Source organism: Agromyces humatus (genome assembly GCF_021228295.1).
Taxonomy (GTDB): Bacteria; Actinomycetota; Actinomycetes; order Actinomycetales; family Microbacteriaceae; genus Agromyces; species Agromyces humatus.
In genome coordinates, this window is sequence record NZ_JAJQPD010000009.1 from 57,672 (window position 1) to 151,426 (window position 93,755).

Consider the following 93,755-nt stretch of genomic DNA (forward strand, 5'->3'; position numbering starts at 1 on the left):
CTGCGATCCGACGAATTGCCGCGCCGGGCCGCCCTCGGCTACGTCGAGATGGACGGCGCTATCCGCACCAACGTGTTCCATCTGCCGGTGCGCGGCTCAGGAGACGGCGGGATCTACTCCACGGTCGCCGATGTCGCCGCCTTCTGGACGGCGCTGTTCGAGCGGCGACTCGTGTCCGAGGCGTGGGTCGCCGAGATGATGCGCAGCCGCAGCGACGACGCCTCCGACACGTCGCGCTGTGGGCTCGGCCTCTTTCTGCACAAGACGCGGGACGTCGCGATGGCGGACGGTATGGATGCCGGCGTCTCATTCCGCTCGGTCCACGATCCGGCCATGTCGACCACGCATACGGTGATCTCCAATACTGGCGACGGCGCTTGGCCGCTGACGCGCGCACTTGACGACGCGCTCGACCTCACTTGAGTCGGCTCGGCCGCGGCGCATGTCCCCTGCGCCACAGCTGACGCAGGGACATCCGCTCAGAACAGGCGAGCCTGCGCGACGACCGCCGCCCCCTCGTGCTCGAGCAGCCGGCGCTTGCGCTCGAGCCCGCCGGCGTACCCGGTGAGCGATCCGTCGGCGCCGACGACACGGTGGCACGGCACCACGATGCTCAGCGGGTTGCGGCCCACCGCGCCGCCGACGCGCCGGGCGAGATTGCGATCGCCGAGGCGCGCGGCGAGCGCGCCGTAGGTCGTCGTCTCACCGAATCGGATGTCCCGCAGCATCGCCCACACCGCGTGCTGGAACTCGTCGCCGATGGGCGCCAACGGCAGATCGAACGTGGTGCGAGCGCCCTCGAGGTACTCGGCGAGCTGCTCGCCGAACCGCGTGATGAGCGCGTCGCCGCGGGCGTCGACCTCGACACCGATGGCGTCGGCGGCCGGCGGATGCCGGTGCCCCGGAAAGTAGATCCCCGCGAGGGCGTTGCCGTCGGCGACCACGAGCAGGTCACCGAGCGGTGTCGTCAGCGTCGCGTGGCGGCGGGTCATGACTCCATCATCACTCGCCGCCACCCCGCCGCGCCCGCAACCGGAAGCGGGTATCGGACCTAGACGCCGGGTGCCGCGACCGGCGCTGCAGCCCCGACCCGCGTCGACCCGCGCCACGGACCGGTGTTGCCGAACGCGAGCAGCGCACCCCAGACGAGGGGGACGAAGAAGTAGAGCACCGCCCAGCCGCCGCCCTTGCCGAAGCCGAGCCCGATGCGATGAGCCGCGATGACGACGAAGACGAGTGCGACGATGTTCGCGCCGGGCACGAAGACGAGCAACGCGAGCCACCCCGGCTGACCGCCGAGCTCGAGCAGCCGCCACGAGTTGTAGACGGGCACCCAGGCCGGCCATCCCTCGGCACCGGTCTTGGCGAAGACCCTCGAGAGGAAGACCCCGTTGAGCACATAGGTGGCGGCGCCGTAGACGGCGAGACCTGCCCAGAGCACGAGCATGGGGACGAGTACTGCGGCGATGTCGATGACGGGTTCTTGCATGTCGTTCACTCCAGGCCCTCGCCCGCCGGAACGAGCGCGATGTACAGCAGGTCGCGCGCGGTCGCGACCGTGTCGGCGCGCAGCGCGTCGTCGGCGCATTCGACGTAGACCATCGCGCCCTCGCCGATTCCCGCGAAGGTGCGGGCCACCGCGGTGGCCGCGAAGCCGTCGCCTGCGAAGGCGACCTCGACGGCATCGACCGTGCCGAATGCGCCCGCTCCGTCGCCGGCGTCGAGGCTGCCGTCGATGACCTGGCTCGGGTCGACCGTCGTGCTGAGGGCCGATTCGATGAGGGCGATGCTCGCTGCACGGTCGCCGTTGGCGACGTCGACGTCGGCACCGACTGATCCGTTCGTGTGCCAGACGTAGCATCCGGTGGTCGAATGCTCGTACTCGAAGACGTTCGCGTTCGGATCGGCTTCGGTCAACGCGACCCATTCGTCGTTCGCCGGGAAGCCCGACATCATCGCGACGTAGGCGGGACCGGTCACCTCGACGTCCCAGGGGAGCTCGACGGGGAAACTCGACCCGGCCGCCCCGTCGACACCGGTATCGCCGGTGACCTGTTCGCCCGCATCGACAGCGGCGAGCGCCTGCTGCGTCTGCGTGAAGGAGGTGGCGACCAGCCAAGCCCCCACGACCGGAACGACGATCACCGGGATCGCCGACACGATGATCGCGAGGGTCAGGGCAACGCCGAGTCCCTTCGCGCGTGGCGGCGACGTCGGCCCGGTCGGGGGCGCAGGCGGCGGGGGTGCAGCGGCGGGAGGCGTTGCCGCCTCGGGCGACGACGTGTCGAGGGTCACGTGGCTCCATCGGGTCGGGTTGCGCGGACCTGCGCAGGATTCCGATCGTAGTATTCGCAGCGCGCTGATCCGGAACGAACCGACGGCTGTGGAGAACCGCATCCGGCGGCTGACGGCACGGAGCATTGACGCACGACCGCACGGCGATCAGGCTGGCGGCATGGCGGACTCCACTCCCGAGAACTGGCGACGCGTCGACCAGTACCTCGCAACGACACTGATCGACGACGACCCGAGCCTGACGGCCGCGGTCTCCGACGCCACCGCCGCGGGCCTGCCCGCGATCGAGGTCACGCCCCTGTCGGGCAAGCTGCTGCACCTGCTCGCACGCATGTCGGGCGCGCGGCGCGTGCTCGAGGTGGGCACGCTCGGGGGCTACTCGACGATCTGGCTCGCACGCGGCATCCCGAACGACGGACGGGTGGTGACCCTCGAACTCGAACCGCGACACGCCGACATCGCCCGCGCGAACCTCGAGCGGGCCGGCGTGTCGCAGAAGGTCGAGATCATCGTCGGGCGTGCCGCCGACAGCCTGCGGCGCATCGCCGAGCGCGGCGACGAGCCGTTCGACCTCGTGTTCATCGACGCCGACAAGGAGTCGAACACGATCTACATCGACTGGGCGATCCGCCTCGGACGGCCGGGCACCGTCATCGTGGTCGACAACGTCGGACGCACGGGCGAGGTCGCCGACCCGCACAGCACCGATGCCATGGTGGTCGGCACCCAGCGGGGGCTCGAGTTGCTGGGTGCCGATCCGCGAGTGGATGCCACGGCGTTGCAGACCGTCGGATCGAAGGGGTGGGACGGGGTCGCGGTCGCGATCGTCGTGTGACGCCGCTGCAGGCCTCACGGGAGGAGCGAGAACCCCTCGCGGACGGCCGCCACCGAGAGCTCACCGTCGAATGCGGCGAACGTCGAGCACGTGGGCTCGATGAGCCGCGCCGCCCGTGCGCTTGCAAGCTGGACGGCGTCGTACGCCCGAAGTCCGTGGATCGCCGTGAGCTCAGCAGCACGCTCGAGGATCTCGTTCGTCAACTGCAACGTGACGAGCTATCGGCCACGACCGACATTCGGCCCAGCCGCCGGGTGGGCCCTGGCGCCGCGAGACTCAGAACCCGCCGCCGTCGCCGCCGAAACCCCCGACACCCCCGTCGAAGCCCCCGACGCCCCCGTCGAAACCCCCAGTGCCGAACCCACCACCGCCGGAGCCTGCGATCCCACCGCCGCCGTCGCCTGCGAAGTACCCGCCCACGAACCACCTGCCGGTGTCGCCGGTCAGCGGCACGCCGAACCTGGAGTCCTCGCCCCGCTGCAGCAGCCCGCCGCCGACGCGAATGGGCTGCGACAGCCGGGTTGCCATGAGGCCGAGGCACGACGCCAGGCGATCCGCCGAGAACGGGGCCGACGAGCGGTACCAGGTCGGCACGGTTCCCGACGTCTCGGCGACCTCAGCGAACCGTCGGATCACGGATGCCTCGTCGAACAGCACGGCCCAAGGCAGCAGCTGCTCCCCCGCGGCCACGGTCGCGACATCCGTGCTCGCGACGACCTCACCCAGCTGGTTCGCCCGCTCACGGAGTTGCAGCCCGGCCGCGTTCAGCGGGATCCAGCGTGACAGCAGCACGCGCAGCCCGAGCGCCAGCCCGCCGATGACGATCGCGCTCCACGAGATCGAGTTCGTCAGATCGTCGCGAAGGCCGAGGGTGATGAACCCCAACACGACTCCGAGTGCACCGCCGATCGTGGCGGCCCTGAACCGGCCGGCCGGGCGCGGTTCGCGGTACCAGTCCGCCGCGTCGCGGAACCCGTTGCGCGTCACCGTGAGGAGGGCGGGGTTCTCGTTCACGACGCGGTCCACGTCGACGCTCGAGCCGCGCGCGACGGTGCGCGTGCCGGACGCGAGTCCCGGCGTGAGCATCGCGAGCACGGTGTCGTCGGTGATGTCGCCGGACTCCCTGTTCCACCCGACGACCATCGGATAGTCGCCGTCGAAGACGAGGTGGATGTCCTGTGCGCGGCCCACCTCGCCGTCGCGAACGTCGCGCCGGTCGCGGATGGCGATGACGCCGCTGCCGGCGAGCAGCATGACGGTCGCCGGCAGCCAGCGTGCCGACGCCGGGCCCGACACGAATCCGACGGAGAGCAGTCCGGCGGTCTCGGGGTCGGTGACGGCGACCGCGGTGTCGGGGTCGGGCTTCCGCAGCCACGCCACGATGAGGGATCCGACGCAGACCGCCGCGGTCAGCGCGCCGGCCAGCGCGAGCAGCGGCAGCAGGGACGTGCCGAGGGTTCCATTCGCAGCTGCCGCGAACGACTCGGTGCGGGTACCGGCGTTCGCGAGGTCCACGACGACCTGATGCAGCGCCGAGACGGCCATTCGTCCCATGTGCGGAGGCTACTCCCGTGGAGCCCGACGGGGCTATCGCAGCCCACGCCGAGCGATGCGCAGGGTCATTTCTGTACAGTTCGGGCCGATGCCGCCGGCGCCGAGCCCGTCGTCATCGGCTCGCACCGGCACGCCGATGCCGTGCTCGTTCCGTTCGCTCGATACCGCGAGCTCACCGCGACCGAGCGAAACCCGAGCCCCTTCCTCCCCGAGCTGCAGCGCCGAGGCGCGACCATCGCGCGGTTGGCGCGGGCGAACCACGCCGACAACGTTCGCGTGTTCGGCTCGGTCGCGCGCGGTGACGACGGGCCGACGAATGACGTAGATCTCCTGGTCGATCCCGACGACGAAACGACCCTCTTCGACCTCGCGCAGCTCGAGATCGACCTCGAGACGCTTCTCGACCGCAGGGTCGATGTCGTGTCGAGCCGGTCGCTCGACCCGATCCGCGACCGTTCCATCTTCGACGACGCGCTGCCGCTGTGAAGGCCGATGCGCGCATCGATCGCCGGCTCAGCGACCTTCTCGCGAGCCTGGAAACCGCAGCCCGACTCGTCGATCGAGGACGCGCGGCCTTCGACACCGACCCCGCGATCGCACTCGCATTCGAGGCGCTGTCGAACCGGGTGGGCGAGATCGCGAAACGGCTGACCGCAGCGGACGCGACCCGGTTCAGCCAGCCGATCTGGGCACAGGCCGCGCGCAATCGCGACGTCGTCGTGCACCATTACGACCGCATCGATCGCGACGCCCTCTGGAAGACGGTGACCCTGAGCTTCCCCGAACTGCGCGCCGCCGCAGCTGCCGCTCGCGCCTGAGCCGGGTCGATCTCAGCAGAACGGCTCACCCATCCAATCCACGATCGCTTCGATGCGCAGGCGACGGGGATCGTCCCCATTCGAGACCACGGATGCCGCGAACTCGCGCCGCACGGACGCGAGGGGTGTGCCGTCTTCGGCCACGGCGTCGCTGCCACTGGTGAGGTCGAGCAGTGTGTCCTCGCGGCAGTACGCGAAGTGCACCCGCGCACCATCCGTGTCTTCGATGCGTCGCAGGACGAAGGCATCGCTCACCTCGACGCGTATCTCGACCGGTGTCGGCCCATGCAGGGTCGTGGGGAAGTGCGCACGCACTTGATCCTCCATCGCCGGCGTGAGAATGTCGCTCAGGTCGCCGCCGTGCGGATCTCCGTTCCGTGTGATCGAGTGGTACTCGTCGGTGTAGGCATCGAGCACCGCCACTGACGTGGCGAGCGCATCATCGTCGTCGGCGAAGAATCCTCCGGTGAGCTCGGTATACGGCTGCTCGTCACCGAGACCGCCGCCGGTGACGGTCAAGCCGTCATCGGGGTCGCCGTCGATCACTTCCCGCGCCGGCGCGGCGGGAGCAGGGTTCGGCGGCGGAACGCATCCAGTGAGGAAGAGGCTGACGAGCAGCACCGCTGCCGCGCCTGAGCGCAGGCGCCGGCCGGTGATCGCGAATTCGTGTGGCATGTCGCGAAGCTAGATGCCGCTGGGCATACCCGGTCGGGTTCGGAGGCGTCGGGTGGAGAATTCAGACGGGGCGCGCGCTGTGGAGGACGGGTTCGCCCGGCGCGTCGGTCGGCAATCGGACGGGAGGGCGCCCGGGCTTGGGCACTTGGGCACTTGGGCACTTCGGCACCCGGGCACTTGGGCACTTGGGCACTTGGGCACTTGGGCACCGCCTCCCAGGCGATCTCCCTGGTCACGGCGATCAACACCCCAGCACGCGAGCGCGCAAGCACGCGAGCACGCGAGCACACGAGCACGCGAGCACACGAGCACGCGAGCACACGAGAATCGAACCGTGACCTCACCCCGCGAACGCTTCCGCCTGCGCACCAGCCTCCTCGGCAGCGACCCTGAGATCTGGCGCATCATCGACGTCGACGGCGACCTGCGCCTCGACGAGTTGCACGACGTGATCCAGGTCGCGTTCGGGTGGCGCGACTCGCATCTGCACGAGTTCGGCGAGCTCGATCCGTACCCCCGCAGCCGCGATATCCCTCGCATCGGGCGCAAGCCGCGGCGCTGGATGCCCGCCGAAGAGCTCGCCGAGCAGGACGACCACACATTCCCTGGCGCGGTCGAATACGCGCTCGTCGACGAGCACGACGCGCGCGTGGCATCCGTGTTCGATTCCCTCGACGGCCCGCTGTATTACTGGTACGACTTCGGCGACAGCTGGCACCACGCGATCGAGCTCATCGAGCGAGAACGATCGGATGACCCGCACGCGTCGCAGCCGCCGTGGACGCGCCGCGCCGAACTCGTGCGCGGCGAGCGCCGCGGTCCGCTCGAGGACTCGGGCGGGGTGGGCGGCTACGTCGAACTGCTCGACCGGCTCGCCGATCCGAACTCGCCCGAGCACGCCGACGCCGACGGCTGGGCGAGATGGATCGCCTGGCCCGAGCCCGAATTCGACGCCGACGCGTTCGACGTCGCCGGCGTCGACCACGAACTCGCGCTGCGATTCGAACTCGACAGCGACTTGTCAGGGGTCGTCGTCGCCGGCGAGGCGTCCCTCGCGTCCGACGCGGCCATCGTCGGGGTTCTCGAGCGGCTGCCCGAGCCGCTGCGTCGCGAACTGCGGCTGCGGCTACGACGCACCGGTGCGCTCGCGCCCGTCGCGATCGAAGCGGATGTCGCGGGGCGGATGACGCGCCCGTACGCGTGGCTGCTCGAGCGGGTCGGTGATGGGCTGGCGCTCACGAAGGCGGGATGGATGCCGCCCGCGGTCGTGCACGAGGGGATGGTCGAGCTGGGGTGGGCAGACGATTGGATCGGCGAGTCGAACCGTGAAGACGTGACCCCACCGATGCGGCTGCTGCGCGAGCAGGCCGTGCGGCTCGGGCTCGTGCGCGTGCTGAGGGGGCGTCTCATCGCGACGGCGGTCGGCAAGCGACTGCGCGATGATCCGGTGGCGCTCTGGCGGCATCTCGCGTCGGCGCTCCTGACGCGGCCGCGCGACGAGGCATCGCGCGATGCCGCGCTGCTGCTCGCGATCGAGATCGCGTGCGGCGGGCACACCGAGTTGCGCGGCTACGACCAGGCGATCACCTGGGGACTCGATGCGCTCGACTGGTCGAACGGCGACGGCAGTGAGCTCGCTGAATCCGACGCCCACGACCTCACGTGGGACGCGTGGCGCGTGCTCGGCCATCTCGGTGTGCTGCGCCGCAAGCGCTGGAACGACGGCCGACCGACCGACGAGGGCCGCGCGTTCGCACGCGCGATGCTCGGGGCGGAGTGAAGGGCGACTCCGTTGCGAGTCGTCGATCTGAGAGCCATTCAGTCGTCTATTCGAGAGCAGCTGGAGTCGGGTAGCGATATCCGGCCGATTCACAGCCGGCGGATGTCACAACTCGCCGCCCTCGACCGTCGTATGTAGTGAACGACGAGTGAGGAGCAGCACATGCGCAGAAACGCGACCGCGGGCGGCGAACGAGCGCCTCGCGCCTCGGTCACCGACCGGCTCGCCGCCCGCGTCGGCAACGCCCCTGTCTTCGGGCGGCGCGTCGCCGACATCAGGGCGGAGCTTCGTCGCCGCACGGTGCCGAACCACTGGACGAACCTGTTCGGCGCGGTGACCCTCGCCTGCATCGTGGTCGTCACCGTCACCGGCGTGCTGTTGATGTTCTTCTACACGCCCTCGAGCGATGCGACGACCTACACGGGCAGCTACGTTCCGCTGCACGGTGCCGAGGTCTCGAAGGCGTTCGCGTCGACGATGCAGCTCTCGTTCGACGTGCCGGGCGGTCTGCTGCTGCGGCAGGCGCACCACTGGTCGGCGCTGCTGCTGCCGGCCGCGATCATCGTGCAGATCGTGACCACGTTCTTCACGGGCGCCTTTCGGCGGCCGCGCCGGGGCATGTGGGTGCTGCTCGTCCTGATCTTCATCGTGAGCCTCGCCGGCGGCTGGAGCGGCTACGCGCTGCCCGACGACATGCTCTCGGGCACCGGGCTGCGCATCACCGAGGGCATCGCGCTCGGCATTCCGCTCGTGGGCACCTGGCTCTCGTTCCTGCTCTTCGGCGGCGAGTTCCCGGGTCGGATCATCGAGCACCTGTACCCGCTGCACGTGGCGGTCGTTCCGGCCCTGCTCATCGCGCTCGTCGCGGTGCGCGGGCTCGCAGCCTGGCGCCACGGGCCGCCGCAGTTCCCCGGTCGCGGGCGCACCGAGCAGAACGTCGTGGGCGTTCGGCTGCCGGTCGCGGCCGCTCGTGCCGGCGGGCTCTTCGTGATCGTCACCGGTCTGCTCCTGCTGGTGTCGGCCGTCGTCACGGTGAACCCGGTCTGGTTGTATGGCCCGGCCTCGCCCGGAGACGCAGGCGCCGGCAGCCAGCCCGACTGGTACACGGGCTTTCTCGACGGCGCGCTGCGCCTCGCACCGGCCGGGTGGGAGTTCGTCTGGCTCGACCGCACCTGGACGCTCGCGATCCTCGTGCCCCTCGCGGTCGTGACCCTCTACCTGCTCCTCATCGCCGTCTACCCGTTCGTCGAGGAGTGGATCACCGTCGATCGCCGCGACCACCACCTGCTCGATCGCCCGCGCAACGCGCCGACGCGCACCGCGATCGGCGTCGCCGGCATCGTCTTCTACGCCACCCTGTGGGTCGCCGGCAGCGCCGACCTGATCTCGACGCACTTCTCGGTGAGCTTCGAGGGCGTGATCGGCGTGCTGCAGGCGATGGTCGTGTTCGGCCCCGCGGTCGGCTTCTTCATCGCGAAGCGCGTGTGCCTGGCCCTGCAGCGCAAGGATGCGGAACTGCTGCTGCACGGGTACGAGACCGGCCGTATCGTGCGTCTGCCCGGCGGTGAGTACGTCGAGGTGCATCGCCAGATCAGCGAGTACGAGCGCTGGCGCCTCACCTCGGTCGACACCCCTCGACCGCTCATGCTGCGGCCCGACGAGCGCGGCCGGCTGACCGTGGCGCAGCGGGTGCGGGTGCGGCTGTCGCGATTCTTCTTCGAGGACCGCATCGAGGTCGGGGCGCCGGGTGGCGCCGTCGACGCGGGCGACGGTTCGATCACGAAGACGGATGTCCCGAACAACGCAGATGCCCCCAACACGGCGGATGCCCCGACCGTCGGTCCGATCGCGACGCCGCGCTGACGTTCCGCTCGGCGTGCCCACCGGGTGCTGCACATCCCGCGGTCAGGTCGGGCGCGTACGGTTCAGCCCGTGAGACGGCACCGTCGCCCGACGGCGCCCGCCTCACCCGGAAGGGTCGCGACATGACCGCCCGCAGCGCAACGGAGCCTCCGTGGACCGTCGCACAGATCCCCGACCTGACCGGCACCAAGATCATCGTCACCGGCGCGAACAGCGGCATCGGGCTCGAGGCCACGCGTGCGTTCGCCGCCCACGGCGCCCACGTCGTGCTCGCCGTGCGAGACGAGGGCAGGGGTCGGGATGCCGCGGCCACGGTCGAGGGATCGACCGAGGTGCGACGACTCGATCTCGCCGATCTCGCGTCGGTGCGTGCATTCGCGGAGAGCTGGCGGGGCGACATCCGTGTGCTCGTCAACAATGCCGGTGTGCTCGTGCCGCCGTTCGGGCGCACGCGCGACGGATTCGAGTTGCAGTTCGGCACCAACCACCTCGGGCACTTCGCGCTGACGAACCTGCTGCTGCCGTACCTCACGGGCCGCGTGGTGACGGTCGCGAGCAGCGCCCACCGCACCGGACGCATCGACTTCGACGACCTCGACTGGTCGACTCGCCCCTACCAGGCCGGTTCCGACGCCTATGCGCAGTCGAAGCTCGCGAACCTGCTCTTCACATTGGAGCTGCAACGCCGGCTCGAGGCATCCGATTCGCGGGTCATCTCGACCGCAGCGCACCCGGGCATGGCGGCCACGAATCTCGGGGCGGGCACCGGCAACGCGATGCTGAAGCTCGTCGGCAGGTTCGCCGTGCGGTGGGTCGCCCAGTCGGCGGCCGACGGGGCGACGCCGATGCTGTTCGCAGCCACCGCGCCGATGCCGGGAGCCGGCTACGCGGGCCCGAGCCGTCGCGGCGAGATGACCGGCCCGCCCATGCTCGTCGATCGCGCCCCCGCGGCGAAGGATGCACGCACGGCCGAGCGCCTCTGGAGCGTGTCTGAGGAGCTGACGGGCGTCGCGTTCCCCTGGTAGCGGCAGGCTCAGCCGACGGCGACCACCGGAACGCCCAGCGCGGCGGCAGCGTCTGCGAGTTGCGTATCGAACGTCGCGAGCGGATGCCCCGACTCGACGGCCGCGTCGAGCACGCAGCAGTCGGGCAGCTTCAATCCCGTGTCGACGAGAACGGTGGTACACCTCGCGAGGGGATCGACGCCGGCGAATGAACGGAGGAGAATCGGTTGAGGGACGGTTTTGCCCGTGTTCCCACTCGGGGAGGGAGGACGTCATGACTCGACGCAACCGCGACGAGGTCGAAGAGGGCTACGAAGAGATGCAGCGGGTCGAGGGCGAGGACGTGTTGCCTGGCCCATCGCGCGCCGACGAAGACGGTCGCAACGCGGCCCGTCGCGCGGCATCGGGTTGGGGCGCTCCCTGGGTCTCGAGCGACGACGAGCGCTGACCCAAACGCACGAAATCCGGTCCCAGCGCCAGGGAGCACCGCATCACCTGGGCCGGGGAGGCGTCGTGACCCACGCGTGCGGCGATCGCAGCCCTACTCCTCGGCACCGCCTGCGCCTGAACGGCGAGCCGATCGAGGCGGACGCGACCGCATGTGCTGCACGACACCACCGAGCAGGCGCGTGAGCTCAACTCGGTCGGCGCCATCGAGCGCATCGACGAGAACGTCGCGCACCACGTCGACATGGCCGGGAAGGACGCGCTCGAGCGCGGACACACCCTGCGGCGAGAGCGTCACGTTCACGCCGCGCTCGTCGTGCTTCGACGGCACTCGTACAACGAGTCCCGCCTGCTCGAGCCGGTCGACCTGGTAGGTCAGGCCGCTCTTGCTGTGCACCAGCCGGTCGGCGAGGTCGGTCATGCTGCGCGGCGATGACGGGTCCTCGCCGAGGATCGCGAGGATCTGGAACTGCACGAAGCTGAGCCCTCCGTCGCGCCGCAGCTGACCCTCGACTCCGTGCTGCACGAGGGCACTCACTTCGAGCAGTGCGAAGTACACGCCGAACTCCGGGGGCAGGCTCGGCGGAACGGTGGCATCCGGCATGCCCGAATCCTATGACACGCAATTTGGTTCGAATTGGAAATAGATGAGGCTTGACGCGTGTTGTCGACCATCACAGGTAGTTCGAATTCGAAGGAGTTGTCCCGACATGACCGATCCCGACCGCAGCACCCTCTACGGCGGCGGCGAGCGCGGATACACCGACTACCCGCGACTCGCGGCCTGACCCCACCACGAAAGGACACACCATCATGCGTGCTATCCAGTTCACCCGATACGGCCAGCCGACCGTACTCGAGACCGTCGACCTGCCCCGATCCGAGGCGGGGCCCGGCGAGGCGCTCGTCCGCGTCGCCGGCACGACCTTCAACCAGGTCGACGCCACCATCCGTGCCGGCCACCTCGCGGAGGCGTTCCCGGTCGACCTGCCGCACGTGCCGGGCATCGACGTCAGCGGCACGGTGGTCGCCGTCGGCGAGGGTGCCCCGGCCGGCCTCGTCGGTCAGGACGTCGTCGCCTTCCTCCCGATGACCGGACCCGGCGCCTCAGCCGAGTTCGCGATCGTGCCCGCGGAGCTGATCGCCCCTGCACCGCAATCGATTCCGCTGGCGGATGCCGCGGCGCTGGCCTCGAGCGGACTCACTGCCTGGCAGGCGATCGTCGAGCAGGCCGACGTCCGCGCCGGGCAGCGTGTGCTCGTGAACGGCGCGGGCGGCGGGGTCGGCGGCTTCGCCGTGCAACTCGCGGCCTCGGCCGGCGCGACCGTGATCGCCACCGCCAGCGCCCGAAGCCGAGAAGCAGTGGAGGCGACAGGCGCCTCCCAGATCATCGACTACACGACCACGGCCCTGACCGACGCCGTGACCGAGCCGGTCGACGTGGTCCTCAACCTCGTGCGCACGTCGCCCGCGGAGACAGAGGCGCTCGTGTCGCTGTTGAAGCCCGGGGGCACCTTCGTCACCACGACGACGCCCGGCGTCGTGCCGCCAGGCGCCGACATCCGCACGGTGAGCCTCTTCGTGCGCAGCGATGCCGCCCAGCTGGCCCGTTTGGCGCAGCTCGTCGACGCCAGCAACCTGCGAATCGATGTGAGTGCGCGTCATCCGCTCGAGGAGCTCGCCACAGTGCACCGCCTCGGTGAGGCCGGCGAGCTCCGCGGCAAGGTGGTGCTCACTCCGACGCGCGACGGCGCACACGTGTAGGGCGAAGCTGATCAGGCCCGGTGCAGAGATGAGGTCGTTGCACCGGGCCGACCCCCTCGCCGCGCGTACGGCAGGTCGGTACGCTGGACGTGGAACCGAACCGGGGAGGGTGGTGAGTTCCATGTCTGCGACGAAGCAGTGGAGCATCACCGTCGACATCGACGAACAAGAAGACACCACGCTCGCGAACGTGAGCCTGCGAACGCCGACAGGTCACGAGGTGAGCGGCGTCGGCCACGCACAGCGCAATCCGCTCGATCCGAGCGTGCCCGAGATCGGCGACGAGCTCGCGGTGTCGCGCGCGTTGCGCAACCTCGCCGAGCGACTGCTGCACACCACCGAGAAGGACATCGCGGGCGCCACCGGCGAGCCGGCGCACCTGCACCGGTAGCACCGAGCCGGCCAGACCAGCCACGCGCAACTGCGTCACTGATGCGGATCCGGCATCAGTGACGCAGCGCGTCGCGATCGTGCGCTACGCCACGGCGACCTGTCGCTCGGCCTTCGCGAGGTTCGCGATGAGTTCGTCGCGGGTCTGGCGAGCGACGTAGGCCGGCTGGTCGCGCTCGACGCGCCAGCTCGCGGCGAGCGGGCCCACGTTGACGGTGTCGAAGCCAAGCTGTTCGTAGAGATCGGTGACGAGCTGCGCGGCATCGTCGAAGTCGCTCGACGTCGCCAGCGCACGCCGGTCGGACGATCCGGCCGGCCTGCCGTCGGTGGTGATCTGCGCCGCGGTGATGTGGTTGAAGCCCTTGGCCACGCGGCTCGTCGGCAGGTGCTTCTGCAGCATGCCCGAGACCGTGTCGCGGCCCGCGTCGAGCGCGGGCACGTGGCCGTCGCGCTCCCAGTAGTAGTTGTTCGTGTCGATCACGATCTTGCCCGCGAGCGGCTCGGCCGGGATCGACGCGTAGGCCTTGAAGGGCACGGTCACGACGGCGACATCCGCCGCGGTCGCGGCATCCGTCGCCGTTGCGGCACGCGCCTTGGGGCCGAGCTCGGCGACGAGGTCGGCGAGCGTCTCGGGCCCGCGCGAGTTGGCGATGACCACGTCGTAGCCCGCTCCGATGGCCGCCCGCGCGACCTGGCTGCCGATGTGTCCTGCTCCGATGATTCCGATAGTCGTCATGGTGAGGCGAACCGCTGTCGGGTGCTCCCTGTTCCCGGCGGAAGTCGGGGGCGAGCCGCGACGCTCCCTCTTGCGGTCCCATGCAAATGGCGCTACCGTGCATCTAAACCGGTTTAGTCGCATCATCGCCGATGCTCTCCACGCACACGGCTGTGCCCCGAGGGGTCGATGACCACCGACCGGTCGACGGAGGACCTGATGAGCAATGACGCGGAACGGCCGGCAGCACGCCCGACGATCACCGACGTCGCACGCCATGCCGGCGTCAGCAAGGGGCTCGTCTCGTTCGCGTTGAACGACCGCCCGGGCGTCAGCGCCGAGACCCGCGCCCGCATCCTCGCCTCGGCGCGCGAGCTCGGCTGGACGCCGAACCTGCGAGCACGCTCGCTCAGCGTCGACCGGTCGTACGCGCTCGGTCTCGTCATCGGGCGCAGCGTCGACGTGATCGCCGCCGACCCGTTCTTCCACTCGTTCATCGCCGGCGTCGAGAGCGAGTTCTCGACCGCCGGTCAGGTGCTCGTGCTCGCGCAGGCGACCCCGGGTCGCGAAGAGACCGCGACCTACCGCGGCCTCGCGGCCGACAAGCGCGTCGACGGCGTCTTCCTCAGCGACCTGCGCGCCGGCGACGACCGCGTCGCCCTGGTGCGCGAGCTCGGCCTCGCCGCCGTCACGCTCGGCCGGCCCGACGTCGAGTCGCCGTTCCCCTCGGTGAGCGTCGACGACGGTCGTGGCATCCGCGCCGCGGTCGAGCACCTCGCCGCCCTCGGGCATCGCCGCATCGCGCATGTCGCCGGCCCGTCGACGATGCTGCACGGCCGCCGTCGCGCCGAGGCGTTCACGACGGCCCTCGTCGCCGCCGGACTCGAGCCGACAGCGATCATCGAGACCGACTTCAGCGCCGTCGACGGCGCCCGCGCCACTCGCGAGCTGCTCGGACTCGGCGCCGACCGGCGCCCGACGGCCATCGTCTACTCGAACGACCACATGGCCTTCGCCGGACTCGCGGTCGCGCAACGCGCTGGCATCCACGTGCCGCACGACCTCTCGATCACCGGCTTCGACGACACCGAGCTCGCTCGGCACACGTTCCCGTCGATCACCTCGGTCGCGACCGACGCCTTCGACTGGGGCGCCCGGTCGGCGCGGCTGCTGCTCGCGACGATCGCGGGTCAGCCGGTCGACGACGTCGAGCTCTCCGAACCGCGACTCGTCGTCAGGGAATCGACGACGACCGCCCCTGAATCCGAATCCGCGCGGCACTGACGCCGCACTCTGAAAGGAACTGGCCATGCGCCGACGAATGATGATGACCGCCGTTGCGGCGGCGGGGCTGCTCGCCCTGACCGCCTGTGCGGGCGGAGGTGATGACGGCGGCTCCGAGGGCCGTGGTGACATCACGATCTGGTACTCGAACAACGAAGCCGAGATCGCCTGGGGAAAGCAGATGGTCGAGGCGTGGAACGCTGAGAACCCCGACGAGCAGATCCGGGCGCAGGAGATCCCCGCCGGGGCCTCGAGCGAAGAGGTCATCGGCGCGGCGATCACCGCCGGAAATGCGCCGTGCCTCGTGTACAACACGTCGCCGGCCGCGGTGCCGCAGTTCCAGAGGCAGGGCGGACTCGTGAACCTCTCGGAGTTCGACGACGGCGACGGCTACATCACCGAGCGCACCGGCGACATCGCCGACCAGTACCGCTCGGCCGACGGCGACTTCTACCAGATGCCGTGGAAGTCGAACCCCGTGATGATCTTCTACAACAAGGCGATGTTCGCCCAGGCCGGCCTCGACGCCGAGAACCCGCCGCTCGCGACCTACGACGAGTTCCTCGAGACCGCTCGCACGCTCGTCGAGTCGGGAGCTGCGCCGTTCGCGATCAACCCCTCGCCCACGAGCGAGTTCTTCCAGAGCTGGTTCGACTTCTACCCGCTGTACGCGGCCCACTCGGGCGGCACGCTGCTCGTCGAAGACGGCGCCGCGACCTTCGATGACGCCAACGGCACGGCCGTGGCCGAGTTCTGGTCGACGATCTATACCGAAGGGCTCGCCGGCAAGGAGCAGTACCAGGGCGACGCGTTCGCCGACGGAGTGGCGGCGATGTCGATCGTCGGTCCGTGGGCGATCTCGGTGTACGGCGACGACGTCGACTGGGGTGCCGTGCCGGTGCCCACGCAAGACGGCATCGCCGCTGACGAGACCTTCACGTTCAGCGACGCGAAGAACGTCGCCATGTTCACGGCCTGCGACAACCAGGCCACCGCGTGGGACGTGCTGAAGTTCTCGACGAGCGAGGAGCAGGACGGCATCTGGCTCGACGAGACCGGGCAGATGCCGCTGCGCCAGAACCTCACCGAGACCTACCCCGACTACTTCGCGGCGAACCCCGCCTACGAGCAGTTCGGCGACCAGGCCGCTCGCACCGTCGAGGTGCCGAACGTGCCCAACTCGATCGAGATCTGGCAGACCTTCCGCGACGGCTACTCGAACTCGGTGATCTTCGGCGAGGAGCCGGTGGCGGACTTCCTCACCGGTGCCGCTACTGAGATCGACGAGCTCGCCCAGGGCTGATCGGAGGTCCGATCATGACCACCGTCTCAGCCCCGCCGAGCGCTGCCGCGACAGGGCCCGATGAGACGCCCCCGAGCCGCCGCCCCCGGCGGTGGCTCGGGGAGAACCCGCTCGGCCTGCTGCTGAGCGCGCCGTACCTGCTGTTCATCGGGCTGGTCTTCGCCTACCCGATCGTGTTCTCGGTGTGGATGTCGTTCCAGGACTACTTCTTCGCCGCGCCCGGCGCCGAGGTCGACCGCCCGTTCGTCGGGTTCGACAACTACATCGCCGTGATCCAGGACCCCGCCGTCTGGCGGTCGTTCGGCAACGTCGGCATCTTCCTGCTGATCAACGTGCCCCTGACGGTCGGGTTGTCATTGCTGCTCGCGACGGCGCTCGACAAGGTCGTGCACGCCCGCACCTTCTTCCGGGTGAGCTACTACGTGCCGTACGTGACCGCCTCGGTCGCCGTCGTCGCGGTGTGGCTGTTCCTGTTCAGCACGGGCGGCCTGGTGAACCAGATCCTCGGTCCGCTCGCGCCCGAGCCGTCGTGGCTCGTCAACTCGGCCCTCGCCATGCCCACGATCGCGCTGTTCGTCACGTGGAAGGGGCTCGGGTTCTACATTCTGCTCTACCTCGCGGCCCTGCAGAACGTGGGCAAGGAGCTCTACGAGGCGGCGTCGGTCGATGGCGCCGGCGCCGTGCGACGATTCTTCACGGTGACGGTTCCGGGCGTGCGCCCGGCGACCGTGCTCGTCTTCCTGCTCGCCACCATCACGGGTGCGAACCTCTTCACCGAGCCCTACCTGCTCACCGGTGGGGGCGGCCCGAACGGCGCATCGACCTCGCCCGTGCTGCTCATGTATCAGCGGGGCATCGAGCAGGGCAATCCCGACGTCGCGTCCGCGCTCGGGGTCATCCTCATCATCTTCGTACTCATCATCGCGTGGCTGCAGTACCGATTCCTCGGAGGGAGGGAGTCATGACGCGCACCAGAACGGCACTGCGCTACCTGCTCTTGGCGGTCGGGGCGTTGGTCTTCCTGTTCCCCTTCTACTACATGATCGTGGGCTCGCTGCAGACCGCACCCGACCCGACGATCGCGGGCGCGTTCCCGAATCCGGCCAACGTCACGGGCGAGAACTACGTCGCGATCAACGAACGGGTGAACCTGCTGCAGGGGCTCGCGAACTCGGGCATCTTCACCGGCGGCGTGATTCTCGGCACGGTCGTGTTCGGCACGATCGCGGGCTATGCGCTCTCGGTGCTGAAGTGGCGCGGCCGGGGGGCGACCCTCGTGCTCGTGCTGCTCGTGCAGGTGATTCCGTTCCAGCTGCTGATGATCCCGCTGTACGTGATGATCGCCCGCGACTACGGCCTGTCAGACAGCTACCTGGGCATGATCCTGCCGTTCCTCATCAACTCCACGGCGGTGCTGATCTTCCGCCAGTACTTCCTGCAGCTGCCGAGAGAGCTCTTCGACGCCGCCCGCATCGACGGCGCCGGCGAGTTCCGCATTCTGTGGTCGGTGGCTCTGCCGCTCGTGCGGCCGGCGCTGCTCACCGCGGTGCTGCTCACCTTCATCGGTCCGTGGAACGAGTTCCTCTGGCCGTTCCTCATCACCAAGGAGGCTGCGCTCCAACCGCTCGCCGTGTCGCTCGCGAACTTCATCTCGAACGTCGCGGCGTCGACGTCGAACCCCTTCGGGGCGATGATGGCCGGCGCGGTCGTTCTCGCCGCCCCGGCGGTCGCCCTGTTCATCATCTTCCAGCGCTATTTCGTCTCGAACGATCTCGGCTCTGGAGTGAAAGGCTGAAATGTCCAACCTCACCACCTCCACCACCGTTCCCTACACCCTCACCCGCGTCGGCGTCGTCATGCGTCCCGAGCCGGGCAACCTCCAAGAGGCCGAGGGCGTGCTCAACCCGGCGTCGGGCCGCGCGCCCGACGGCACGGTCTACCTGCTGCCGCGACTGGTCGCCGAGGGCAACGTCTCGCGCGTGGGTCTCGCCCGTGTCGAACTCGACGGCGGCGTGCCCGTTGGCGTCGTGCGCGAGGGCGTCGTGCTCGAGCCCGACCGCGGTTGGGAGCGCGGCGCCGAGAACGCCGGCGTCGAGGATCCGCGGGTGACGCGCATCGACGCCCTCGGCTGCTGGGTCATGACGTACGTCGCCTACGGTCCGCTGGGGCCGCGCACCGCCATCGCCGTGTCGAACGACCTGCGCGAGTGGCGCCGGCTGGGGCCCGCGCTCTTCGCCTTCGACGACGCGCTCGACATGGATCTCAACCTGTTCCACAACAAGGACACGACGTTCTTCCCCGAGCCGGTCACCGCGCCCGACGGCACGCTCAGCCTCGCGGTGCTGCACCGCCCCATGTGGGATCTCGGCGAGATCAAGCCCGGGCAGGGCGTGCGCGTTCCGGCCGGCATCGACGACACCCGGCAGTCGATCTGGATCGCCTACATCCCGCTCGAGGCGGCGCTCGCCGACATCAACGCGATCACGCTGTGGCACCAGTCGCGGCTGCTCGCGGCGCCCGAGTTCCCGTTCGAGGCGCTGAAGATCGGCGGGGGTCCGCCGCCGCTGCGCGTGCCCGAGGGCTGGCTGCTGCTGCATCACGGCGTCACCGGCACGATCGATGACAACCCCTTCGCCCAGCAGCAGAAGGTCAACTATGCGGCGGGCGCCATTCTGCTCGACGCCGACGACCCGTCGATCGTGCTCGCGCGCACCGCCGAGCCGCTGCTCGCCCCCGAGACCGAAGAGGAGCGCAGCGGCATCGTGCCGAACGTCGTCTTCCCGACCGCGATCGAAGCGATCGAGGGCGAGCACTACGTGTTCTACGGCATGGCCGACTCCCAGATCGGCGTCGCCAGGCTCGATCGCGTCGAGGGAGCATCATGAACACGGATGCCTTGCGCCGAGGTTCGTGGGTCACGATCGCCCTCGGCGCGGCCGCGGCGCTGATCCTCACCGGCAGCGTCGCCGCACCGGCACAGGCAGCACCGCTGCCGGCCCCGCTCACGAACACCGCGCACCTCGACTTCCTGCTCGACACGGCGACGCCGACGCCCGAGCCGGGGCACACGACCTACCGCCTCGCCGCCGAGCCCGAGCTCGTGCTGCCGTGGACCTATGCCGACGCCCGCGCCGGCGGCACGTTCGAGCGGGTCGGCGGCGGGCCGCTCGATCCCGCCACGGGCGACTGGGGCCAGGGCGCCTACAACGCCGACGACGTGTCGCGCGCCGCGGTGGTCTACCTGCGGCACTGGCAGCAGACCGGTGACGACGCGAGCCGGGCGAGCGCCTACGAACTGCTGCGCTCGCTCGCCTACCTGCAGACGGTCGAGGGCGAGCACGCCGGCAACGTGGTGCTGTGGATGCAGCCCGACGGCGACCTGAACCCGAGCGCCGAGCCGGTCGAGCTGCCCGATCCGTCCGACTCCGATGCGAGCTACTGGCTCGCCCGCACGATCTGGGCGTTCGGTGAGGGCTACGCGGCCTTCGCCGACACCGACCCCGAGTTCGCCGCGTTCCTCGCCGAGCGTCTGGGCCTCGCCCGCGAGGCGGTCGATCGTCAGAGCCTCGACCGATACGGCGAGTATGAGACATCCGATGGCCTGCGGGTTCCCGCATGGCTGATCGTCGACGGTGCCGACGCGACCGCCGAGGCCGTGCTCGGACTGTCGGCCTACGTCGAGGCGCAGCCCGGCGACGACGCCGCGCGCACGACGCTCGCGCGCCTCGCCGAGGGCATCGCCGAGATGGGCGCGGGCGACACGCGGGCGTGGCCGTATGGCGCGATCCTGCCGTGGGCGCAGTCGCGTTCGATGTGGCACGGGTGGGGCTCGCAGATGCCCGCGGCGCTGGCCGAGGCATCCGTGGTGCTCGACGACGCGACCCTGCTCGAACCGGCGATCGCCGACTCGACGGGATTCACGACGACCCTGCTCACCGCCGGCGGACCCGACAACGGCTGGTTCCCGACTCCGGCGGACCGGGTGCAGATCGCCTACGGTGCCGACTCGCGCGTGCAGTCGCTGCTCTCGGTGGCCGATGCGTCGGGTAGTGCCGCGTTCGACGAGCTCGCCGCGTTGCAGGCGGCCTGGTTCTTCGGCGCCAACCGCGCGGGCGAGTCGATGTACGACCCCGCGACGGGCATCACCTACGACGGCCTGCAGCCCGACGGTTCGATCAACCGCAACTCGGGTGCCGAGAGCACGATTCACGGGCTGCTCACGATGATCGCGCTCGACGACCGCCCAGCGGTCGCCGCTCGCGCGACGACGGTGACGGATGTCGCATCGCTCGACGGCCTTCGCGTCGTCGAGGCCGAGTCGGCGACGTCGACGACCGGCACCGTGCAGGCTCCGGCCTCGGCGTGGACCGGGGAGTCGCTCTACAGCGGCGACGTGCTCGTGCTCGACCGCGGCGAGGAGGCGACCTTCGACCTCGGCACCGACGACGTGCGGCGCTCGGTCGAGCCGGTCGCGTGGCTCGCTTCGGATGCCCGGGCGCGGTCGATCTGGAAGGCGGGTCGCGCGCCCGTCGGCGTGCTCGACGGCAGCGGCGAAGCACAGGGCATCAGCCCGGTGCCCGGCGTGCTGCTTCCGCGTACACTGCAACTGCCGGTGGCGGGGTGGAGCTCATCGGTCACCGCCCGCGTGCTGACCGGCACGGTCACCCTCGACGCGCTGCTCGTGCGTCCGGAGCTGTCGCGCCTCGTGTTCGAGGGTTCGGGCAAAGCGACCGAGCTCGTGCACTCGACCGCCGAGGTGCGGCAGCAGGCCGACGTCGGCTTCGCCGGCGTCGAGTCGACGGCGCGGGTGTACGACGACCGCGGTGTGCTCGTGAGCGAGCAGACGCTGCAGGGCGAAGGCTCGGTGCAGATCCCGGCAGGCGGGTTCGCGGTGGTGACGCGGTAGGGGTCGGTCGCCCCCGTCGGCCGAATGAGCACCGAAGGCGCGTATCGAGACCCACGCCGGTCTCGATGCGCGCCTCTCCGCCGGCGATGTCTCCGTTGCGAAAGTTCATTGAGGAGATGATCGTTCGGCGCGAACGCCTGTCCGACCTGCCGGCTATCGTGCCTCATTTCGATCCCGCCGAAGACTCAATTGCGTCGCGAGACTCTAAGCTGCAATCAACGCCTGCTCAGGAACCTCGTGGAGTACCCGTGAAGAAGCAAATCAATGTCGTCGGCGCAGTCGTCGTGCGGGATGACACTATCCTGGCTGCGCAGCGGAGCGCGGCGATGGCACTTCCAGGCATGTGGGAGTTCCCCGGCGGCAAGATTGAGGCTGGCGAAACTCCTCAGCAAGCGCTCGCGCGTGAGATGAATGAAGAGCTCCGCTGCACTGTCGAGATCGGCGAGCACCTCGAGACGACAAGCCACGAGTACGATTTCGGGGTCGTCACTCTCACGACCTACTACGCGACGCTTGTGGACGATGAGCCGCAGCTTACCGAGCACTCTGAGATTCGCTGGATACCGGCATCGGCCCTCGACAGCGTGGAGTGGGCGCCTGCCGACGTACCGGCTGTCGAGCGCATCATGCGTGACTTTTCCTCTGGGGCGGCGTGAGCGGCCCGGCTTCGTGAGCACAGTCCCGGGCCAGATCCGCCTCGACAACGCCTTTGGCTTCATCGATTCAACGCTGGAGTCTGATCAGATTTTCCATCCGTTGCTGGTGTCGAACCAGGGCACCAACACGATGCTGAAGTCGATCCGCGACGAGCTTCGCCGCTCGAAGCGCTTCGTGTTCTCGGTTGCCTTTGTCACTCCCAGTGCGATCGCCATGCTCAAGCAGGCACTGCTCGAATTTGCTGGCGAGGGCACGATCATTACCTCGACGTACCTGGGGTTCAACTCGCCGGCCGCGTTCCGTGAGTTGCTCAACCTGCCGGGCGTCAAGGCTCACATTCATAGGGCGCCGAAGGGCGGCTTTCACGCGAAGGGGTACCTCTTTGATCAGGAAGAGAGCCTCACTGCAATCATCGGCAGCTCGAATCTCACGGACACAGCGCTACTCACAAACCATGAGTGGAACCTAAGGTTCTCTGCGCTGCCGGGTGGCGACATCGTTGAGCAGCTCCGCCAGGCCGTTGGTGTGCAGCTGGAGGAGTCCACTCCGCTGACCTCCGCCTGGGTCGATCGCTATGAAGCGACGTATGTTCCACCGCCTCGACACACGCCCATGACCCCGGACGCCGATGACGACCCGATCCTCCCAGGTACCGTCGTCCCGAACGCGATGCAATCGGAGGCGCTCGTAGAGATCCAACAACTCCGCGACGCCGGCGAGCGGCGCGCGGTCGTAATCTCCGCGACGGGAACAGGAAAGACGATCCTCTCCGCTCTCGATGTGCGCGCTGCCAACCCTGATCGCATGCTCTTCGTTGTTCACCGTGAGCAGATTCTCGATCGCGCGATCGACGAGTTCCAGCGCGTGCTTGATGCGCCAGCATCCGATTTCGGAAAGCTCGTCGGCACTCGACGCGAACTCGACCGCCGATACGTGTTCGCCACAATCCAGTCACTATCCAGACCCGAGAATCTGCAACTTGTAGCTCCTGATGCCTTCGACTACGTGCTCATCGACGAGGTACATCGCGCGGGTGCGCGGTCCTATCAGCGGTTGATTGATTATCTTCGTCCCGACTTCCTTCTCGGCATCACGGCCACGCCCGAGCGGACCGATGACTTTAACGTCTTCGAGATGTTCGACTTCAACGTGCCGTATGAGATTCGACTTCAGAAAGCACTCGAAGAGGACATGCTCGCGCCCTTCCACTACTACGGTGTGACCGACTTCGAGACCAAAGAAGGTGAGGTCATCGATGACGCAGCTCAGCTGGGCCAACTCGTCGCCCCAGAACGCGCAGACCACCTGGTCCGGGCAATCACGACGTACGGGCACGCCGGAGTTCCAGTGCGAGGCTTGCTCTTCTGCAGTCGCAAAGATGAAGCATCCGAGCTCGCACGGCTGCTCAATGAGCGAGAAGTGCACGGCAAGCGACTCCGCACTCGCGTGCTCACTGGCGATGACACGATCGCGGCGCGCGAGGCAGCGGTCGACCAGTTAGAACGCGGCGAGCTGGACTACATCGTGACGGTCGACGTCTTCAACGAAGGCATCGACATTCCCACCGTCAACCAGGTCGTGATGCTGCGGCAGACGCAGTCGAGCATCGTCTTTACTCAGCAGCTCGGCCGCGGACTGCGCAAGGCGGCCGGCAAAGAACATCTGATCGTGATCGACTTCATCGGCAATTACACGAACAACTATCTGATTCCCATCGCACTCTTTGGCGATAGCAGCCTCAACAAGGACTCGATCCGGAAGAAGATCATCGATGCGCAAGAGGCCGGAGCGATCTCTGGCCTTTCCAGCGTCAACTTTGACAAGATCGCGCGCGAGCGCATTTTTGACTCTCTCGCGAAGACCTCGCTCGACGGTATGCAGAATCTCAAGCGCACGTTCGTGGAGCTTGAGAACCGGCTCGGCCACGCTCCACGCCTCATGGACTTTGCCCGCTTTGAAGCTGCGGACCCCACTGTCGTAGCCGCAAAGCGCGGCAACTACTGGAATCTGCTTTCGGCTTTGAAGCGGGCTGACGATTCACCGAGCCGAGCGGAAGAAGCTGTACTGACGTTCTTGTCTGCCGAACTGCTGAACGGCAAGCGCCCGCACGAACTGCTCTTGATTCGCTCCCTCCTCGACCGAGGTGTCGCTCTCATGGAAGCCGATTACGTCGCCCTGCTGAAGAAGAACGAGTGCAAGTCTGACGCCGCCACCGTTCGTTCTGTACGGCGGATCCTGTCGCTTGAGTTCTTTACCGAAGCCGAGCGCCGGAAGTATGGTGACGCTCCGATCGTTTCGCTGGTCGATGGGGTATTCCGTCTCCGCCCCGAGGTTAGTGACCTTCTGGCTGCCTCCGACACGTTCGCTGCCCATGTAAACGATGTGATTGAGACCGGCCTGTATCTCGCCCGGCACCGTCATCGGTGGACCGGGACACTCGAGGTTGGGCGACGATACTCCCGCAAGGACGCGTGCCGCCTCTTGAACTGGGACTCGAACGAGCAGAGCACAATCTACGGTTACAAGGTCGATTACCGCTCCAACACGTGCCCGATTTTCATCACCTACCACAAGGACGATGACGTTTCGGCGAGCACCCGCTATGAAGACGAGTTCATCAATGAGTCCGCCCTCACCTGGTACACCCGCAGCCGCAGGACCCTGCAGAGCAAGGAGGTGAAGGCGATCGTCGAGAATCGCATGCCGCTCTACCTGTTCGCAAAGAAGGATGACGCGGAAGGCACTGACTTCTACTACCTCGGCCAGGCCCGCTCCACCGATGCGCGCCAACAACAGATGCCGGGCGACAACGGCACGCGGTTGGATGTCGTCACGATGAAACTCGGAATGCAGTCGCCAATCGAGTCGAGTTTGTACGAGTACTTGGTGACTCGATCCGGGTCGTCGGTGCCGATGGGATAGCACTCACATCACCTCATCAACTCCGCGGACATCCCGTGCGACGCTGACAGAAGGTTGCTCGCTCTGGCCCACCGATTCGATCTCGCGGTAAATCGAACACGGCGCTTCGACGAAGTCTCGGCGGTGACCTTCAGGTTGCCTCGAGAGTCGCCTCGAACGGTAATGGCGAAAGTAGGTGGTCGATGCCTCATGCCGTCCGTGTCACAGCACCCGACCTTCTTGCTCATTCCGAGGTGGCAGCAACTGGTGAAGATACGTACGAAGACCCGAATCGCAAACGTAGACGTAGGTTCCTCGCATCCCGCGCGTGAGCAGCACCGCGTAGATGTTCCGGATGAACTGCAAGAGGTCATGGTCGTCGTATGTGATGCCGAGGGTCGGGTTGTTCTCCTTGCCCTTCGTGTCGTGGTACGAGCGGCGGTCAGCGTGGACGCGACCGGTGGTGGGGTCCAGGCGAAGGTCCTGACCGATGATGACGCCGGCGTAATTCAGGTCGTAGCCCTGCACTGTATGGATCGAACCGACCTCGTCGATCGAGCCCGGTGGGTTGATCCAGTCGACAGCGGTACCGTTCCACCGCAAGGCGATGCCATCGAGCTCGATGTCGAATTTCGAAGCATCCTTCCGACTCCTCCACGGCCACGCATAGCCGGCGACCAAACGCGCGAGCCCGTGTTCGCGATCCCTCGCGCGAATGCTGTCGTGCATCTCACCAAGGTCATCAAAGACCCGGAGGTCGTATCCCGGGAAGTTCCTCGGCTCAGTCGCCTCGGCTCGGAGGATCCGTCGGATGTAGTCGATGTAGTCGGCGCCGCCCGCCACGCGCATCTGGGAAGCCAGCGGGTAGAAGCGCTGCGCCGTCTTCGCGTCCTGCACGAGCGGAGTGAGTATGCGAGCGGGAAGGTCGGCAGGCCGAACGCTCTGGGCTTCGTCCAGGAGGAAGACTTGATGGCGGCTCTTCGACCGGATCCAGTCGAGTTGAGTCTTCGAGAGGTCGTCATCGCCGTACAGCCGGAGATTGTTTTCCTTGAACTTCTTGTTCAGCACCCCGGTCGGCTGGTTGGCACGCTGGTTGAGCCGGTGGGTCTCATCGACCACGAGGAGGTCGAAGTCCTCGTCCGACGCCCCGACATCGAACGGCGTCAACACGAGATTCCGCGCCAGTCCAGGGGTCTTGGCGAACACCTTCTGGATGGACTTCCGTAGGGACTGCTGAGGCACGACGATGCCGATCCGGAAGTCGCGAAGCAGGTCAGCGTAGCCCTCCAAGAAGAAGTCAGAGAAGAGCGAATCTGATTCGGGACGGTCGTCGGGGTTCGAGTTCTGGATGTCGCGAAGAAGCTTCATCAGGAAGACACCGACAATCGTCTTCCCGGTGCCGGGATCGCCTTGGACAACGATGGTGCTCCGGCCACCATGCTCCAAATCCTCGAACAGCCCCTCGAGGATGCCCTCCATGGCGACGGCTTGCTCTTGGTTGAGCGCCTTGAATGGCGAGAGCTTGAACACGTCGCTGTTCTCGATCTCCGGGATGTCCCGAGTGAACATTCCCGCTGCGCGGAGCTGCTCGAAGATCTCATCGAACGTCGCCCGGTATCGGACGCGGTCGTAGTAGTCGGCGTCGGTGATGCCCTCGTTGCGGTTCACGACCTTGTACTTGCCATCGCCGGCGAAGAGCCGGATGAGGTACGACTCAAGGTCGAGGCATACGGACTTATTGAACGTCTCGTCGATGACGATGCGAACTGCGCTGAGATGCTTCTTCGTCTCAGAGTCGAGGTGCTGACGGAGCCGCCCGATTCCGTTCACTGTCTCTCCGACGTAGATGTCGCCGTCGCTGCTGAGCGTGTACACAACGGGCCAGTTCGCATGCCGCCCATCTGGCTCGGCCCACGTCTTCACCGCGTGTTTCGAGAATGGAAAGTGCTCGATCCTAAAGCTGGTCATACTTCGTGCTCCGCCCACGCGATTGATCTGCCGGGTACTTCACGCGCGTGACTTCGAGCTTGTCGAGGACGATCTGGTCGGCGTCGACGTCGAGCTTGTCCGCGAGTAGGAGGCAATAGGTCAGCACGTCGGCAAGTTCCTCGGTGACGCGCGCATGATCGGTGGAGTCATCCCACTGGAAGCACTCGAGGAGTTCTCCCGCTTCGATACTGATACTCTTCGCGAGGTTCTCCGGGGAGTGGAATCGGTCCCAATCGCGCTCCGCGACGAACTGACTCAAGGCAGTGTGCACCGGACGGCGCTCGTGCTCGTCACTTCCCTGTTCCCTGCCCTCACGATGCTCTGGATCGCATATCAAGCTCTCACGCTTGAGAATGGCCGAGACGATCTCAAGGTCACGATCCCGGTCGCGGTCGATCGTTCTCCCCTTGAGCGGGAAGTCCGTCGCTGAGATGGTGACCAGTCGCAATCCGTGCTCAGGAATGAGGAGCCTGCGCCGGTCATCGTAGAGAGCGCGCTGCATGCCGCGATGAACGCCAGACACGGTCAGGACATCCGGCTTGTCAAAGTGCGGTGTCACCTCTGTGTGCTGGGACTCGGCGAACTCCACCACCAATCGTTCCGCTTCCCAATAGCCATCCACCGGCAGCGCGACGCGTCGCCCGGTCGCAGGTGATGTGTCACCACGCAACCACTCGAACCGGTGCTGACGTGAGCATTTGGCACCAATGACCTGGTCACAGAGATCGAGCACATAGTGCTCATCGCTATTCGCCCGTCCCGCCATGATCGGAAGCATAGGGCTCGCTCGAGAAGTCTCGCACGGAGCCGCGCCCACGGGCCGGGCGCCGCTCGCTTGACCCTCGTAGATCAGCGCGAATTGGTTGCCCCGCGCAACAGCTTCTCCCACTGCTCTTGAAAGTTGCCGGCGGGATCTAGGTGGCGAGCAAGCTCGGCCAGCTCATGTTGGACTACTCTCAACCTTTCACTCGACGAAGCAGAATCCAAGTCTCGTTCGAACGCTGCGAACCAAGTCGAGAAGGTGGAGTCGTAGTGTTCGGCAAAGGTCGCATACCCGATGGGCCCGGCGCTGGCGTCGCCCGCTCGCATCTTCTCAGCGATCGCTCGTTGTTCCTCTCGCCATACCATGAGTCGCCGATCGTCATAAAGATCAGATGCGAAAGCACTCCCGACTGCTCGAAGAGTCGCGGCCACAGGACGCGTAGTGTCGTCCGCCTTGAATCGTCCCATCCCTATGTTGTCGTAGATCGTCTCGACGATGCACCAGTATCGGGCTAAGCGGTACATGGTGCCCGAACGCGCAATCTTCTGGCGGGATGCGTCCGCACCAGACAGGTAGAAGAGGAATCCCCGATTTCGGATGTTGTCGATGCGATCCCCAAGATCAAGGGCGGCCGCCAGCAGGGGCTCCCGGATGCGATCTAGTTCAGTCCTTGCGGATACTTCCTGCTCTTCGCGGCGCGCCTCTTGGTCCAACTCTGCCTTATATCGCGCAACGTCCATCTCAAGGTGCCGTTGCTTTTCCACGAGCTGGCGGTTGGCATCCACAGTTCGTTGATCTCTCAGAAAGCTGACAACCGAGTTGATCAGCGCGACGACGAGTGAAACAACTGCTGCAACTAAGGCGATCAGCACGCTGGTGTCCATGGCCACAGATAACAGGTGTCGGGAACGCGCCGTCAAGGCGCAAACTTATGGTGTTGCCTCCATTTCGCTCTGGCGGGCCTTCGTCACACCTCCTCTCGCCGACGCGTCGCCTTCCCACGAAGGATCACACGCTCGAACTAGCTGCTGGATCGAGGAACCATGGACGAGTGCGAAGCGCTCGTCGCACGGCGGGATCCATCTGACCGGGTCGGAAGATCACCGCGCGCCGTTTAGTCGTGCACGTGGGCCTGGTGAGAAATCTTGGCCGTTATCGCCCAGCCCCCTCCAACTTCCGTCGCCGACCGTGCCAGCATGTTTGCATGCCAGGAACGAAGCGTCTTCGAGTTGACTACATTCCGAGCGCATCGGTGGTCCCGGTAATCACTGTCAAGGAGTCCGACGACCTGAGCCTCGCGCGAACGCTCATGGAGCTGTATGGCTTCTCGCAGCTTCCCGTGATGCGCGGCAAGCGCCCGGTCGGTGTTGTGAGCTGGGAGTCGATCGGCAAAGCACTCCTTAGGAATCCGACCGCAGGACTCTCGGATTGCATCGATCGCCAGGTAGAGATCAGGAAGCAGGGCGACGACCTGTTGGACTCGATAGCTTCAATCAGCGCCAGGGGATACGTCCTAGTCGAGAACAACAATCGAAGCATCTCCGGCATCATCACGAGTGCCGACCTAGGGGAGGCGCTCGGTGATATTGCAGGCCCATACTTACTCCTTTCGGAGATTGAGGAGATCCTCCGCGACATCGTAGGCGCACTCCTCGCGACGGGCGACCTTACTGAGGTTGACATCGGGAACGCACTCGCAGATGAGACCAAAGGGTTTGGCGGCGACCCTGCCTCGCTCACGCTCGGCGAGCTCGCAAATGTCCTAGCCACCGACGTTGCATGGCAGGCGCTTGACACGAGCTACGATCGGTCGACAGTGAACCGCACAATCGGCGATGTGAGCAAGCTCCGAAATCAGGTCATGCATTTCCGGGTGTTGGACGATGCCGACAAGGACCTGTCGAAACGGCTCCCATTCGTCCGAGACGTCCTTCGAAACCTGTCAGAGGAGTTCGGGTCCATCGGGCCGCTCGGCGCGGTCGCGACCTACGTCTCGACCACCGGCGTCGTCGAGGCGACAGTGCCATAATCGCGCCCGGGCACTGCCTCGATACGAGGTGCAGCACCGTGCCCACCGCAGGTGCGATCGCATCAACGTCGCGCATAGCCGCCATCTGATTGTGGGTGGCCAGTACGCTCGACCGTGTGCACACCGCCGACCTGATCCGCCTGTACCCCGAGGTGTTCCACATGGCCGTCGACGGGAGTTGGCCGTCGATCGAACGACATGGCCTCCTGTCATCGGCGACGATCGTAGAGCAGTGGGAGGTCGCCCCTGATGCACGTCGCGAACGGCTACTCTCCGAGCGCCGCGACGAGTCGTACGTACTCGAGCATCCGATACACGGAGGAGTTGCCGTCGTTCGCGACCAGAAGCCCATCCACGAGCCCTCACTCGCCGAGGCACTCGACGACATGGCTCCAGTGGATTGGTACGACGAACTGAACTCGCGCGTCTTCTTCTTTCTGCAGCGACATCGGCTCATCGGGCTGCAGGGCGCACGGTCGTACCGCAAGGACATCCACACCGTAATCACGCTGGACACCGCGACCCTGGTCGAGCGCTACGAGTCGTCGATCGAGCTCTGCGCCATCAACTCAGGGTTCGCGCAACCTCACAACAAGGCTCGGCGCGGATCGAAGACCTTCCGATCGATCCACGACTACCCCCACCCCGAACGGGCGGAACCGCGACAAAACGGATATGACGTTGCGGAACTTACGGTTCGTGGCGGCGTGACAGATCTCGATGGCCTCGTCGTCCGGGTCGACCGCATGCACGAAGGCGACGTGATCGAACGCCTCGTGTGAGTACGACGCCGCGTCCTCAGTTGCTGGTGCGTGCGCGCGACTGAAGCGAGCGACCGCGGGGTTCTACTCGGATGACGTACCGACGCGGATGACCGCGAACCCAAGTCCGTCGAGCAGCTTGGCGACCGTAGCGCTTCCGCCACTGAAGTCGCGGGCCTTCAGCGCAGTCCCGTGCTGATGAAAGTGTGCCGCGCCGACGATTGCCTTGGAGTCATACCGCTCCCCGGCGAATTCAAGGAAGTACTCTCTTGCCTCGCGAAATCCGTACTTCTCGAGGAACGCGGCACGACCCAGTCGATCGAACTCCTCGATCGCGTCGAGAACGGATTGACGGTCGGTTACGTCGGAAAGAGCCATATGGTTCACGCTACGCGGAGCGCACCGAATCTGACCGTCAGCCCACGAGATCGCCGAGCGCCGCCCGCAGCGTGAATCGCACCTCCTCGGCGATCTGACGCATCGCCGCCGGCACGGGCGAGTCGTCCTTCGGTGATCGACCGAGCCTGCTGAAGAAGTCGCCGACACTGCTGCCCCGAGTGATCGCGCGGTACGCGTCAGGCAGAGTGTCGACATGCGCGCCGCCATCGTGGTGGGCGAGCCAAAGCACGACATCACGGCGCGATGCCTCGGTGGCCTGATTGTCGAAGATCCGCGGTATCTGCCACCAGTAGTTGAAGCCCACCCGGTGCGGGCCCAAAGGCACCTGATGGAACGCCGGCAACCATGTCGAGACCGACTCACTCGGGATGACCGTGAGCAGCGACCCGACCGGGGCGACACCACGTTCCTTCGCCAGCCTGACCACCCGTGGCCCGCTCGGGATCGTGCCATCCGCCCACGGCAGAATCTGCGTCATCCCCATTCGAGTGAGCAGACCGGTGCTGACCGTGGTGTCGTAGGCGAGCACTCGTACCGCGATTGCCAGGCGTTTCGCTTCGGCATGAGTGCCGGCGTCGTAGCGCTCGCAGCTCGCGTCGATGAACCCGAGTTGGTCGCGAAGGTGCTCGAGGTGCTCATCGGAGATCGCCAGATCGGGTCTCAGGCGCTCCCAGCGCCGTATACGCCGAGCCGCATCCGGCCTGCTTGCAGGCGGCGTCGGAGTCGGTGGGTCGGCACGCTCGAGCGCGTCGAGGATGGAGACCAGTTCGTCCATGTCCTCTGCTCCATAGATCTGCAGGTCGCTGAGGGTCAGGCCGTCGTCGGCTCGCCAGTACTCGTCTGCCACGCTCCGAACCTACTGTCGGCCCGAGTCTCGGGGTCCCATTTGCTGGCAAGGACGCACCCCACCTTCGGGGGATTCCGCGGCCCTGATTCGTCGGTGAGTCGCGGAGAACGAGTCCCGTTACCTGTCTCGCCGAACCTTCCGCATCGGTCAGAAGGTGATCACGGCCCCGACCGGAGCATGGTCTCCGAGCTTGCCGCCGAGGCCGCTCTCCTTCTCCATGGGAACTCGCTTCTTGCCGCACAGGGCGATGATGTGGTCGATTCGGCGGAGCTTCTCCGATCCGCCTCCGCCGGTCACGATCGAGAAGCCGAGGCTCCGCGGGAACGGCGGCAGGGTCTTGCTCCACACGCTGCGCGTCAGCGAGTCGGGGCCGGTGTTCAGGTCTCCGGCGAGCAGCCAGGCGATGCGACCCGCCGCGGCGTCCTGCAGCTGCTGCGTGACCTGGGGCTGATTGCGCAGGCCCGCGAGCTTCGCGACCGCGACCTTGCTCGCGCCGGGCGCGGCCAGCGCCGTCGCTGACGGCCACCGGGCGACGCGGTCCGCCGCGCCATCAGGCGTCACATGCCACGAGTAGGCCCGCAGGGGCTTGCGAGTCAGCAGGTTGTCGAAGCCGGCCGTGAGCGGCGGGTTGTCCATCGCGAACATCGGATTCAGCCGCACCGGCGGCCGGACGGTGCGGGTCCTCGTCGTCTGCTCGAGCACCGGCTCCCAGGCGTAGTTGACGTCGAAGTCCGGGCCATCGGTCAGCCGCAGCACGTGAGGGTTCCAGATCATCAGGTAGGCGTTCTTGCTCGAGTGCTTCGGCCCCTCGTCGGGGCTCAGCCACCACTCCCAGCCGTTCGTCGTCAGTGCCTGGAGGAAGACGTTGTATGGCGTCAATGCGCCCGCTGCATGCTGGCGCGAGGCCTCCTGGATGAGCACGAGATCGTGGAAGGCCTCGTGGCTCGGCGGGCCCCAGACGAGTTCGGCGATGCGGTCGAGTTTCGCGTCGGTCGCCGACGTGGTGCAGTTCCAGGTCGCGACGTACAGGTCGTTCAGGTCGCTCGTCGGTGGGACGGCAGGTCGCGGGGTGTACGTCACCACCATGCGTCATCCGCGCCGAGCTGGAGCGTGTGCGGTACGAGCGGGAGGTTTCCGTTGTCGACACTGGCAACGATCTTGTCGTTCTTCCGCACGCTGATGCGGTCGATGAGCTGCCAGAAGTTCACCACGACCGGCTTCGTCGAGGCGTTGGTGAAGGTCTGCACGACCGTGCTCGTGGACTCCTCGCGCACCGAGACGGTGTCGGTGCGCTGACTCGTCTCCGACATCGATGCCGAGGCAGACGCAGAGAACGGCCCCCATCCGGCGGAGATGTCGAACCCGATCTCCTTCGTCGCCTCTTCAGACTTCGATGAGCTCGAGCTCACGCCCGACGACTGCCTGAGCAGCTTCTCGAGCCGTGCACCCGGAGGCAGCGAGAAGGAGTCGGGCGTCTTCCGCCAGAACTGCTCACGAGTGAACGTGACGACGACTTTCGCGTCCTTCGGTGTAGGGAACCGCCCGATCCCCACGAGCCACGGCGCCGTGTCGGTCGGCAACGGTTGCGCTGCTGACGCCACGGGCGGTGGCGGCACCGTGTTCGGCGCCGCGAGCGTCCACGGGGCGGCGGTCAGGGTCGCCTTCGACGCATAATCCTCCACGATGATCGCCCCACTCGTGTGCACCGCGAGTCGGATGGTCGGCTCCGACACGAGCACCTTCGTGCCGCCGCCCGGCTCGACGGTCTCGATGAAGCGAACGACGGTGACCCCGTCGACGGTCGAGACGGCGAACGCGTCGACCGCAAGCGAGAGCAGGTTCGACACCGTGACCACGATGGGCGCGGGTTCGGCAGGCGGCGTCGCGCTCGACGCGTCTGCGGATGCCGCGCCCGGCGCATCCGCGAATGTCGCGCCCGCGGCATCCGTCGACTCCTTACGCGTCGAACCGTTTGGTGTCGGCTCGATGCAGGGTGCCGCACCCGATGGTGGGAACGTGCCGCCGGATGTGTCGTACGCGACGGGGATCGACGGCGGGATCGCCGTCTCGATCATCGCCTTGAGCGTGAACCCGGGTGCCTGGATCGCGTATTGGTCGATGAGCTGCCAGAACAGCACGATCTCCCCGGCCGTCGTTTCGTTGCGCAGTTCACGCACGAGCGTCGCCTCGGTCTCCTCCGTGATGGTGACCTCCGATGACGTGGAACTGCTCCTCGACATCGAGGCCGAGAGCGACGCCGAGATCGGACCCCACCCGGCGGAGGCCGTCGCCCCAACCTGCGTCGCGGTCACCCCCATCTCGCTCGACGAGGTCGTCAGGCCGTTCAACTGAGAGGTGGTGACGTTCAGCGACGAACAGCCGGGCAGCGATGTGGAGTCGTCGGACTTGCGCCAGAACTGGGATCGCACGACGACGAACCCGTTGTCGAGCCAACCGGCCCCGACGAGCACCGGTGGCGAGTCGGCGGGCAGCGGCGACCCCGCGTTCTGCGGCGTCGGTCGAATGCCCGGTTCCCCCGGTAGACCGGGATTGTTGACCGGCTGGAGCAAGCTGGAGCCGATCGTGTGCGTGTCTGCGGGCGACGCGCTGAACGTGACGACGTATGCTCCGGTCACCGCCTCGATCGCGACGTACGTAAAGGTCCCGCTCGCCGGCGGGGTGATCAACTGCTGCGTCGGTTGCGGCACGATGCGGCCGTTCTTGTCCTTGGTGTACGAGGCGCCCTTGATCTCGGAGACGACGAACCGATGCTCGTCTTCCGCGATCATGAACAGCCGAAGCTTCACCGGCAGCTCGTTGACCAGAGTCCAGGATGCGTCAACTGCTGGTTCGATCAGCGACGGATCGCCAGCGAGCCAGGCCGCTCGCCGCTGCTCGTCGCTCGGCGGTGGAACCGGTGCGAAGCCATCGCCCGCAAGGCTCCACCGCCCGTACAGCGCTACGTGCGCAGGAATGATGTCCACTCGCCGTCCCCCTCGGCTCTCGAGCCCTGCGGGTGCGCACCTGATCCGGCGGTCCGGCGTCGTCGGCGGCCGCGGTGAGGTTCGCCACGACCCGGCAGTCGTCGTTCCTCCGGGAAGTTGCACCGCAGCGACTTCGCTCCGGTCGCCCGATCGCCCCCAAACGGTGCGGTGCGATCCTGTCTGGTCGGTACCCTAGCCCTGATCCTGCGGAGGCGTCCACCTCCCCACGCCCAGGAAACCCAAGCGAATGAGCGCGGCCACGATCATCGATGCCGGTCGAGGCATCCAACTACGCCGACATAATGATGTTCCCGTCGCGGTCGATGAGGAAGCCGCCCGGCCACGATCGGCGGTCGCCGTCGACGACCAGGTCGAGCGCGCGCTTCGGCGTCAGGCCGGCGCGGCGGAGCGGAAGCCAATCGGTCCAATGCTCGGCGATGAGCGCGATTGTGCGGTACTCGTATCGCGTGGTGTCGATCACGAATCGGCCGTCATCACGGGCGAGCAGCTTCTCGATCCGCCGGTCGATGCACAGTCGCAGGACGTACCAGTCGGCAGCGCTGAACCCGATGCGATGGAAGTCGTCGGCCTGCCACGCCCATTGGCCCACGGCCTTCGAGACCTTGTCCTCCCGGATCGTCCGGGCCGTGAACGCCATCCACGCCGCCCCCGGGAAGAAGGTCGGGAAGTCGAGCAACGCCCGGCACCAGTCGAGCCGGAGATGCTGCGGGACGTCGCCCCACGGGTTCCGCTCGCGGTCCGGCGAGTAGCCGGGCGATCGGCGCAGGGCCTCGCGTGCACTGACGAAGGGCGGCCGCTCGGAACCTGCGTTCTCGAAGTACTCGTCTGCGGGCATGGGTGAGCTCCTCTCACTCGGAGGCGCGTCACCTCCGTCGACTTGCCCGAGACGGATGCCGCGGGCCGGTTCTTCCCCTGGGGCACCCCGCTCGACGGAGGGGGTTGCCGGGCAGCCGGCCAGGTACCGACAGCTGCCACTCGTGAACCTGGATCACACGGTAGCGGATGGCGCCGACATCCGTCGCCGGCCGTCGCCCCACCTTCGGGGGATTCCGCGGCGCGGCGGCGCTTGGAATGATCGAGCGACCCTGCCGTGACCCGAAAGCACCTCAACGTGAGCGAGCCCACCACCATCCAGTCCCTGGGCCACCGCCGCCCCGCGACATCCGTCATCGCAGAATGCCTGCGCGTGCAGGCGACCGTGCCTACGAACACCGCGGTGCAGCGCTTCTTCGGCGTCTCGCCGCTCGGGCGCGAGGCCGAGCCCTGGTTCATCGGCGCGCTCGGCGAGCACGAGGTAGCGCGGCGCCTCGCCGCTCTCGGGCCGGGGTGGTTCGTGCTGCACTCGGTGCCGGTCGGCACCGGATCGAGCGACCTCGACCACGTCGTGATCGGCCCGGCCGGGGTGTTCACGATCAACACGAAGCATCACCGCGGGCAGAACGTGTGGGTCGGCGGGCGGCGCATCCTCGTCAACGGCCAGCGCACCGACCACCTGCGCAACGCGAAATACGAGGCGAAGCGCACGTCGAAGCTGCTCTCGGTCGCCGCACGCATGCTCGTCGACGTCACGCCGATCATCGCGGTCGTCGGAGCGAGGCGGATGACGGTGCGCGAGCGTCCGTTCGACGTCGCCGTGGTGCGCGAACACGAGCTCGTGCGCTGGTTGCAGCGCAACCCGGTCACACTCACGCCCGAGCAGGTGCAGCACATCGCGACGGTGGCGGCGCAGCCGGCCGCCTGGCAGCGGACGCCCGAGACCGAGCTCGTCGACCACGCCGCGTTCGACCGGCTGCGCCGCGACATCGGGCGTGCCCGGCGCCGGCGCGGGCTGTGGGTCGGTGTGATGATTGCGGCGATCCCGGTTGGGGTCGTGGCGTTGTTCGCTGCGGCGGTCAGCGTGCTGGCGAGGTGACGCGCAGGGCGCGAGATCCGCTCGCGCACCGGCAGCGCGACGCGGGCCACCCGGGTGCTCGAGGTCGCCGCTTCGCGCGATACGCTGACAAGATTGTGCGCCCCGACGTGGCGCTACCGATCGATTGAGATAGGCCGCTGGTGGAAACCGCTTCGATTCTTGCTTGGACGCTTCAATCCGAGATCCCCGTGCCCGCAGACGTCACCGCACTCCTCGTCGAGGGGGAACAGGCGGTCGCATCGTTCAAGACGTTCCGCGATTCCGCCACTTTCACGACGAAGCGGCTGATCGTACGGGACGCGCAGGGCATCACTGGCAAGAAGGTCGAGATCTACTCACTCCCGTACAGCTCGATCAACATGTGGTCCACCGAGAACGCCGGCGGGATGCTCGATCGAGACGCTGAGGTCGAGCTGTGGACGCGGGCCGGTCACATCAAGGTGAAGCTCACCAAGGGTGCCGACGTGCGACGTATCGATAGCCTGCTTGCTTGGGCCGTTCTTCAGCGCTGATGCGTGTCCTGACCTGTCGTTCAGGGGCACGGGATCGGCTCGAAGTGCCGACCCTCGGTGTCGATCATGCCGTAGCCGTTGTAGTTGCGGCACCCGGTGTAGGTGGATCCTCCACCGTCACTCGAGCCGCCACCGCCCGAGCTGTCGTTTCCGTCTGACGTGGTGTCGCCTGAGTACAGATCCTCGGCGGCCGCGGCTTGTTCCGCTGCGCGACGAGCAGCATCTGCGGCTTCCGCCGCAGCCTTCTCGGCGGCTGCCCGCTCTGCTGCGGCTTTCTCCGCCGCAGCCTTCTCGGCAGCCGCCTTCTCGGCAGCAGCTTTCTCCACGGCCCGCGTGGTCACGAGCGCGGCGTCCGCAGTGACCTCGAGACTCGAGGCGTTCGTCCTCAGATCCGCGAGAGCGGCGACATAGTACGATCGCGCATCCAAGGGCAGCCACTTCATCGCCGTCAGGGCTGCCTCGGCGGTCTCAACGGCCGCGACCGTTGCGACAATGCCTGCCAGCGCGCTCTCGATTCCGACGGAGTCGACGGGCAGCGGCGCGGCGGCGGCCGCGAGCTGCGCCTCGACAGCGGCGACGGCGGATGCCGGTGAGCACGCAACTGCCGGATCGTAGAACCCTCGCTCCGACGCCTGAGCCTGCCGCACACCGTCCTCTACGTCGCTCAGGAAGCGATCGTTGTCGCCATAGAACGCAGCACCGCCGAGGCCTCGCGCGGCGAGTTCGGCGTTGACAAGTACGTCGTCTGCAGTGCGGACCGCAGCCAATGTGCGGCCGAACCGATCGATCCGCACCACGTCATAGGCAAGGGTCACGGTGCTGCCGACCGGGATGAGAGTCGCAAGGGCGTCGCGCGCTTCCTCTGCCAGGCATTCGGCCTCGCCACCATTGAGTTCGGGTGTGTTCACGTTAAGTAGCCGTACCCGTTCGGTGCGACCGCCGACCGCGACGTCGACGGTGTCGCCATCGACGATCTTGACAACGGTCGCGTCTTCCGCCCACGCCGGTGCCGAGGCCGCGACACCCCCGATGCCGATCACCGCGATCGATGCAACCGTCGCCACGGCCAGGAATGAAACGCGCCTCTCGCGGTACCAACGCGCCAGAGCATGCGTACTCCAGGGCGAGTATGCGCTCCGGTTGGCGACCAGCGTGCCGCGCTGGAGCCGACGAAATGCTCTGACCAACCAAGCGAGTGCCAGGATCCAAGTGAATGCGATCAAGAACTTTGCAACCGGATCAGCCGGGATCTGATCACTGGGTGTGCCGAGCGACACGAGATGACTGCGGTAGAGCGCGAACAATGAGATCGCCCCGAGGAACGCGGCGGCGATCAGCAGAAGCTCGCCGCGATACTGCGGTACGGCAACCTTGGGGATCTCATGCCCCGGCCATACGAGGCGCGCCGGCTTCTCGCTCTGGTTGGCGTAGTAGTACCGGTGCTCGTCGAGGCTCATTACGCGCGTTCGCTTCATGAACGCGACGACGCCCACCAGCGCGACACCGGCGATGCTCAAGCCCCACAGTACGTTCACAACCAATGCGGCTGGCTCGCCGGCCGCCATGGCGAATGGGCGTACCAAGGTGAGCACAACCAGGGTGATGAGCGCGACACGCATTCGGGAACCTCAAACTCGGGTAGGCACGCGCTGGGGTTGCGAGCAATTCGGGACGTGCAATTGAACATACCGCCTCAGCAGGTTACCGCGTCGCATCCGGGCAACTGCTCCTGTCGCAGCACGCGATCACCCGCTCGCTCGGGCTGCGCCGCCCCGGCCGGGGTGTTCACGATCAACAGGAAGCATCACCGAGGCCAGAACGTGTGGGTCGGCACGCTCGACGGATGCGCGCCAACAACAGATGCTCGGCGATAACGGCGTGCGGTTGGATGTCGTCACGATGAGGCTCGGAATGGAATCGCCGATCGAGGCGGGTCTGTATGAGTATCTGGTCACTCGAACCCCCTCGCCGAGGCCGTCACGTTAGCCGCCGACCCCATCAAGGTCGTTATCCGCGCCTGCACGTTACATCGCCGATGGTTGGTACCAGCACGCCAACTGAGAAGCCGGACGGCGAGGACGCGATCCGACGAGCGGGTGACAGAATTCTGTTGAATCGCACACAATTCTGCGCGATCGCGTAGAATTGTGCGGAGTACCGGGACAGGAGACCAACATGATCCTGCAGCATCCGTTCGAAGCTCTCTCAACCTCGGTCGACGGTGATTGCTTGGCGGTCCTCGCGGGGGCAGATCACGACTTCTCGGTTTCGCGCATCGTGCCGTTGCTTCGACGTAAGCGCTCGATCACCGGCGCGCGCAACGCTCTCGATCGTCTTGCAGACCAAGGTGTAGTCAATGTGCGAAGCGTCGGCAACGTCAAGAGCTACAGCCTCAACCGCTCGCATCTGCTCGCGCCGGCAATCATCCAGATCGCCACCGCCCGATCTCGGCTCATCGATCGGCTGGGCGAAGAGCTGCAGAAATGGCAACCACAGCCGATCTACGGCGCCCTGTTCGGCTCGGCCGCTCGAGAGGATATGCGGGCAGAGAGCGACATCGATGTCTTGCTCATTCAGCCCGACAGCGTCGATCTCGACTTATGGAGCGGAGCCGTCAACCGCCTGCAGACGCTCGTCACCTCTTGGACAGGAAACGACACGCGCGTACTCCAGTTCGCCGAATCGGAGATCGCCGAACACCGCATCGACGACCCCGTCCTGCGCGAAATAGCACGCGAAGGCATTGCTCTGATCGGACCCACCAGCTGGCTACGCCGACGGACGACAGGAACACGATGACGCCGCCGACGAGTTCGCCGAGTGCCCGATCCGGGCGCCTTCGGAAAGCGGAGGCATTCAGAGAGGCGGCTGAGCTCATCGAACAGTTCATGAATGATGGCACCGACCTGCGCGATGCGTACGTCACCATGTGCGTGCACGCCGGAATAGCTGCCGCAGATGTCATCTGCATGGGCGCTCTTGGCGAGTATTACACCGGGCAGAGGCACGACCAGGCGACGAAGCTCCTCGAAACGGTCGACCCTGCACTCGCGCGACAACTCGCGGTGCTACTCGGCATGAAGACGAAGGCAGGATATAGCGACATGCCAGTCTCCGCCGAGCAGATCACTCGGGCGAGGCGAGCGATGGACGCGCTCGTCGACCGAGCCTCCTGAAGGCGGCCCCTACGTGGTTGGCGCTGAACAGGCGCGCGCCGCTTCCGCTGATTTCTTCTGAGCGGCGGCGCGCATGTGCACATGGCTACCAGAACGAACCGGATGCCGCGACCGGCGCAGCGTTCGACGATCACCCCGCCGCGTACACCCACGCTTCGCCACCCGAGGCGAGTTGCGCGCGCACGCGCCGGTAGTCCACGACCTCATACGCATCCGACGCCGCGAGCTGCTCGGCCGTGACCTCGAGCACGACACCGTCGACCCGATCGTGGGGGTCGTCCGTGCGCTCGAGGATCGGGTGCTCGGCGGCGCCGCTCAGCGCGACGACGTCGGGGGCGGTGATGCGCAGCATCCGCAGCCGCCACCCCACGAGCGCGTCGGACCTGGTCGGCAACTCGATGCCGAACAGCTGCCGTTGCACGTGCGGCAGCCGCAGGGTGCCGTAGCTGAAGAGGCATTCGGTCGCGGGCATGGGTCGAGGGTAACCGCCACGGTCCACCGCGGGCCCGCCGAGGCGATATCGGCTCAGCTCACCGACACGCGCCCGTACGCGTCGACCCGCACGATGCGGGTCTCGATCCTGCGGTTGACGACGCGGATGATGATCACGATCAGCCAGAGGCCGGCGGTGATGATCGTGAGGATGAGGTTCCAGAACCAGCCGATGCGCTTCTTGCGCTGCAGCACGCCCTGGCCGGCCGAGACCGAGCTGACGGTCCAGCCCTGGTTGGCATAGCGAGCGACCTCTGCGTTGAGCACGGCTGCGCGGGCGGTGTCGTCGAGCGGGGCGGGGGCGGGGTTCGGAGTCGGAGTGGTCACGGGGTCGAGAGTACGCGCCGCATGCGGCGGCAGTCACGCACCACCCGGGAACTGAAGCGGCATCCGAGCGCGAACGCGACGGCTCGGTTCACCCGAGCGTGACCACGATCGCGGTCACGAGGCCGATCCCCACGAAGTGATACGCGCCCGTCACCGCGCCATAGATGAACGGATGCCGCATGTTCGGCGTCATCGCGTTCGTCACCGAGACCGCGGCCGCGACCCCGACACCCAGCGCGACCGTGAAGAGCGCGCCGTCCCAGAACCCGTCGAGTCCGACCGCCTCGACGAGCCACGCGGTCGCGGCCGCGATGGCGATGCTACTCACGAGCGGCACAACGTAGTACGACACCGGGAACCGCTCGCCCGGTCGCCGTTCGTGCCCGACCGCCCGATCCCACACACGCCCGAACAGTGGCGAGAACCACAGTGCGCCGAGCACGAAGTAGGCGAGCGCGCCGAGCGCCGCCACCCACCAGTTCACGGCACCGAACGCCTCGATCATCGAACCCTCCTCGCCATCGACATTGCGACCGCCTCCGCCATCGCGGATGCGTCGATCCTCACCGACGCCGATGGTCCTCGTCTTGCAGAAATGCGACCGCCCGATCGCCAGAATGGGCGTATGCCGCAGACCGCGCCGGCGCCCACGGGGCATCCGATTCGCCCGGATGAGCGTTCCGGCATGCTGCATCCGCGCAACGCCGAGCGGTTCGCCGCGACCTGGCTCGACCCGCATCCGTCGGTCGCCGACGTGGTCGACCGCTACTGGCACGTGAGGTGGGCGCTGCCGGCGGGTGAACGCATCGACCAGCGCATCATCGATCACCCGGCGGTCACGCTCACGATCGAGTCGGGCGACGTGCCCGCGCCCCTCGTCGTCACCGGCGTGCAGAGCGGGGCATGGCGGCGACGCATCACCGAATCAGGTTCGGTCTTCGCGATCCGGCTGCGCCCTGCGGGCCTCGCCGTCGTCAGCGACCTCGACGTGCGCGAGCTCGCGGATGCGACGACGCCGGTCACGCCGGCGCTCGACGACCGGCTGCACCGTCTGCTCGCGACGATCGAACCGGCAGCGGATGCCCCGGCGCGAGCGCTTGCGGCCGACGCTGCGATCGGCGCGCTGCTGCACGAACGGCCCCTCGATCCGGAGCTGCAGCTCGCGAACGCCGTGCTCGTCGAGCTCGCCGACCGCGTGCGCCGCCGCACCGGCACGACGCTCGCCGCGCGGTTCGGCGTGACCGACCGTGCGGTGCAGCGCGCGCTCGCCCGCACGGTCGGACACGGCCCGAAGTGGGTCGCCCGGCGGGTGCGCCTGCAAGAGGTGGCACGGGTGCTCTCGACGGATGCCTCGGTCGAACTCGCCGACCTCGCCGTGCGCCTCGGCTACGCCGACCAGTCGCACCTCAGCAACGACTTCCGCGGGGTGGTCGGGCTGACCCCCGGCGCGTACCAGCGATCCGTGCGGGAGGCAGCTGCGGCAGCGGTGACCCTCCCCCAGTAGTGGGGTGGTGACCGCCGCTCGACGGCGACGGCGTGCCACACTGCAGTGGTGCGGCACCAACGACGGTGGGAGCTGGCGGGCTTGGCCATGGCGGTCGCGCTCGCAGTGAGCGCGTGTACCGGCGATCCTGCGCCTGCGGCGGCACCGCGCACGCCATCATCCGCCGCGGCGGTCGACCCGGTCGCCGGCTCTGCAGGCGCGTGCGTTCCCGATGCGCAGCGCGTCGCAACGGCGAAGGACACGCAATCGACCGAGCCGATGCCGGCCGAGCTGAGCGCTGACTACGACGCCGCGGCATCCGCCGTCTTCGAGCGGGTGAAGGACTTCGCCCCCGCCGTCATCGTGGGGGTCCGCAGCCCCGAGGGCACCTGGACCGAGGCGTACGGTGTCGCCGACCTCTCCACCGGTACCGCGGCTACCACTGACATGCACCAGCGGATCGCGTCGATCACCAAGACCTTCGTCGGCACGGTCGTGCTGCAACTGGCCGACGAGGGAACGCTCTCGCTGGATCATCCGATCGACGACTACGTGCCGAGCGTCCCGAACGGTTCCCGCATCACGCTGCGCGAGTTGATCACGATGACCAGCGGACTGCCCAACTACTCGAACAGCGCGGAGTGGGGCGCCGAGTTCCTGAGCGACACCGCTGCGCAGTGGACCCCTGAGCAATTGCTGGCCGACGCCTGGGCGATGCCCACGTCATTCGCGCCCGGCAGCAACATGGAGTACTCCAACACGAACTTCGTGTTGCTCGGAATGGTGATCGAACACGTGACCGGTCAGAGCGTCGGTGACGCCGTGCAGTCCCGCATTCTCGAGCCGCTGCAATTGGAGGCCACGGACTATCCGTCGGATGCCGCATTCCCGAGCCCGCATCTCAACGGCTATACGTTGCCCCTCACGGTCTACAGCGGAGCCGATCCGACCGATGTGTGGGTGAATGCCGCCGACTGGAACCCCTCGTCCACCGGTGCAGCGGGCATCATGACCAGTCGTGTCGACGACCTGCTCGTTTGGGGCCGAGCACTGGCCACGGGCCAGGGGGTGCTGTCGGAATCGGCTCAGGTGCTGCGCCTGGGAGCCTTCGCCACCGCCAACCTCGGGGCTGGCGAGTTCTACGGCGAGGCCCTCATGTGCAAGGACGGCTGGATCGGGCACAACGGAAACATGCCCGGCTACAACTCCATGGTGCGCTACAACCCGCAGACCGACACCACGATCGTCGTTGCGGCCACCGGGCTCGACGCCACAGGCACGCCGCCGCGCGTCTTCGTCATCGAAGAGTACGCCGCAGCGCTGGCCGACACCGCCGGGCACTCGTTCTCAGCCGATCTCGTTCCGCCGGCGGCACAGGTCCAAGGGCTCGTGCCGCACCTCTGACCGCGGCACGACCGGTCGGAGTGCAGGCGCCGCGAGTGCGGCACGCGGAGCAAACGACCGATGCGATGGCGCGCCCGCCGTGTCACCATCGAAGTATGAGCGACCCGACGAGGGCGCCCGCCGGGTGGTACGAAGACGGGTCCGGCGCGCGCCGGTACTGGGATGGCGATGCCTGGACGCAGTACGTGGCGCCCGGCCCCGCGACCGAGCCCATTCCGCAGGTCGGGCAGGACACGGCGGTCACCGCGGTGCTGCCCGTCGGCGACGAGAATCCGACGATTCGGTTCGTCTGGGGGTCGCAAGGGTCGGATGCCGCGGGGTCCGGCTATGGCGTCGCCCCGACGGCGTCGCCAGGGTGGAGTGATGCGTCCGGCGCGAACCCCTATGCCACGACGGAGAGTTACGGAGGCCTGCCCACGACGACGCTGGCGGGGCATCCGTTCACCGAGCCGTCGAAGCCAGGGCCGAACGTCGTGGGCATCATCGCAATCCTCGTCGCGATCGTGGGATTCCTGCTCGTGTTCCTGCCCGCCGCGAGCGGCTTCGCGTGGATCTTCGTGACGGTCGCGTTCGTGCTCTCACTCATCGGCCTGTTCCTGCGCAGCGCGAAGTGGCCGGCGGTCATCGGGCTCGTCATCTCGATCATCGCCGCGATCGCCGGCATCGTGTTGTTCGTCACCTTCCTGATCGGGTCGGTCGGCGCGGTGATCGATGACGCGATTCCCGAGGTGCCCGTTTTTCCCCTGCCGGCGCCGGATGACCCGGGCACGGACCCCGATGCCGGGCAACCCGAGCCTCCCGTGGCGGGCAACCTCAGATTCGGCGAGACGATGACGTGGGACGACGGCGTCGCGCTCACGGTCTCGGTGCCCGAGCCGTACACGCCGAGCGAGTTCGCGGTCGGTGCGACGCGGGCGAACCACGTCGTGTTCACCCTCACGATCACCAACAACTCGACCGAGGATCTGCCGACGCTGCCGCTGCCGACGCTCTCGGCGGGCGATCAGGAGGTGAGCCAGATCTTCGACATCGGCAGCGAAGTCTTCGAGCCCGGCGATGACGTCGGCTTTCCCCCGACCGCCACGATCGAGCCGGGCGGGTCGGTCACCTGGCAGGCCGCCTGGTCGGTCGACGACCCGGGCGCGCTCACGCTGGAGGTGGCGCCGAGCTTCGTGTACCCGAGCGCGACCTTCACGAACGTGCCGTAGCGGGCTGCGATCGAAATGCGTCGACGTCGCGCCGCGCCAGGTACAGGGCTTCGCCTGCGAGATCGGCCACACGCCGGGCCATCGCGATCACCCGATCTCGGTGGTTCTGGTCCGTCAACGGGATGGTCGCGGCGGAGCCGCCGAGGGAGTGTCCGAGATCGATCCGGATCCGCTCAGACTCGGCCAACCGCATCAGTGCTTCCGCCCCGATCCAGCCAGGGTGGTCGGCGATCGCATCGCGGGCCGCATCGAGCTGGCGGTCCGCGTGCCTGATCACCTGGTACACGTGGCCGGCGGGCGGAAGCTGGCGCGTCGCCCGCTCGCGTGCCGCCGAGGTCGCGGCATCCAGCGCCGCATGCGCCTCGCGCAGTCGATTCAGGTGGGCGAACGGATGGGTGTTGACGCCGACCGGCGGCAGGTCGGCGAGGGCCGCCCGCAGCTCGGAGCTCGCGTTCGCGACTGCGTGCGACTGGGGCTCCTCGAGCGCCACGGCGAGCTGTCGACGCGACTGCTCGGCGACCGCGCCCAGCGTCGCCTCGGCCCGCAGGGCCTCGACCTCGAAGGTCTCCACCACGTCGAGGAGGGTCGCCGCTCGTCGCACCGATGCAGCGGATGCCTCGAGCGCGACACTTGCGTCGCCGCGAAGTCCGGCTTCGCGCCGCCGTTCGGCCACGCCGAGGCTGTGCTCGGCGAATGCGAGCAGCTGCTCGACCTCTCCGAGGTTCTCTTCGACGTCGACGAGCGCCTCGCGCGCATACCGGGCGGCGAGTCGGTCGATGGTCTCGCGGGCGTACGGCGTGCGGGCGCGCAGTCGCTCGGTTTCGGCTCGCACGAAGGCGATGATCTCGGGGGCGCGCCGCGCCCGCGACATCCGATCGGCGAGCGCCGAGGTCTGCTCATCGAGCACGTCCTCGATCCATTCGCACAGCTGCACGATGCGCAGGTTGCGAGCTCGCACCTCGTCGGCGGAGCCGGGGATCGCATCGTGATTGAGCCGGTTCAACCGGAATGCGTCGCTCAGCTGTCTGCGCGCTGCCACGAGCGCCTCGCCGAGAAGCATGGTCGCGCCGGCCTCGAGTTCCGCCTCGGCGAAGCCGAGTTCGTCGGCGGTGGCGCGGATGCGCTCGTCGGCGGCGAACAGGGCCGCCCCGGCCCGCTTCGCCAGATCGGCGTCGTGGACCTCGAGTTCGTGCGCACCGCGTCGGCGCCTGACCCGGAACCCGGCCATGCCCCGATCCTACGGTCGCCGCGCGGAGCCCGCTACGGCGCGGGTGAGGTACGTAGGTTCAGGTCTCGTCGATGCCCGTCTCCTCGACGAGATCACACAAGCGCCGGCTGATCGATTCGAAGACCGAGGTCCAGTACGCGGCGACGATCCTCACCGAGACCCGCGCGCGGGATCTCCTGAAAGCCGCTCACCGACTCGTGGATGGCATGGACCAGATCCTGCGGTCTGCCTGAGCGATGTTGTGGGTGCCGGCACTTGGGCACTTGGGCACTTGGGCACTTGGGCACTTGGGCACTTGGGCACTTGGGCACTTGGGCACTTGGGCACTTGGGCACTTGGGCACCGCATTTCTCGGGAGCACCCACCCGAGCGCCGCGTTACGGCGATAGCCCGACGTGGATTGTGGGCGACCCACAACCGACTCGCTCAGTGCGCTTCGATCGAGCAGGATCGGGAGCATGCGCACGACTCCACGACGCCTCGCCACGGTCATGAGCCTGTGGATCCCGAACCTGTTCAGCGGCATCCGCGTGAAGCGGTTCTCAGACGATTGGACGCGCGCGACCGTCGAACTCCACGTCAACGTGTTCACCCGCAACTACGTGAAGACCGCGTTCGGCGGATCGATGTCGGCGATGACCGACCCGTACTTCTTCATGCTCGTCATGCACCAACTCGGCAACGACTACGTGGTGTGGGACACCCGCGGCGAGATCGAGTTCCTCAAGCCCGGTCGCGGCATCCTCACCGCGCACTTCGAAGTGCCGACGCAGAAGGCGACCGAGCTCCGCGAACGCGCCCGCGGCGGCGCGAAGGTGCTCGAGTGGTTCGAGACCGAGATCACCGACCGCGACGGCGACGTCGTCGCGCGCGTGCGGCGCGAGGTGTACGTGCGCGAGAAGCAGCGCGTGACCGAGGCCGCCGCCGCGACCGCACTGGGCTGAGCGCCGCGACTCGACTGGCGCCGAGGTGTGAACCCGCTCGCTGCTGCGCCTCAGACGGTGCCGGCCGGAGGCCAGACGCCGATGATGAGGTGCCCGCGAGAGAATCGCCGCATGACCGCGAACGCCAAGTCAGTGCACGCCGAGCTCGCCCACGTCATCGACGCGATGCCGCTCGTCGACCATCACGCGCACAGCCTGCTGCGCCCGCCGCTCGCCGAGGGCGACCTGCTCGACGCGCTCACGCAGGCCGAGCACGCCGCCGACCGTGCCGCCGTGTTCGACAGCCAGCTCGGCTTCGCGCTGAGCCGTCACTGCGCCCCGGCGCTGGGTCTGGCGGCGTTCGCGGATGCCGCGGAGTACCTGGCCGCTCGCGATCGGCTCGGCTTCGACGAGGCCACCCGCAGGCTGCTGCGGGTGTCGGGCATCCGCACCTACCTCATCGACGACGGACACGCCCCCGAGCGACTGCTGCACGACGCCGAGCTCGAGCAGCTCGCCGGCGAGCGCGTTCGGTCGCACCGCATCATGCGTCTCGAGACGCTCGCCGAATCGGTCATGGCGCACGCCGCGTCGGGCATGGACTTCGTCGAGCGCCTGCCGGTCGCGCTCGAGCGCGCTGCGGCGAGCGCGGTCGGATTCAAGACGATCGCCGCCTACCGCGGCGGGCTCGCACTCGCTGCTGCGAAGCCCACGACCGCCGAGCTGACGGATGCCGCGACGGCATGGTTCGCCGCGAGCGCCGGGGCAGCGGCGACGGGGCGGGGAACCCGTGACCCTGGGGCATCCGCTCGCCTCACCGACCGCATGATCATCGCCCACCTCGCGTGGTGGGCGATGGAGCGCGGTGCCGTGCTGCAGGTGCACGTCGGCTTCGGCGACCCCGACCTGCGGCTCGATCGTGCCGACCCGTTCCTGCTGCAGCCGTTCATCGCCGCGACGCAGCACACCGGCGGACGGCTCGCGCTGCTGCACTGCTACCCGTACGTGCGCGAGGCCGGCATGCTCGCCCACCTCTACCCGCACGTGCACCTCGACGCGGGGCTCGCGCTCGCCCAGGTCGGCGCGAACGCCGACACCCTGGTGCGCGAGACCCTCGACCTCGCCCCGTTCTCAAAAGTGCTCTTCTCGACCGACGCGTGGGGCGTGCCCGAACGGGTCCTGCTCGGCGCGCGTGCATGGCGCGACGCCACGGCACGCGTGCTGGCGGCCTACGTCGCCGATCACGGCTGGCCGGTCGACGAGGCGATCCGGGTCGCCGAGCTCATCGCCTGGCGCAACGCCGAGGCGCTCTACGGTCGCGTGTTCATCGAGCACTGAGCGGATGTCGCGACCGCGCTCAATACCGCCAGCGCACGACGTCGGCGACCGCCTCGGGCGGCAGCTCGCCGTACGCCTCCCACTCGTGCCGCCGCGTCGCGAGGTAGGCGTCGAGCAGCACGTCGCCGAACACCCCGCGGGAGAACTCGCTCGACTCGAGGCGGTGCAGGGCCGAGCCGAGGTCGGCCGGCAGGGAACGTATGCCGGCGGCCTCGCGTTGCTCGGCCGTCAGGGTGCTCGGGTCGACGTGCACGGGTGCCGGCAGCGTCAGCTCACGGGCGAGGCCGTCGAGGGCCGCGGCGAGGATCGCAGCCACAGCGAGGTAGGGATTCGCCGCGCCATCGACCGGCTTGACCTCGATGTTGGCCTGCTCGGCGCCGTGGCCGGCCTGCCCGCCCACGTACCGGATGGCCGCCTCGCGGTTCGCCGGCCCCCAGCAGACGTCGGAGCCCGCCCATGAGCGCGGGCGCAACCGGGTGAACGAGAGCACGCTGCCGCCCAGCAGGGCGACGCCCTCGTCGAGCCGGTCGAGGATGCCCGCGATCATGCGGGCGCCGTCGTGTGACAGGCCGTGCGGGCCCGACGGTTCGGCGCCCGATGGCTCGGCTTCGGCGAACACGTTGCGCGCGTCGCGCACCGCAGACACGTGCACGTGGCATCCGTTCGTCGCGCCGCCCACGATCGGAACCGGCGCGAACGAGACCCGCAGGCCGTGTGCCCGCGCGACCCTGACGAGCACGATGCGGGCGAGCGCGAGGTCGTCGACCGCCCGCACCGGGTCGCGCGGCGCGAAGGCGAACTCGAGCTGACCGGCGCCGAACTCGGGGTGCATCTGCTCGACCGTCACACCCGCAGACTCGAGCGCATCGAGCGCGGCCATCGCGAACGGCTCGACCTCGAGCAGGGCCCGGGTCGAGTACGCGGGCGCGGATGTCGCGGGCTCGAGCGACGCGAGCCCGCCCGTGTGCGGCTCGTCGCGGAACACCGTGCACTCGAGCTCGATGCCGACCGTGAACTCGAGGTGCTCGGCCAGCGCGTCGTCGACCACCCGGCGCAACGCCGAACGGGTGCACGTCGGGTGCACCGTGCCGTCGAGCGCGTACAGGTCGGCGGGCGCCCACGCGAGCCCCGACTCGGCGTCGAGCATCGCGATCGACGAGATGTCGGCGACGCCGCGCAAGTCGCCCACGACGGGGTCGAGCGCGGCCGTCGCGTTGAGGTGGTCGTCGACCGAGAACAGGAATCCGGCGCTGTGCGAGATCGTCACGCCGTGGGTGCTCGCCGCGAGCAGCCGCCGGTGCGTCAGCACCTTCACCCGCGAGATGCCGGCGTTGTCGATGTGCGAGACGAGCAGTGCACGGATGTCATCGAACCCCACGGGACGATCCATCGGAGCCTCCTCAACCCGGATTCAGTCGAAGATGCCGTCGAGGATGCTGCCGATGACCAGGCCGCCGAGGATGCCGCCCATCATGTCGGATCCGCCGCCGCGGCGCCCGCCGCCACCCCAGCCCGGGCCGCCCCACTGGCCGGGATCCTGCGGCCGGGACGAGTTGATGTCGCGCTGTGCGAGCTGCAGGGCTTCGCTCGCGAGGTATGCGACACGGCGCGCCATCGCCATCGACTGTTCGCGGTGATCGTCGCCGATCACCGTCGCGGCCGCCGCTGATGTGCCGAGGTAGCGGTCGAGGTCGACCCGGATGCGCTCGGCCTCGGCGAGCCGGGTGCGCGCGTCGGCGCCGATCCAGCCCCGGTGCCCGGCGATGACGTCGCTGGCGACGGCGAGCTGCCGATCGGCGTCGTCGATCGCATGGCGAACGTGCTCGAGCGGCGGGATGGGACGGGCCGCACGCTCGCGGGCCGCCGCGATCGCGGCATCCAATCCGGCGTTCGCCTCGCGAAGCCGGTTCAGCTGGGCGAACGGGTCGGTGTTGACGCCGGCCGTCGGGAGCGAGGCGAGCGCGGCCTGCAGCTCGCCGATCGCGGTGGCGACACCGGGCGAGTGGGGCTCCCTGAGTGCGACGGCGATGTCGCCACGCGAGTCCTCGACGATCGCCGACAGCGTCGACTCGGCCCGCAGCGACTCGACCTCGAACGTCTCGACCGCGTCGAGGAGGGTCGCCGCTCGGCGCACCGATTCAGTGGACGCCTCGAGCGCGAGGTTGGCCTGCTCGCGCTGCCCGGCCTCACGCCGCCGCTCGGCCACGCCCGCGCTGTGCTCGGCGAATCCGAGCAACTGCTCGGCCTCGGCGGGATTGACCTGCACCTGGGCGAGCGCCTCTGGCGCATAGCGGACCGCGAGCCGCTCGACGGTGTCGCGGGCGTGCGGGATGCGCGCGCGCAGAAGCACGATATCTCCTCGCACTCCGGCGATGATCTCGGGAGCCCGCCGCGCCCGCGCGATCTTGTCGGCGAGCACCGAGGTGCGCTCGTCGAGCACGTCTTCCGCCCATTCGCACAGCTGCACGATGCGCGCGTTGCGGGTGCGCAGCTCTTCGGCGGTGTCGGGGATCTCATCGTGATTGAGCTGGTTCAGCCGGAACGCGTCACCCATATGCTGCCGCACCGCGGTGAGCGCCTCGCGCAGCTCTTTCGTCGCGTCGGGCCCCAGCTCGGCCTCGGCGAAGATGAGCTCATCGGTCGTGACCCGCACACGCTCGTCGGCGGCGACCAGGGCCACCCCGGCCCGCTTCGCCAGGTCGACGTCGTGGGCCTGCAGTTCCTGCTGATCACGTTTGCGCTTGCCCCAGAACCCAGCCATGCCTTCGATCCTATGGGCGTCGACAGGACTGTCCCCCAATCGGGGCGGCACAGAATATATTCGACCGACCTGTGACCTTCCCCCCACCCCGCGACATTCCTAGAGTGAAGGGGGGTGTGCACGTGGACGAGAGCGATGGCACCGACGCCGAGCTCCTCGAGCGCTTGGCGAGTGGCGACCAACGGGCGATGGCGGTCGTGTTCGATCGGCATGCCCCGGCGGTGACGCGGTACGCGTGGGCGATCGCGCCGAGCCGGATGGATGTCGAAGAGATCGTGCAGGACACGTTCCTCACGGTCTGGCGCAAGGCGGCGGAGATCATGATCGCGGAGGCGTCGCTGCTTCCGTGGCTCCTCGTCACGTGCCGCAACTTCGGAATGAACGCCGTGAGAAAGGCGGCCCGCAGTCGGGCCGAGCAATTCGACGACGAGGCCCCGCAGGGCGGAGCCGACGTGGTCCGCGAACATCACGATGCCGAGGCGGCGCGGGACGACCTGCGCTGGGTCCTCGACGAGATCGAACGACTCGAACCGATCGACCGGCAGGTGTGCGAGCTCTGCCTCGTCGAAGGCCTGCCCTACGCCGAGGCGGCCGAGCGGCTCGACCTGAGCGTCGGCGCAGTCAAGCAACGCGTGTCCCGAAGCCGGGCCCGATTGAAGAAGGCGGTGACCCTCGATGAAATCTGAACCTCCCACAGGAGACGAACTGACGCGCCTCCTCGGCTCGATGAAGCGCAACGTGCTCGAACGGGTCGCGCAGGAACCGGCGCCCGCGAAGCGGAAGTCCGTGCGCCACATCTTCGGGCTCGGGCTCGGCGTGGCCGCGCTGCTCGGCGTCGGCGCCGGAGCCGCATTCGCGCTCGGGGTGATCACCGCGCCCGAGCAGGACGCGGCGACCGTGGCGACGGATGCCCCGAACACGCCGTCGACGGCATCGCAGCCGACCGCGCCGGCGACGAGCGAGTACTCGGTCACACCGGGCCAGCCCGCCTCGCGCTACGGCCTCGACTGCGCCACCCTGGTCGATCCCGCGCTGGTGTCGGGCCTGTTCAGCACCGAGGTCGCTGCGATCGACCCGATCGTGTCCGAGTCGGGCGTCGGCATCGCGATCCCGCGGCGCGCGGCGATCCTCGCCGTCGGCGGCTCGGTCTGCGAGTGGTCGAACGGCGTGCCGATGAACGAGCAGTACGGCGTCGAGCCCGACTATGTGGGGGTCACGATCTCGGTCGTCCCCCGCGCAGCCGCCGGCTGGAGCGAGCTCGCCACCCAGCACGGGATGCCGGCTGACGAGAGTCAGTGCGCCGACACCTGGTGCTGGGCGAGCGCAGCGGTCGGCGACGCCTGGGTCACGATCTCGGCGTACGGCGGAGCAGAGCTCGCGACAGACCCGTCTGGCTGGCAGTCGCTCGTCGACGCGGTCACCGCAGCAGTGGGCGCGGCCGGGCCGGCGGCCGCGTCGACGATCACCGAGCGGATGACCCTGCCGGGCCCCGAGGACTGCGACGCGATCATCCCCGTCGACCAGGTGGGATCGATCACCTCGACCCCCGGCGTGCAGGTGATGATCGGCTCCGGAGGCTGGAGCGAATGGGCCGAGGCCAGGCTCCACGCCGATGCCGTGGGCTGCGGCTGGGGCGTCGACGACCTCGGCCAGGCGGCCCGGGTGGACTGGCTGCACGAGGGGCGCTGGGCGTACCTGCGGATGCTCCACGCCGACGCGTCGACGCCGATCGAGCTCGCCGGGCTCGCCGCGGGCGGCGTGGCATCCGTTCGCTGCGACGAGCGGTTCGGCACGACGTGCGCCGTCGACCTCACGGTCGGGCAGGACTGGTACAACGTGTCCGCGAACGACGAGGCCACGGCGATCGCGCTCGCCGAGGCGGTGCTCGCCCGGCTCGGGGGGTGATGCAGGGCCGGCACCGACACGAAATGCCGGTTCCCCGTCATCGGTGAGGGGGAACCGGCATTTCGATGTGTCCGCGGTGCCGCGACCGGATCAGTCGCCGCCCAGCGCCTCACGTGCATGCCGGTACTTCTCGGCGAGCCGCTGCTGCGTCTCGTAGTCGAGCTTGCGCACGCGCCAGGCCGCCGAGTTGTCGTCGACGTCGGCGAGCTTCACGCGGCGGGCGAGCGGGTGGCGGCGGATGCGCGCGTAGTACTCGTCGACCGCGACATCCGCCGTGCGTGTCAGCAGCACCACGATCTCGACGATCTCGGGCAGCACGCCCGCCTCGAGCAGTTCCCGCGCGGTCACCGTGCTGTCCTCGAGCACGTCGTGCAGCCACGCCGCGGCGGTCGGCACTGGCTCGGCGAGCGCGTCGAACCGCTCGGCCACGCGTCCGGGGTGATCGATGTACGCGGCACCGACCTTGTCGACCTGGCCGCGGTGCGCCACGAAGGCGATGCCCTTCGCGAGCGCCACCTGCGCGGCCGCCTCGACGGCGGCACTCGGTGTCGGCTGCGGTTCGGCGGGCGCCGCGATCGGCGATACGGATGCCTCGAACGCGCGCACCTCGACCGGGTTCGTCATCATCACCACTGGGTTGGTCTCCTCGTTCGCGTCGGGGGCAGGGGTCGGGGTCGGCACTGGGGCCGGCACGGGGGTCGGCGCGGGCTCCGGCACGGGCTCCGGCACGGGCTCGGGCTCGGGCACGGGCTCGGGCTCCGGCTCCGGCTCCGGCTCCGGCTCCGGCTCCGGCTCCGGCTGAATGGTCTCGGCCCATTGCATGAGCACCGGCACGATCTTGAGTTCGCGCTCGGGCGCCGGTGCCGGCGCCGGCGCCGGTTCGGGCTCGTCGATCATCACGGGCTCGTCGGGCTCGTCGGGCTCGACGGAATCGGCCGGCGCCGGGACATCCGTCGCCGTCTCGATCTCGATCACCGTCGCGATTTCGGGTGCGGCGGGTGCCGGCTCCTCTGCGAGCTCGGCGATCGGATCGCGACCGCGCAGCGACCGCACGAAGTTCAGCTCCGTCTCGAGCTCGGCCATCTCACGAGCGTCGAGCTCGAGCATCGAGCGGGCGTCGCCGAGACTGCGGCGCACGAAGTAGTACTCGTCGACCTCGGTGAGGCGCGCTCCATCGCTGGTGGTGAAGTACCGTCGGCGCGCTCCGTCGGTGACGGCGACGATCACCTCGACGTAGTCGCCGCTCGGCACCTCGCTGCAGAGGTAGTAGCGCTCCATCTCGGGCGCGGGCGAAGACGCGGGCGTGGCTGCCGGTACCGGCGCAACCGTCGGCCCGACGACCGGCGGCGTCCAGGCGCTCTCGGGCATGCGGCGCGGCCGCAGGGTTCCGCCGTGCTCGGCACTGCGACGGGCGGCGCGGGACTCGAGCTCGGCGGCCGGCGAGACGAACCCGGGCGGGGACTGATCGTCAGCGGGGATCGTCAATCTGGCTCCTGGGGGTGGGCGCCTGGCGGGCATCTCGATGGCGGCCGATCGGGTGCGGCACGCCCATTCGATGGTAGGCGCTTCGAGCGCAATCTCCACGCGGGCGTGCCGGATCCGGGTAGGGTGCTGGATCCGGCACGAAGGCCGGGCGTCCGGCACGAGGGCCGGCGCCGGGCACGTGAGCGGCTCGAGGGGGGGTTGAGCCTGCTGCAGCCCGGAACGCCGGCCAGGGGACATCCCACTCGGGGGAATGTGGGTCATACGTCCCACATGAAGCTCATCACCCGCCGCTGGGAGCAAGCACGACGCCCGCTGAACGTTGGCCGAGAGCGCGACCGCCTACCTGAATCTTCGACTATCGGATGTCGATCCCCGAGTTGCCCGTTCGACGCATGAGTGAGGGTTCCCCAACGGCGCCCCAGACGAGAGGATCGACCCGTGACCCAGTATTTCCTGACCATGCCCCACGACTCCGCGACCGAGCCGACGATGGCGTCGATGCAGGAGTTCGACCCCGCCGAGCTCGCGGCCGTGATGGCCGCAGTCGACGAATTCAACACCGCCCTGAAGGAATCGGGCTCGTTCCTGTTCGCAGGCGGACTCAACCCGCCGTCGACCGCGAAGACCGTCGACGTCTCGACTGGCGAGACCCGGGTGCTCGACGAGCCCTTCACCGAGGCGCCGGCCTACGTCGGCGGCTTCTGGGTGATCGAGGCGGCCGACGAGGCCGCCGCCGTCGAATGGGCGACCTGGGCGTCGCGCGCGCTGCAGAGCCGCATCGAGGTGCGCGCCCTGCAGGAGGCGCCGGCCGAGTAGCTCGCGCCGCACGGCCCGCGCATCGTGGATGCCCGACGCACGTGGGCACTCGGGCACTTGGGCACTTGGGCACTTGGGCACTTGGGCACTCGGGCACTCAGGCACTCGGGCACTCGGGCACTCGGGCACTCGGGCACTCGGACACTCGGGCACCGGGCACTCAGGCACTCAGGCACTCGGGCACTCGGGCACCGGGTTTCACGGGCGGGCTCCCGACCGACGCAGCCGCGATTGACGCCCCATTCAGATCTGACAGTTCCCCCTCATCGGATGAGGGGGAACTGTCATTGCGTTCTCCCGTTTACCGTCGGGTCGGCGCCACAGCAGGATTGAGAAGCTCGGCGCCCTGCGCTGAGAAGCGCTAGGCTCCCACAGCCGCGTCGAGACGGGCCACCGCGTCGGCCGCCGTCAGGTCGTGGTGCTCGGCGACCAACGCCGCCAGCGACTGCGCCTCCTCGTGACACGCCGCGCACCCCAGCAGATGCGCTCGGAACCCCTCAGCCAAGGGAACGGTCGAACCGAGGAGCGCCTCGACAGCGGCATCGACCTGATCGAAGCAGTCGTCGCACGAGAGCCACGGCTCGGTGTTCGCCGTCAATCGGGCGACCGCCTCCCGGCTCAATGAAACGTGACCGGTCATGGGTTCACCTCCTTCGGGCCTCGGGCCGACATGAATCCCCGCTCCGAGAGGAAGGCCCGCAAGCGCTGACGGGAATCGTGCAGCGTCTTGTACAGCGCACCGCGACTCGTGTTGAGTCGCTCGGCCAGCACATCGATCGGCACCTCATCGACGAGCAACGCGATCGTGACGCGTCGTTGATGCGCAGTCAACGCCTCGGCGATGCCCTCGCGGACCGCCTCGGCGAGTTCTCGCACCTCGGCATACGTCTCTGGCGAGGACATGTCCGAATCGCGTTGCTCGGGCACGTCGGACAGGTCGATCTCGCGATCGCGCCACGCGGCACGCCGCACCTCGACACCCGCGTGCAGGATCGCGAACTTGTACGCCCACGTCGTGAACCTGCTGCGGCCCTCGAACGCACTCAGACGCGACAACACCGACACCGTCGCCGCATCGGCCGCCGAATGCACGATCTCGTCGCGCCTGGCCGCACCGAGTCCGGCTGCGTCGGGCATGCGTGCGACCTGGTGCCGTGCAGCGCGCAGCATCAGCTCATGCAGCCGCCGCACGGCGACCTCGTGTGCGCGCCCGGTGGCTGAGAGTCGAGGGATCCACTCCGCGTCGAGGAACAGGCCATCGTCGCGCGAGTCGATCGGATGCCGGTACTCAACCATGAGGCTGTCCACGTCGCCCTCCTCACCCACCTTGCGGTCGCCTGGTCGCGTGAGGTGAGTGTCGCCGAGCTGGCCACATCTTACCGAGATCGAGGAATCTCGTTCGCGCCGGTATGACCTCGGCGCACTCCCGTCACCAACGGTGCAAGAACACTCCTGAAAGGAAGGGCATCATGCGCACCCATCACGAGGCGACGTTCCGCGCCTCCACCGTGTCGTTGCTCGCCGCGCTCGCGCTGACCGGCGGTCTGCTCACCGCGTGCAGCGCCAACGCGAGTGCCGAACCGGCCTCGTTCGCGACGCACTCCCACTCCGGGTCATCCGAGTCGGCCAGGCAGGCCGAGCCTGCAACGGCCGAGACGCAGCTCTCCAGCGCCATGCGCACCCTGTGGGACCAGCACATGGCGTGGACCTGGTCGACGGTCGTCGCGTTCGCCGAAGGATCACCCGGGCTCGACGCGACCGTCGCCCGGCTGCTGGCCAACCAGGCCGACATCGGCGACGCGATCGCCCCCTTCTACGGTGACGACGCGGCGGCCCGGCTCACCGAACTGCTGCAGACCCACATCACGCAGGCGATCCCCGTGCTCACCGCAGCCGAGGCCGGCGACACGACGGCGCTGAACGCGGCGCTCGACGACTGGTACGCGAACGCCCGCGACATCGCGGACTTCCTCGCCGACGCCAACCCGAACTGGGCGAAGGGTGAGCTGCGCAAGATGATGAAGACCCACATCACCCAGACCACCGGGTACGCGGCCGACGTCCTCACAGGCGACTACGAGGCCGCCATCACCGCCTTCGACGGGGCGCACGCGCACATGGCCCACATGGCCGACGAGCTCAGCGCAGGCCTGATCGCCCAGTTCCCGAGCAGGTTCTGAGACGCACCGAGCGTCGGTGACCGGATGTCGCGACCCGCGCCCTCCCAGCGCGCGAGCCGCGACATCCGCACCGTCTGGCCGTAGGCTTCGACGGCAGGAGGTGCCGAATGACCAGACGGATGCCGAAAGCGCTCTACGAGCGCGAGCTCATGGCCCTGCAGGCGAAGCTCGTCGACATGCAGGCGTGGGTGCAGCAGTCGGGTGCGCGCGTGGTCGTGATCTTCGAGGGGCGGGATGCCGCGGGCAAGGGCTCGACGATCAAGCGCGTGACCGAGTACCTGAACCCGCGCGTCACGCGCATCGTGGCGCTGCCGACGCCGAGCGCCCGCGACAAGACGCGCTGGTACTTCCAGCGGTACGTGCCGCACCTGCCTGCAGCGGGCGAGATCGTGCTCATGGATCGCTCCTGGTACAACCGCGCCGGCGTCGAGCGCGTCATGGGGTACTGCACCAACGAGGAGTATCACCGATTCCTGCACCAGGCGCCGATCTTCGAGCGGATGCTCGTGGAGGACGGCATCATCCTGCTGAAGTACTGGTTCAGCGTGTCGGACGTCGTGCAGGAAGATCGGTTCCGTTCGCGCCTCGAGGATCCGATGCGGCGGTGGAAGCTCAGCCCGAACGACGTGGTCTCGATCACCAAGTGGGAGGACTACTCCCGCGCGAAGGACACCATGTTCGTGCACACCGACATCGCCGACGCGCCCTGGTACGAGATCGAGAGCGACGACAAACGACGCTCGCGCATCAACATGATCGCGCACCTGCTGTCCAAGATCCCGTACAAGAAGGTCGAGCCTGAGCCGATCGAGATCCCGCCGCGGCCTCCCGCGGGCGGGTACGAGCGGCCGCCACGGGAGTGGACGACCACCGTGCCGGACTACGCCCAGCAGCTGATGGAGCGGCACGCAGCGGGCGACTGAACCCGAATGCGGCGTGCGGGATTTCAGCCGCCCGACGGCGAGGGCGACGGCGACGGCGACGCGGTTGCCGGGGTCGGCACCACCTCGAGGCCGATGACGTGTCCCTCGGCGCTCAGGTCGTACTGCAGGCCGCCGAACCCGAGCGTCACGAGAATGCCCGTCGTCATCTTCGGGAAGACGTTCGAGCGGGCCAGTTCGTCGCCCGAGTCGGCCTCACACAGCACGCGCCCGAACTGCCGTGCCCCCGGATTTGGGCACTTGGACACTCGGGCACCTGGGCACTCGGGCACCTGGGCACTCGGGCACTTGGGCACTTGGGCACTTGGGCACTTGGGCACTTGGGCACTTGGGCACTTGGGCACTTGGGCACCCGATTCTCAAACGGACCCACCACTCATACCGCGACATCCCGACTTACTTACGTCGAGGAACAGCCAAAAGCAGGAATGCGAACTTCCGAGTATCGATGCTTGGCCATTGACATCTGCCAAGTCACCGCAATAGTCTCGTCCTGCCAATATGTCGGATGCGGCAACTTATTCGCCCCATCCGCCTCAGCCGGCCTCCGTAACGGTCCAGCTCGAAGGGGAGCATTGCAATGAAGCAACATGTCCAACGCGTCATCACCGGGGTCTGTGCCATCGGTGTCACTCTCAGCCTGGGAATCGCGGCGGCGCCCGCGATCGCCGCCGACGACGACTACGAAGTGCTGGTCGTCGGCGAGACCCTCGGCTTCCGTCACTCGCACATCGACGACACGACGAACGCGATCATCGCGCTCGGCGAGCAGAACGGGTTCAGCGTCGACGTGTGGGATCCGCCCCAGGGCAACTCCCCCGGCCAGCCCGCACTCACGCTCGCGAGCTCGCCGTTCACAACCGCGGCCGACCTGTCGAAGTACGCGACGATCATCTTCGCTTCGCCGGTCGACGCCACCAACAACCTCGACCCCAACCGGCCGCGCCTGCTGAACGACACCGAGCTGGCCGCGTTCCAGGGCTACATCCGCGGCGGCGGCGGCTACGTCGGGCTGCACGCCGCGACCGACTCGATGCACACGGTGCCCTGGTACAGCGAGCTGACCGGCGGCAGCGCGCGCTTCCGCAACCACCCTGCGCAGCAGACCGCGACCATGCGCGTCGAGAGCCCGGGGCACCCCTCGACCACGATGCTGCCGGCCGAGTGGGTGCGCTTCGACGAGTGGTACAACTTCACGGCGAATCCGCGTGAGGACGTCCACGTGCTGATCACGCTCGACGAGTCGACGTACAACCCCGGAAGCGGCGCGATGGGCGCCGACCACCCGCTCGCCTGGTGCCACAACTTCGAAGGCGGGCGCTCTTGGTACGAGGGCGCGGGCCACACGGATGCCTCGTGGTCCGACCCGCTCTTCCTCAGCCACGTGCTCGGCGGAATCGAATGGACGGCGGGCATCGTCGAGGGCGGCGGCGACTGCGTGACCTTCGGCGAGGTCGACAAGCTCGTCACCGGGCTCGCCGGCGACTCGCAGAAGAACACCCAGCTCGGGGGCGACGTCACTGCGTACCTCGAGACCGCTGAAGCCGCGGCCGACGCGGGCGACCACGCAGCCGCGATCGCCGTGCTCAACCAGGCCTGGGCCAAGGCGCACGGCATCCAGGACGACACGCTCGTCGAGAAGATCGGCGACCTCATCGAGTGGCAGGAGGCCCTCGTCTCCTGACCGCCAACCGTGGCCCGAGCATTGTTCTCGGTGTCCACCCGCAACGGGCTCTGCCGCACGGCGGGGCCCGTTCCGGTTTCCATACCCGACCGATTCGAGTTAGATGGAGGGCAACGTGCGGGTCCGCCGACGAACGGCATGACGAGGCTCGCTGATCCCTTCAACGAAGACGAGGTATGCGGATGACGGCGATGCGACGGTCTCTCGGGGTCGGAACGGTGCTCGTGCTCTCGCTCGGCCTGGCCGCGTGCACGGCGTCCGCCCCCGAGCCACCGGCGCCCACGAGCCCCATCGTGCAGCTCGGAGCGCCAGGCGAGCCGAACCAGACGCTCTCGCCCGAAGAGGCGGCCGAGCTCGGCTCGCCGAAGCACGTCGAGGCCGACGAGGAGTTCATGCTCGACATGATCCAACACCACGACCAGGCCATCGTGATGACCGGCTTCGTCGACGAGAACACCGACGACCGCGACATCCAGTTGCTCGCCGAGCGCATGAAGGTCAGCCAAGAAGATGAGCTCAAGGTCATCACGCGGTGGCTTCAAGATCGCTTCGTCCCGGTGAACGACGGTGCGGGCCACGGGCACGACGGCGACGCGATGCCGGGGATGCTCACCGATGACGAACTCGCGGCTCTCGAGGCCGCCAGTGGCGCGAAGTTCGACCGGCTGTTCCTCGAGTCCATGATCCGGCACCACCAGGGTGCGGTGCAGATGGTCGACGAGCTCTACGCCGCCGGGGGCGGCAACGAGTCCGAGGTCGACCAGTTCGCACGTCACGTCGAATCCGACCAGGGCGTCGAGATCGCCCGCATGCAGCAGATGCTCGCCGACCGCGCAGGCTGAGTCGGCCTCAGCGCAGCGAACGCACCGCCCGAACGCGAAGGTGCCCGACGGTCAATGACCGTCGGGCACCTTTCGTGGTTGCGAAGAGGCCGACCAGCGCCGGCCCCCTCGCACGCATCAACGGAAGGTCGCCGCCAGTGCGTTGAGCCCCTGCACGACGTCGGAGTCGGCTGCGGCTCCCGACTTGCGGGCGGCGTTGTCGAGCTGCGTTGCGACTGCGCTGCCTGCGGCGGGGCCGTCGGCGAGCTTCTCGGCCTGGTCGATGTGCTTGCGCACCTCGCTCAGGGCCTTGCCGCTCAGGGTGCCGGCTCGCTCGGCCTGGTCGACGTACGACCGTGCCACGGCGAAGCTCGGGTCGTGCACGAGCATCGTCTGCAGCTGAGCGTTGAACTCGTCGAGTTCGATCTCACCGGCGGCGGCGATCTCGTTCACCGACATCCAGTCGCTCGGGAGCAGCCCCAGGGTGTGGAAGCCGCGCGCGATCTCGCTGCCGAGCACACTGCCGTTGTACCAGTAGGTCGACCAGTAGCCGCCCAGGTTGAGGGCACCGGCGTTCGGCTCATCGATCGGGCCGCGGTCGAGGAACGCGATCTCGGTCGGGTTCGCCGTGTCGGTGAAGTCGATCACCGACACACCGCCCTGGTACCACGCTTGCACCATGATGTCGCGACCCGGCACCGGAACGATCGAGCCGTTGTGCGCCACGCAGTTCTCCTGCGAGGTCTGCACCGCCGGGAGCTTGTAGTAGCTCGCGAACTCCAGCTTGCCGTCGACGATGTCGAAGAGCGCGTTCGCGCCCCACTCGGGCTGGTCGGTCTCGCGGCAGCGAGCCTGCGTGCCGCCGCCCCACTCGTCGGTGAAGATGACCTTGGTGCCGTCGTTGCTGAACGTCGCCGAGTGCCAGTACGAGAAGTTCGGGTCGGAAACCGCGTCGATCCGCACCGGGTTCACCGGGTCGGAGATGTCGACGAGGAGGCCGTTGCCCTGGCACGCACCCGCGAGGAGCCCGATTTCGGGGAACGCGGTGACGTCGTGGCACGTGTTGGTGTTGGGGGTCGGGGAATACACCGTGCCGCTCGGGTGGAGCGCCGTTCCGGGGAGGGTGTTCTGGAGCCCGTTGAAGGCGCCCGTCTCGGAGTCGGTGAAGATCCTCGGCTGGCTGACGACCGCCGCGGTCTCGGGCGCCGCGAGCGGCACCTGGATGACGTCGATGCGCCACTGCGTCGGGTCGCCCGTGGTCACCGGGTCGGTGGTCAGTGCGGCGTTCTCACAGCCCGCGAGCTCGAGCGGTGACCGGACTCCGGCAGTACCCGAGTTGTAGATGTAGACGTTCTCAGCGTCATCGGGGTCGGTCACCAGCGTGTGCGTGTGCGATCCGCGGCAGGTCTGCACGCCCGGCAGTTGAATCGGGTTGTCGATGTCGCTGATGTCGAAGATGCGCACACCGCGGAAGCGCTCGGCGTTCACGGCGCCCGGCGCACCCTGCGAACCGCAGTCGATGCGGCCACGGTTCTCTTCGACCGACATGAACAGCAGGTCGCCGAAGACGGACACGTCACCCTGACCGCCCGGACACACGAACGACGAGCGCAACTCGGGCTCTGCGGCATCGGATACGTCGTAGACCTGGAAGCCGTTGAAGTTGCCGACGATGGCGCTGTCACCGCTGAACGCGAGGTCGGAGTTGACGAACCCGAAGTTGCCGGGAGGCGCGTCGAACGGAGCGACGCGGGGTAGGTCCCCGAGCATCTCGATGTTGCTCGCCGCGACCCCGGGGTCGAAGTAGCCCGGGTCGAGGCCCTCGCGCGGGTCGTCTTGGGCGGAGGCCGCCGTGACGGTCATCAGGGAGGCGCCGAGCACGAGTGCTCCGGCTGCGGCGAGTGCGCGTCGGCGCCATCGCACGGGACGCTGGATGGATCTCATCGGTAGTGCCCTCTCTTCTCTCGCTTCTTCGGCGATCGATGCCCTCCGACGGGCGAACGGCACAACCTCGAGCCGCTCGCGGCCCCAGAAGGCCGACCAATTCCCCAAACGTATCCACAACCGGAGTACGCCGCAGCAAAAAATTTGAGATGGACTCGACAGTTGCGTGGCGGGCGACGACGTCACCGCGACAGGCACTCGACCGGCAGGTCGAACCAGCGCAGGTGCTCGAAGTCGTCGGAGAGGCCGGGAAGGCTGCCGTCGTCGGGAGCATCGTGCGCGGCCGCGGCCGCCCCCGCGGCGACGGCGAACCTCGCTTCGGCCTCGGTCAGGTAGCCTCGCAGCGCTGACTCGGGCGCGCGATCGTCGTGCTGAGGGTACGTGAGCCGGCCGTCGTCGTCGTACCCGACCTGGCTCAACCGCAGGGGAGGTTCGGCCGGCCCGCGGCGGTGCCGCCACAGGCCCGTCTCGGGTTCGAAGACGTAGTCGGGAAGCATGCGCCAGCCCTCACGGGCGACCAGCCGCACCGCCTCGACGAGGTAGTCGAACACGCCGGGCGAGATGAAGTAGTTGAAGTTGATGCGCACCCAGCCCGGCTTGATGCCCTCGCAGCCGCGCGCGATCTCGCGCTCGAACTCGTGCGAGCGGTCGAGATCGATACCGAGCAGCAGGTGGCCGTACGGCCCGGCACATGAGCAGCCCCCGCGAGACTGGATGCCGAACAGGTCGTTCAGCAGGGCCACCACGAAGTTGTGGTGCAGGTACCGGCCGCTCGGCGCCCGCACCACGAACGACACGATCGAGAGCCGCTCGGCGTCGAGGTTGCCGAGCACCTCGAGCGCGGGCTCGTCGTGCCAGGCCGAGATCGCGCGGCGCAGGAAGTCGTGCTCGAGCGCCCGGATCGTGTCGACGCCGACCGCGTCCTTCAGCCCGAACACGAGACCCGCACGGATCGCCTCGACGATCGCGGGCGTGCCGCCCTCCTCGCGTTGGGCCACGTCGTCGAGATAGCGGTGCTCGGTCGGGTTGACGTAGAGCACGGTGCCGCCACCGGGCACGTCGGGCACCCGGTTGTGCGCGAGCTCGCGACGCAGCACGAGCACCCCGGGCGTGCTCGGCCCGCCGATGAACTTGTGCGGGCTGAGGAAGATCGCGTCCTTGTACTCCCCCGACGCGAGCGCCGCCTCGGCGGGCCCGTGGTACATCTCGATGTCGACGTACGGCGCGGCCGCGGCGAAGTCCCAGAACGACAACGCGCCATGTTCGTGCAGCAGCGCCGAGATGCGCGGCGTGTCGCTCACGATTCCGGTGACGTTGCTCGCCGCCGAGAACGAGCCGATCTTGAGCGGTCGTTCGGCGTGGCGCATGAGCTCGGCCTCGAGGATGTCGCAGTCGATGTGCCCGTCGACGTCCTGCGGGATCACGACCACGTCGGCGATCGACTCGCGCCACGGCAGTTCGTTGGAGTGGTGCTCGAACGGCCCGATGAACACCACCGGTCGCTCGGCAGCTGGGATCCCGTCGCCGAGATGGTAGCGGTCGGCCAGCTCCGCCGGAACGCGGAGTCCCAGCATCCCGACCAGCTTGTCGATCGCACCCGTGCTGCCCGACCCGGTGAAGATGACGACGGTGTCGTCATCGCCGCCGACCGCGCGCCGGATGATCGCCCGCGCGTCCTCGCGCAACCGGGTCGTCTGCAGCCCGGTGCCGCTCGATTCGGTGTGCGTGTTCGCGTAGCGGGGCAGCACTTCGTCGCGGATGAAGTCCTCGATGAAGCTCAGGGCACGACCCGACGCCGTGTAGTCGGCGTACGTGACACGGCGCGGACCGTACGGCCCGGGCATGACCTGGTCGTCGCCGATCACCGACTCGCGGATGCGCCCCAGCAGCGGCGACCTGCGTATGACTTCGATGTCCACACGGCGGAGGGTACTCCTGGTCGACGCGTGCGGCCACCACGCCTGGGCGAGAGACTGCCCTCGGGGCTTGCGGCACCTCGGCACCTCGGCACCTGCGGCACCTCGGCACCGATTGCGAACGGATGACCCGGGCGCGAGCCCGGGTCATCCGATCGCTTTGCAGCAGGAATCAGGCGACGGCGAACACCTCGTCGCGCGCCGCGTCGAGCGTTGCCTCGTCATCCGCGTCGAGTGCATCCTCGTCATCCGCGTCGAGCGGGTGCGCGATCTCGTCGCGGGTCATCCGTGCCGCGATGATCGCGACCAGCCCGATGACGAGCGGCGCGATCCCGGCGATGAGGAACACGACCGGCAGCCCGAGCGACTCGCCCGCGGGGCCGGCGAACGCCATCGACACGGGCATGAACGCGAGCGAGACGAAGAAGTCGAGACTCGAGACGCGGCCGAGCATGTGCGGGGGAACACGGCGCTGCAGCAGGGTTCCCCAGATCACGACGCCGCCGTTGAACGCCGCGCCGACGGCGAAGGCCGCGATCGCCATGACCCAGATCTGGTCGGTCAGTCCGAAGACCGCGAGCGGGAGGCATCCGAACGCCCACAGCAGGTTCATGACGGTCAGGTAGCGGCGCGGCAGCTTGAGCGAGGCGACGACCATCGACCCGACGGCTCCGCCGATGCCGAACGCGGCGAGGATCAGCGCGTGCTCCTCGGGGCCGCCGCCGGCGGTGTCCTTGATGACGAACGGCACGAGCACCTCGAACGGCCCCATGATCAGCAGGATCAGCAGCGACGCGAAGGTCAGGGTGCCGAGCAGCCACGGCGTGCGCACCATGTAGACGAAGCCCTCGCGCACGTCGACGAGCAGGGCGATGGCCGGATGCCGCTGCTCAGCGGTCGCGGAGTCGTGGCCGCCCTGCTGGGCGCCGGCCTGCTCGGGGGCGACCTGCTCGGCGCGCACCGGCGTCTCGGGGAGCTTCAGGATGCAGACGGCCGCGACGACGCCGGTCAGGGCGGTCACGGCGAGCGCGGCGCCGGGCGACGAGATCGCGATGAGCGCACTTGCGAGGGCCGGGCCGCCGGCCTGCATGAGCACCGGCCGGGCCATGCCCTCGAAGCCGTTCGCGGCGAGCAGCTGGTCCTCGGGCACGACGCTGGGCAGCAGCGCCGAGTACGCCGGGTAGTAGAGCCCGGCCATCACGCCGCCGACGAGGGCGACGGCCACGAGCTGCCACACCGCCAAGCCGCCCGTCAGCGACGTCAGGGCGACGAAGCCCACGCTCGCTGCGCGGACGACCTCGACCACGAGCAGGATGCGCCGCTGCGGGATGCGGTCGGCCAGGGCGCCGCCGAGCAACGTCGTCAGCAGCATCCCGATCGCCGAAGCGCCGGCGACCAGTGAGAGCTCGGCCGCGCCGCCGCCGATCGCGACGATCTGCCAGACCAGCGCGACCATCCAGATGCCGGAGCCCACCAGCGACGATACGAGCGCCGCGGCAAGCCACCGGTAGGCCGGGTTGCGCAGCGGCCGAAGTGCCCGGGGTGTTGACATGATCCTGTCTCCTTCTTGGGAGCCGATGCTTCAGAAGCGGGGTGCCTCTACTCATGCGTCGAACCAGGAGGGGCGAGATCGACATGTCGGTTCGAATCGGTGCGGACGTCTTCTCGGGAGTGGTGTTGCCACCGGGGCGGCGACATCCGTGTGACGCCGAGGCTGGCGACATCCGTGTGCGCAAATGGCAGTTCCCCCTCATTCGATGAGGGGGAACTGCCATCCGGATTCTGCGAACGCGTCGAGAGCGCGGGAGCGGTGCGTCACCGCACGACGTCGAAGACCTGCTTCACGATCCCGTTCGAGTAGGCCTCGTGCTCGACGAGCGCCAGCTTGCCGGCCTCGCGACCGCTGAAGAGGCGCTTTCCCTCGCCGAGCACGACCGGGAAGGTCAGCAGGTGGTAGCGGTCGACCAGTCCGGCTTCGCCGAGCGCCTGGGCGAGGGTCGCGCTGCCGTGCACGATGATCGGGCCGCCCTCGCCTTGCTTGAGCTCCGCGACCTCGTCGATCGAGCGGAGCACCGAGGTGTTGTTCCACTCCGGGCCGGTCAGGGTGGTCGACACGACGTACTTCGGCATGGCGTTGTACTCGGCGAACTCCTCCTCCATGGTCGGCCAGACGGGGGCGAACTCGTCGTAGCTGACCCGGCCGATGAGCATGGCCTCGGCCTCGAGCTGCTCGCGACCCTTGATCTCGTAGGCCTCCTCGACGAAGTCGACCTCCTTGAAGGACCAGCCGGCCCGCGGGTGGTCACCGCCGCCGGGCGAGTCGACGACGCCGTCGAGCGTGATGAATTCGGTGACGATGAGGGTGCGCATGACGATCTCCTGTGTTCTCTGAGTCGGTGGGTCCGCCTCTCATTCTGGACGTCGAACGGGAGCGGCGTCAGATCGACATCGAGCGTGGAACACTGTTGGGGCAGAGGAGTGACATGACGACGAAGCGCAGTGCCGACCTCACATCGATGCTCGGCATCGACCATCCGATCGTGCTCGGCCCGTTCGGCGGGCTCTCGTCGGTCGAACTGACCGCTGCGGTGAGTGATCTCGGCGGGCTCGGCTCGTACGGGCTCTACGGTTACGACGCCGGCCGCATCGCAGAGACGGCGGCCGCGATCCGTGCGGCGACGAACCGGCCGTTCAACCTCAATGTCTGGCTGCCGCTGACGGATGACCCGACCGACGCCCCGCTCGCACCCGGCGGCTTCGAGGCGGCCGGCGACGCGTTGCGCCCGTTCTTCGACGAAGTGGGCATACCCGCACCGAACGAACCGCCGGCGCAGTACCTGCCCTCGTTCGAGGAGCAGTGGGCCGCCGTGCTCGAGGCGCGGCCGGCGGTGGCGAGCTTCGTGTTCGGCGTGCCACCGGCCGACGTGGTCGAGAGCGCGCGGGCACGGGGCATCCGGCTGGTGGGGGCCGCAACGTCGGTCGACGAGGCGGCGGCACTCGAGGCGAGCGGCGTGGATGCGATCGTCGCGACGGGGCTCGAGGCCGGCGGGCATCGGGTCTCGTTCCTGCGTCAGCCCGAGCACTCACTCGTGGGCTCGATCTCACTGATCCCGCAGGTCGTCGATGCGGTCTCGGTGCCGGTGATCGCCGCCGGCGGCATCGCCGATCGGCGCGGCGTCGCGGCCGCCCTGGCGCTCGGGGCTGCCGGGGTGCAGGTCGGCACGGCGTTCCTGCGCACGCGGCAGTCGGCGACGAACGACGCGCACCGTGCGGCGATCGCGGCGACGGCAGCGCACGAGACCGTGCTCACTCGCGCGATGAGCGGGCGGCTGGCGCGCGGCGCGGCCAACCGTGCCGTCACCGAGATCGAGGGCGGCGGCGTGATCGCGCCGTTCCCGGTGCAGAACTGGATGACCGGCAAGTTCCGCGCCGAGGCGATCCGCCGGGGGCGTGCCGACCTGCAGTCGCTGTGGATGGGGCAGTCGGCGCCGCTCGCGGTGCACGACGACGCGCACGAGGTGTTCGAGGAACTCGTCGCCGGGACCGTGGACTGAGCCGGATCGGACGCCCGGCTACGGCGAGTCGACCTCGGTCGACCGAACCCGCGCTGCAGCGAGCGATGCATCCTGCTCGGCGCATGCCTCTTCGGGACCCTCAGCCGCCACCGGCTCTCGCCGGCGACGAGTCACGAGGAACGACCCGGCGAGCACGAACACGAAGCCGACGATCGTCCACACGGTGACGCGCTCGCCGAGCACCACCACGCCCGCGATGATGGCGACGGCGGGATTGACGTACGTGATCGCGGTCGCCTTCACCGGCCCGATCTCAGAGACGAGCGCCACCATGAGCAGGAACGCCAGGGCGCTGCAGATCACGGCGAGCACGACGATCGACAGGATGACCGACGCCGACGGCATCACCGTCGGCCAGCCGCCCGTGAGCAGCACGAACGGCACGTAGACGACGGCGGTCGCGGCCAGCGACACGGCGACGACGCCGACGCCCGGCAGGTCGGACATCCACCGCGCCAGGATCGCCGGGCCCAGCGCGTAGCCGATGACGACGACCGCCATCTGTGCCACCGCGATCAGGTCGGAGCCCGCGATGTCGAGGCCGACGAGCGCCGCGACGCCGAGCATGCCGAGCGCGATGCCGAGCCAGTTCGCCCGCGAGAGCCGCTCGGGCCGGCCCATCGCGAACGCGATGCCCACGCCGGCGAGCGGCACCGTGGCGAGCAGCAGCCCCGCAGTCGAACTCGGCAGGCGCTGCTCTGCAGCGCTGAGGAAGTACCACGGGAGGATGATCTCGACGATCGTGTACGCGAGCATCGGCTTCCACCGACGCACGACCTGGGCCACCTCGCGCCGGAAGAACGCCAGGGGCAGCAGCAGGATCGCCGCGAGGCCGGATCGCGCCAACACCACCATCGCCGGCTCGAGCTCGCTCACCGCGATCTTGATGAACAGGTACGGGATGCCCCAGGCGATGCCGAGCGCCGCGAAGAGGATCAGCCCGCGTCGAGTCACCAGCTCATTCTGCTCGCCGCCACCGACAGCGGGTGACGTAGGGCTGCCGCGTGCCCGCGAAATCCCGCCAACCACGAGAAGGCGAGCGGGTGCCGCGACGCTCCCGCCGCGACATCCGATCGCCCGGTGACGAACCGTACTCAGCCTGCGGCGAGCAGTTCCAGCGTGTCGACCACGCGGTTCGAGAAGCCCCACTCGTTGTCATACCAGGCGACCACCTTGACGTGCTTGCCGCTCACGCGGGTCAGCGCGGCGTCGAAGATCGACGAGGCGGGGTTGCCGGTGATGTCCGACGAGACCAACGGGTCGTCCGAGTACTCGAGCACGCCGGCGAGCGGACCGTCGGCGGCGGCGCGGTAGGCCTCGAGCACCTGCTCGACCGTGACCTCGCGCGAGACGGTCGTGTTGAGTTCGACGATCGAGCCGACGGGCACGGGAACGCGAATCGAGTCACCCGACAGCTTGCCGTCGAGGCCGGGCAGCACGAGCCCGATCGCCTTCGCAGCTCCGGTGCTGGTCGGCACGATGTTCACGCCGGCGGCGCGGGCGCGGCGCGGGTCGCGGTGAGGGCCGTCCTGCAGGTTCTGCTCCTGCGTGTACGCGTGCACGGTCGTCATGAAGCCGTGCTCGATGCCGGCGAGGTCGTCGAGCACCTTCGCGAGCGGGGCGAGCGCGTTCGTCGTGCACGACGCGTTCGAGATGATCGTGTGCGTGGCGGGGTCGTAGGCGTCGGTGTTCACGCCGTACGCGAGGGTGACGTCGGCGCCGTCGGCGGGCGCGCTCACGAGCACCTTCCGGGCTCCGGCGTCGAGGTGGGCGCGGGCGGCCGACGCCGCAGTGAATCGACCGGTCGACTCGAGCACGATGTCGACCTCGAGCTCGGCCCACGGCAGGTTCGCGGGGTCGCGCTCGGCCAGCACCGTGATGCGACGTCCGTCGACCACGAGGGTGTCGCCGTCGACCTCGACGGGGCGGCCGAGCCGCCCGGCTGAACTGTCGAAGCGCAGCAACTGGGCGAGCGCCTTCGGGTCGGTGAGGTCGTTCACGGCGACGACCTCGAGGTCGGAGTCGCGTTCGAGGAGGGCGCGAAGCACATTGCGGCCGATGCGGCCGAATCCGTTGACGGCGATGCGAGTCATTGAGGGGGATTCCTTTCGTTCCGGACTACCCTCGCCTGCCGACGGATCTCGCAACAGTGGCCGTGACGACAGTGTGCGCAAGGATCACGCCACGTCGTGACATCCGCTCGCGCTCGGCGCCCGTCATGCGCCCGCCGGCCGTACGAAGGTGTGCCGGGTACTCGCTCGGCGACGTGCCGAGGATGCGGTGGAAGTGCAGCCGCAGGTTCGCGCCCGTGCCGAGCCCGACGCGGGCCGCGATCTGCTCGACGCCGAGGTCGCTGCGCTCGAGCAGTTCGCGCGCGACATCGACCCGGGCGCGCAGCACCCACTGCATGGGCGTATAGCCGGTGTCGTCGACGAATCGGCGCGAGAACGTGCGCGGCGAGACGTTGGCATGGCCCGCCAGGTCGCCGAGCGTGAGCGGATCCTCGAGCCGGGTGAGCACCCACTCGCGCGTCGTGGCGAACACCTCGCCGAGCGGCTCGGGCACGCTGCGCGGCACGTACTGCGCCTGCCCGCCGCTGCGGTACGGCGCCGCCACGAGCCGGCGCGCGACGTGGTTCGACAGGCCGACGCCGTGGTCGCGGCGCACGAGATGCAGGCAGAGGTCGATGCCCGATGCCGCCCCCGCCGACGTGAGCACGGCCCCCTCGTCGACGAACAGCACGTTCTCGTCGACGCGAACGAGCGGATGCCTCGCGGCGAGCGCTCTCGTGTAGTGCCAGTGCGTCGTGGCTCGGCAGCCGTCGAGCAGTCCCGTCGCAGCGAGCGCGAACGCCCCGGTGGAGATCGCCGCGAGGCGTGCCCCGCGCTCGTGCGCCGCGCGAAGCGCCTCGATCACGGGCGCCGGAGGGTCCTCGCGATCGGGGTGCCGGTAGCCCGGGATGAACACGGTCTCGGCCCACTCGAGCGCTTCGAGTCCGTGGGCCACGTGGTACGCGAGACCGTCACCGCCCGTGACGGGCCCGGGCGACGCGCCGCATGCGCGCACCACGTAGGGCATGCTCTTCCGGGTGCTGAACACCTGCGCCGGGATGCCGACGTCGAGGGGCTTCGCCCCCTCGAGCACGAGCACCGCGACGCGGTGGTTGCTGCGAGCCATGCGACCTCCCGAGACCTGGCGCGATCATCATGCTGCGCAAGGATACCGCCAGGGTACGTCTCGACGGCGCGAGGTGCACGCTCACTACCGACCCGCGCAACCGGACAGACCTGCCCGGGCGAGGGGATCTGCGACATGAGGTCGCTCATCGCGGACGGCGCCGGGAATCACCCGTTCGGGGGCCGCGCGATCATTGCAGCCTCGGCTAGCGTCAGAATCGCGGGACACCGGACACGGACCCTGTCGGCGCAGTCTGGGTTCAGGGCCGCAGAGACGACCGAGGTGCGGGTGCCGGTTGGGGGGAGGCATCCGCACCCCGGTCGCCGCACGCCCGCGCCGTTCCGCGCAGCCCGCAGCCCACAATCAGCCGCCGCGCCTACGCTGAGCCCTATGAAGCCGCGTCGCGCCTCCGAGCCCATCTACAGCACGGCGATCGTCGCCGGGCGGGCGCTGTTCGGCGGCCTGAGACTCAAGCGCTCGGTGACCGGCGCCGACAACATTCCCGCGACCGGCGGGGCCGTGCTCGCAATGACCCACTTCGGGTATCTCGAGTTCGCCCTCGTCGAGTGGGTCACGTGGCTCACGACTCGTCGGCGCGTGCGGTTCCTCGCGAAGCAGTCGGTGTTCGACAAGCCCGTGGTCGGCTGGCTCATGCGCGGCATGCGGCACATCGCCGTCGACATGAAGGCCGGCGCCGCAGCGTACGCCGCCGCCGTGCAGGCGCTGCGCGACGGCGAGATCATCGGCGTGTTCCCCGAGGCAGGGGTGAGCGCGTCGTTCAGGGTGCGCGACCTGAAGACCGGCGCGGTGCGCCTGGCAGCCGAAGCGAGCGTCCCCGTCATTCCGGTCGCCGTCTGGGGCGGGCAGAGGCTGATGACCAAGCGGCACCGCGTGCGCTTCGGCGAGCGCTTCGGGGTGCCGGTGTCGTTCGCCTTCGGCACGCCGCTGCACCCCGAACCGACCGCCGACGTGCACGCCGCAACCAACGAACTGCGTCAACGGATGCAGCAACTCGTCGACGGGCTCCAACGCGACTATCCCGTCGACGGCACGGGCCAGTGGTGGCAGCCGCGCCATCTCGGTGGCACGGCGCCGACCCCGGCCGAGGCCGCGGCGGCCGATGCCGCGCGCGAGGCCGCGCGCGAGGCCAAGCGCGAGGCATCCGCGAACTGAATTCAGCCGGTCGCCGCTTCGACCGACCGGATGCGCTCGCGGCGCCCCGGCACGCCGTTCGTGACGCGCACCCACGCGCCGTCGCGCCGCACGTCGTAGGCGCGGAACGCGCACGCGATGCCCGTCGCCGTCAGGAGGTCGGGCGAGTCCATGAGCTGGAAGTGCAGGTGCGGCGCCGTCGAGTTGCCCGTGTGCCCCACCTTGCCGAGGAGTTCACCGGTCGACACCCGCTGGCCCTCGGTGACCGCGACCGTTCCCGGCGCGAGGTGGGCGAACCCCGCGTAGACATCGGGCGAGTCGAGCGAGCGCAACAGCACGTGGTTGCCCATGATCGACGGCAGCTTCTCGGGCGTGAAGGTGACGGCGTTCGTGACCGCGTGCGCCAACTCGCGGGCCGGATGGATCCACTCGCGCTCGGTCATCCCATCGGAGGCCTTCACGACCTCGGCGTCGAACGGCGCGTGAATCGGTGCGCCCCACGCGTACGACTCCTTCGTGCGACCGCCGAAGAGCTCGCCGCGCAGCGTGCCGGCCGGGTGGTGGTGAACGCCGTTGCGGGAGTCGACGATGAGCAGGTCGTAGGCGTAGCGCTGGCCGAGCATGTCGGTGCCGTGGCTGGGCACGCGGTGCGCGGGCGTCGTGACGGCCATCCAGCCGTCGCCGCGCAGCGGGAACTCGACGACGACCGGATTCTCGAGTGTGTGCTCCATCGACGCGATGCTAGCGGCGAGGGTTCGGCAGACGCATCCGACCACGGTATGAGACACGACGAGCGGATTCCGCGGCCCTTCGCCGCGGCATCCGATCGAGTCATGGCACTCCGAGCAATCGAGGATCACCGGTGGGGCGAATCGCGATCCGCCGACAGGGTGCGCCGCCGGATCGGCCTCGGGTTCGGCAGCTCGTGGCCGCCTCACTCGTATGTGTACAGTCATTGATAACAATGTCCTGCAATCGGGGCAACAAGCGACGCTTTGACTAGTCAGATTGTAAGATTCTTGCGAGAGTTTCACGCGAACGGAGGTTCATATTGAGCAAGCTCGATGCCACCGACCGGCGCATCCTCATCGAACTCGACGACGACCCGCGCCTGCCGACGGTGGTCATCGCACAGCGACTCGGGCTCGCGCGGGCGACCGTGCAGAGCCGGCTCGACAAGCTCGCGGCATCCGGACTGCTGCGCGCGAACAGCAGCCGCGTGCGACCCGACTCGCTGGGCCGGGGCATCGCCGCCTCGGTGCGCGCCGAACTCGACCAGCACCTCATCCACGACGCGATCGAGGCGCTCAAGCTCATCCCCGAGGTGCTCGAGTGCTTCGCGCCGGCCGGCGACGACGACCTGCTGCTGCGCGTCGTCGCCCGCACGCCCGACGACCTCTACCGGGTGAGCGAAGAGATCCGGCTCTGCCCCGGCATCGTGCGCACCTCGACGAGCCTGTTCCTGCGCGAGGTCATTCCCTACCGCATGTCGGCACTGCTCGCCGCGCCCGACTGAGCGCCGGCCCGCCCGCGGCTATCGCGCCACGATGTCGCCGGCCTCGCGGGCGACCCATTCGACGAGCGGGAGCATGCGTTCCATCAACTCGTGCCCGCGCTCGGTGAGCGAGTACTCGACGCGTGGCGGCACCTCGGGATAGGACGTGCGGGCCACCAGGCCGTCGGCCTCGAGCGTGCGCAGCGTCGAGGCGAGCATCTTCTCACTGATGCCCTCGACCTCGCGGCGCAGCTCGCCCCAGCGATGCGTGCCGTCGGTGAGCGCGAGCAGCACGAGCACGCCCCACTTGCTCATGATGTGGTCGAGCACGACGCGCGTGGGGCATCCCTCGGTGAATACTTCGCCGGATCGCTCTCGTATCTGCGCAAGACTTACCACCATGTGGGTACCTTACTTCAAAGTGGGTACGTCCGCGAGGGAAGGTTGCTTCGCTCCCGCCGGTTCTCCCCGGTGAACCCACTGAAAGGATCGCATCCCATGACCATCCTCGTCACCGCCACGAGCGGCCGGCTCGGCTCACTCGTCGTCGACGCCCTGCTCGAGCGCGGCGCCCCGCCCGCAGACCTCGTCGCCACCGCCCGCGACACCGCCAAGATCGAGCAGCTCGCGGCACGCGGCATCCGCACCGTCGAACTCGACTACGACCGCCCCGAGACCATCGCGGCCGCGCTCGACGGCGTCGACGCCGTGCTGCTCATCTCAGGATCCGAGCCGGGCAGCCGTGCCGCCGGCCACCGGAACGTGATCGACGCGGCCAAGGCCGCCGGCGTCGCGAAGCTCGTCTACACGAGCGTTTCGAAGGCGACCACCGCCGACCTCGCGCTGGCGCCCGATCACAAGGCCACCGAAGAGGCCATCGCCGCGTCGGGCGTGCCCGCGGTGATCCTGCGCAACAACTGGTACATCGAGAACTACGCAGCGGATGTCTCGCGCGCCGCGTCGACCGGAATCATCGCCGCCTCCGTGGGCGACGGACGTGTGGCCGGCGCCGGCCGGGCCGACTTCGCCGCGGCCGCCGCGGCCGTGCTGCTCGACGACGGGCACCTGGGGCAGGTCTACGAGCTCGACGGCGACGCGGCGTTCGGCTACGACGAGCTCGCCGCTGCGGCATCCGTGGTTCTGGGCCGGGAGGTCGCCTACCAGCGCCTCACCACCGACGAGCACATGGCCGCACTCGAGGGCGCGGGCCTCGACGCGGGCATCGCCGGGTTCGTGGCCGCACTCGACGACGGGATCCGCCGCGGCGTGCTCGGCGACACCGACGGCACCCTGTCGCGCCTGATCGGTCGCCCGACGACGTCGCTCGTCGACGGGCTGCGTGCCGTCGTCGAGGTCGAGGAGCAACCGGCGGCCTGAGCGACGGGGGCCACACGCGGGGCCGCTGCGGGCGTCCAGGCCGCTGCGGCGCCCGGCGCCGCCCTGCCCGGCCCCGGGCTGCGACATCGGAGTAGAGTCCGGTCCCGGGAGGCTTCGTGAGTCGAGAACTCGTACTGGTCACCGGGGGCACGGGATTCATCGCCGCGCACTGCATCGTGCAGCTGCTCGAGGCCGGGCACCGCGTGCGCACGTCGGTGCGCTCGCTCGCCCGCGCCGACGAGGTGCGCGAGATGGTGCGCACGGGCGGCGCCGAGCCGTCGGGCATCGAGTTCGTCACGGCCGACCTGCTGCGCGACGACGGATGGCCCGCCGCCGTCGACGGCGCCGCGTTCGTGCTGCACGTGGCCTCGCCGTTCCCCATGCGCCAGCCGAAGGATCACGACGACCTGGTCGTGCCGGCCCGCGACGGAGTCCTGCGGGTGCTTCGCGCCGCACGCGACGCGGGCGTCGAGCGGGTCGTGCAGACCTCGTCGTTCGCGGCGATCGGGTACGGCGCCGATCCGGGACGTCCGTTCACCGAGGACGACTGGACCGACCTGTCGAACCCGCACCTCACGGCCTACGTGAAGTCGAAGACGATCGCCGAGCGCGCCGCCTGGGACTTCGTCGAGCGCGACGGCCGCGGCCTCGAACTCGCCGTGGTCAATCCGGTCCCCGTCTTCGGTCCCGCGCTCGGATCGTCGCTCTCGACCTCGGTCGAGTTGCTGCGCTCCCTGCTCAACGGACGGGCGCCGGTGGTGCCGCCGGGCACCACCACCGGCGTCGACGTGCGCGATGTCGCCGAGCTGCACGTGCGCGCGATGACGCATCCGGATGCCGCGGGCCAGCGGTTCCTCGCGGTCGCGGGCGACCCCATCACGTTCCACGAGCTCGCGACCCTGCTGCACGAGCGCCTCGGCGCCGATGCGAGGCGCGTGCCAACCCGGGTGCTCCCTCGCTGGCTCCTGCGCGCGGGTGCGCTCGTGAACTCCGACCTGCGTGCGGTCGTGCCGCAGATCGACCGGCGTCAGGGCGCATCGCACGCGAAGGCGAGGCGCCTGCTGCACTGGGATCCGATCCCCACCGAAGACGCCATCATCGCGTCGGCCGAGAGCCTCATCGCGCGCGGGCTCGTCAGGCCCTGAGCGCCCGCGCCCGCCGTGCACACGCCGGGCCGTGCGTGCACGCGCGGAGTCCGATTGTGGTTTGACACAACGCGCGCCGCCGCCGGGGCGCACGCATGAGTCGAACCCGAAAGATCCCGGCCCACGCAAGAATTCCGGGGTTAGGCTGCGGGAATGAGTGAATTCCGCCCTCCCGTCGCCGACCTCACGTTCGCCCTCGAGCACGTCGTCGGATATGACCAGATCGCACAGCTTCCGGGCTTCGAGCACGCCGATCACGACACCGTCGTCGAGATCCTCTCCGAGGCCGGCGGCTTCATGGCCGAGGTCGTCGCCCCCACCAACCGCGCCGGCGACCTCGAGGGGTCGCGTCTGAACGCCGACGGCACCGTCACGACGCCGACCGGATTCAAGGAGGCCTACGCCGCATTCGTCGAGGCGGGCTGGGGCTCGGTGCCGCTGCCCGAGGAGTTCGGCGGCGGCGGTTTCCCGCGCACGATCGGACTCGCCCTGCAAGAGCTCGAGATGGAGGCCAACATGGCGTTCGCCCTCGCTCCCCTGCTCACCCAGGGCGCGATCGAGGCACTCCTGGGCTACGGCACCGACGAGCAGAAGCAGCAGTGGCTGCCCAAGATGGTCAGCGGCGAGTGGGCCGGCACCATGAATCTCACCGAGCCGCACGCCGGCTCCGACGTCGGCGCCCTCACCACGAAGGCCGTGAAGCGCGCCGACGGCACCTATGGCATCACGGGCCAGAAGATCTTCATCACGTTCGGCGACCACGACCTGAGCGAGCAGATCGTGCACCTCGTGCTCGCTCGTACCCCTGATGCGCCGGCCGGCACCAAGGGCATCTCGATCTTCATCGTGCCCAAGTTCCTCGTGAACGACGACGGCTCGCTCGGCGAGCGCAACGGCGTGCACACCGTCGGCGTCGAGCACAAGATGGGCATCCACGGCTCGCCCACGTGCGTGCTCTCGTACGAAGACGCCACCGGATACCTCGTCGGCGACGAGAACATCGGCATGCGCATCATGTTCGTCATGATGAACAGCGCCCGCCTCTCGGTGGGTACGCAGGGCCTCGCCGTGGCCGAACGCGCCTACCAGCAGTCGCTCGACTACGCGAAGGAGCGCGTCCAGGGTCGCGCGATCGGCGCCACCGAGTCCTCGCCCATCATCGACTTCCCCGACGTGCGTCGCATGCTCATGACGCAGAAGGCCTACATCGCCGCCCTGCGCCGCATGATGCTGCTGAATGCCGTGAACGTCGACATCTCGACCCACCACCCCGACGCCGCGACCCGCGCCCGCGCTGACGAGATCGTCGGGCTGCTCACGCCCATCTGCAAGTCGTTCGGCACCGACCTCGGCAACGAGCTCACGTCGCTCGCCCTGCAGATCCACGGCGGCATGGGCTTCATCGAAGAGACCGGCGTCGCGCAGCACTACCGCGACGTGCGCATCGCCGCGATCTACGAGGGTACGAACGGCATCCAGGCTGCCGACCTCATCGGCCGCAAGCTCCCCGTGCGCGACGGCGCCTCGGCCCTCGAGTTCATCGCGTCCATGCGCGAACTCGACGGCGAGCTGGCCGCCGCCGGCGAGGAGTTCGCGTCGATCCGTACCCAGCTGACCGCGCAGCTCGACACGCTCGAGCAGACGACGATGTGGATGCTGCGCACCGGCCCCACCGACCCGAACTCGGCACTCAGCGGCTCGTCACCGTACCTGCGCATCTGGGGGCTCGTGGTCGGCGGCTGGCTGATGGCGAAGTCGGCCCTCGGCGCGCGGGGACTCGACGCCGACGGCATCGCCGAGGCACAGCTGCCGCTGGCCCGGTTCTACGCCGAGCAGCTGCTGCCGCAGGCCGCCGGCCTCGTCGGGGCCGTCACCGCCGGGTCGCACGACCTCTTCGCCCTCGACGCCGACACGCTGGCCGACCGCGCACCGAGCCGGGCGCGCGTCTGACGATGCGCGTCTGACGTTCGACCGAGCGGATGCCGCGGCGCGAGTCGCGGCATCCGCTCGTCTTTCGCACCCACCGCCACAGCAGGAACATCTGCCCAACACGCCGGCGGCGGACGCGTCCGACACGCCGGTCAACCCGCGGTTCTTCCTGCACTGGCCGCTCGAAGCCTCACGAGTTGTGGGTGTCGCCGCCGGGGACACCCGACCGGAATGCGGCGAGAATGGGTGCATGACGACTCCCCCGCCCGACGACGAGCCGCGGCCCGACGAACCACCGCGCCTCGGTGAACCGCCGGTGTAGGGCGGCGACGCCATCGACGGGCCGGGCTGGTCGGGGCTGCTCGCGTTCACCGGGCTCATCCTGGGTACGGGCGCATTGCTGTTCGCCCTGTTCGCACCGATCGGCGACCGCGGGCCGGCGAGCATCGCCTGGATCGCGATGTTCGGGGCGCTCGCGATCGGTGCAGGGGTTCCGGGTGCGGCACGGCACCGACGACTCGGGGGCGGCAGGCTCGGGGTGCAGATCGGATGGCTCGGCGCGACGCTCGGCGCCCTCGCGATGCTGCTCATGATCTACGCGTACGTCGCCGTGCTGCTGATGGGCGGTGAGGGCCTTCCGGTACTGCCTGCGTGGGAGGCTCCCGCCGAGCCGCCGCCCGACGACGTGATCACCGCGCACGGCTGAACGGGCCGGCCACCACGGCCGACCCGTTCACGACGAGCTCGCCCTCCCGCGCGATCACGCCGGCTCTGCGCGCCAGACCGCCTCGCCCTCGCCGCGAACGACGCCGTCGACCACGGTGAACCGCGCCGACCGGCCGTCTGGCGCCGTGACCGTGACGCCCGCGTCATCCGTCGCTCCCGGATACAGCCGGACGGTGAGCCCGTCGAGGTAGTCGTAGTCGGGTCGGTCGACCCGGGCGCCGATCGGGAGCACGGCACCTTCGCGCACGTAGAGCGGCAGGCTGGTGAACCCGTGCACCTCGCTGCGCCAGGCGCCGTGCGAGTCGACGACCTCGCCGGTCCACCAGTTCGTCCAGCGGCCGGCCGGCAGGTAGAACTCGACCTCGCCGGATTCCGTGAACACGGGCGCCACGAGCAGCGACGAGCCGAGCATGTACTGCCGGTCGAGGTACTCGACGCCACGGTCGTCGGGGAATTCCAGCACCATCGGGCGCATCACCGGCAGCCCGGTCGCCGAGGCGTCCAGACCGAGCTGGTACAGGTACGGCATGAGCGAGAGCTTCAACTGCGTGAAGGTGCGCGTCACCTCGACGGCCTCCTCATCGAACGCCCACGGCACCCGGTAGGAACCCGAACCGTGGAAGCGCGAGTGCGTGCCCAGCAGGCCGAAGGCAACCCAGCGCTTGAACACGCCCGGGTCGGGCGTGCCTTCGAAGCCGCCGATGTCGTGGCTCCAGAACCCGAATCCTGAGCACGCAAGCGACAGCCCTCCCCGCAGCGTCTCGGCCATCGACTCGAACGTCGAGGTCGAGTCGCCGCCCCAGTGCACGGGCAGCCGCTGCCCGCCCGTCGTCGCCGAACGCGCGAACACGACCGCATCGCCGGCGCCGCGCTCCTCCTCGAGCACCGCGAAGACGGCCTCGTTGTACAGCTGCGTGTAGAGGTTGTGCATGCGATCCGGCGACGAACCGTCGAAGTACTCCACCTCGAGCGGGATCCGTTCGCCGAAGTCGGTCTTGAAGCAGTCGACGCCCTGACGCAGCAGCGTGCGCAGCTTCTCCTGGAACCAGCGGGTGGCATCGGGGTTCGTGAAATCGACGAGTCCCATGCCGGCCTGCCAGAGATCCCACTGCCACACCGAGCCATCTGGCCGCTTCACGAGGTAACCGGCGGTGGATGCCTCGGCGAACAGCGGCGACCGCTGCCCGATGTACGGGTTGATCCACACGCAGACCCGCAGGTCCTTCTCGTGCAGGCGCGACAGCATGCCGTCGGGGTCGGGGAAGGTGCGCGGGTCCCACTCGAAGTCGCACCAGTTGAACTCGCGCATCCAGAAGCAGTCGAAGTGGAAGACGCTCACGGGCAGTTCGCGCGCGGCCATCTCGTCGACGAAACGCGTCACCGTGGCCTCGTCGTAGTCGGTCGTGAACGAGGTCGAGAGCCAGAGCCCATACGACCAGGCCGGCACCTGCGCCGGACGGCCGACGAGCTCGGTGTACCGCTCGAGCACGCCCGACGGGGTGCCGCCGTACATGACGAAGTACTCCAGCGACTCGCCGGGCACCGAGAACTGCAGCCGCTCGACCGCCTCGGAGCCCACCTCGTACGACACGTGGCCGGCGTCGTTCACGAGCACGCCGTACCCGCGGTTGGTGAAGTGGAACGGCACGTTCTTGTAGGCCTGCTCCGATGACGTGCCGCCGTCGGCGTTCCAGATGTCGACCGTCTGCCCGTTCTTCACGAGCGGTCCGAACCGCTCGCCCAGACCGTAGACGAGCTCGCCGACCCCGAGCGCGAGCTGCTGGTGCACGTAGCCGGATGCGAGCGCACGCCCGGTGCCGCCACGCGCGTTGCCGACCGGGACCCCGTCGAGTTGCGCGTCGGGTCGCACGCGGAGGTGGGCGATCGACTTCTCCCCGGCCGTCGTGAGGACACGCCCGTCGGCCTCGAACGCGAGCTCGAACGGAGCCCCCGCTCGCACCCGAGCGGTGAGCCGCCCCGAGGTGAGCGTCCCCCCGGTCTCGTCGATCACGACGACGCCCTGGTCGAGCTGCGCCCCGACGAGGTCGAACCCGAGCGGGCGCGTCCCGCCCGAGTGGTGTTCGATCCGCACGCCGATCACGTCGGGCAGCGGCGACCACAGTGTGATGGTCAGCAACGGACGGTTCAGGATGTCGCCGCGCTTCGAGATCACGCCGTTGGTCGCGAAGACCTGCAGGCGGTGGTCGCCGTCTGGCCAGACGTCGTGGACTTCACGGGCGTAGATCGGCTCGACTCCGGGGCGGAGCTGCCAGAACCCATCGGTGAACTTCATGGTCGGTGCATGTCCTTTCGAGCGGATACCGCCCTTGCGAGTGGATGCCGCGGCATCCGAGTCACTTCACCGCGCCGGCGGTGATGCCGCGCGTGAGCGTGCGCTGGAAGATGAGGAAGAAGATGAGCGTCGGGATGACGCCGAGCAGCGCCGAGGCACTCGTGGTCGTGACATCCATCAGCCGGTCGCCCTGCAACGTCGTGATCGCAACCGGCACCGTCTGGTTGTCGTTCGACACCAGGAAGGTGAGCGGAATCAGGAACTCGTTCCAGGTCCAGATGAAGAAGAAGATGAGCAGCACCGACAGCGTGCCCTTGCTGATCGGCAGCACCACGCGCACGAGGGTGCGGATCTTGCCGGCGCCGTCGAGCGCGGCCGCCTCGAGCAACTCCTTCGGGAACGTGCCGAACACGCTCGAGAGCAGGTAGGTGCCGAACGCCGCCTGGATGACGGTGAAGATGATGATGATCGCGAGCTGCGTATCGTAGAGGCCCACCGACTTGAACATGTAGTACAGCGGGTAGAGCAGCGCCTCCTGCGGGATCAGGTCGGCGAGCAGGAACAGCAGCAGGATGCCCGTGCGGTACTTCACCCGGCCGATGCCGAGTGCATAGGCGTTGATCACCGACAGCGCCACGGCGAGCACGGCCACCGACCCCGAGATGAGGAAGCTGTTCCACAGCTTCTCGGGGAAGTCGACGCGGTTCCAGAAGTTCACGATGCCGTCGAAGTACAGCTCGGTCGGCAGCATGAGCGGCCCCGACGTGTTGTAGTCGGTCGGCGACTTGAACGAGTTGATCAGGATGAGGATGAACGGCACCGCTACGGCCAGGCCGAAGAGGATCGCGAGGCTCAGCCACACCCAGTCCTTGGCGGACTTGCGCTCGTGCGGCGCCTTGCTGCGGCGCGGGCGACGCGCCTCGGGCTCGACGACGAGGGGCACGTTGCCCGCATCGGCGATCGAGAGCGGCGACAGCTCGGCGACATCCGCCGCGAGACCGCGCTCGGCGTGCCGGTCGATCTTGGTGTCGGACATCAGCGCGTACCCTCCGCACGTTCGGCACGTACCTGCAGTCGGATGAACCCGATCGCGACGAGCACCACGACGATGGTGAGCGCCGTCGAGATCGTGGCGCCGTAGCCGACCTGCTGGCTCTGGAAGAACTCGATGTACGAGTAGTAGCTCGGCACGATCGTCGCCGTGCCCGGCCCGCCGCCCGTGAGGGCGTAGATCGGGCCGAAGACCTTCAGCGCCGCGATCGTGCACGTGAGCGTCACGACGAAGATCTCGGGGCGGATGGCGCTCACGGTGATGTATCGGAACCGCTGGAACCAGCCGGCACCGTCGAGCTCGGCGGCCTCGTAGAGCTCGGGGTCGACCCGCTGCAGCGCCGCCATGAAGATGACCACGGGATAGCCGATCTGCACCCAGACCATGACGACCATGATCGACGCGAGCGCGGTGTCGGGGCTGCCGAGCCAGTTGTGCGCCAGCTCGCCGAGGCCGATGTTCTCGAGCACGGTGTTGAGGGCGCCGTTCTCGGGGCGCAGGATCCAGCCGATCACGATCGCGGCGATCGCCACGGGAAGGATCTGGGGGAGGTAGTACGTGGCCCGCAGGAAGCTGGCGACGCGGCCGCCGAACTTGCGGCCGATCACGTCGAACAGCAGCGCGGCGAGCACGAGGCCGAGCAACGTCGGGATGATGACCATCGCGACGATCATCGCGATCGAGTTGCGGAACGACGCCCAGAACTTCGCGTCGCCGACGAGCTCGATCCAGTTCTCGAGGCCGATGAACTCGGGCGGCCGGATGCCGCGGTACTCGGTGAAGCTGAGGAAGACGTTCCACACCAGGGGGATCAGGATGATGAACGTGAAGAGCAGGAGGCCGGGGATGAGGAAGAACCAGAACCCGCTCGAGCGGGTTCCCGAGATCGCGCTCATCCCGTCGGTGCGTCGCGACGGCCGCGTGGGGCGTGCTGGTCGCGGTGCGAGGATCGAAACCATGGTGGGAGCCTTTCGGTCGGCCCGGCGTTCCCCGCCGGCCGGTGCGGTGCGGTGCATCGATGCTTCGATGCTTCGGTGCGAGGCACCGACCGGCCGGCGGGAACGTCAGGACCGGGTCATCCGGTGATGTCGGCGACGCCGTCTTCGTACTCGACGCCGAGCTGCTCGAGCGTCTGCTCGGGCGTGAGCGAGCCGTTCACGAGCTCCTGGAGCGCACCGACCAGCTGGTCGTAGAAGTTCGGCGTGGGCCAGTCGGGGTAGAACGCGAGGCCGTCCTGCTCGACCACCGTATTGAAGTCGGTGATGAGCTTCGCCGACTTCTCGTCAGTGATGTCGGCCGGGTCGGCCGCGACGGGGATCGAGCCGTTGTTGCCGATGAGGGCCTGGATCTCGGGACTCATCGTGATGTCGATGAACTCGTACGCGAGCTCCTTGTTGGCGGCGTTCTCGGGCACGACCCAGATGTTGCCCGAGGAGCCGGGCACGAGGTCGGCGCCGGGGAAGAGGAACGTGTCCCACTCGAAGGTCGTCGCCTCGTTGATGACGCGACCCGCCCACCACGAGCCCGAGACCATGATCGGGTACTCGCCGCTCATGAAGCCGACGCCCATGTCCTCGGCCTTGAGGCCGGTCGAGTCTGCCGAGATCCAGCCCTTGTCGACGTACTCGACGACCTTGTCGGCCGCGAACGTGAGCGCGTCGTCCTGCCAGTCGACCGGGTTCTCGTAGAGCTGGTAGTCGTTCACGAACTGCCGGTCGGCCTGCGTGAGCGCCAGCTGGTAGAACAACTGGCCGAGCGGGTATTCGGCGCCGGCCTCGGCGATCGGTGTCTGGCCTGCCTCGACGAAGGCGTCGAGCACCTGCTCGAACTCGTCGTAGGTGGTCGGCACCGAGAGGCCGAGCTCGTCGAACGCGGTCTTGTTGTAGTAGACGGTGACGTACTCGCCGTAGTTCGGCACGCCGTACCAGGGGCCCGAGCCCATGATGCCGGCCTCGTCGTACTTCGCGGTGGTCTGCAGCGAGGGGGCGAGCATGTCGTCCCAGCCGTACTCCTCGACCGCCTCCGTGATGTCGGCGAGCAGCCCCTGGCTCGCGAGCAGGCCTGCGGTGGCGTTGCCCTTCGGCGACTCCATCACATCGGGCGCCTCATTCGAGTTCAGCACCTGGCTCGCGGTCGAGCGGATCTGCTCGAAGCTCTTGTCCTCGTACTCGACGGTCGCCCCGGTCTCCTCCTCGAAGATCTCGATCGCCCTCTCCCAGGCGATGCCGACATCGCTGTCGGTGCCCTCGAAATGCCAGAGCTTCAGCGTGTTCGGGTCGGATCCGGCTCCGCTCGAGCAGCCGGTGAGGACTGCGGCCGTGGCCGCGAGTGCCACGGCGGCGACGATGCCGCGCTTGGGGATTCTCATGGTGCGTTTCCTTTCGATGGCCCGTCGAAGCGCTTCGACAATGTTCGCGCTGCGTGGGTGGAGGGGTGGGGGTGGGGTGAGTGCTGCGGTGCCGGGTGCTGCGGTGCGGTGGGTATCGGGGTGTCGGATCCGTGTCAGCGGCCGGGTCGGGCGACCGACCCTCGGTCCTGGTAGACGGGCGCGATGAGCTCGACGCCGGGAGCGTCGATGCCCTGCACCTGATGCAGGGCTGACTCGACCGCGATGCGGCACATCTGGTCGAGGGGCAGTGGGATGGAGCTGAGCGCGGTCGGAAGGTGCTCGGTGTCGTAGCTCGCGCACGCCGCGAACACCGAGAGGTCAGTGGGAACCTCGAGCCCGAGGTCGCGGATGCGGCGCAGCACCGCCTCGACGACGGGCTCGTTGCAGTGGAACAAGAGCGCGGTCATGTCAGGCAGGCCCGACGCGAGCTCGTCGTATGCGCGCTCGGCCGCACCGCGGGCCAGGGTCGGCGAGGCGACCTGGATGCGGATGCCGCGACGCGACGCCGCGCGCTCGAGCCCCGCGTTGAAGCGCTGCACGAACCCGGTGTCGCGCTCGAGGTAGCTCGGCGGGTGACCGATGACGCCGACCTCGCGATGTCCTGCGTCTGCCAGCGTGCCGATGGCCAGTTCGCCCGCCCCCTCGAAGTCGAGGTCGACGCAGGCGAGGTCGTCGCCACCGCCCGGAACGCCGATGAACGCGGCCGGCAGGCGCAGACCGCGCACCAGGTCGACGCGATCGTCATGGGCCTTCACACCCATGGCGACGACCCCGTCGACGAGCGACGACGAGGCGACGCGGCGGATGCCCGACACGTCGTCGTCGGTCGCGAGCAGCAGCACGTCGTAGTCGTGCTGACGGGCTGTGTCGACGACGGCCGTGACGAATCGCATGTGCGTCGGCAGGTGCCCGTCGTCGTGGATGGGCGCCGACAGCGCGAGGATGTTGGTCGTCGCGCCGGCGAGCATTCGCGCGGCGGCCGAGGGCTCGTAGTCGAGTTCGCGGATCGCCGTCTCGATGCGCCGACGCGTCGTCTCGGTGATCGAGCGCTTGCCCGAGAGAGCGTACGAGACCGTGGAGATCGAGACGCCGGCAGCCTTGGCCACGTCGCTGATCGTCACCATCGCCCACCTCCTCGACCTCGTCGTCCATCGAATCGCATACGTTTCGAAGCGCTTCGATGATGTGTGAAAGCGAGCATACGCACGGCCCCGCCTGCAGCGCAAGTCTTATGTTCGAATTGACAACAATTGTGCGCGAGACATGGCAGTTGCCGCCGAACCGGTGCGACGACGACCCACTCGGGACTAGCTTCGAGTCATGGTGGACCCGATCGTCGCGACCTTCGTCATCCTGGCGCTTGCGATCGTCGCCTTCCTGAGCGGCCGGATCCCCATCGCGATCGTCGCCGTCGGGGTCGCGCTCGCACTGTGGGCCACCGGCGTGATCACCCTCCCGCAGGCGCTGGCCGGCTTCGGGGATTCCACCGTGATCTTCGTCGCGTCGCTGTTCGTCGTGAGCGAGGCGCTCGACGCCACCGGCGTGACCGCATGGGCCGGCCAGCAGGTGATCGGCCGGGCCGGCACCTCCCGCCGGCGGCTCACGGTCGTCATCGCGCTCATGGTCGCCGTCCTGACGGCGTTCATCAGCCTCAATGGAGCCGTCGCCGCCCTGCTGCCCGTGGTGGTGGTCGTGGCACTCAAGGCCGGCATCGCCCCGTCACGACTGCTCATCCCGCTTGCGTTCTCGTCGCACGCCGGCTCCCTTCTCGCCCTCACCGGCACCCCCGTGAACGTGATCGTGTCGGACGCCGCGGCCAACGCCGGGGGCCGGGCCTTCGGGTACTTCGAGTTCGCGCTCGCGGGGCTTCCGCTGCTCGCGCTGAGCATCGCGATCATGGTCGCATTCGGCGACCGGCTGCTGCCCGACCGGAAGGCCGACCAGCTGGCCGAGGGCGCGCCAGCCGATCCGCAGGTGCACGCGCAGGAGCTGCGCCGCAGCTACGACGTCTCGCTCGACACCGACACGTTCTACACGCCCGATGAGGGTGTGGCCGAGGTGATGATCACCCCACGCTCCGAATACATCGGTCGCAAGGTGTTCCCCGGGATGACCACGCTTCGCGAGCACCTCGTGATCATCGCGATCCGTCGCACCGGCGAACGCCGTTCACCCTCGACCGCCGATGACGACGCTGCTGCGCTGCGCCCCGGTGACTCGCTGCTCGTGCGCGGACCCTGGGACGCCCTCGAGCGGTACGTGCGCCTGCCGGGCGTCCTCGCGGTCACGACGCCGCAGTCGCTGCGGCGGGCTGTGCCGCTCGGGCGCGGCGCCAAGCGGGCCATCGGCATCCTCGTCGTGATGGTCGCGCTCCTCGCGTCGGGACTGGTGCCGCCCGTCGTGGCCGGCCTGCTCGCGGCCGGATCGCTCGTACTCGCCAAGGTGCTCACGGTGCCGCAGATGTTCCGCTCGATCCAGTGGAGCACGGTCGTGCTCATCGCCGGCCTGATCCCGCTGTCGACCGCGTTCATCGAGACCGGTGCCGCAGAGCTGGTCGCGGACCGGCTGCTCGACGTCGTCGGCACGACGAACCCGCACCTCGCCCTGCTCGCGCTGTGCCTGTTGACGCTCGTGCTCGGGCAGGTGATCAGCAACACGGCGACGGTGCTCGTCGTGCTGCCGATCGCCGTCTCGGTCGCGGCGGCCATGGACGTCTCGGTGCAGCCGTTCATGATGGCGCTGACCGTCGTCGGCGCGGCCTCCTTCTTCACGCCGATCGCGACCCCGGTCAACCTCATGGTGATGGAGCCGGGCGGCTACCGCTTCGGTGACTACTGGCGCCTCGGCCTCCCGCTCGCCCTGGCCTATATGCTCATCGCCGTGCTCTGGGTTCCGCTCATCTGGCCGTTCTGAGCGAGCAGGTACCGACGATCGCGCCCTGCATCAGCCCTGCGGGGGCTGCTGCCACCACTTACCCGCCGCGTCGAGCGTGTCGACGTCGCCTCGGTCGCCCAGCAGCTGCCACCGCAGCAGCGACATCGGCACGTTGCCGTTGCGCCAGATCGCGTCATGCAGCTCGCGCAACGAGAACGGGGCACCCTCGAGCTCGGCGGCGACCGCGGCATCTGCGACGAGTCGCTGCACCTCGTGCTTGCCGACGAGATACGACATCGCGAGACCGGGCGTCGCCACGTAGTAGGCGGTCTCTTCGGTCGCGGTCTCGACGTCCATCGGCACCTGCCGCACGAAGAAGTCGACCGCCTCGGGCAGGCTGAATGCGCCGGTGGCGAGGTTCACGTCGACGATCACGCGCAGCGCGCGCAGCCGCATGAAGTTGTGCACGACGGACTGCGAGTGCGGAGCATCGGCGAAGAGGCCGGCGGTGAGCATGAGCTCTTCGTTGTAGTGCGCGATGCCCTCGTTGGCGATCGAGTCGATGAAGTGCCGGCGCATTGGCCTCGGATTCGCCCATGACAGTGTCAGCTGCTGGCTGTGCGCACCCTCATGGATGATGCCGAGCCGCGCATCGCGCGCGTTCGCCGCGTCGAAGTACGGCAGGTCGGCGGCCGGAACCGGCACGTAGTGCGTCGAGTCCTCGTCGCGGCGACGGATGCTGCCGAGGTCGTCGTTCACGCCGAGGAACGCCAGCGGGCCGAGGTAGGCGGGCGTCGGCGCGAACCTGTAGCGCCGAAGCGAAGGCGGCTGCGAGAGCAGATCGGATGACTCGTAGAACGCCCGCACCTCGGCTTCGGCGGCGGCCTCGTCGAGCGACTCGGCCTCGGCGCTCGCGGCGAGCGGCCGCTCGGGGAGATCGCGATACCGGGTGCGGGTCGCGAGCTCGGCCACCACGCTGCGCCGATGGTCGCCCATGGCGGCCCGCACGAGCTCGTCGGGCTCTGCCGTGATGAGCGCCACGTGTCGCAGGTACCAGGTGAACGCGTCGCGGCCGACGATCGCCTCGGCCGAGAGCCGGTCGGCGGATGTCTCGAGCCATGCCCGATACCGTTCGAGCGCGTCGCCCGCGGCCGGTCGGGCGGCTTCGAGCGCGGCCGCGGTCGCGGCATCGGTCAACGCCGCCGCCTCTGCCACCGAAGTGGCCAGCCGATCGCCGATGTCGCGCAGATCGGCCGCCGCCACGCGCGCGAGGGCGGCGACACCGGCCCGCTCGAGGTTGGCGATGGCCTGGTCGACGGCCGATGGCACCGCCGCGAGCACCCGCACGAGGCCGGCCTGGCGCGACGACTCGAACGGCGGCGGCGGGAGGAGCAGGTCGAACCATGGACCGAGCACCTGCGAGGTGAGGAACACGGCGTCGCGCTCCCAGTTGCGCAGCACGTCGAGCTGCCAGTGCGTTCGCGCGAGCGCTGCTCCGAGCAGCCGATGATCGACCTGCACCTCGACGGGAAGCGCCGCGAGCTCGACAGCATCGAACGCGCGCCACCGTGCCGTGAAGTCGGCGAGCGCACGCCGGAACCCGTCGATGGCCTCGGGGTCGAAGCGCGGCAACCAGCCTGCGGGGCGTTCGACCCGCGGAATGTCGTCGGACGTGCGGAACGAGGTGGCATCGTGCCACCGCCAGAACTCGGCGCCGAGAAGATCGAGGTCGGTTGCGAGCGACGTCATGCAACCACGGTAGTCACGCCCACCGTCAGGATGGGGGCGCGGTGGTCTCGATGCCCGTCGCCTTCGGCGGCGCTACTCGACCGGCGACACCGCGTCGAGCGCCGCGAGCACGCGCGGCATCGAGCCGCCGAGGTTCCACGCCTCGGCGAACCCCTCGGCGGCGGCTCGGCGCTCGCCGGTGACGGGCTCGAGCCGGGCGTCGAACTCGCCGAGTTCGAGGTCGCGCACGACCTCGACCACCGTGGGCGCCACCTCGAGATAGGGGCCCGCCGCCGCGAACTTCGCGCGCATGCCCGCGGCCATCGGCGTGGCGGCATCGGCCGCCGCCGCGATGATGCCCTCGAGGTCGGCATACTGCTTCAGCAACGAGGCCGCGGTCTTCTCGCCGACGCCGGCGACACCCGGCAGCCCGTCGGAGGCGTCGCCGCGCATGACCGCGAAATCGGCGTACTGCTGCGGCAGCACGCCGTACTTGCCGACGACCGTCGCTTCGGTGAGCACCTCGAGCCGGCTCATGCCGCGAGCGGTATAGATCACGCGAACGGATGCCGCATCATCGACCAGCTGGAACAGGTCGCGGTCGCCCGTGACCACGTCGACGGGCATGCTCGCCCCCGTCGCGAGCGTGCCGATGACGTCGTCGGCCTCGTGCTCGGCCGCGCCGACTCGGGCGATGCCGAGCAGCGCGAGCGCCTCGCGGATGAGCGGAACCTGCACGTCGAGCGGGTCGGGCGTCTCTTCGACGTCGACGCCGCCGGGCACGGCCGCCTCGACGCGGTGCGCCTTGTAGCTCGGGATGAGGTCGACCCGCCACTGCGGGCGCCAGTCGTCGTCCCAGCACGCGACGAGGTGGGTCGGCTCGAAGTCGGCGACGAGTCGCGCGATGATGTCGAGCAGCCCGCGAACCGCGTTCACGGGTGTGCCGTTCGGGGCCTTGAGCGAGTCGGGCACGCCGTAGAACGCGCGGAAGTAGAGCGAAGCGGTGTCGAGGAGCATCAGTCGGTCGGCCACACCCGATCATGACACGACCTGCCGACGACCCCGACCCGTTGCTCGGGGCATCCGGGCGCGCATCGAGAATGCGGGCCCGACGGCTAGCGTGGTCCGCATGGGTTTCATGGACACGTTCCGCGCGTCCAGGCGGCTGCCGGTGCTGCAGGTGCTCAAGGCGTCGGTCGCGACGATCGCGGCGTGGCTCATCACGAGCTGGCTGATGCCCGGCCCCCTGCCGATCTTCGCGGCGATCGCGGCACTGCTCGTCGTGCAGCCGAGTGTGAACCAGTCGTTCGGCAAGGCGATCGAGCGCTCCATCGGGGTGATCCTCGGCGTGATCGTCGCGACGGGCCTCTCGCTCGCGTTCGGCGAGCACGCATGGGTGGTGCTCGTCGCCATCGTCGCCGCGATGCTCATCGCCTGGGGCCTGAAGATGACGCCCGGCACGTCGAACCAGGTCGCGATCAGCGCGATCCTCGTGCTCGCGCTGGGAGCGGCCTCGCCCGAGTACTCGCTGCAGCGCATCGTCGAGACGCTCATCGGCGCAGCCATCGGCGTCGTCGTGAACGTGCTGATCGTGCCGCCCGTCGCGGTTGCCCCGGCACGACGCGACCTCGCCCTGCTGGGGGGTGAGCTCGCGGCATCGCTCGACCGCCTCGCAAGCGCCCTCGAGTCGCCGCAGTCGCCGGCGCAGGTGCAGCAACTGCTGCTCGAGGCCCGGCTGATGCGCCCGATGCGCGACGCCGCCGACGCGTCGATCGCCGTCGGCGAGGAGTCGCTCACCCTGAACCCGCGCCGATCGTCGCACCGCACCGAGCTCGCCGAGATGCGTACGCTGCTCGAGCGGCTGGGCCCGATCGTCACCCAGGTCATCGGCATGACGCGGGCGTTCTTCGACCACTACGACCACTCGGTCGCCGACGAGCCCGCCGTGCAGGCCATCGCCGAGCAGCTGCGCCGCGCGGGCCACGACGTGCGCCTCGCCGTGCACCTCGCCGACGTCGACCCCGAGCCGCCCACGTCGGCGATCCCGGCCCTGACCGCGCCCCTCGTGGTGCGCCCGCCGGCGTCGGGCCATTGGATCCTCGTCGGCTCGCTCATGGAGGACCTGCGCCGCATTCGCGCAGAATTGGTCACCGACGAGACACCGAGCTGACGAATCACGAGTTGATGGAAGGCGAGCGACGATGACCCCGGGTGCCTCAGGATTCGACTTCTTCGCCGCGGGGGAACTTCCCGCGCCGTCGTTGGCCGCCGCCGAGGTGGCCGCGATCGCGGCAGCCGAGTGGGGGCTCGAGGTCGTGCTCGATCCGCTCGGCAGCCAGCAGGACCAGAACCTCCTCGCACGAGCGGCAGGCGACCCAGGCACGGTGCTCGGTGTGGTGAAGATCACGAACCCCGCGTTCACCGGGTCGGAACTCGCTGCGCAGGAGGCCGCGACCGCCCGCATCGCGGCGGCCTGGCCCGAGCTGCGCGTGGCGACGACGACGGTCGACGCGGACGGCGCCGCGCGCTGGGCGACCGTCGAGACGACCGAGGGCGCGCTCACCGTGCGCCTGCTCGAGTACCTCCCCGGTGGCACGCTCACCGGAAGCCGGTACCTCTCGCCTGCGGTCGTGGCCCGCATGGGCGAGCTCGCCGCGCGCACGAGCCTCGCGCTCGCCGGCTTCACGCACCCCGGCCTCGACCGTGTGCTGCAGTGGGATCCGCGCCACGCCGACCGCGTGGTCGAGTTGCTCGCACCCCATCACCCCGATCCGGCGAGGCGATCGCGGGTGACGGATGCCGCGACATCCGCCTGGGAAACCATCGCGTCGCTCGCCCCCGACCTACCGATGCAGGCGGTCCACCTCGATCTCACCGACGACAACGTCGTCTGCCGGGTGGATCGCGGCATCCGCGTGCCCGACGGACTGATCGACTTCGGCGACGTCACCGCAAGCTGGGCGGTGGCGGAACTCGCGATCACGATCTCGTCGGTGCTGCACCACGCCGGCGCCGAGCCGGTGTCGGTGCTCCCTGCGGTGCACGCGTTCCACGAGCTGCGTCCGCTGTCGGCGACCGAGGTCGCGGCGATCTGGCCGCTCGTCGTGTTGCGCGGCGCGGTGCTCGTGGTGAGCGGCGAGCACCAGGTGCAGCTCGACGGCGGGGCGAACGCCTACGCGGCCGCCGGAGTCGAGCGCGAGTGGCGCATCTTCGAGCAGGCCGTCTCGGTGCCGAGTGCGGTGATGACGGGTGTGATCGCCGAGGCGCTCGGCGTGCCCGCTGGTCGACTGGCGCCGGGGTTTCGAGACGGTCGCTCCGCTCCCTCCTCAACCCACCCAACCGCGGGTCGAGGAGCGCCGGCGCGAAGCGGCGACGCGTCTCGAGACCTGGACGGTCGCTCCGCT

General features: G+C 68.7%; 90 protein-coding genes and 1 riboswitch (1 of these 91 only partly in view). Of the genes, 46 read left to right on the forward strand and 44 right to left on the reverse strand.

Features of this window, described 5'->3' with window-relative positions; genetic code table 11:
* A protein-coding gene (locus LSF15_RS15055) for a serine hydrolase domain-containing protein (protein ID WP_232499373.1) crosses the window boundary here: on the forward strand, positions 1-423 show its end. 600 nt of this gene lie to the left of the window's left edge; the window shows 423 of its 1,023 coding nt (coding positions 601-1,023); its start codon lies beyond the left edge, outside the window; its stop codon occupies positions 421-423.
* A gap of 56 nt (positions 424-479) precedes the next feature.
* Here the strand turns inward: LSF15_RS15055 and LSF15_RS15060 are convergent, their stop codons facing one another.
* Genes LSF15_RS15060 through LSF15_RS15070 form a run of 3 tightly spaced genes read right to left on the reverse strand, consistent with a single transcriptional unit; the run spans position 480 to position 2,295 of the window.
* Positions 480-992 carry a methylated-DNA--[protein]-cysteine S-methyltransferase gene (locus LSF15_RS15060; protein WP_232499374.1) on the reverse strand — a complete coding sequence of 171 codons (513 nt, stop codon included), beginning with the start codon at positions 990-992 and terminating at the stop codon, positions 480-482.
* Between the two features lie 59 nt (positions 993-1,051).
* Entirely contained in the window at positions 1,052-1,489 is a 438-nt protein-coding gene (locus LSF15_RS15065) for a DUF5684 domain-containing protein (protein ID WP_232499375.1), read from the reverse strand.
* A gap of 5 nt (positions 1,490-1,494) precedes the next feature.
* The gene (locus tag LSF15_RS15070; protein ID WP_232499376.1) at positions 1,495-2,295 is read right to left on the reverse strand and encodes a hypothetical protein; all 801 of its coding nucleotides are present in this window, start codon (positions 2,293-2,295) and stop codon (positions 1,495-1,497) included.
* 160 nt (positions 2,296-2,455) lie between these two features.
* On the opposite strand from LSF15_RS15070, the gene LSF15_RS15075 reads away from it, so the two are divergent.
* Positions 2,456-3,130 (forward strand): O-methyltransferase, encoded by a 675-nt coding sequence (locus LSF15_RS15075; RefSeq protein WP_232499377.1) that lies wholly within the window; start codon positions 2,456-2,458, stop codon positions 3,128-3,130.
* Positions 3,131-3,144: 14 nt separating this feature from the next.
* On the opposite strand, the gene LSF15_RS15080 is transcribed toward LSF15_RS15075, so the two are convergent.
* Both LSF15_RS15080 and LSF15_RS15085 read right to left on the reverse strand, forming a co-directional pair.
* A complete protein-coding gene (locus tag LSF15_RS15080) occupies positions 3,145-3,339 on the reverse strand; it encodes a PIN domain-containing protein (protein ID WP_232499378.1) in 195 nt (64 codons plus the stop codon).
* Positions 3,340-3,406: 67 nt separating this feature from the next.
* The gene (locus LSF15_RS15085; protein WP_232499379.1) at positions 3,407-4,684 is read right to left on the reverse strand and encodes a hypothetical protein; all 1,278 of its coding nucleotides are present in this window, start codon (positions 4,682-4,684) and stop codon (positions 3,407-3,409) included.
* Between the two features lie 141 nt (positions 4,685-4,825).
* Here LSF15_RS15085 and LSF15_RS15090 point away from each other — a divergent pair, with 141 nt between their 5' ends.
* Complete coding sequence (locus LSF15_RS15090) at positions 4,826-5,170, forward strand: nucleotidyltransferase family protein (protein ID WP_232499380.1); 345 nt, start codon at positions 4,826-4,828, stop codon at positions 5,168-5,170.
* Positions 5,167-5,502, forward strand: coding sequence for a HepT-like ribonuclease domain-containing protein (locus LSF15_RS15095; protein WP_232499381.1), 336 nt, complete (start codon positions 5,167-5,169; stop codon positions 5,500-5,502). Before LSF15_RS15090 ends, LSF15_RS15095 begins: the two co-directional genes overlap by 4 nt.
* A 12-nt stretch (positions 5,503-5,514) precedes the next feature.
* On the opposite strand, the gene LSF15_RS15100 is transcribed toward LSF15_RS15095, so the two are convergent.
* On the reverse strand, positions 5,515-6,177 hold the full coding sequence (locus tag LSF15_RS15100) for a hypothetical protein (protein ID WP_232499382.1): 663 nt from the start codon (positions 6,175-6,177) through the stop codon (positions 5,515-5,517).
* 334 nt (positions 6,178-6,511) lie between these two features.
* On the opposite strand from LSF15_RS15100, the gene LSF15_RS15105 reads away from it, so the two are divergent.
* From LSF15_RS15105 to LSF15_RS15115, 3 genes are all read left to right on the forward strand, one after another.
* Positions 6,512-7,957, forward strand: a complete 1,446-nt coding sequence (locus LSF15_RS15105) for a plasmid pRiA4b ORF-3 family protein (protein WP_232499383.1) — start codon at positions 6,512-6,514, stop codon at positions 7,955-7,957.
* Between the two features lie 162 nt (positions 7,958-8,119).
* Complete coding sequence (gene qcrB, locus LSF15_RS15110) at positions 8,120-9,820, forward strand: cytochrome bc1 complex cytochrome b subunit (protein WP_232499384.1); 1,701 nt, start codon at positions 8,120-8,122, stop codon at positions 9,818-9,820.
* Between the two features lie 122 nt (positions 9,821-9,942).
* On the forward strand, positions 9,943-10,845 hold the full coding sequence (locus LSF15_RS15115) for an oxidoreductase (RefSeq protein ID WP_232499385.1): 903 nt from the start codon (positions 9,943-9,945) through the stop codon (positions 10,843-10,845).
* An 8-nt stretch (positions 10,846-10,853) separates the two neighbouring features.
* Here the strand turns inward: LSF15_RS15115 and LSF15_RS18875 are convergent, their stop codons facing one another.
* Positions 10,854-10,979, reverse strand: coding sequence for a PIN domain-containing protein (locus LSF15_RS18875; protein ID WP_269756507.1), 126 nt, complete (start codon positions 10,977-10,979; stop codon positions 10,854-10,856).
* A 119-nt stretch (positions 10,980-11,098) separates the two neighbouring features.
* Here LSF15_RS18875 and LSF15_RS15120 point away from each other — a divergent pair, with 119 nt between their 5' ends.
* A complete protein-coding gene (locus LSF15_RS15120) occupies positions 11,099-11,272 on the forward strand; it encodes a hypothetical protein (protein ID WP_232499386.1) in 174 nt (57 codons plus the stop codon).
* 93 nt (positions 11,273-11,365) lie between these two features.
* Here the strand turns inward: LSF15_RS15120 and LSF15_RS15125 are convergent, their stop codons facing one another.
* On the reverse strand, positions 11,366-11,875 hold the full coding sequence (locus tag LSF15_RS15125; protein WP_232499387.1) for a MarR family winged helix-turn-helix transcriptional regulator: 510 nt from the start codon (positions 11,873-11,875) through the stop codon (positions 11,366-11,368).
* 209 nt (positions 11,876-12,084) lie between these two features.
* Here LSF15_RS15125 and LSF15_RS15130 point away from each other — a divergent pair, with 209 nt between their 5' ends.
* Both LSF15_RS15130 and LSF15_RS15135 read left to right on the forward strand, forming a co-directional pair.
* Positions 12,085-13,035: an NADP-dependent oxidoreductase gene (locus LSF15_RS15130; RefSeq protein ID WP_232499388.1), complete on the forward strand. Its 951-nt coding sequence runs from the start codon at positions 12,085-12,087 to the stop codon at positions 13,033-13,035.
* 121 nt (positions 13,036-13,156) lie between these two features.
* Positions 13,157-13,426: a DUF1876 domain-containing protein gene (locus tag LSF15_RS15135; protein ID WP_232499389.1), complete on the forward strand. Its 270-nt coding sequence runs from the start codon at positions 13,157-13,159 to the stop codon at positions 13,424-13,426.
* Positions 13,427-13,510: 84 nt separating this feature from the next.
* On the opposite strand, the gene LSF15_RS15140 is transcribed toward LSF15_RS15135, so the two are convergent.
* The gene (locus LSF15_RS15140) at positions 13,511-14,419 is read right to left on the reverse strand and encodes an NADPH-dependent F420 reductase (RefSeq protein WP_308188481.1); all 909 of its coding nucleotides are present in this window, start codon (positions 14,417-14,419) and stop codon (positions 13,511-13,513) included.
* On the opposite strand from LSF15_RS15140, the gene LSF15_RS15145 reads away from it, so the two are divergent.
* The 8 genes from LSF15_RS15145 to LSF15_RS15180 all read left to right on the forward strand — a co-directional run bounded on the left by LSF15_RS15145 (position 14,360) and on the right by LSF15_RS15180 (position 25,212).
* Complete coding sequence (locus LSF15_RS15145) at positions 14,360-15,424, forward strand: LacI family DNA-binding transcriptional regulator (protein ID WP_232499391.1); 1,065 nt, start codon at positions 14,360-14,362, stop codon at positions 15,422-15,424. The genes LSF15_RS15140 and LSF15_RS15145 overlap by 60 nt on opposite strands.
* Positions 15,425-15,449: 25 nt before the next feature.
* On the forward strand, positions 15,450-16,727 hold the full coding sequence (locus LSF15_RS15150; protein WP_232499392.1) for an extracellular solute-binding protein: 1,278 nt from the start codon (positions 15,450-15,452) through the stop codon (positions 16,725-16,727).
* Between the two features lie 14 nt (positions 16,728-16,741).
* A complete protein-coding gene (locus LSF15_RS15155; RefSeq protein ID WP_232499393.1) occupies positions 16,742-17,692 on the forward strand; it encodes a carbohydrate ABC transporter permease in 951 nt (316 codons plus the stop codon).
* Positions 17,689-18,522 (forward strand): carbohydrate ABC transporter permease, encoded by an 834-nt coding sequence (locus LSF15_RS15160; RefSeq protein ID WP_232499394.1) that lies wholly within the window; start codon positions 17,689-17,691, stop codon positions 18,520-18,522. Before LSF15_RS15155 ends, LSF15_RS15160 begins: the two co-directional genes overlap by 4 nt.
* Before the next feature lies 1 nt (position 18,523).
* The gene (locus tag LSF15_RS15165; protein ID WP_232499395.1) at positions 18,524-19,612 is read left to right on the forward strand and encodes a glycoside hydrolase family 130 protein; all 1,089 of its coding nucleotides are present in this window, start codon (positions 18,524-18,526) and stop codon (positions 19,610-19,612) included.
* Positions 19,609-21,633: a hypothetical protein gene (locus LSF15_RS15170; protein ID WP_232499396.1), complete on the forward strand. Its 2,025-nt coding sequence runs from the start codon at positions 19,609-19,611 to the stop codon at positions 21,631-21,633. Before LSF15_RS15165 ends, LSF15_RS15170 begins: the two co-directional genes overlap by 4 nt.
* Positions 21,634-21,881: 248 nt before the next feature.
* The gene (locus LSF15_RS15175) at positions 21,882-22,289 is read left to right on the forward strand and encodes a (deoxy)nucleoside triphosphate pyrophosphohydrolase (protein WP_232499397.1); all 408 of its coding nucleotides are present in this window, start codon (positions 21,882-21,884) and stop codon (positions 22,287-22,289) included.
* Entirely contained in the window at positions 22,264-25,212 is a 2,949-nt protein-coding gene (locus LSF15_RS15180; protein ID WP_232499398.1) for a DEAD/DEAH box helicase, read from the forward strand. The genes LSF15_RS15175 and LSF15_RS15180 overlap by 26 nt, the downstream gene beginning before the upstream one ends.
* Before the next feature lie 201 nt (positions 25,213-25,413).
* Here the strand turns inward: LSF15_RS15180 and LSF15_RS15185 are convergent, their stop codons facing one another.
* From LSF15_RS15185 to LSF15_RS15195, 3 genes are all read right to left on the reverse strand, one after another.
* Complete coding sequence (locus tag LSF15_RS15185) at positions 25,414-27,159, reverse strand: DUF2075 domain-containing protein (protein WP_232499399.1); 1,746 nt, start codon at positions 27,157-27,159, stop codon at positions 25,414-25,416.
* The gene (locus LSF15_RS15190; protein ID WP_232499463.1) at positions 27,146-27,451 is read right to left on the reverse strand and encodes a nucleotide pyrophosphohydrolase; all 306 of its coding nucleotides are present in this window, start codon (positions 27,449-27,451) and stop codon (positions 27,146-27,148) included. The genes LSF15_RS15185 and LSF15_RS15190 overlap by 14 nt, the downstream gene beginning before the upstream one ends.
* 578 nt (positions 27,452-28,029) lie before the next feature.
* Positions 28,030-28,827 (reverse strand): hypothetical protein, encoded by a 798-nt coding sequence (locus tag LSF15_RS15195; RefSeq protein ID WP_232499400.1) that lies wholly within the window; start codon positions 28,825-28,827, stop codon positions 28,030-28,032.
* A gap of 320 nt (positions 28,828-29,147) precedes the next feature.
* On the opposite strand from LSF15_RS15195, the gene LSF15_RS15200 reads away from it, so the two are divergent.
* Positions 29,148-29,972, forward strand: a complete 825-nt coding sequence (locus LSF15_RS15200) for a CBS domain-containing protein (RefSeq protein WP_232499401.1) — start codon at positions 29,148-29,150, stop codon at positions 29,970-29,972.
* A gap of 116 nt (positions 29,973-30,088) precedes the next feature.
* Complete coding sequence (locus LSF15_RS15205) at positions 30,089-30,754, forward strand: DUF7002 family protein (protein WP_232499402.1); 666 nt, start codon at positions 30,089-30,091, stop codon at positions 30,752-30,754.
* A 63-nt stretch (positions 30,755-30,817) separates the two neighbouring features.
* On the opposite strand, the gene LSF15_RS15210 is transcribed toward LSF15_RS15205, so the two are convergent.
* The 5 genes from LSF15_RS15210 to LSF15_RS15230 all read right to left on the reverse strand — a co-directional run bounded on the left by LSF15_RS15210 (position 30,818) and on the right by LSF15_RS15230 (position 35,819).
* A complete protein-coding gene (locus LSF15_RS15210; protein ID WP_232499403.1) occupies positions 30,818-31,111 on the reverse strand; it encodes a ScoMcrA-related endonuclease in 294 nt (97 codons plus the stop codon).
* Positions 31,112-31,148: 37 nt separating this feature from the next.
* Positions 31,149-31,979 (reverse strand): hypothetical protein, encoded by an 831-nt coding sequence (locus LSF15_RS15215; protein WP_232499404.1) that lies wholly within the window; start codon positions 31,977-31,979, stop codon positions 31,149-31,151.
* A 147-nt stretch (positions 31,980-32,126) separates the two neighbouring features.
* A complete protein-coding gene (locus LSF15_RS15220) occupies positions 32,127-33,065 on the reverse strand; it encodes an endonuclease/exonuclease/phosphatase family protein (protein WP_232499405.1) in 939 nt (312 codons plus the stop codon).
* Positions 33,056-34,963, reverse strand: coding sequence for a hypothetical protein (locus tag LSF15_RS15225; protein WP_232499406.1), 1,908 nt, complete (start codon positions 34,961-34,963; stop codon positions 33,056-33,058). Before LSF15_RS15225 ends, LSF15_RS15220 begins: the two co-directional genes overlap by 10 nt.
* 289 nt (positions 34,964-35,252) lie before the next feature.
* The gene (locus tag LSF15_RS15230) at positions 35,253-35,819 is read right to left on the reverse strand and encodes a hypothetical protein (RefSeq protein ID WP_232499407.1); all 567 of its coding nucleotides are present in this window, start codon (positions 35,817-35,819) and stop codon (positions 35,253-35,255) included.
* A 33-nt stretch (positions 35,820-35,852) separates the two neighbouring features.
* A riboswitch (SAM riboswitch) is annotated at positions 35,853-35,967 on the reverse strand.
* A 107-nt stretch (positions 35,968-36,074) separates the two neighbouring features.
* Here LSF15_RS15230 and LSF15_RS15235 point away from each other — a divergent pair.
* On the forward strand, positions 36,075-36,896 hold the full coding sequence (locus tag LSF15_RS15235; RefSeq protein WP_232499408.1) for a nuclease-related domain-containing protein: 822 nt from the start codon (positions 36,075-36,077) through the stop codon (positions 36,894-36,896).
* 140 nt (positions 36,897-37,036) lie between these two features.
* A complete protein-coding gene (locus LSF15_RS15240) occupies positions 37,037-37,408 on the forward strand; it encodes a PH domain-containing protein (protein WP_232499409.1) in 372 nt (123 codons plus the stop codon).
* Positions 37,409-37,428: 20 nt separating this feature from the next.
* On the opposite strand, the gene LSF15_RS15245 is transcribed toward LSF15_RS15240, so the two are convergent.
* Entirely contained in the window at positions 37,429-39,027 is a 1,599-nt protein-coding gene (locus tag LSF15_RS15245; protein WP_232499410.1) for a thermonuclease family protein, read from the reverse strand.
* Between the two features lie 556 nt (positions 39,028-39,583).
* Here LSF15_RS15245 and LSF15_RS15250 point away from each other — a divergent pair.
* Positions 39,584-40,207, forward strand: coding sequence for a nucleotidyltransferase family protein (locus LSF15_RS15250; protein ID WP_232499411.1), 624 nt, complete (start codon positions 39,584-39,586; stop codon positions 40,205-40,207).
* On the forward strand, positions 40,204-40,584 hold the full coding sequence (locus LSF15_RS15255) for a hypothetical protein (protein ID WP_232499412.1): 381 nt from the start codon (positions 40,204-40,206) through the stop codon (positions 40,582-40,584). The genes LSF15_RS15250 and LSF15_RS15255 overlap by 4 nt, the downstream gene beginning before the upstream one ends.
* A gap of 130 nt (positions 40,585-40,714) precedes the next feature.
* On the opposite strand, the gene LSF15_RS15260 is transcribed toward LSF15_RS15255, so the two are convergent.
* From LSF15_RS15260 to LSF15_RS15270, 3 genes are all read right to left on the reverse strand, one after another.
* Positions 40,715-41,056, reverse strand: a complete 342-nt coding sequence (locus LSF15_RS15260; RefSeq protein WP_232499413.1) for a gamma-glutamylcyclotransferase family protein — start codon at positions 41,054-41,056, stop codon at positions 40,715-40,717.
* Between the two features lie 53 nt (positions 41,057-41,109).
* Positions 41,110-41,403: a hypothetical protein gene (locus tag LSF15_RS15265; protein WP_232499414.1), complete on the reverse strand. Its 294-nt coding sequence runs from the start codon at positions 41,401-41,403 to the stop codon at positions 41,110-41,112.
* An 88-nt stretch (positions 41,404-41,491) separates the two neighbouring features.
* The gene (locus LSF15_RS15270) at positions 41,492-41,908 is read right to left on the reverse strand and encodes a DUF1761 domain-containing protein (RefSeq protein WP_232499415.1); all 417 of its coding nucleotides are present in this window, start codon (positions 41,906-41,908) and stop codon (positions 41,492-41,494) included.
* A gap of 120 nt (positions 41,909-42,028) precedes the next feature.
* On the opposite strand from LSF15_RS15270, the gene LSF15_RS15275 reads away from it, so the two are divergent.
* The 3 genes from LSF15_RS15275 to LSF15_RS15285 all read left to right on the forward strand — a co-directional run bounded on the left by LSF15_RS15275 (position 42,029) and on the right by LSF15_RS15285 (position 45,498).
* Positions 42,029-42,907, forward strand: coding sequence for an AraC family transcriptional regulator (locus LSF15_RS15275; RefSeq protein WP_232499416.1), 879 nt, complete (start codon positions 42,029-42,031; stop codon positions 42,905-42,907).
* Between the two features lie 48 nt (positions 42,908-42,955).
* Positions 42,956-44,290, forward strand: coding sequence for a serine hydrolase domain-containing protein (locus LSF15_RS15280; protein ID WP_232499417.1), 1,335 nt, complete (start codon positions 42,956-42,958; stop codon positions 44,288-44,290).
* A 95-nt stretch (positions 44,291-44,385) separates the two neighbouring features.
* A complete protein-coding gene (locus LSF15_RS15285; RefSeq protein ID WP_232499418.1) occupies positions 44,386-45,498 on the forward strand; it encodes a DUF2510 domain-containing protein in 1,113 nt (370 codons plus the stop codon).
* Here the strand turns inward: LSF15_RS15285 and LSF15_RS15290 are convergent.
* Positions 45,482-46,726 carry a hypothetical protein gene (locus LSF15_RS15290; RefSeq protein WP_232499419.1) on the reverse strand — a complete coding sequence of 415 codons (1,245 nt, stop codon included), beginning with the start codon at positions 46,724-46,726 and terminating at the stop codon, positions 45,482-45,484. The two genes, LSF15_RS15285 and LSF15_RS15290, sit on opposite strands and share 17 nt — an antisense overlap.
* 458 nt (positions 46,727-47,184) lie before the next feature.
* On the opposite strand from LSF15_RS15290, the gene LSF15_RS15295 reads away from it, so the two are divergent.
* Together LSF15_RS15295 and LSF15_RS15300 are read left to right on the forward strand one after the other, a co-directional pair.
* Entirely contained in the window at positions 47,185-47,670 is a 486-nt protein-coding gene (locus LSF15_RS15295) for a PaaI family thioesterase (RefSeq protein WP_232499420.1), read from the forward strand.
* 111 nt (positions 47,671-47,781) lie between these two features.
* Complete coding sequence (locus tag LSF15_RS15300; protein WP_232499421.1) at positions 47,782-48,987, forward strand: amidohydrolase family protein; 1,206 nt, start codon at positions 47,782-47,784, stop codon at positions 48,985-48,987.
* 19 nt (positions 48,988-49,006) lie between these two features.
* Here the strand turns inward: LSF15_RS15300 and LSF15_RS15305 are convergent, their stop codons facing one another.
* Complete coding sequence (locus LSF15_RS15305; RefSeq protein ID WP_232499422.1) at positions 49,007-50,377, reverse strand: type I glutamate--ammonia ligase; 1,371 nt, start codon at positions 50,375-50,377, stop codon at positions 49,007-49,009.
* A 21-nt stretch (positions 50,378-50,398) separates the two neighbouring features.
* Positions 50,399-51,748, reverse strand: a complete 1,350-nt coding sequence (locus LSF15_RS15310; protein WP_232499423.1) for a hypothetical protein — start codon at positions 51,746-51,748, stop codon at positions 50,399-50,401.
* 122 nt (positions 51,749-51,870) lie between these two features.
* On the opposite strand from LSF15_RS15310, the gene LSF15_RS15315 reads away from it, so the two are divergent.
* On the forward strand, positions 51,871-52,434 hold the full coding sequence (locus tag LSF15_RS15315; protein ID WP_232499424.1) for an RNA polymerase sigma factor: 564 nt from the start codon (positions 51,871-51,873) through the stop codon (positions 52,432-52,434).
* The gene (locus tag LSF15_RS15320) at positions 52,424-53,653 is read left to right on the forward strand and encodes a hypothetical protein (protein WP_232499425.1); all 1,230 of its coding nucleotides are present in this window, start codon (positions 52,424-52,426) and stop codon (positions 53,651-53,653) included. Before LSF15_RS15315 ends, LSF15_RS15320 begins: the two co-directional genes overlap by 11 nt.
* Positions 53,654-53,743: 90 nt before the next feature.
* Here the strand turns inward: LSF15_RS15320 and LSF15_RS15325 are convergent, their stop codons facing one another.
* Positions 53,744-55,138, reverse strand: coding sequence for a hypothetical protein (locus LSF15_RS15325; RefSeq protein ID WP_232499426.1), 1,395 nt, complete (start codon positions 55,136-55,138; stop codon positions 53,744-53,746).
* Between the two features lie 438 nt (positions 55,139-55,576).
* Between LSF15_RS15325 and LSF15_RS15330 the strand changes: the two genes are divergently transcribed.
* Positions 55,577-55,954, forward strand: coding sequence for a YciI family protein (locus LSF15_RS15330; protein ID WP_232499427.1), 378 nt, complete (start codon positions 55,577-55,579; stop codon positions 55,952-55,954).
* A 361-nt stretch (positions 55,955-56,315) separates the two neighbouring features.
* Here LSF15_RS15330 and LSF15_RS15335 read toward each other — a convergent pair whose 3' ends face one another.
* Both LSF15_RS15335 and LSF15_RS15340 read right to left on the reverse strand, forming a co-directional pair.
* A complete protein-coding gene (locus LSF15_RS15335) occupies positions 56,316-56,594 on the reverse strand; it encodes a hypothetical protein (RefSeq protein WP_232499428.1) in 279 nt (92 codons plus the stop codon).
* Positions 56,591-57,262 carry an RNA polymerase sigma factor gene (locus tag LSF15_RS15340; protein WP_232499429.1) on the reverse strand — a complete coding sequence of 224 codons (672 nt, stop codon included), beginning with the start codon at positions 57,260-57,262 and terminating at the stop codon, positions 56,591-56,593. The genes LSF15_RS15335 and LSF15_RS15340 overlap by 4 nt, the downstream gene beginning before the upstream one ends.
* A 161-nt stretch (positions 57,263-57,423) precedes the next feature.
* Here LSF15_RS15340 and LSF15_RS15345 point away from each other — a divergent pair, with 161 nt between their 5' ends.
* Together LSF15_RS15345 and ppk2 are read left to right on the forward strand one after the other, a co-directional pair.
* On the forward strand, positions 57,424-58,134 hold the full coding sequence (locus LSF15_RS15345) for a hypothetical protein (protein ID WP_232499430.1): 711 nt from the start codon (positions 57,424-57,426) through the stop codon (positions 58,132-58,134).
* A 107-nt stretch (positions 58,135-58,241) separates the two neighbouring features.
* Positions 58,242-59,057, forward strand: a complete 816-nt coding sequence (gene ppk2 / locus LSF15_RS15350; protein ID WP_232499431.1) for a polyphosphate kinase 2 — start codon at positions 58,242-58,244, stop codon at positions 59,055-59,057.
* Between the two features lie 23 nt (positions 59,058-59,080).
* Here the strand turns inward: ppk2 and LSF15_RS15355 are convergent, their stop codons facing one another.
* Positions 59,081-59,323 carry a hypothetical protein gene (locus tag LSF15_RS15355; protein ID WP_232499432.1) on the reverse strand — a complete coding sequence of 81 codons (243 nt, stop codon included), beginning with the start codon at positions 59,321-59,323 and terminating at the stop codon, positions 59,081-59,083.
* Between the two features lie 332 nt (positions 59,324-59,655).
* Between LSF15_RS15355 and LSF15_RS15360 the strand changes: the two genes are divergently transcribed.
* The gene (locus tag LSF15_RS15360) at positions 59,656-60,759 is read left to right on the forward strand and encodes a ThuA domain-containing protein (protein WP_232499433.1); all 1,104 of its coding nucleotides are present in this window, start codon (positions 59,656-59,658) and stop codon (positions 60,757-60,759) included.
* 191 nt (positions 60,760-60,950) lie between these two features.
* Positions 60,951-61,601: a DUF305 domain-containing protein gene (locus LSF15_RS15365; protein ID WP_232499434.1), complete on the forward strand. Its 651-nt coding sequence runs from the start codon at positions 60,951-60,953 to the stop codon at positions 61,599-61,601.
* 117 nt (positions 61,602-61,718) lie between these two features.
* Here LSF15_RS15365 and LSF15_RS15370 read toward each other — a convergent pair whose 3' ends face one another.
* The 4 genes from LSF15_RS15370 to LSF15_RS15385 all read right to left on the reverse strand — a co-directional run bounded on the left by LSF15_RS15370 (position 61,719) and on the right by LSF15_RS15385 (position 67,810).
* Entirely contained in the window at positions 61,719-63,524 is a 1,806-nt protein-coding gene (locus LSF15_RS15370) for an LVIVD repeat-containing protein (RefSeq protein WP_232499435.1), read from the reverse strand.
* A gap of 182 nt (positions 63,525-63,706) precedes the next feature.
* Entirely contained in the window at positions 63,707-65,443 is a 1,737-nt protein-coding gene (locus LSF15_RS15375; RefSeq protein ID WP_232499436.1) for an aminotransferase class V-fold PLP-dependent enzyme, read from the reverse strand.
* Between the two features lie 169 nt (positions 65,444-65,612).
* On the reverse strand, positions 65,613-66,992 hold the full coding sequence (locus LSF15_RS15380; RefSeq protein WP_232499437.1) for an MFS transporter: 1,380 nt from the start codon (positions 66,990-66,992) through the stop codon (positions 65,613-65,615).
* Between the two features lie 263 nt (positions 66,993-67,255).
* Positions 67,256-67,810 carry a dihydrofolate reductase family protein gene (locus tag LSF15_RS15385; RefSeq protein ID WP_232499438.1) on the reverse strand — a complete coding sequence of 185 codons (555 nt, stop codon included), beginning with the start codon at positions 67,808-67,810 and terminating at the stop codon, positions 67,256-67,258.
* Positions 67,811-67,923: 113 nt separating this feature from the next.
* Here LSF15_RS15385 and LSF15_RS15390 point away from each other — a divergent pair, with 113 nt between their 5' ends.
* On the forward strand, positions 67,924-68,994 hold the full coding sequence (locus LSF15_RS15390; protein ID WP_232499439.1) for an NAD(P)H-dependent flavin oxidoreductase: 1,071 nt from the start codon (positions 67,924-67,926) through the stop codon (positions 68,992-68,994).
* An 18-nt stretch (positions 68,995-69,012) separates the two neighbouring features.
* On the opposite strand, the gene LSF15_RS15395 is transcribed toward LSF15_RS15390, so the two are convergent.
* The 3 genes from LSF15_RS15395 to LSF15_RS15405 all read right to left on the reverse strand — a co-directional run bounded on the left by LSF15_RS15395 (position 69,013) and on the right by LSF15_RS15405 (position 72,192).
* Positions 69,013-69,969 carry a DMT family transporter gene (locus LSF15_RS15395; protein WP_232499440.1) on the reverse strand — a complete coding sequence of 319 codons (957 nt, stop codon included), beginning with the start codon at positions 69,967-69,969 and terminating at the stop codon, positions 69,013-69,015.
* A 140-nt stretch (positions 69,970-70,109) separates the two neighbouring features.
* Positions 70,110-71,108 carry a type I glyceraldehyde-3-phosphate dehydrogenase gene (gene gap, locus LSF15_RS15400; protein WP_232499441.1) on the reverse strand — a complete coding sequence of 333 codons (999 nt, stop codon included), beginning with the start codon at positions 71,106-71,108 and terminating at the stop codon, positions 70,110-70,112.
* A 25-nt stretch (positions 71,109-71,133) separates the two neighbouring features.
* Positions 71,134-72,192 (reverse strand): GlxA family transcriptional regulator, encoded by a 1,059-nt coding sequence (locus LSF15_RS15405; protein ID WP_232499442.1) that lies wholly within the window; start codon positions 72,190-72,192, stop codon positions 71,134-71,136.
* 390 nt (positions 72,193-72,582) lie between these two features.
* Between LSF15_RS15405 and LSF15_RS15410 the strand changes: the two genes are divergently transcribed.
* The gene (locus LSF15_RS15410) at positions 72,583-73,365 is read left to right on the forward strand and encodes a lysophospholipid acyltransferase family protein (RefSeq protein ID WP_232499443.1); all 783 of its coding nucleotides are present in this window, start codon (positions 72,583-72,585) and stop codon (positions 73,363-73,365) included.
* 2 nt (positions 73,366-73,367) lie between these two features.
* Here LSF15_RS15410 and LSF15_RS15415 read toward each other — a convergent pair whose 3' ends face one another.
* Positions 73,368-74,075, reverse strand: coding sequence for a M23 family metallopeptidase (locus LSF15_RS15415; protein WP_232499444.1), 708 nt, complete (start codon positions 74,073-74,075; stop codon positions 73,368-73,370).
* Between the two features lie 320 nt (positions 74,076-74,395).
* Between LSF15_RS15415 and LSF15_RS15420 the strand changes: the two genes are divergently transcribed.
* A complete protein-coding gene (locus LSF15_RS15420; RefSeq protein WP_232499445.1) occupies positions 74,396-74,860 on the forward strand; it encodes an Lrp/AsnC family transcriptional regulator in 465 nt (154 codons plus the stop codon).
* Positions 74,861-74,878: 18 nt separating this feature from the next.
* Here LSF15_RS15420 and LSF15_RS15425 read toward each other — a convergent pair whose 3' ends face one another.
* The gene (locus tag LSF15_RS15425; protein ID WP_232499446.1) at positions 74,879-75,241 is read right to left on the reverse strand and encodes a winged helix-turn-helix transcriptional regulator; all 363 of its coding nucleotides are present in this window, start codon (positions 75,239-75,241) and stop codon (positions 74,879-74,881) included.
* Positions 75,242-75,337: 96 nt separating this feature from the next.
* Here LSF15_RS15425 and LSF15_RS15430 point away from each other — a divergent pair, with 96 nt between their 5' ends.
* From LSF15_RS15430 to LSF15_RS15445, 4 genes are all read left to right on the forward strand, one after another.
* Positions 75,338-76,216 (forward strand): SDR family oxidoreductase, encoded by an 879-nt coding sequence (locus LSF15_RS15430; RefSeq protein ID WP_232499447.1) that lies wholly within the window; start codon positions 75,338-75,340, stop codon positions 76,214-76,216.
* 116 nt (positions 76,217-76,332) lie between these two features.
* Positions 76,333-77,361 carry an SDR family oxidoreductase gene (locus LSF15_RS15435; RefSeq protein WP_232499448.1) on the forward strand — a complete coding sequence of 343 codons (1,029 nt, stop codon included), beginning with the start codon at positions 76,333-76,335 and terminating at the stop codon, positions 77,359-77,361.
* 153 nt (positions 77,362-77,514) lie between these two features.
* A complete protein-coding gene (locus tag LSF15_RS15440; RefSeq protein ID WP_232499449.1) occupies positions 77,515-79,311 on the forward strand; it encodes an acyl-CoA dehydrogenase family protein in 1,797 nt (598 codons plus the stop codon).
* Positions 79,312-79,687: 376 nt separating this feature from the next.
* Complete coding sequence (locus tag LSF15_RS15445) at positions 79,688-79,996, forward strand: hypothetical protein (protein ID WP_232499450.1); 309 nt, start codon at positions 79,688-79,690, stop codon at positions 79,994-79,996.
* A gap of 54 nt (positions 79,997-80,050) precedes the next feature.
* On the opposite strand, the gene yicI is transcribed toward LSF15_RS15445, so the two are convergent.
* The 5 genes from yicI to LSF15_RS15470 form a co-directional block, all read right to left on the reverse strand.
* On the reverse strand, positions 80,051-82,309 hold the full coding sequence (gene yicI, locus LSF15_RS15450) for an alpha-xylosidase (RefSeq protein WP_232499451.1): 2,259 nt from the start codon (positions 82,307-82,309) through the stop codon (positions 80,051-80,053).
* 61 nt (positions 82,310-82,370) lie between these two features.
* Positions 82,371-83,345 (reverse strand): carbohydrate ABC transporter permease, encoded by a 975-nt coding sequence (locus LSF15_RS15455; protein WP_232499452.1) that lies wholly within the window; start codon positions 83,343-83,345, stop codon positions 82,371-82,373.
* Positions 83,345-84,256 (reverse strand): carbohydrate ABC transporter permease, encoded by a 912-nt coding sequence (locus LSF15_RS15460; protein WP_232499464.1) that lies wholly within the window; start codon positions 84,254-84,256, stop codon positions 83,345-83,347. Before LSF15_RS15460 ends, LSF15_RS15455 begins: the two co-directional genes overlap by 1 nt.
* A gap of 179 nt (positions 84,257-84,435) precedes the next feature.
* A complete protein-coding gene (locus LSF15_RS15465) occupies positions 84,436-85,728 on the reverse strand; it encodes an ABC transporter substrate-binding protein (protein WP_232499453.1) in 1,293 nt (430 codons plus the stop codon).
* A gap of 134 nt (positions 85,729-85,862) precedes the next feature.
* A complete protein-coding gene (locus LSF15_RS15470; protein WP_232499454.1) occupies positions 85,863-86,873 on the reverse strand; it encodes a LacI family DNA-binding transcriptional regulator in 1,011 nt (336 codons plus the stop codon).
* A 196-nt stretch (positions 86,874-87,069) separates the two neighbouring features.
* Between LSF15_RS15470 and LSF15_RS15475 the strand changes: the two genes are divergently transcribed.
* The gene (locus LSF15_RS15475; protein WP_232499455.1) at positions 87,070-88,662 is read left to right on the forward strand and encodes an SLC13 family permease; all 1,593 of its coding nucleotides are present in this window, start codon (positions 87,070-87,072) and stop codon (positions 88,660-88,662) included.
* A 30-nt stretch (positions 88,663-88,692) separates the two neighbouring features.
* Here LSF15_RS15475 and LSF15_RS15480 read toward each other — a convergent pair whose 3' ends face one another.
* Both LSF15_RS15480 and LSF15_RS15485 read right to left on the reverse strand, forming a co-directional pair.
* On the reverse strand, positions 88,693-90,372 hold the full coding sequence (locus tag LSF15_RS15480; RefSeq protein ID WP_232499456.1) for a DUF885 family protein: 1,680 nt from the start codon (positions 90,370-90,372) through the stop codon (positions 88,693-88,695).
* A gap of 72 nt (positions 90,373-90,444) precedes the next feature.
* Positions 90,445-91,383 (reverse strand): 5'-3' exonuclease, encoded by a 939-nt coding sequence (locus tag LSF15_RS15485; RefSeq protein ID WP_232499457.1) that lies wholly within the window; start codon positions 91,381-91,383, stop codon positions 90,445-90,447.
* A gap of 97 nt (positions 91,384-91,480) precedes the next feature.
* On the opposite strand from LSF15_RS15485, the gene LSF15_RS15490 reads away from it, so the two are divergent.
* The gene (locus LSF15_RS15490; protein ID WP_232499458.1) at positions 91,481-92,521 is read left to right on the forward strand and encodes an FUSC family protein; all 1,041 of its coding nucleotides are present in this window, start codon (positions 91,481-91,483) and stop codon (positions 92,519-92,521) included.
* Between the two features lie 31 nt (positions 92,522-92,552).
* Positions 92,553-93,755 (forward strand): phosphotransferase (locus LSF15_RS15495; protein WP_232499459.1); only part of this gene is annotated, 1,203 nt, incomplete at its 3' end.

Coding starts and splice junctions, on each gene's coding strand:
- LSF15_RS15060 (WP_232499374.1), bottom strand. CDS start 992: ATGACCCGCCGCCACGCGACGCTGACGACACCGCTCGGTGACCTGCTC.
- LSF15_RS15065 (WP_232499375.1), bottom strand. CDS start 1,489: ATGCAAGAACCCGTCATCGACATCGCCGCAGTACTCGTCCCCATGCTC.
- LSF15_RS15075 (WP_232499377.1), top strand. CDS start 2,456: ATGGCGGACTCCACTCCCGAGAACTGGCGACGCGTCGACCAGTACCTC.
- LSF15_RS15085 (WP_232499379.1), bottom strand. CDS start 4,684: ATGGGACGAATGGCCGTCTCGGCGCTGCATCAGGTCGTCGTGGACCTC.
- LSF15_RS15100 (WP_232499382.1), bottom strand. CDS start 6,177: ATGCCACACGAATTCGCGATCACCGGCCGGCGCCTGCGCTCAGGCGCG.
- qcrB (WP_232499384.1), top strand. CDS start 8,120: ATGCGCAGAAACGCGACCGCGGGCGGCGAACGAGCGCCTCGCGCCTCG.
- LSF15_RS15115 (WP_232499385.1), top strand. CDS start 9,943: ATGACCGCCCGCAGCGCAACGGAGCCTCCGTGGACCGTCGCACAGATC.
- LSF15_RS15120 (WP_232499386.1), top strand. CDS start 11,099: ATGACTCGACGCAACCGCGACGAGGTCGAAGAGGGCTACGAAGAGATG.
- LSF15_RS15125 (WP_232499387.1), bottom strand. CDS start 11,875: ATGCCGGATGCCACCGTTCCGCCGAGCCTGCCCCCGGAGTTCGGCGTG.
- LSF15_RS15130 (WP_232499388.1), top strand. CDS start 12,085: ATGCGTGCTATCCAGTTCACCCGATACGGCCAGCCGACCGTACTCGAG.
- LSF15_RS15135 (WP_232499389.1), top strand. CDS start 13,157: ATGTCTGCGACGAAGCAGTGGAGCATCACCGTCGACATCGACGAACAA.
- LSF15_RS15145 (WP_232499391.1), top strand. CDS start 14,360: ATGAGCAATGACGCGGAACGGCCGGCAGCACGCCCGACGATCACCGAC.
- LSF15_RS15140 (WP_308188481.1), bottom strand. CDS start 14,419: ATGGCGTGCGACGTCGGTGATCGTCGGGCGTGCTGCCGGCCGTTCCGC.
- LSF15_RS15150 (WP_232499392.1), top strand. CDS start 15,450: ATGCGCCGACGAATGATGATGACCGCCGTTGCGGCGGCGGGGCTGCTC.
- LSF15_RS15155 (WP_232499393.1), top strand. CDS start 16,742: ATGACCACCGTCTCAGCCCCGCCGAGCGCTGCCGCGACAGGGCCCGAT.
- LSF15_RS15160 (WP_232499394.1), top strand. CDS start 17,689: ATGACGCGCACCAGAACGGCACTGCGCTACCTGCTCTTGGCGGTCGGG.
- LSF15_RS15165 (WP_232499395.1), top strand. CDS start 18,524: ATGTCCAACCTCACCACCTCCACCACCGTTCCCTACACCCTCACCCGC.
- LSF15_RS15170 (WP_232499396.1), top strand. CDS start 19,609: ATGAACACGGATGCCTTGCGCCGAGGTTCGTGGGTCACGATCGCCCTC.
- LSF15_RS15185 (WP_232499399.1), bottom strand. CDS start 27,159: ATGACCAGCTTTAGGATCGAGCACTTTCCATTCTCGAAACACGCGGTG.
- LSF15_RS15195 (WP_232499400.1), bottom strand. CDS start 28,827: ATGGACACCAGCGTGCTGATCGCCTTAGTTGCAGCAGTTGTTTCACTC.
- LSF15_RS15200 (WP_232499401.1), top strand. CDS start 29,148: ATGCCAGGAACGAAGCGTCTTCGAGTTGACTACATTCCGAGCGCATCG.
- LSF15_RS15210 (WP_232499403.1), bottom strand. CDS start 31,111: ATGGCTCTTTCCGACGTAACCGACCGTCAATCCGTTCTCGACGCGATC.
- LSF15_RS15220 (WP_232499405.1), bottom strand. CDS start 33,065: ATGGTGGTGACGTACACCCCGCGACCTGCCGTCCCACCGACGAGCGAC.
- LSF15_RS15230 (WP_232499407.1), bottom strand. CDS start 35,819: ATGCCCGCAGACGAGTACTTCGAGAACGCAGGTTCCGAGCGGCCGCCC.
- LSF15_RS15245 (WP_232499410.1), bottom strand. CDS start 39,027: ATGCGTGTCGCGCTCATCACCCTGGTTGTGCTCACCTTGGTACGCCCA.
- LSF15_RS15250 (WP_232499411.1), top strand. CDS start 39,584: ATGATCCTGCAGCATCCGTTCGAAGCTCTCTCAACCTCGGTCGACGGT.
- LSF15_RS15255 (WP_232499412.1), top strand. CDS start 40,204: ATGACGCCGCCGACGAGTTCGCCGAGTGCCCGATCCGGGCGCCTTCGG.
- LSF15_RS15260 (WP_232499413.1), bottom strand. CDS start 41,056: ATGCCCGCGACCGAATGCCTCTTCAGCTACGGCACCCTGCGGCTGCCG.
- LSF15_RS15270 (WP_232499415.1), bottom strand. CDS start 41,908: ATGATCGAGGCGTTCGGTGCCGTGAACTGGTGGGTGGCGGCGCTCGGC.
- LSF15_RS15275 (WP_232499416.1), top strand. CDS start 42,029: ATGCCGCAGACCGCGCCGGCGCCCACGGGGCATCCGATTCGCCCGGAT.
- LSF15_RS15285 (WP_232499418.1), top strand. CDS start 44,386: ATGAGCGACCCGACGAGGGCGCCCGCCGGGTGGTACGAAGACGGGTCC.
- LSF15_RS15290 (WP_232499419.1), bottom strand. CDS start 46,726: ATGGCCGGGTTCCGGGTCAGGCGCCGACGCGGTGCGCACGAACTCGAG.
- LSF15_RS15295 (WP_232499420.1), top strand. CDS start 47,185: ATGCGCACGACTCCACGACGCCTCGCCACGGTCATGAGCCTGTGGATC.
- LSF15_RS15300 (WP_232499421.1), top strand. CDS start 47,782: ATGACCGCGAACGCCAAGTCAGTGCACGCCGAGCTCGCCCACGTCATC.
- LSF15_RS15305 (WP_232499422.1), bottom strand. CDS start 50,377: ATGGATCGTCCCGTGGGGTTCGATGACATCCGTGCACTGCTCGTCTCG.
- LSF15_RS15310 (WP_232499423.1), bottom strand. CDS start 51,748: ATGGCTGGGTTCTGGGGCAAGCGCAAACGTGATCAGCAGGAACTGCAG.
- LSF15_RS15320 (WP_232499425.1), top strand. CDS start 52,424: ATGAAATCTGAACCTCCCACAGGAGACGAACTGACGCGCCTCCTCGGC.
- LSF15_RS15335 (WP_232499428.1), bottom strand. CDS start 56,594: ATGACCGGTCACGTTTCATTGAGCCGGGAGGCGGTCGCCCGATTGACG.
- LSF15_RS15345 (WP_232499430.1), top strand. CDS start 57,424: ATGCGCACCCATCACGAGGCGACGTTCCGCGCCTCCACCGTGTCGTTG.
- ppk2 (WP_232499431.1), top strand. CDS start 58,242: ATGACCAGACGGATGCCGAAAGCGCTCTACGAGCGCGAGCTCATGGCC.
- LSF15_RS15360 (WP_232499433.1), top strand. CDS start 59,656: ATGAAGCAACATGTCCAACGCGTCATCACCGGGGTCTGTGCCATCGGT.
- LSF15_RS15365 (WP_232499434.1), top strand. CDS start 60,951: ATGCGACGGTCTCTCGGGGTCGGAACGGTGCTCGTGCTCTCGCTCGGC.
- LSF15_RS15370 (WP_232499435.1), bottom strand. CDS start 63,524: ATGAGATCCATCCAGCGTCCCGTGCGATGGCGCCGACGCGCACTCGCC.
- LSF15_RS15380 (WP_232499437.1), bottom strand. CDS start 66,992: ATGTCAACACCCCGGGCACTTCGGCCGCTGCGCAACCCGGCCTACCGG.
- LSF15_RS15385 (WP_232499438.1), bottom strand. CDS start 67,810: ATGCGCACCCTCATCGTCACCGAATTCATCACGCTCGACGGCGTCGTC.
- LSF15_RS15390 (WP_232499439.1), top strand. CDS start 67,924: ATGACGACGAAGCGCAGTGCCGACCTCACATCGATGCTCGGCATCGAC.
- gap (WP_232499441.1), bottom strand. CDS start 71,108: ATGACTCGCATCGCCGTCAACGGATTCGGCCGCATCGGCCGCAATGTG.
- LSF15_RS15405 (WP_232499442.1), bottom strand. CDS start 72,192: ATGGCTCGCAGCAACCACCGCGTCGCGGTGCTCGTGCTCGAGGGGGCG.
- LSF15_RS15410 (WP_232499443.1), top strand. CDS start 72,583: ATGAAGCCGCGTCGCGCCTCCGAGCCCATCTACAGCACGGCGATCGTC.
- LSF15_RS15415 (WP_232499444.1), bottom strand. CDS start 74,075: ATGGAGCACACACTCGAGAATCCGGTCGTCGTCGAGTTCCCGCTGCGC.
- LSF15_RS15425 (WP_232499446.1), bottom strand. CDS start 75,241: ATGGTGGTAAGTCTTGCGCAGATACGAGAGCGATCCGGCGAAGTATTC.
- LSF15_RS15430 (WP_232499447.1), top strand. CDS start 75,338: ATGACCATCCTCGTCACCGCCACGAGCGGCCGGCTCGGCTCACTCGTC.
- LSF15_RS15440 (WP_232499449.1), top strand. CDS start 77,515: ATGAGTGAATTCCGCCCTCCCGTCGCCGACCTCACGTTCGCCCTCGAG.
- yicI (WP_232499451.1), bottom strand. CDS start 82,309: ATGAAGTTCACCGATGGGTTCTGGCAGCTCCGCCCCGGAGTCGAGCCG.
- LSF15_RS15455 (WP_232499452.1), bottom strand. CDS start 83,345: ATGTCCGACACCAAGATCGACCGGCACGCCGAGCGCGGTCTCGCGGCG.
- LSF15_RS15460 (WP_232499464.1), bottom strand. CDS start 84,256: ATGAGCGCGATCTCGGGAACCCGCTCGAGCGGGTTCTGGTTCTTCCTC.
- LSF15_RS15465 (WP_232499453.1), bottom strand. CDS start 85,728: ATGAGAATCCCCAAGCGCGGCATCGTCGCCGCCGTGGCACTCGCGGCC.
- LSF15_RS15470 (WP_232499454.1), bottom strand. CDS start 86,873: ATGGTGACGATCAGCGACGTGGCCAAGGCTGCCGGCGTCTCGATCTCC.
- LSF15_RS15475 (WP_232499455.1), top strand. CDS start 87,070: ATGGTGGACCCGATCGTCGCGACCTTCGTCATCCTGGCGCTTGCGATC.
- LSF15_RS15480 (WP_232499456.1), bottom strand. CDS start 90,372: ATGACGTCGCTCGCAACCGACCTCGATCTTCTCGGCGCCGAGTTCTGG.
- LSF15_RS15490 (WP_232499458.1), top strand. CDS start 91,481: ATGGGTTTCATGGACACGTTCCGCGCGTCCAGGCGGCTGCCGGTGCTG.